Annotated in this window: 99 protein-coding genes and 2 pseudogenes (2 of these 101 running past the window's edge); 48 read left to right on the forward strand and 53 right to left on the reverse strand. The window is 74.2% G+C overall.

The genetic code is table 11. From position 1 onward, the window contains the following. Together IPL61_40370 and IPL61_40375 are read right to left on the reverse strand one after the other, a co-directional pair. On the reverse strand, positions 1–598 hold the 5' portion of the coding sequence (locus tag IPL61_40370) for a hypothetical protein (protein ID MBK9037437.1). Its footprint begins 548 nt before the window's first position; only the first 598 of its 1146 coding nucleotides appear in the window; its start codon is at positions 596–598; its stop codon lies beyond the left edge, outside the window. A 2-nt stretch (positions 599–600) separates the two neighbouring features. Continuing rightward, entirely contained in the window at positions 601–1047 is a 447-nt protein-coding gene (locus IPL61_40375) for a CesT family type III secretion system chaperone (protein ID MBK9037438.1), read from the reverse strand. 80 nt (positions 1048–1127) lie between these two features. Between IPL61_40375 and IPL61_40380 the strand changes: the two genes are divergently transcribed. Next, positions 1128–2738 carry an FAD-binding oxidoreductase gene (locus IPL61_40380; protein ID MBK9037439.1) on the forward strand — a complete coding sequence of 537 codons (1611 nt, stop codon included), beginning with the start codon at positions 1128–1130 and terminating at the stop codon, positions 2736–2738. 46 nt (positions 2739–2784) lie between these two features. Further along, positions 2785–3882: an MBL fold metallo-hydrolase gene (locus tag IPL61_40385; protein MBK9037440.1), complete on the forward strand. Its 1098-nt coding sequence runs from the start codon at positions 2785–2787 to the stop codon at positions 3880–3882. A 4-nt stretch (positions 3883–3886) separates the two neighbouring features. On the opposite strand, the gene IPL61_40390 is transcribed toward IPL61_40385, so the two are convergent. The 4 genes from IPL61_40390 to IPL61_40405 are packed head-to-tail and all read right to left on the reverse strand — an operon-like array spanning position 3887 to position 7455. Beyond that, the gene (locus IPL61_40390) at positions 3887–4852 is read right to left on the reverse strand and encodes a M28 family peptidase (GenBank protein ID MBK9037441.1); all 966 of its coding nucleotides are present in this window, start codon (positions 4850–4852) and stop codon (positions 3887–3889) included. Positions 4853–4889: 37 nt separating this feature from the next. After that, positions 4890–5933 (reverse strand): hypothetical protein, encoded by a 1044-nt coding sequence (locus tag IPL61_40395; protein MBK9037442.1) that lies wholly within the window; start codon positions 5931–5933, stop codon positions 4890–4892. Further along, positions 5921–6496 (reverse strand): NTP transferase domain-containing protein, encoded by a 576-nt coding sequence (locus IPL61_40400; protein MBK9037443.1) that lies wholly within the window; start codon positions 6494–6496, stop codon positions 5921–5923. The genes IPL61_40395 and IPL61_40400 overlap by 13 nt, the downstream gene beginning before the upstream one ends. Beyond that, positions 6493–7455, reverse strand: a complete 963-nt coding sequence (locus tag IPL61_40405; GenBank protein ID MBK9037444.1) for an XdhC family protein — start codon at positions 7453–7455, stop codon at positions 6493–6495. The genes IPL61_40400 and IPL61_40405 overlap by 4 nt, the downstream gene beginning before the upstream one ends. A 98-nt stretch (positions 7456–7553) precedes the next feature. Here IPL61_40405 and IPL61_40410 point away from each other — a divergent pair, with 98 nt between their 5' ends. The 3 genes from IPL61_40410 to IPL61_40420 all read left to right on the forward strand — a co-directional run bounded on the left by IPL61_40410 (position 7554) and on the right by IPL61_40420 (position 12472). After that, entirely contained in the window at positions 7554–8702 is a 1149-nt protein-coding gene (locus tag IPL61_40410) for a hypothetical protein (protein ID MBK9037445.1), read from the forward strand. A gap of 102 nt (positions 8703–8804) precedes the next feature. Then, the gene (locus IPL61_40415) at positions 8805–10322 is read left to right on the forward strand and encodes a DUF1501 domain-containing protein (protein ID MBK9037446.1); all 1518 of its coding nucleotides are present in this window, start codon (positions 8805–8807) and stop codon (positions 10320–10322) included. Beyond that, on the forward strand, positions 10319–12472 hold the full coding sequence (locus tag IPL61_40420) for a hypothetical protein (protein MBK9037447.1): 2154 nt from the start codon (positions 10319–10321) through the stop codon (positions 12470–12472). Before IPL61_40415 ends, IPL61_40420 begins: the two co-directional genes overlap by 4 nt. A 203-nt stretch (positions 12473–12675) precedes the next feature. On the opposite strand, the gene IPL61_40425 is transcribed toward IPL61_40420, so the two are convergent. Next, positions 12676–13455, reverse strand: coding sequence for an HAD family phosphatase (locus IPL61_40425; GenBank protein MBK9037448.1), 780 nt, complete (start codon positions 13453–13455; stop codon positions 12676–12678). A gap of 48 nt (positions 13456–13503) precedes the next feature. Next, complete coding sequence (locus IPL61_40430) at positions 13504–13740, reverse strand: hypothetical protein (GenBank protein MBK9037449.1); 237 nt, start codon at positions 13738–13740, stop codon at positions 13504–13506. Between the two features lie 166 nt (positions 13741–13906). Here IPL61_40430 and IPL61_40435 point away from each other — a divergent pair, with 166 nt between their 5' ends. Further along, positions 13907–15793 (forward strand): hypothetical protein, encoded by a 1887-nt coding sequence (locus tag IPL61_40435; GenBank protein MBK9037450.1) that lies wholly within the window; start codon positions 13907–13909, stop codon positions 15791–15793. After that, positions 15790–17901 (forward strand): hypothetical protein, encoded by a 2112-nt coding sequence (locus IPL61_40440; GenBank protein MBK9037451.1) that lies wholly within the window; start codon positions 15790–15792, stop codon positions 17899–17901. The genes IPL61_40435 and IPL61_40440 overlap by 4 nt, the downstream gene beginning before the upstream one ends. Before the next feature lie 25 nt (positions 17902–17926). On the opposite strand, the gene IPL61_40445 is transcribed toward IPL61_40440, so the two are convergent. The 7 genes from IPL61_40445 to IPL61_40475 all read right to left on the reverse strand — a co-directional run bounded on the left by IPL61_40445 (position 17927) and on the right by IPL61_40475 (position 26225). Beyond that, positions 17927–18505 (reverse strand): hypothetical protein, encoded by a 579-nt coding sequence (locus IPL61_40445; protein ID MBK9037452.1) that lies wholly within the window; start codon positions 18503–18505, stop codon positions 17927–17929. After that, a complete protein-coding gene (locus IPL61_40450) occupies positions 18502–20622 on the reverse strand; it encodes a xanthine dehydrogenase family protein molybdopterin-binding subunit (GenBank protein MBK9037453.1) in 2121 nt (706 codons plus the stop codon). Before IPL61_40450 ends, IPL61_40445 begins: the two co-directional genes overlap by 4 nt. Further along, a complete protein-coding gene (locus IPL61_40455) occupies positions 20619–21080 on the reverse strand; it encodes a (2Fe-2S)-binding protein (GenBank protein MBK9037454.1) in 462 nt (153 codons plus the stop codon). Before IPL61_40455 ends, IPL61_40450 begins: the two co-directional genes overlap by 4 nt. A gap of 173 nt (positions 21081–21253) precedes the next feature. Next, complete coding sequence (locus IPL61_40460; GenBank protein MBK9037455.1) at positions 21254–21667, reverse strand: OmpA family protein; 414 nt, start codon at positions 21665–21667, stop codon at positions 21254–21256. Between the two features lie 524 nt (positions 21668–22191). Beyond that, positions 22192–23535 carry a sigma-54-dependent Fis family transcriptional regulator gene (locus IPL61_40465; protein MBK9037456.1) on the reverse strand — a complete coding sequence of 448 codons (1344 nt, stop codon included), beginning with the start codon at positions 23533–23535 and terminating at the stop codon, positions 22192–22194. Between the two features lie 25 nt (positions 23536–23560). After that, a complete protein-coding gene (locus IPL61_40470; GenBank protein ID MBK9037457.1) occupies positions 23561–25624 on the reverse strand; it encodes a histidine kinase in 2064 nt (687 codons plus the stop codon). Between the two features lie 34 nt (positions 25625–25658). Continuing rightward, entirely contained in the window at positions 25659–26225 is a 567-nt protein-coding gene (locus tag IPL61_40475; protein ID MBK9037458.1) for a superoxide dismutase family protein, read from the reverse strand. Between the two features lie 554 nt (positions 26226–26779). Here IPL61_40475 and IPL61_40480 point away from each other — a divergent pair. After that, positions 26780–29005, forward strand: coding sequence for a protein kinase (locus IPL61_40480; protein ID MBK9037459.1), 2226 nt, complete (start codon positions 26780–26782; stop codon positions 29003–29005). Between the two features lie 279 nt (positions 29006–29284). Beyond that, the gene (locus IPL61_40485) at positions 29285–29629 is read left to right on the forward strand and encodes a hypothetical protein (GenBank protein ID MBK9037460.1); all 345 of its coding nucleotides are present in this window, start codon (positions 29285–29287) and stop codon (positions 29627–29629) included. Positions 29630–30574: 945 nt separating this feature from the next. On the opposite strand, the gene IPL61_40490 is transcribed toward IPL61_40485, so the two are convergent. The 6 genes from IPL61_40490 to IPL61_40515 form a co-directional block, all read right to left on the reverse strand. Further along, complete coding sequence (locus IPL61_40490) at positions 30575–32173, reverse strand: PAS domain-containing protein (GenBank protein MBK9037461.1); 1599 nt, start codon at positions 32171–32173, stop codon at positions 30575–30577. Continuing rightward, a complete protein-coding gene (locus IPL61_40495; GenBank protein ID MBK9037462.1) occupies positions 32170–34344 on the reverse strand; it encodes a PAS domain S-box protein in 2175 nt (724 codons plus the stop codon). Before IPL61_40495 ends, IPL61_40490 begins: the two co-directional genes overlap by 4 nt. 132 nt (positions 34345–34476) lie before the next feature. Next, positions 34477–35835, reverse strand: coding sequence for a nickel pincer cofactor biosynthesis protein LarC (gene larC / locus IPL61_40500; protein ID MBK9037463.1), 1359 nt, complete (start codon positions 35833–35835; stop codon positions 34477–34479). Then, positions 35832–36608: a nickel pincer cofactor biosynthesis protein LarB gene (gene larB, locus IPL61_40505; protein ID MBK9037464.1), complete on the reverse strand. Its 777-nt coding sequence runs from the start codon at positions 36606–36608 to the stop codon at positions 35832–35834. The genes larC and larB overlap by 4 nt, the downstream gene beginning before the upstream one ends. Before the next feature lie 11 nt (positions 36609–36619). Continuing rightward, positions 36620–37360 carry a leucyl/phenylalanyl-tRNA--protein transferase gene (locus IPL61_40510; protein MBK9037465.1) on the reverse strand — a complete coding sequence of 247 codons (741 nt, stop codon included), beginning with the start codon at positions 37358–37360 and terminating at the stop codon, positions 36620–36622. 237 nt (positions 37361–37597) lie between these two features. Further along, positions 37598–38506 carry a histone deacetylase gene (locus IPL61_40515; protein ID MBK9037466.1) on the reverse strand — a complete coding sequence of 303 codons (909 nt, stop codon included), beginning with the start codon at positions 38504–38506 and terminating at the stop codon, positions 37598–37600. Between the two features lie 88 nt (positions 38507–38594). Here IPL61_40515 and IPL61_40520 point away from each other — a divergent pair, with 88 nt between their 5' ends. From IPL61_40520 to IPL61_40540, 5 genes and pseudogenes are all read left to right on the forward strand, one after another. Further along, positions 38595–40430 (forward strand): OPT/YSL family transporter, encoded by a 1836-nt coding sequence (locus IPL61_40520; protein ID MBK9037467.1) that lies wholly within the window; start codon positions 38595–38597, stop codon positions 40428–40430. Then, positions 40427–40960 carry a hypothetical protein gene (locus IPL61_40525; GenBank protein MBK9037468.1) on the forward strand — a complete coding sequence of 178 codons (534 nt, stop codon included), beginning with the start codon at positions 40427–40429 and terminating at the stop codon, positions 40958–40960. The genes IPL61_40520 and IPL61_40525 overlap by 4 nt, the downstream gene beginning before the upstream one ends. A 31-nt stretch (positions 40961–40991) precedes the next feature. Further along, positions 40992–41570 carry a hypothetical protein gene (locus IPL61_40530; protein MBK9037469.1) on the forward strand — a complete coding sequence of 193 codons (579 nt, stop codon included), beginning with the start codon at positions 40992–40994 and terminating at the stop codon, positions 41568–41570. 512 nt (positions 41571–42082) lie between these two features. Next, the gene (mgtE, locus tag IPL61_40535; GenBank protein MBK9037470.1) at positions 42083–43435 is read left to right on the forward strand and encodes a magnesium transporter; all 1353 of its coding nucleotides are present in this window, start codon (positions 42083–42085) and stop codon (positions 43433–43435) included. Between the two features lie 233 nt (positions 43436–43668). Further along, a pseudogene (locus IPL61_40540) lies at positions 43669–45172 on the forward strand (ABC-F family ATP-binding cassette domain-containing protein). Here the strand turns inward: IPL61_40540 and IPL61_40545 are convergent. After that, on the reverse strand, positions 45160–45513 hold the full coding sequence (locus IPL61_40545) for a nuclear transport factor 2 family protein (GenBank protein MBK9037471.1): 354 nt from the start codon (positions 45511–45513) through the stop codon (positions 45160–45162). The pseudogene IPL61_40540 and the gene IPL61_40545 sit on opposite strands and share 13 nt — an antisense overlap. A gap of 169 nt (positions 45514–45682) precedes the next feature. Between IPL61_40545 and IPL61_40550 the strand changes: the two genes are divergently transcribed. Beyond that, on the forward strand, positions 45683–46573 hold the full coding sequence (locus IPL61_40550; GenBank protein MBK9037472.1) for a hypothetical protein: 891 nt from the start codon (positions 45683–45685) through the stop codon (positions 46571–46573). Between the two features lie 126 nt (positions 46574–46699). On the opposite strand, the gene IPL61_40555 is transcribed toward IPL61_40550, so the two are convergent. The 4 genes from IPL61_40555 to IPL61_40570 form a co-directional block, all read right to left on the reverse strand. After that, complete coding sequence (locus IPL61_40555) at positions 46700–46918, reverse strand: hypothetical protein (GenBank protein ID MBK9037473.1); 219 nt, start codon at positions 46916–46918, stop codon at positions 46700–46702. A gap of 95 nt (positions 46919–47013) precedes the next feature. Beyond that, positions 47014–51225, reverse strand: coding sequence for a DUF4215 domain-containing protein (locus IPL61_40560; protein MBK9037474.1), 4212 nt, complete (start codon positions 51223–51225; stop codon positions 47014–47016). Between the two features lie 76 nt (positions 51226–51301). After that, on the reverse strand, positions 51302–52396 hold the full coding sequence (locus IPL61_40565; protein MBK9037475.1) for a hypothetical protein: 1095 nt from the start codon (positions 52394–52396) through the stop codon (positions 51302–51304). A 91-nt stretch (positions 52397–52487) separates the two neighbouring features. After that, complete coding sequence (locus IPL61_40570) at positions 52488–55310, reverse strand: protein kinase (GenBank protein ID MBK9037476.1); 2823 nt, start codon at positions 55308–55310, stop codon at positions 52488–52490. 469 nt (positions 55311–55779) lie between these two features. On the opposite strand from IPL61_40570, the gene IPL61_40575 reads away from it, so the two are divergent. Next, positions 55780–57228 (forward strand): NAD(P)/FAD-dependent oxidoreductase, encoded by a 1449-nt coding sequence (locus IPL61_40575; protein MBK9037477.1) that lies wholly within the window; start codon positions 55780–55782, stop codon positions 57226–57228. A gap of 62 nt (positions 57229–57290) precedes the next feature. Here IPL61_40575 and IPL61_40580 read toward each other — a convergent pair whose 3' ends face one another. Further along, on the reverse strand, positions 57291–58418 hold the full coding sequence (locus IPL61_40580) for a hypothetical protein (GenBank protein ID MBK9037478.1): 1128 nt from the start codon (positions 58416–58418) through the stop codon (positions 57291–57293). Positions 58419–58570: 152 nt separating this feature from the next. On the opposite strand from IPL61_40580, the gene IPL61_40585 reads away from it, so the two are divergent. Beyond that, complete coding sequence (locus IPL61_40585; GenBank protein ID MBK9037479.1) at positions 58571–60454, forward strand: hypothetical protein; 1884 nt, start codon at positions 58571–58573, stop codon at positions 60452–60454. A 150-nt stretch (positions 60455–60604) separates the two neighbouring features. Here the strand turns inward: IPL61_40585 and IPL61_40590 are convergent, their stop codons facing one another. Both IPL61_40590 and IPL61_40595 read right to left on the reverse strand, forming a co-directional pair. Continuing rightward, positions 60605–61432, reverse strand: a complete 828-nt coding sequence (locus IPL61_40590) for a hypothetical protein (protein MBK9037480.1) — start codon at positions 61430–61432, stop codon at positions 60605–60607. 129 nt (positions 61433–61561) lie between these two features. Then, positions 61562–62149, reverse strand: a complete 588-nt coding sequence (locus IPL61_40595; protein ID MBK9037481.1) for a YXWGXW repeat-containing protein — start codon at positions 62147–62149, stop codon at positions 61562–61564. Positions 62150–62247: 98 nt separating this feature from the next. Here IPL61_40595 and IPL61_40600 point away from each other — a divergent pair, with 98 nt between their 5' ends. Continuing rightward, positions 62248–63060 (forward strand): symmetrical bis(5'-nucleosyl)-tetraphosphatase, encoded by an 813-nt coding sequence (locus IPL61_40600; GenBank protein ID MBK9037482.1) that lies wholly within the window; start codon positions 62248–62250, stop codon positions 63058–63060. 151 nt (positions 63061–63211) lie between these two features. Here IPL61_40600 and IPL61_40605 read toward each other — a convergent pair whose 3' ends face one another. From IPL61_40605 to IPL61_40635, 7 genes are all read right to left on the reverse strand, one after another. Beyond that, on the reverse strand, positions 63212–64348 hold the full coding sequence (locus tag IPL61_40605; GenBank protein ID MBK9037483.1) for a serine/threonine protein kinase: 1137 nt from the start codon (positions 64346–64348) through the stop codon (positions 63212–63214). A gap of 100 nt (positions 64349–64448) precedes the next feature. After that, on the reverse strand, positions 64449–66458 hold the full coding sequence (locus tag IPL61_40610; protein MBK9037484.1) for an ABC-F family ATP-binding cassette domain-containing protein: 2010 nt from the start codon (positions 66456–66458) through the stop codon (positions 64449–64451). A gap of 71 nt (positions 66459–66529) precedes the next feature. Continuing rightward, positions 66530–67975, reverse strand: a complete 1446-nt coding sequence (locus IPL61_40615; protein MBK9037485.1) for a PAS domain S-box protein — start codon at positions 67973–67975, stop codon at positions 66530–66532. A 91-nt stretch (positions 67976–68066) separates the two neighbouring features. Further along, positions 68067–68450, reverse strand: a complete 384-nt coding sequence (locus IPL61_40620; GenBank protein MBK9037486.1) for a hypothetical protein — start codon at positions 68448–68450, stop codon at positions 68067–68069. 54 nt (positions 68451–68504) lie between these two features. After that, a complete protein-coding gene (locus IPL61_40625) occupies positions 68505–69338 on the reverse strand; it encodes a hypothetical protein (protein MBK9037487.1) in 834 nt (277 codons plus the stop codon). Further along, positions 69335–71191, reverse strand: a complete 1857-nt coding sequence (locus tag IPL61_40630) for a PHP domain-containing protein (protein ID MBK9037488.1) — start codon at positions 71189–71191, stop codon at positions 69335–69337. The genes IPL61_40625 and IPL61_40630 overlap by 4 nt, the downstream gene beginning before the upstream one ends. A gap of 5 nt (positions 71192–71196) precedes the next feature. Further along, the gene (locus IPL61_40635) at positions 71197–72258 is read right to left on the reverse strand and encodes a hypothetical protein (protein ID MBK9037489.1); all 1062 of its coding nucleotides are present in this window, start codon (positions 72256–72258) and stop codon (positions 71197–71199) included. Between the two features lie 55 nt (positions 72259–72313). On the opposite strand from IPL61_40635, the gene IPL61_40640 reads away from it, so the two are divergent. The 6 genes from IPL61_40640 (at position 72314) to kbl (ending at position 78450) form a co-directional block, all read left to right on the forward strand. Beyond that, on the forward strand, positions 72314–73288 hold the full coding sequence (locus IPL61_40640) for an NADPH:quinone oxidoreductase family protein (protein ID MBK9037490.1): 975 nt from the start codon (positions 72314–72316) through the stop codon (positions 73286–73288). A 55-nt stretch (positions 73289–73343) separates the two neighbouring features. Next, positions 73344–73844: a hypothetical protein gene (locus IPL61_40645; protein ID MBK9037491.1), complete on the forward strand. Its 501-nt coding sequence runs from the start codon at positions 73344–73346 to the stop codon at positions 73842–73844. Positions 73845–73852: 8 nt separating this feature from the next. Beyond that, positions 73853–74596: a ferritin-like domain-containing protein gene (locus tag IPL61_40650; GenBank protein MBK9037492.1), complete on the forward strand. Its 744-nt coding sequence runs from the start codon at positions 73853–73855 to the stop codon at positions 74594–74596. Between the two features lie 45 nt (positions 74597–74641). Further along, the gene (locus IPL61_40655; GenBank protein ID MBK9037493.1) at positions 74642–75589 is read left to right on the forward strand and encodes an NAD-dependent epimerase/dehydratase family protein; all 948 of its coding nucleotides are present in this window, start codon (positions 74642–74644) and stop codon (positions 75587–75589) included. 55 nt (positions 75590–75644) lie between these two features. Continuing rightward, positions 75645–77120, forward strand: coding sequence for a putative DNA binding domain-containing protein (locus tag IPL61_40660; GenBank protein MBK9037494.1), 1476 nt, complete (start codon positions 75645–75647; stop codon positions 77118–77120). Positions 77121–77259: 139 nt separating this feature from the next. Next, on the forward strand, positions 77260–78450 hold the full coding sequence (gene kbl, locus IPL61_40665) for a glycine C-acetyltransferase (protein ID MBK9037495.1): 1191 nt from the start codon (positions 77260–77262) through the stop codon (positions 78448–78450). Between the two features lie 30 nt (positions 78451–78480). Here the strand turns inward: kbl and IPL61_40670 are convergent, their stop codons facing one another. After that, a complete protein-coding gene (locus IPL61_40670; protein ID MBK9037496.1) occupies positions 78481–78939 on the reverse strand; it encodes a hypothetical protein in 459 nt (152 codons plus the stop codon). Between the two features lie 41 nt (positions 78940–78980). On the opposite strand from IPL61_40670, the gene IPL61_40675 reads away from it, so the two are divergent. From IPL61_40675 to IPL61_40685, 3 genes are all read left to right on the forward strand, one after another. Then, positions 78981–79217 carry a BolA family transcriptional regulator gene (locus IPL61_40675; GenBank protein ID MBK9037497.1) on the forward strand — a complete coding sequence of 79 codons (237 nt, stop codon included), beginning with the start codon at positions 78981–78983 and terminating at the stop codon, positions 79215–79217. A gap of 170 nt (positions 79218–79387) precedes the next feature. Beyond that, on the forward strand, positions 79388–82039 hold the full coding sequence (locus IPL61_40680) for a protein kinase (protein MBK9037498.1): 2652 nt from the start codon (positions 79388–79390) through the stop codon (positions 82037–82039). A 74-nt stretch (positions 82040–82113) separates the two neighbouring features. After that, a complete protein-coding gene (locus IPL61_40685; protein MBK9037499.1) occupies positions 82114–82497 on the forward strand; it encodes a cupredoxin domain-containing protein in 384 nt (127 codons plus the stop codon). Between the two features lie 460 nt (positions 82498–82957). On the opposite strand, the gene IPL61_40690 is transcribed toward IPL61_40685, so the two are convergent. Continuing rightward, complete coding sequence (locus tag IPL61_40690; protein ID MBK9037500.1) at positions 82958–83623, reverse strand: TetR/AcrR family transcriptional regulator; 666 nt, start codon at positions 83621–83623, stop codon at positions 82958–82960. Between the two features lie 101 nt (positions 83624–83724). Here IPL61_40690 and IPL61_40695 point away from each other — a divergent pair, with 101 nt between their 5' ends. Next, a complete protein-coding gene (locus IPL61_40695) occupies positions 83725–84735 on the forward strand; it encodes a ferritin-like domain-containing protein (protein MBK9037501.1) in 1011 nt (336 codons plus the stop codon). A gap of 23 nt (positions 84736–84758) precedes the next feature. Beyond that, positions 84759–85103, forward strand: a complete 345-nt coding sequence (locus IPL61_40700; protein ID MBK9037502.1) for a hypothetical protein — start codon at positions 84759–84761, stop codon at positions 85101–85103. 151 nt (positions 85104–85254) lie between these two features. Here IPL61_40700 and IPL61_40705 read toward each other — a convergent pair whose 3' ends face one another. Continuing rightward, positions 85255–86655, reverse strand: coding sequence for a sigma-54-dependent Fis family transcriptional regulator (locus IPL61_40705; protein ID MBK9037503.1), 1401 nt, complete (start codon positions 86653–86655; stop codon positions 85255–85257). Then, the gene (locus IPL61_40710; protein MBK9037504.1) at positions 86652–87839 is read right to left on the reverse strand and encodes a HAMP domain-containing histidine kinase; all 1188 of its coding nucleotides are present in this window, start codon (positions 87837–87839) and stop codon (positions 86652–86654) included. Before IPL61_40710 ends, IPL61_40705 begins: the two co-directional genes overlap by 4 nt. A 165-nt stretch (positions 87840–88004) precedes the next feature. Here IPL61_40710 and IPL61_40715 point away from each other — a divergent pair, with 165 nt between their 5' ends. The 3 genes from IPL61_40715 to IPL61_40725 all read left to right on the forward strand — a co-directional run bounded on the left by IPL61_40715 (position 88005) and on the right by IPL61_40725 (position 89951). Beyond that, entirely contained in the window at positions 88005–88589 is a 585-nt protein-coding gene (locus IPL61_40715; GenBank protein MBK9037505.1) for a sigma-70 family RNA polymerase sigma factor, read from the forward strand. Between the two features lie 41 nt (positions 88590–88630). Further along, complete coding sequence (locus tag IPL61_40720; GenBank protein MBK9037506.1) at positions 88631–88954, forward strand: hypothetical protein; 324 nt, start codon at positions 88631–88633, stop codon at positions 88952–88954. Between the two features lie 226 nt (positions 88955–89180). After that, complete coding sequence (locus IPL61_40725) at positions 89181–89951, forward strand: SAM-dependent methyltransferase (protein ID MBK9037507.1); 771 nt, start codon at positions 89181–89183, stop codon at positions 89949–89951. A 6-nt stretch (positions 89952–89957) separates the two neighbouring features. Here the strand turns inward: IPL61_40725 and IPL61_40730 are convergent, their stop codons facing one another. Further along, positions 89958–90467, reverse strand: a complete 510-nt coding sequence (locus IPL61_40730; protein MBK9037508.1) for a fasciclin domain-containing protein — start codon at positions 90465–90467, stop codon at positions 89958–89960. Between the two features lie 270 nt (positions 90468–90737). On the opposite strand from IPL61_40730, the gene yfcF reads away from it, so the two are divergent. Continuing rightward, positions 90738–91379 (forward strand): glutathione transferase, encoded by a 642-nt coding sequence (gene yfcF, locus IPL61_40735; protein ID MBK9037509.1) that lies wholly within the window; start codon positions 90738–90740, stop codon positions 91377–91379. Here yfcF and IPL61_40740 read toward each other — a convergent pair. The 4 genes from IPL61_40740 to IPL61_40755 are packed head-to-tail and all read right to left on the reverse strand — an operon-like array spanning position 91338 to position 95730. Further along, positions 91338–93152, reverse strand: coding sequence for a metallophosphoesterase (locus tag IPL61_40740; protein ID MBK9037510.1), 1815 nt, complete (start codon positions 93150–93152; stop codon positions 91338–91340). The genes yfcF and IPL61_40740 overlap by 42 nt on opposite strands. 46 nt (positions 93153–93198) lie before the next feature. Further along, on the reverse strand, positions 93199–93627 hold the full coding sequence (locus tag IPL61_40745) for a hypothetical protein (GenBank protein MBK9037511.1): 429 nt from the start codon (positions 93625–93627) through the stop codon (positions 93199–93201). Between the two features lie 26 nt (positions 93628–93653). Further along, the gene (locus IPL61_40750; protein MBK9037512.1) at positions 93654–94709 is read right to left on the reverse strand and encodes a hypothetical protein; all 1056 of its coding nucleotides are present in this window, start codon (positions 94707–94709) and stop codon (positions 93654–93656) included. 1 nt (position 94710) lies between these two features. After that, positions 94711–95730 (reverse strand): hypothetical protein, encoded by a 1020-nt coding sequence (locus tag IPL61_40755; protein MBK9037513.1) that lies wholly within the window; start codon positions 95728–95730, stop codon positions 94711–94713. Between the two features lie 86 nt (positions 95731–95816). Between IPL61_40755 and IPL61_40760 the strand changes: the two genes are divergently transcribed. After that, a complete protein-coding gene (locus IPL61_40760) occupies positions 95817–96527 on the forward strand; it encodes a ribonuclease HI (protein ID MBK9037514.1) in 711 nt (236 codons plus the stop codon). Positions 96528–96622: 95 nt separating this feature from the next. On the opposite strand, the gene IPL61_40765 is transcribed toward IPL61_40760, so the two are convergent. Next, on the reverse strand, positions 96623–97810 hold the full coding sequence (locus IPL61_40765; protein ID MBK9037515.1) for a hypothetical protein: 1188 nt from the start codon (positions 97808–97810) through the stop codon (positions 96623–96625). A gap of 92 nt (positions 97811–97902) precedes the next feature. Here IPL61_40765 and IPL61_40770 point away from each other — a divergent pair. The 3 genes and pseudogenes from IPL61_40770 to IPL61_40780 all read left to right on the forward strand — a co-directional run bounded on the left by IPL61_40770 (position 97903) and on the right by IPL61_40780 (position 101852). Continuing rightward, a pseudogene (locus tag IPL61_40770) lies at positions 97903–98466 on the forward strand (MerR family transcriptional regulator). Positions 98467–98482: 16 nt separating this feature from the next. Further along, positions 98483–101041 carry a VWA domain-containing protein gene (locus IPL61_40775; protein MBK9037516.1) on the forward strand — a complete coding sequence of 853 codons (2559 nt, stop codon included), beginning with the start codon at positions 98483–98485 and terminating at the stop codon, positions 101039–101041. A 25-nt stretch (positions 101042–101066) separates the two neighbouring features. Continuing rightward, positions 101067–101852 (forward strand): N-acetylmuramoyl-L-alanine amidase, encoded by a 786-nt coding sequence (locus IPL61_40780; GenBank protein MBK9037517.1) that lies wholly within the window; start codon positions 101067–101069, stop codon positions 101850–101852. Between the two features lie 12 nt (positions 101853–101864). On the opposite strand, the gene IPL61_40785 is transcribed toward IPL61_40780, so the two are convergent. Next, on the reverse strand, positions 101865–102965 hold the full coding sequence (locus IPL61_40785; protein MBK9037518.1) for a glycosyltransferase: 1101 nt from the start codon (positions 102963–102965) through the stop codon (positions 101865–101867). Between the two features lie 53 nt (positions 102966–103018). Between IPL61_40785 and IPL61_40790 the strand changes: the two genes are divergently transcribed. From IPL61_40790 to IPL61_40800, 3 genes are all read left to right on the forward strand, one after another. Continuing rightward, a complete protein-coding gene (locus IPL61_40790; protein MBK9037519.1) occupies positions 103019–103621 on the forward strand; it encodes a hypothetical protein in 603 nt (200 codons plus the stop codon). A 147-nt stretch (positions 103622–103768) separates the two neighbouring features. Further along, on the forward strand, positions 103769–105055 hold the full coding sequence (locus IPL61_40795) for a nucleotide sugar dehydrogenase (GenBank protein ID MBK9037520.1): 1287 nt from the start codon (positions 103769–103771) through the stop codon (positions 105053–105055). A gap of 31 nt (positions 105056–105086) precedes the next feature. After that, positions 105087–106088 carry an SDR family oxidoreductase gene (locus IPL61_40800; protein ID MBK9037521.1) on the forward strand — a complete coding sequence of 334 codons (1002 nt, stop codon included), beginning with the start codon at positions 105087–105089 and terminating at the stop codon, positions 106086–106088. 6 nt (positions 106089–106094) lie between these two features. Here the strand turns inward: IPL61_40800 and IPL61_40805 are convergent, their stop codons facing one another. The 4 genes from IPL61_40805 to IPL61_40820 form a co-directional block, all read right to left on the reverse strand. Beyond that, the gene (locus IPL61_40805; protein MBK9037522.1) at positions 106095–106421 is read right to left on the reverse strand and encodes a DUF2752 domain-containing protein; all 327 of its coding nucleotides are present in this window, start codon (positions 106419–106421) and stop codon (positions 106095–106097) included. Positions 106422–106487: 66 nt separating this feature from the next. Next, a complete protein-coding gene (locus IPL61_40810) occupies positions 106488–106994 on the reverse strand; it encodes a hypothetical protein (protein MBK9037523.1) in 507 nt (168 codons plus the stop codon). A 19-nt stretch (positions 106995–107013) separates the two neighbouring features. Next, entirely contained in the window at positions 107014–107316 is a 303-nt protein-coding gene (locus tag IPL61_40815) for a DUF4190 domain-containing protein (GenBank protein ID MBK9037524.1), read from the reverse strand. A 374-nt stretch (positions 107317–107690) separates the two neighbouring features. Beyond that, on the reverse strand, positions 107691–108068 hold the full coding sequence (locus IPL61_40820) for a DUF4190 domain-containing protein (protein ID MBK9037525.1): 378 nt from the start codon (positions 108066–108068) through the stop codon (positions 107691–107693). 104 nt (positions 108069–108172) lie between these two features. Between IPL61_40820 and IPL61_40825 the strand changes: the two genes are divergently transcribed. From IPL61_40825 to IPL61_40840, 4 genes are read left to right on the forward strand one after another with little or no spacing between them, the layout of a single operon-like run. Beyond that, on the forward strand, positions 108173–109402 hold the full coding sequence (locus IPL61_40825) for a PQQ-dependent sugar dehydrogenase (protein MBK9037526.1): 1230 nt from the start codon (positions 108173–108175) through the stop codon (positions 109400–109402). Then, entirely contained in the window at positions 109399–109677 is a 279-nt protein-coding gene (locus tag IPL61_40830; protein ID MBK9037527.1) for a hypothetical protein, read from the forward strand. The genes IPL61_40825 and IPL61_40830 overlap by 4 nt, the downstream gene beginning before the upstream one ends. A gap of 35 nt (positions 109678–109712) precedes the next feature. Then, positions 109713–109949 carry a hypothetical protein gene (locus IPL61_40835; protein MBK9037528.1) on the forward strand — a complete coding sequence of 79 codons (237 nt, stop codon included), beginning with the start codon at positions 109713–109715 and terminating at the stop codon, positions 109947–109949. Between the two features lie 48 nt (positions 109950–109997). Then, positions 109998–110708, forward strand: coding sequence for a hypothetical protein (locus IPL61_40840; GenBank protein MBK9037529.1), 711 nt, complete (start codon positions 109998–110000; stop codon positions 110706–110708). Positions 110709–110826: 118 nt separating this feature from the next. Here the strand turns inward: IPL61_40840 and IPL61_40845 are convergent, their stop codons facing one another. Together IPL61_40845 and IPL61_40850 are read right to left on the reverse strand one after the other, a co-directional pair. Continuing rightward, positions 110827–111186 (reverse strand): hypothetical protein, encoded by a 360-nt coding sequence (locus tag IPL61_40845; protein ID MBK9037530.1) that lies wholly within the window; start codon positions 111184–111186, stop codon positions 110827–110829. Between the two features lie 114 nt (positions 111187–111300). Beyond that, on the reverse strand, positions 111301–111444 hold the full coding sequence (locus IPL61_40850) for a hypothetical protein (GenBank protein MBK9037531.1): 144 nt from the start codon (positions 111442–111444) through the stop codon (positions 111301–111303). Positions 111445–111725: 281 nt separating this feature from the next. Between IPL61_40850 and IPL61_40855 the strand changes: the two genes are divergently transcribed. The 4 genes from IPL61_40855 to IPL61_40870 all read left to right on the forward strand — a co-directional run. Then, a complete protein-coding gene (locus tag IPL61_40855; GenBank protein MBK9037532.1) occupies positions 111726–112760 on the forward strand; it encodes an ATP-binding protein in 1035 nt (344 codons plus the stop codon). Between the two features lie 132 nt (positions 112761–112892). After that, the gene (locus IPL61_40860; protein MBK9037533.1) at positions 112893–113540 is read left to right on the forward strand and encodes a hypothetical protein; all 648 of its coding nucleotides are present in this window, start codon (positions 112893–112895) and stop codon (positions 113538–113540) included. An 11-nt stretch (positions 113541–113551) separates the two neighbouring features. Beyond that, on the forward strand, positions 113552–114370 hold the full coding sequence (locus IPL61_40865) for an NAD(P)-dependent oxidoreductase (protein MBK9037534.1): 819 nt from the start codon (positions 113552–113554) through the stop codon (positions 114368–114370). Continuing rightward, positions 114370–114778, forward strand: the 5' portion of a protein-coding gene (locus IPL61_40870) for a hypothetical protein (GenBank protein MBK9037535.1). Its footprint extends 248 nt past the window's final position; the window shows 409 of its 657 coding nt (coding positions 1–409); its start codon is at positions 114370–114372; its stop codon lies beyond the right edge, outside the window. The genes IPL61_40865 and IPL61_40870 overlap by 1 nt, the downstream gene beginning before the upstream one ends.

Below are 114778 nucleotides of genomic sequence, written 5' to 3' on the forward strand. Positions count from 1 at the left end.
CGCCGCCCAGGACGATCCACCGGGCGTAGGGATCGCGCCGGCGCAGGATCCGGATGATCAGCCCCGCGCCCATGATCGCGACGCCGAACCACGGCCCCCACCAGGTGCGCGTCGACAGCGCGCTGGTGCCGCCCTGGCGCGCGACCACGAGGCCGATCGTCAGCGCGCCGCCCAGCGCCAGCACCGCGGCCACGACCGCCGGCGGCACCCGCTTGCCCAGCGGCGTGGCCAGGGCGATGCCGACCAGCGCCAGCACGAACGGCACGACCAGCACGAAGGTCGGCCCGCTGCCGAGCACCGACCAGACCGCCTTGACGTGCTGCAGATCGAGCGCGATCGGGACCAGCGCGGCGACCGCGAACGCGATGCCGCCCAGGAGCGCGATCTTGCGCAGGTCGCCGCCGACCTCGAGGCCGATCCAGCGGACGCCCAGGTAGCGATCGCCGCTGAGGTTGGGCTCGTCGTCGTCGGCGCTGGTGCCGGCGCGGATCGGCCGCACCAGCTGGGCCGCCACCTCGGGATCCTCGAAGTCGGCGCCGCAGGCCTTGCACCGACGCGCGTCGAGATCGTTGTCGCGATCGCAGATCGGGCAGAGCATGGCTACTCGGCCGCGGGCGCGGCCGTGTCGCCGTCGGCCTGATCCTCGGCCGGCGCCGCCGCGGCGTAGAACTCGGCGATCAGCTTGTCGTCGAAGTCGTCGGCGAAGCGCCCGACGCCGGACACCAGGGTCGCGAGCTCGTGGGCGTCGAGGCCCTTGCGCGAGCGCCCGGCGTGCAGCACCACCCAGCCGTCGGGCTGGATCGCGAACGCGGCCATGCCGCCCATGAAGGCGTTGTGCTCGAGCAGGCGGCGGTAGAACACCTCGCGCTGGTCGTCGGGCGGCGCCTTGAACAGCGGCGCGATCGCCACGATGGCCGAGCCGGACGCGCCGACCATGACGATCGCCGAGCCCCATTGCATGCGGAACAGCCCCTCGCCGTGCGGCTCGGCGTTGTCGCGGAGGCCCGCCTCGGTCAGGAGTGATTCGAGAGTCGCGAACTCGCTCATGGCGGCGAGCTTACTCCGGGCCGCTGGCGCCGGGGCGGCGGCGCGCGACGTTCGTGGTACCACCGGGCGTGACCGCGACCATGAGCCTGTGGGCCTGGGGCGAGGCCGAGCGCTTCCCCGACGACGACGCTCGCCGCCGCCTGGCCCTGGCCGCCCGGGCGCTGACCGGCGGCGCCGCGCCGACGCTGCGCCCGCTGCCGCGCGACGCCGACGCCCGGGTGCCGATCGGGCGGCTCACGGCCGCCGCCACGCCGACGCCGCTGGCCGCGCTGGTGTCCGACGCGCCCCGCGATCGCGCCGCCCACGCCTACGGCCGCGGCTATCCGGATCTGGTGCGCGGGTTCGCCGGCGACTTCGCGGGCGCGCCCGATCTGATCGCGCGCCCGGGCTCGGCCGCCGAGGTCGCGGCGCTGCTCGACTGGTGCGCCGACGCCAACCTCGCGGTCATCCCCTACGGCGGCGGCACCAGCGTGGTCGGCGGCGTCGAGCTGCCGGTGGCCGAGCGCGATCGCTTCGCCGGCGTCGTGACGATCGATCTCGCGCGCCTGGCCGCGGTCGAGGAGGTCGACGCCACCTCGCTGGCCGCGCGCATCGGCGCCGGCATCCGCGGCCCGGCGCTCGAGGCCGCGCTCGCGCCCCACGGCCTGACGCTGCGCCACTACCCGCAGTCGTTCGCGCACTCGACCCTGGGCGGCTGGCTCGCGACCCGCGCCGGCGGCCACTTCGCGACCGGGCCGACCCACATCGACGACTTCTGCCAGGCGCTCACGGTCGTGACCCCGCGCGGCACGGTCGCGACCCGCCGGCTGCCAGCGTCCGGGGCCGGCCCGGCGCCCGAGCGCCTGTGGCTCGGCTCCGAGGGCGCGCTCGGCCTCATCACCGAGGCCTGGATGCGGGTGCAGCGGCGACCGCGCTGGCGGGCCGGCGCCACCGTCAAGTTCACGTCGTTCACGGCCGGCGCGGCGGCGGTCCGGGCGCTGGCCCAGTCGGGGCTCCAGCCCAGCAACTGCCGCCTGCTCGACCCCGCCGAGTGCCTGCTGCACCAGGTGGCGTTCGACGGCACCGCGGTGCTGCTGCTCGCCTTCGAGTCGGCCGACCACCCGCTCGAGCCGTGGCTGGCGCGCGCGCTCGAGCTGGCCCGCGCCGCCGGCGGCGCGATCGCGTCGGGGCCGACCCACACCGACGCCGACGCCGACGCCGACGGCCCCGGCCGCGCGGCCGAGGCCGGGACCTGGCGCAAGGCCTTCGTCGACGCGCCGTACCTGCAGAGCGCGCTGGTGTCGCTCGGCGTCCTGGCCGACACGTTCGAGACCGCGTGCACCTGGGATCGCTTCGACGAGTTCCACCGCGCGGTCACCGCCGCCACCACCGAGGCCCTGCGCCGCACCGTCGGCGGCGGCCTGGTCGCCTGCCGCCTGACCCACGTCTACCCCGACGGCGCCGCGCCGTACTACACGTTCGTCGCGCCGACCAAGGTCGGCGACGAGCTGGCGATCTGGCGCGCGGTCAAGGCGGCGGCGGCGGACGCGATCGCGGCCTGCGGCGGCACGATCACCCACCACCACGCCGTCGGGCGCGTCCACCACCCGTGGTACCAGCGCGAGCGCGCGCCGCTGTTCGGCGCCGCCCTGGCCGCGGTCAAGCGCGAGCTCGATCCGGCCGGGATCCTCAACCCCGGCGTGCTGGTGTAGTACCGGCGCCGTTCGACAAACCTCGTCGCCGGGTCAAGGTACCCGGATGCGCCTCGAAGGACTTCGGCTGGAGCGGGCCCGCGCGTCCGCGCAGTTTCACGACGGCCGGTTCCGCAACACCGCGCCGGTGACCGCGGGCCTGGCGCGCGGCAGCGGCGGGACGATCATGCGCGAGTTCCTGTTCGGCGGCGCCAGGCGCAAGCCGCCCGGCGACATCCCGGTCGAGTCGCCGCTGGCCGGCTGGGGCGCCGACGTGTCGAGCGACGGCCTGCGCGTCACGTGGCTCGGCCACAGCACGATGCTGCTCGAGCTCGACGGCGCCCGCGTGCTGACCGACCCGGTGTTCGGCACCCGCCTGGGCCCGCTGCCGTCGCTGGTCGGGCCCCGCCGCTTCCACGCCGCGCCGGTGACGATCGCGCAGCTGCCGCCGCTCGACGCGATCCTGGTCTCGCACGATCACTACGACCACCTGTGCAAGACCACGTGGCTCGAGCTCGCGCAGCGGCGCGTGCCGGTCGTGACCTCGCTCGGCGTCGGCATGCTGCTCGAGAGGTTCGGCGTCGCGCCCGAGCTGATCACCGAGCTCGACTGGGGCGAGCGCGCGACGGTCAACGGCGTCGGCTTCACCGCGACGCCGTCGCAGCACTTCTCGGGGCGGCTCGGCAGCGCGCGCAACACGACCCTGTGGTCGTCGTGGGTCATCGAGGCCGCGCGGCGCAAGGTGTTCTTCTCCGGCGACACCGGCCTGACGCCCGAGTTCGCGGCGATCGGCCGGGTCCACGGCCCGTTCGACCTGACGATGCTCGAGATCGGCGCGTGGCACCCGGCCTGGGGCACGATCCACCTCGGCCCCGAGAACGCGCTCGCGGCGTTCGCGATGCTCGGCGGCGGCACGCTGCTGCCGGTGCACTGGAGCACCTTCGATCTCGGCCTGCACCCGTGGGCCCAGCCGGCCGAGACCCTGGTCGCGCTGGCCGCGGCCCGCGGCGCGCGCATCATCACGCCGCCGATCGGCCGCCCGTTCGAGCCGGCCCACCTCGACGGGCCGACCCCGTGGTGGCGCGACGTCGCCGGCGTGCGCGAGGACCTCGCCGCCGATCAGCGCGCGACCGCGCAGGCGCCGGCGCCCGACGGCGCGCGCTAGGCGCTCAATCGTTCGCGTCGTCCTCGATCGCCGCCAGGCCCAGGCGCGCGACCGCGCCCAGGTACGCGAAGTCGATCTTGTCGAGCGTGTCGGTGGCGCGGTGGTAGTGGGGCGTGTGGTCGTTGGCGACGAACTCCTCGGACACGCCGACCGACGGCAGGCCGCGCTCGCCGAACGACTCGTGGTCCGACAGCGCGAACGTGACCGGCTGGATCGTCAGGCCGCGGCCCGTGGCGTGGAGGCGATAGAGCGCCTCGAGCGCCGGCGCCGGCGACCACAGCTCGACCGCGCGATCGCCGTCGCCGTCGAAGCTGATCATGTCGAAGTTGTGCATGCTGTGGATCGGCGCGCCGGCCAGCGCCGCGACGTACGCGCCGCTGCCGATCAACCCCGCCTCCTCCTGGTCGAACAGCACCACCTCGATCGGCCGGGTCCGCGGGCGCCCGGCGAGGTAGCCGGCCGCGACCACGGCGACCGCGGCGCCGGTGGCGTTGTCGGCGGCGGCCGGGCTGGCGGCGACGCCGTCGAAGTGGCCGCCGACCACCAGCGGCGGCCCGACGTCGGCGCCGACGGTCGGCGCCAGGTGGACGACCAGGTTGGTGCCGGTGCCGTAGGTGCGGGCCTCGACCGTCAGGCCCAGCCGCGCCAGCTCGCCGGTCAGGTAGGCCCGGGCCGCGGTCCGCTCGGCCGCCGACGCGCGCCGCACCAGCGTGGTCCCGGCCGGGGTCGGCTGCGCGCCCGACAGCACCGCCACGACCGTGCGCAGCTCGTCGTCGATCCAGGCGCAGTCGTCGGGGCTCGCGCACGCGGCGGTGCCGTCGATCGGCACCGGCGCGTCGATCACCACCGGCGGGGCGTCGACCGCGACCGCGCCGTCGGGCGGGGCCGCGTCGATCACCGAGACGCCCGCGTCGTCGCCGCCACAGGCGACCACGAGCGCGAACACGAGCGCGGACGAGCGGGCGAGCACCGGCCGAGCCTACTCGAAGTCACCGCCGCCGCGGCCGCTATTGCGGGCAGGTGACCGCGACCGCGCCGTCGTGGGGGCTGTCGGCGGTGATCCCGACGGTGCGGCCCACCAGCGCGCCGGCGGTGATCGGCACCGACACCATCGCCGCGCGCACCCGCCACGCGCCGCGGGCCTCGCCGCGCTGCTCGAGCACGAAGGTCGCGCGCAGCCGCAGCGCGATCGGGTGATCGCCGCTGGCGTCGACGTGGACGATCTGCGCCGCCAGGGTCGCGGACGCGACCGCGGTCTGGCGGCTCGGCCCCAGCGCCAGGCGCATGCCCTCGACGGTGATCGCGCGCGCCTCGAGGCTCTCGGCCAGGCTGAGCCCGAGCCGGGTCGCGCTGCCGCGCACGACGTGCAGCGGATCGGGCCACACCGCCAGCGCGTCGGGCGACGCGTCCCAGGTCGCGACCCGGTCGCCGGCGGGCGAGATCGCCTCGGCGATCGCGGCCCGGGCCGCCTGGGCCTCGGCCTGCCGCTCGATCGCCTCGGGCAGGCGCGCGCCGTCGGGGCCGACCGCGGCGTCGAGCCAGCGCCCCATCGGCTGCGGGTAGGCCAGGTGCTCGGCCACGAGCGTCCAGCGATCGTTGTCGCGGGCGTAGACCTGGAACACCCGCAGCGGGATGGTCGCGACCCGCCCGCACACCGACAGCTCGAGCGACGCCTCGTCGTAGGCCCACCCCAGCGTCTCGTCGCTGGCGACGTAGACCTCGAGCGCGCGCGCCACCACCCGCGCGGGGACGCCGCCGACCGACGTCACCGGCCAGCGCCGGCTCGGCGCGAGCCCCACGGCCACGTCGTCGGGCCCGACCCCGATCGCCACGAGCCCGACCGCCGGATCGATGATCCCCGCCGCGGCGGCGGCGTCGAGGCCGGGCCGCAGGTAGCTGGCGCGGACCTCGGCCTCGAGCTCGCGCGCGAGGCGCCCACGGCCGTCGTTGCGATCGGTCAGCGCCGGATCGACCAGCGCGGTCCGCCGCGAGAGCCGGGCCTGCGGACACCCGGCCGCGACGAGCAGCGCCACCGCGATCAGGCGCCGCACGCGGCCTCCGGTAGGTCGTGGGGATGATCGACGTCGCGCACCACGCCGGGATCGATCACGTCGATCAGCGGGAGCGCGCCGCGCAGCACGCCGCGGGCGCCGTCGGGGTGCGCGGCGGCCGCCGCCAGCGCCGCGAACCGAGCCCGGCCCACCAGCGGCGGGTGGCCGCGGCGCCCGTCGTGGACCGGCACGCCCTCGCCGCGCGCGCGCAGCGCCGCCAGCGTCGTCGCGCGCACCCACGGGTGATCGACCGGCCACAGCAGCGCGGCGTCGATCGCCGGCGCCAGCGCGGCGAAGCCGAGCGCGACCGACGAGGCCATGCCGCGGGCCGGCGCGGGGTTGACGACGACGGTGGCGCCCAGCGCCGCGGCCGCGGCCGCCACCGCCGCCTGGTGCGGCGGGCCCACGACGACGATCACGTCGGCGGGCGCGACGCCGGCCGCGCCGGCGGTCGCGACGATCCGCGCCAGGAAGGTGACGCCGTCGAGCGGCACCAGCGCCTTGGCGACGCCGCCGAGCCGCGCCCCGGCCCCGGCCGCCAGCACCACCGCGCCGATCCTCACGCGCGCGGCTCCCACGCGCCGACCGCGCGCTCGCCGCGCCGACGCAGCGCCACCAGCTCGGCCGCGATCGCCACCGCGATCTCGGCCGGGGTCTCGGCGCCGAGATCGAGGCCGACCGGCGCGTGCACGCCGCGCCAGGCCTCGGGCGCGATGCCCCGCACCGCCAGGCGCTTCTGGAACCGACCGACCTTGCCGCGCGAGCCGATCATGCCGAGGTACCCGAGCGTGCGCGGGATCAGCTCGAGCATCAGGCGCTCGTCGACCGCGTGATCGCGGGTCACGACCAGCACGTGATCGTCCTGCCCGAGCCCGCCGAGCGCCGCGGCCACCTGCGCGACGTCGAACGAGTCGATCACCTGGGCGGCCCCGACCACCGGCGTCGCCAGCGCCCCGGTGTCGTCGTCGTCGCACACGATCACCTCGAAGCCGACGCTGGCCAGCAGCGGCGCGAGCGTGCGGCCGACGTGGCCGGCCCCGAACACGATCGCGCGCTCGCGCCCGCCGATCCACTCGTGCAGGTGGGCGTCGATCACCCGGGGCGCGCGCTCGGGCGCGGCCGGCGCCGGCGCGATCGCCAGCGCGCCGTCGGCCACGGCCGTGGTCAGCACCAGCGGCCGCCGGGTCGCGATCGCGTCACGCGCGGCCGCCAGCGCGGCCCGGCCCGGCCCGGCCGGCGCGATCACCAGCTCCATCCAGCCGCCGCAGCACATCGCCAGATCGCGCACGAGGTGGTGCCGGACCCGGACCGCCGGCGCGCCCGCGGCCACCGCCCGGGCCGCGGTCGTGACCTCGAGCTCGATGCGCCCGCCGCCGATCGTGTCGAGCGCGGTGCCGTCGTCGAGCACCGCCATGCGCGCGCCGACGTGGCGCGGCGTCGAGCCGCCGGTGGCGATCACGGTCGCGAGCGCGACCCCGCGCCCGGCATCGAGCGCGGCCAGCACGTCGGCGAACCAGGACACCCTGGCAGCCTAGCGCGGAAACCACCGGCGCAGCGCCGCCCGGCCGGCGATGGCGGACTGGGTGCGCGCCTCGTGGGGGCTCTGGTAGCATGCGGGCCATGGTCGACGAGGTCCGCGTCATCGCGACCAACAACGTCGAGGTCTACCGCCTCCTGACGTCGCCGCCGCTGGCCCGGGCCGGGATCACCTGGCGCATCGTCGCCGACTGCGCGCAGCTCCTCGACGCCGTCCGGGCCGCGCCGCCGGCGATCGCGATCGTCGACGCCGAGCTGGCCGGCGGCGACGGCTTCGCCGCGTGCCGCGCGATCAAGGACGATCCGGCGCTCGCGGCCGTGAAGGTCGCGATCGTGATCGCCCCCGGCGGGCTCGATCGGACCGCGACCCTGGCGCTGGCCGCGTCGGGCTGCGACGAGGTGCTGGCGCCGCCGCTGTCGTTCGACGACTTCTGCACGCACCTGTCGCGGCTGTCGCCGGTGCCGGTCCGACGCGATCGACGGATCACGACCCACCTCGAGGTCGAGCTGACCGAGCCCACGGTCGCGGCCGTCATCGCCAACGTCGGCGCCGGCGGAGTCGGCCTGCGCCTGGCCGCGCCGCTCGAGGTCGGCGCGCTCGCGACCCTGCGGCTGCGCGCCGGCGACGCCGTCGGGCCCGACACGGTCGCCCGCGTGGCGTGGTGCCGCCCCATCGCCGGTGACCCCGATGGTGGCCACGCCGCCGGGCTGGCCTGGGAGGGCGAGCCGCCGCTGCGCACCCGCCTGCTGCTCGAGCAGGTGGCGCTGTTCGACCACGAGGTCGTCGAGCCGGACGGCGCGCTGGTCCGGCTCCACGGCGACTTCACCGAGATGACGCGGTTCGACGCGCTGGCCGAGCGCCTGGCCGGGGCCCGCGCGATCGAGTTCGACCTCGCGGCGGTCCGCTACATCAGCTCGGCCGGCGTGCGGGCGTGGTGCGAGCTGCTCGGCGGGCTCGGCGACGCCCGCCTGACCTTCCGCCACTGCTCGACCGCGTTCATCACCCAGGCCGCGATGGTGCCGCTGGTGCTCGCCGGCGGCGTCGTCCGCTCGCTGGTCGCACCCTACTACTGTGACGCGTGCGGCCACGACGACGAGCGCCTGCTCGAGGTCGGCGCGATCGCGCGCGACGGCGAGCGGCTGATCGCGCCGCGGCTGGCGTGCGCGCGCTGCGGCGCCGCCAGCGACCTCGACGACCTGCCCGACCGGTACTTCGCGTTCATGGCCCTGTGATCGGCGCCGCGCGGCGGCGACGCCGCGGTCGCGCGGGCGCGGTCAGGGCCTGTTGGCGCCGCCGGGTTGGCGCGCCGGCGCCCGCGGTCGAAGCTCGCGCCCGTGCAGCGACGCAACTTCCTCCGCGGCTCGGCCGCGCTCGGCGCCGCGGTGGTGGTCGGGCGCTACTTCCAGGGCACCAGCTGGGCCGCGCCGTTCGGCGAGGCGCCGGATCGCGCCGCCTCGGTGGTGCTGCCCGAGGCCCGCCGCGCCCGGCGCGTGCTCGAGGTGTTCCTCTACGGTGGCCTGTCGCCGTGGGAGACGCTGTACTTCGTGCGCGGCTACGGCCGCCCGACCGACCCGACCTACCCCGACCAGCAGTACTACGCCCTCGACAACAGCGCCGCCAACGCCGCGTGCGGCCTGCCCAGCGGCGGCGCGCTCGGCCAGTTCTTCGCGCGCGACGCCGCCGGCGCCGACGTCGAGCTCGGGCCGTTCGCGCGCCGGCTGTGGCCGCGGACCGATCTGCTCGAGCGCATGCGCATCATCGTCCAGGCCCACCGCCTCGAGCCGCACGAGGCCGCGGTGCCCCAGGCGCTGACCGGGCGCCCGGTCGGCCAGCCGGCCGCGGCCGGCCTCGGCAGCCACATCCAGCGGTTCTTCGTCGAGCGCGACGGCGGCGGCCGCGCGTCGCCGTGGTCGTACCTGTTCGCGACCGGCGGGATCTCGGGCGACAACGTCTCGGCGGCGGCCTCGACCGGCCTGCACCCCGGCAGCGCGCGCCCCTTGGCGATCAAGCTCGACAACGCCGCCACCTTCGCGCGCATGCTCGATCGCACGACCGTCACCGACGCCGGCGCCCCGGCCTACGACGCGCTGACCGGCGTGTACCTGCAGCAGTACCAGCAGCGCCTGACCTGGCCCGGCCAGGGCCCGGTGCGCTCGACCCGGTTCGCCGACACCGCCGTGGCGGCCGGCACCGTCGGCAAGTACCAGGCGCTGCAGCAGGTGCTGGCGCCCGAGCTGTTCATGGCCCGGGGCGGCAGCGCGTGCGGCTCGTCGACGCCGGTCGATCTGCCGGGCATGAGCCTCGAGGCCGCGCGCGCGCTGCTCACCCACCCGACCGAGCCGGCCCGGTACGTGTGCGTCAGCGACGTCGGCCTGTCCGAGGCGGTCGGCGGCGGCGGCTACGACACCCACCAGCGCCACGCCCGCGACACCTCGCGCAACTTCGACAACCTGCTGCGCTCGCTGACCGCGATCATCAACGGGCCGGGCGAGGCCGACCCGCGCAAGCTGTCGCTCGACGACACGCTGATCATCCTCAACACCGAGTTCGGGCGCACGCCGACGCCGCAGGAGGGCGGCGACGGCCGCAACCACCACCCGTACGGCTACGTCACCGCGTTCCTGGGCGCGACGATCACGCCGGCCGAGCGCGGCGTGTTCGGCGCGATCGGCCCCGACGGCCGCGCGACGACGGCCGCGACCCCGGCCGAGAACCGCATCGCCGCGCTGCTGGCGATGGGCATCTGGCCGTTCGCGCAGGAGGCGTTCGCGGTGTCCGACGTGCCCGACGCGATCTCCGAGGAGGACGCCGCCCGGCGCGCCACGGCCCGGGTGCTGGGGGTGACGCTGTGACCCGCGCCGTCGCCCACGCCGCGCTGGCGGCGGTGATCACCCTGGCCGCGTGCGGCGGCGACGACGGCCCCGGCCCCGATCCCGGCCAGCTCGACTGGCGCGAGTGCGACAGCACCGCCGAGGGGTTCGTGCGCGACGCGACGCTCGCGCTGCTGGGCCGCCGCCCGACCTCGCAGCATGAGGTCGACGCGTTCGCGGCGCTCTACCGCGCCGCCGAGGACGCGGTCGCCGCCGATCCGACCGCGCCGCCGCCGCGGGCCGTGGTCGCGCGCGCGCTCCTGGCCGGCCCCGAGCGCGGCCCCCGCTGGACCGCGCACGTGATGGACGCGCTGCGGGTCGCGCGCGTCGACGATCAGTCGCTGGCCGGGTGCTGGGGCGAGGCCCGACGCACCACGATCGATCCGGCCCTGGCCGAGTTCGTCCGCGACAACCCCGCCGGCAGCACCGCGCCCGCCGCGTTCTCGATGCTCGACCTGGCGCAGAGCGCGATCGCCCTCGACGATCTCACGCCGATCTACCGCGCTCACCTGTTCGCGCTGGTCGGCCAGCCGCTGATCGCCGCGAACGTGCCGCCGCTCGAGGCCGAGCTGGCCCGCCGCGCCGACGTCGGCGCGACCTTCGACGCCACCTACCTCAACCGCGACCTCGTGTGCCTGGGCTGCCACAACAGCGAGGCCTCGGTCACCGACGCCGACGATCCCGGGCTCGATCGCCACTGGCCGCTGCCGGGCCTGGTCGATCGCGCGCTGTTCGGCAACTCGTTCGGCATCGGCGAGCCGGTCGCGCACGCGCCGTTCCGCGTCGACGGCTTCGTGATCGAGACCGGCCGCTGGCAGCCGTGGGGCATGACCCGCGCCTGCGGCGACTTCGCCGACCCCGCCACCGTCGGCCCGGACCCGGCCGGGATCGCCGGACACCTCGGCTCGCTCACCGGCGACCGCCTGACCGTCCGCGATCTCGAGGCCGCGCTGGCCCGCGGCTTCGCGGCGCTGCGCGCCGGCGGCCTGACGATCGCCGCCGACGGCACGATCGCCGATCCCGACGCCGCGCTGGCGTACATGGTCGCGACCTCGATCGTCGAGTCGGCCTGGCGCGAGATCATCGGCACCCCGCTGACGATCGCCAACTACTTCCCGCGCAACCAGGCCGCGCGCGATCTGCTGCAGGAGCTGACCGACGGCTTCGTCGCCAGCGGCTTCTCGCTCGATCACCTGCTGGTCGCGATCGTCAGCACCGACTACTTCAGCCGGCTGCCGCCGAGCGCCGGCTGCAGCGTCGGCCCGTACCCGTACCCGGCCGTCTACGACCCGTGGGTGATCGCCGATCCCGATCCGGCCCGCCACGGCAACGGCCCCGGCGACGCGGTGACGCCGGTGTCGGCGCGCACGCTGCTGTCGGCGGCCTACGCCGCGCTGGGCTGGCCCGCGCCCGCGACCGAGGCGTTCCCGGTGGACGAGGAGGCGTGCGCGCCGCTGGCGTGCGGCGACCTGCAGAGCTACTGCAACTTCGCCGACGCCTGCTGCGTCACCTACGAGGCGGTCTGCCGCGGCACGGTCGATCCGGCGGTGCTCGACGAGATGCCGTTCCAGCGGGCGATCGGCGCGTTCCTCAAGCTCGGCGAGCGCGGCTTCCGCGGCCTCGACTTCCAGGCCCGGCTGGCGTGGGAGGATCGGTTCGGCACCTGCCGCAAGCCGACGCGCGTGACCGTCGACGACTTCGTCGATCGGGCGGTCGCCGCCGGCCAGGCCGCGCCCGGCGCCACGGTCGCCGACGTGGTCCTCGTCCTCAAGGATCGGCTGGTCGGCGAGGCGTCGATCGAGCCGACCGCCGAGGCCCCGGCCCTGGCCGCGGTGCTCGGCAGCGCGCTGGACGCCCCGGCCGCCGCCTCGACCGTCGACGGCGCTGCGCCGGCTGTGCGGCGTGCTGGTGTCGTCGCCGCAGTTCGTGCTGCAGGGCCTGGCCGGCGCCGGCGGCCCGGCCCCGACGCTGGTAGTCGACGACGACACCTTCGCCAGCGCGTGCGCGCGCATCGCCGCCGCGCCGCCGCCGGGCTGGGCGGTCACCTGCGCCGCCGACGCGCTGACCGCGACCCGGGCGCCGTAGCCGCGCCGCCGCCGGGCTGGACGTCACCTGCGCCGCCGACGCGCTGACCGCGACGCGGGCGCCGCTGACGTAGGGCCCGCGCGTGAACAAGTCGATCGAGGATCGCGGACGAGGCGCCCGGATGGCAAGGCGACGGCGAGGACCGGAGGGGAGCGTCCTCGTTGGACGTGACCCGAGGACCGGAGCCGGCAACACAGCCAGCCGGGATGGATCGGCCGCGAGACCGACCGAGTTGTTCACGCGTGGGCCCTTAGCCGCGCGCGACGGCGAGCACGTGCTCGACGACCTCGCGCAGGCCGGCGCCCTCGGCCCGCTCGCTGACGTAGGCCGGCTTGAACGCCAGCTCGTCCCAGCACGCGCGCACGTTGGCCACGCCGATCGACTTGGGGAAGCCGCCGAACATCGGCGCGTCGTTGAGCGCGTCGCCGACGAAGGCGTAGCCGTCGAGGTCGTTGCCGTCGCCCTTGAGCACCTGGCGGATGACCGTGACGCACGCCGACAGCTTGTCGAAGTGCGGCGGCCCGAAGTTGACGTGGACGCTCGAGCGCGACGCGGTGAAGCCGGCCTTGCGGATCATCCCGACCACCCGGTCGGCGTCGGCCACGGACAGCGCCGCCTCCTCGTTCCAGTCGATCGCCAGATCGACCTCGCGGTACTTCGAGTCGCTCGACAGCCGCGCGCCCGGCACCTGGGCCGCGACGTCGGCGTACAGGTCGAGCATGCGCCGCCGCCACTCGGGCAGCGAGTTGGCGGGCACGCCGTAGAGCCGGCGCAGCCGCTTGCCCTCACGGATCCACGTCACGCCACCGTTCTCGGTGACGACCGCGGCCACGCCGGCCACGCTCATGAACGCCTGGCCCCAGCCGGCCGGCCGGCCGGTGACCAGGACCACCGGGACCCCGGCGTCACCGAGCTCCTCGAGCGCGGTGTAGGTCGACGCCTCGATGCGGCCCGCGGTCGTGAGCGTGCCGTCGATGTCGGAGAACAGCGCGCGGATCGGCCCGCGCAGATCGGTGAGGGGCAGCGCCATCGCGGCGCTCTATAGCACAGCGTGCCCGACGCCCAAGCTCGACGCGGGTCAGGCGATCAGCTTGAGGCGCTCGCCGCTGAGCGCCTCGGCCACCGGCCGCGCCAGCGAGCGGGTCCGCTGGCGGCCCAGCCACTCGTCGAGGTCGGGCAGGTTCATGCGGACGATGCCGCCGACCTTGAAGATCGGGAGCGGATCGGCGCCGCGCTGGGCCATGTAACGGCACCAGCGCTCCGATCGCCCGAGGGTCGACGCGATGCTCTTCCAGGTCTCGACGTACGTGCTCATCGTGGGGGTCCTCCCTTGGGGCTCACCGGTATGACGCGGACCCGACCGGATCTTCCCGGTGCGCCCACACGGGTAGAGCGCGTAGGTGGGCGCGTGTGACGACAAAATCGTCGCGATCTCGCCGAGCGGCCGGTGGCGCACCCCAGGCCGGGGGTCTATCCTCCTGATGATGCAGCGAAACCACCTGCTCGGGATCGCCGCCCTCGTGGCGCTGGCGACCTCGACCGCCGCCGCCGGCCCCACCGAGATCTATCCGCTGGCCAAGGTCCGGCGCGGGCAGACCGGCTACGGCATGACCACGTTCACCGGCGCCACGCCGGAGCGGTTCGAGTTCGAGGTGGTCAACATCCAGAAGAACTTCGTGCCGGGCCTGGACATCATCCTGGTCCAGTCGAAGGACCCCAAGCTGGCGGTGTCGGGCTTCTGGCGCGGCATGTCGGGCAGCCCGCTGTACATCGACGACAAGATCGCGTGCGCGTTCTCGTACGGCTTCGCCTTCAACAAGGTCGTGCTCGGCGGCTGCACGCCGATCGAGTACATGATCAAGGAGGGCTTCGAGACCAAGCGCCGCAGCGGCCCGGGCGTGATCGCGCCGACGACCACCGCGCCCGGCACGATGGCGCAGTGGCAGAAGCTGGCCCCGGGCGGCGCGATCGACGCGCTGTTCGCGCGCTCGGACAGCCCGACCCCGTGGCTCCTGACCTCGGCGCTGCCGACCCCGCCGGCGCGCCCGACCGACGCCGGCGCCATGACCGCGGCGGTGCCGCTGGCGATGGGCGGCTTCTCGGCGCCGGCCTTCGCCCAGGTCGAGCAGCTGTTCGCCGACTACCCGCTCCAGCCGATGCGCACCGGCGGCGGCGGCGGCGCCGCCGGCGTCGACGGCCCGACCGCGTTCGTCGGCGGCGGCTCGATCGCGGTCCAGCTGATCCGCGGCGACATGTCGGCCGCGGCCACCGGCACGGTCTCGTACGTCGACGGCAACCGCGTGCTGGCGTTCGGCCACCCGATGTTCCAGGCCGGCGAGATCTACGCGCCGGTGGCCAGCTCGGTGGTCCAGACCGTGATCGCCTCGGCGCAGTTCCCGTACGTGATCGCGACGCCGGCCAAGGAGCTGGGCTCGCTGGTCCAGGATCGCTCGTCGATGATCATGGCCGACACCAACGTGAAGAGCCCGATGATCCCGATCGACATCTCGGTCAAGACCACCGATCCCACGACCCGGACCGTGACCACCCGGGCGTTCCACGTCGAGGTCATCGACGACAAGTTCCTGACCGCCGCCATGGCCGGCTCGGCGGTGATGAACGCCGTCACCCTGGCCGCGCCCGATCGCGATCACGTCACCGCGCTGATCAAGTCGTCGGTCAAGATCAAGGGCGCGCAGGAGCTGACCTTCGTCGACTACCTCTACGCCAACGACGGCGCCGGCTCGGTCGCCGGCGGCGCCCGGGCGCTGCGGGCGCTCGGCGCGCTGTCGTTCAACCCGTTCGGACCGGCCAAGGCCGAGCGGCTCCGCGTCGACATCGACCTGACGTTCGCGGCCGACTACGGCGACATCGAGGAGGTCAGCCTGCGGACGCCCGAGCTGCGGGTCGGCCGCAACGCGCTGCACGTGACGCTGGCCACCGCCGCCGGCACCGAGGTCGTCGAGTGCGTCCCGTTCGACGTGCCGGCCACGCTGGCGGGCGCGATCGTCACGGTCGAGGTCTCCGCCGGCGACGCCGCCCGCCTCGACGCCGCGCCGCCGGTCGATCTGGCCAGCCTGCTCGCGGCGTTCGGGCGGCTCCTGCCCGGCGATCAGTGGGCGGTGAGCGTGTACCTGCCCGACGAGGGCGCCGCCAAGGGTGGCGTGCTCGTGCGCGACCTCCCGGCCTCGGCCCTCGACAAGCTCCACCCGCGCTCGACCTCGCAGCGGATCATGCCGTTCAAGCCGATGGCGCGGACGGTGGTCCACGCCCGGCGCGTGGTCGGCGGCGCTGGCTCGATCGTGGCGCGCGTGGCCGACGAGACGTCGGCCCAGCCCTCCCGTGACGTGTGCAAGGAGACCCCGTGAAGCGCTTCGCTCTCGTCCTTCTGGCGGCCGCCGCCGCGCCGGCCGCGGCCGGCACCACCGCGACGTGGACCGTCGAGACCTACGCCCAGTTCGAGGCCGGCGACGCGTCCGACGCGTACCTGACCTCGCTCGGCGAGGTCCGCCCCGGCTGGCAGACCACCCGCATCGAGCTCGGCGGCGACGGCGTCTGGGCCGCGCTGCGGCTGGCGTCCGGCACGATCGTCGTCGGCACCGACGCCGAGGGTACGATCCAGAAGATCGACGGCGGCAAGGCGTCGAAGCTGGCCGCGATCCCCGGGGCGCTCGCGACCGTGGCGCTGGCCGAGAGCGGCACCACGCTCTACGCGGGCGCGATGCCGTCGGACACGGTCTGGAAGCTCGACCGTGGCGGCGGCAAGCCGGTCGCGTTCGCCAAGCTGCCCGGCGTCGAGACCGTCTGGGCCCTGGCCGCCGGCAGCGACGGCACGATCTACGCCGGCACCGGCCCGGCCGGCAAGGTGTTCGCGATCGACAAGGGCGGCAAGGCCCGCCAGCTGTTCGACACCGAGGACAAGCGCGTCACCGCCGTCACCGTCACCTCCGACGGCGCGGTCTGGTTCGGCACGAGCGAGCGCGCGCTGGTGTTCCGCTACGACCCACGCACCAAGAACACGCGCGCGATGGCCGACTTCGCCGGCAACGAGATCGCGGCGATCGCCGAGGTCGCGGGCGGGGTCGTGGTCGCGGCCAACGAGCTGGCGCCGCTGCCGGCGGGCGCGACCAAGGACGCCGACTCCGTCGCCGCGGCCGAGAAGCCGACCGCGCCCAAGGGCCAGGCCACCAAGCTGCCCGACGTCGGCTCCAAGCCCGGCGCCGACAAGGAGACGCCGGCCGCCGCCGACGCGCAGCGCAAGGGCGCGCGCAAGGGCAAGGGCGCGCTGTTCCGGATCGGCCCCGAGGGCCAGCTCGAGCAGCTGCACGCGCTGACCCAGACCTACTTCACGTCGATCGCGGTGGCGCCCGACGGCGCGATCTACGCCGGCGCCGCCGACAAGGGCCGGGTCTACCTGGTCGAGCCCGACGACACCGTCGCGACCGCGTTCGACGTCGACGAGCGCGCGGTCGCGCAGGTGTTCTGGGACGGCCAGCGCCTGGCGTTCACCACCGACGACACCGCCGCGCTCTACCACGTCGGCGACAAGGCCTCGAGCGCCAAGTACGTCAGCGAGGTGTTCGACGCCAAGGGCCCGTCGCAGTGGGGCCGGATCCTGTGGCAGGGCACCGGCAAGCTGGTGGTCGAGACCCGCAGCGGCAACACCGCCAAGCCCGGCGTCGGCTGGAGCGCGTGGGCCGCGCCCGGCAAGGTCGCCACCGCCGGCGGCGGCACCACCGGCGGGATGATCGCCAGCCCGTCGGGCCGCTACCTGCAGTACCGCGTCAGCCTGCCCGACGACGGCGCCGTGCGCCGGGTCACCAGCTACTACCTGCCGCAGAACACCGGCACGGCGATCGACGAGATCACGATCGAGCTGGCCACCAAGGAGACCCAGCCGACGCTCAAGGAGGCCGGCGGCAAGGCGCGCAACCCGACCATGCGCGTGAAGTGGAAGATCGACAACAGCGACAGCGACGACACCAGCTACGTGCTGTCGGTGCGGCGCGACGGCGACGCCGACTGGCGAGCGCTGTCGCTGGGCAAGCCGCCGTTCACCGCGACCACGTTCGAGTGGAACACCGAGACCTTCGCCGACGGCTGGTACCGGCTCCGGGTCACCTCGTCGGACGCGCTCGCCAACTCGCCCGACCGCGCGCTCGAGGTCAGCCGCACGTCGGCGCTGTTCGTCGTCGACAACACCCCGCCGGTCGTCGACGGCCTCGCCGTCAAGGCCGGCCGCGCCGACGCCCGCATCACCGACGCGCTGTCGGTCGTGACCGAGCTGGCCTACGCCATCGACGACGAGACCTGGCGCATGGCCACCACCGTCGACGGCATCTTCGACGACCAGACCGAGGCGCTGCGCCTCGCCGTGCCGACCACGCTGGCCAAGGGCACGCACACGCTGTCGATCCGCGCCGCCGACGCCGCCGGCAACGTCGCCGCCGCGACCGTGTCGTTCGTCGTGAAGTGAGCTCCGGCTCCGGCTCCGGCTCCGTTCACTCCGGGCAGGGCGCGCCGGCCGTCGCCCAGGCGTCCCAGGCGGCGAGGAACTCGTCGCGCGGCGTGGCGATCGGCGCGCGGCCGAAGCCGGGATCCCAGCCCCAGGTCATCAGCGGCGTGTCGAGGCGCGCGCGCAGGCCGTCGAGATCCTTGCCGCCGTGGCGCTCGGGATCCTTGAGCTCCTCGCACAGCGCCCGCGGCGTGCGGCCGACGAACGCCACCGTCCGCGTCGGCGGCGGCATGCGCCACGGCTCGATCGTGCCGGGCGGGATGTGGTCGCCGTAGCTGTCGGGCGGGTTGGCGGGGCCGTGGCACGTCGCGCACTCGGCGCCGACCGCGCCGAGGCCGACCGGCCCGCGCAGCACGTTCTGCAGGTGGACGCGCCCCTCGTCGCCCTGCAGCGGGGTGTCGCCGTCGGCGTGGCAGTTCTGGCAGCGCGGGTGCTGGAGCACCGCGCGCACGGTCGCGAACGCGACCACGCCGTCCGACGTCGGCGCCGGCCCGGGGCGCGCGGCCCGCGGCGGCGCCGAGCACGCGCCGAGCGTCAGCGCCAGCAGCGGCAGCGCGCGCATCACGCCACCTCCAGGCGCAGCGGCAGCGTGCGCAGCCGCTGGCGGGTCAGCGCGAACACCGCGTTGGCGACCGCCGGCGCGATCGGCGCGGTGGCCGGCTCGCCGATGCCGCCCATCGGCGCGTCGCTGGCGAGCAGGTGGACGGTCACCGTCGGCATCTCGTGCATGCGCAGCACCTGGTAGTCGTGGAAGTTGCGCTCTTGCACCTGGCCGCCCTTGATCGTCAGCGCGCTGCGCAAGGTCGCGCTCAGGCCGTAGGCGATGCAGCTCTGGACCTGGGCCTCGATGCCGAGCGGGTTGACCGCGGTGCCGCAGTCGACCGCGGCCGTGACCGCGTGGACCCGGATGCGCCCGCGCTCGACCGAGACCTCGGCCACCTCGGCCACGATCGAGCCGAACGACTCGTGCACCGCCAGGCCCCGGGCCCGGCCGGCCGGCGCCGGCGTGCCCCACCCGGCCCGCTCGGCCGCGGTGGTCAGCGCCCGGGCGTGGCGCGGGTGCTTGGCCAGGAGCTTCAGCCGGTAGGCCAGCGGATCGGCGCCGGCCGCGTGGGCCAGCTCGTCGATCATGCTCTCGAGCGCGAACGCGGTGTGGGTGTTGCCGACCGAGCGCCACCACAGCACCGTGATCGGCGTGCGCGGCGAGTGCAGCGACACGCGCTTGGCGGTCGCGGCCAGGTACGGCGACTCGGCGATGCCCTCGACCGAGGTCTCGTCGACCCCGTCGTGCACCGCGAACTTCTCGAGGAACGTCCCGGCCAGGATCGACTGCCCGACCACGACGTGATCCCACGCCACCGGCGCGCCCGCGCCGTCGACCGCGGCGCGCACCCGGTGCACGTAGGCCGGCCGGTAGTAACCGCCGCGGATGTCGTCGTCACGGGTCCAGACCACCTTGACCGGCACGCCCGCGGCCTTGGCCACGGCCACCGCCTCGACGACGAAGTCCGACGCCGGGTTGGCCCGACGCCCGAAGCCGCCGCCCAGGAACGGCGTGTGGATCGTGACCTTGTCGGGCGAGGTGCCGAGCACCATCGCCGCGGCCCGCTGATCGCCGGTCTGGAACTGCGTGCCGGTCCAGATCTCGCAGCGATCGCCGTCGATCTTGACCGTGCAGTTGAGCGGCTCCATCGGCGCGTGCGCCAGGTACGGCACCTCGTAGACCGCCTCGTGCGCGCCGCTGGGCAGCGCCTGATCGATGTCGGGGCTGTCGGCGACCAGCGCCCCGGTCGTCCGCGCCAACGCGCGGAACGACGTCATCAGCGCCGCGCTGTCGACGCCGCCGTCGGCCGGCGGCGTCCAGACCGCCTCGACCGCGTCGCGCCCGAGCTTGGCGGCCCAGAAGTGCGCGGCGACCACCGCGACGCCAGTGGCGGTCGGCACGACCTGCTCGACGCCGGGGATCTTCAGCGCCGCCGCGCCGTCGAACGACGCCAGCGTCGCGCCGAACGCCGGCGGCCGCAGCACCACCGCGGTGCGCAGGCCGGGGAACTGCACGTCCATGCCGAACTGGGCCTGGCCGGTGATCTTCTCGGGCGTGTCGAGCCGCCGGACCGCCGTGCCGATCAGCTTCCAGGCGGCGGGCGGCTTGAGCGCGACGTCGGCGGCCGGGGTCAGCTTCATCGCCGCAAGGGCCAGCTCGCCGTAGGTCGCGCGCTGCTTGCCGTAGGTCACGACGCCGGCGGCCACGGTGAGCTTGGCCGGCTTGGTCCTCCACCGCGCCGCCGCCGCGCGCACGAGCATGTCGCGCGCGACCGCGCCGACCATGCGGTAGCGCTGGAACTCGCCGTTGGTCGTCGACGAGCCGCCGGTCATCTGCATGCCCATCATCGGGTGGCCGTAGACCGCGGCCGCGGGCGCGTGCTCGCACCGGACCTTGGCCCAGTCGCAGTCCAGCTCCTCGGCGAGCAGCATCGCCAGGCCGGTCCAGATGCCCTGCCCCATCTCGCTGTGCGCCAGCACGACGGTCACGGTGTCGTCGGGCGCGATCCGCACGAACGCGTTGGGCGGCGGCGCCGCCGGCCCCAGCTTCGGCAGCGCCTTGGCGCCGGTCGGCACGTAGAACGCGACCACCAGGCCGGCGGCGCTGCCCTGGATGAACCCTCGCCGCGACAGGGTCACGACGCACCTCGCTTGAGCCGCGACGCCAGGTGGATGGCCTCGCGCACGCGCTGGTAGGTGCCGCACCGGCAGATGTTGCCGGCCATCGCGGCGTCGATGTCGGCGTCGGTCGGCGCGGACGTGCGCTCGAGCAGCGCCACCGCCGTCATGATCTGCCCCGACTGGCAGTAGCCGCACTGCACGACGTCGGCCTCGGCCCAGGCCCGCTGCACGACGTGGCCGCCGTCGGTCGACAGCCCCTCGATGGTCGTGACCTTGCGATCGCCGACGGTCGCGACCGGGGTCACGCACGCGCGCACCGGCGCGCCGTCGAGGTGGACCGTGCACGCGCCGCACTGGGCCGCGCCGCAGCCGAACTTGGTGCCGGGCAGGCCGAGCAGATCGCGCAGCACCCACAGGAGCGGCATGTCGGGGTCGGCCTCGACCTCGCGTTCGGTGCCGTTGACGTCGAGCTTCATGGGCCCGATTGCACCACCCGCGGTGGCGCAGGTGAAGGTCGCAAGGGACCGATCGACGCCGATCGTCCGAAAGCGATGCGCGGCCCCGGGCCACGCGCGCCGGCGCGGCGCCGGAGAATCCCGCAGCGACGACGCGACGACGCGCGCGCCCGGGGCGCGCACCAACGTCAGGGTCAGGGGCGCAAGACGAACTCGGCCCGCCGGTTGCGCGTCCAGGCGCCGTCGTCGCCGCCGGTTACCGCCGGGCGCTCCTCGCCGTAGGTGATCGTCTCGATCCGCGCGGCCGGCACGCCCAGGCGTTGCAGGTACGCGGCGACCGTGGTGGCCCGCTGCTGGCCCAGCGCCAGGTTGTACTCGGTCGTGCCGCGCTCGTCGGTGTGGCCCTCGATCGTGAGCTGGTCGCTGGCCCGCGCCAGGTAGTCGGCCGCGCGCGCGAGCTCGGCGCGCCCGGCCTCGGTCAGGAGCGCCGAGTCGAACTCGAAGTAGACCGGCCCGAAGCTGACGCGCTCGCCGGGGCGCGCCGGATCGGTCTGGCGCACCTCCGGCACGACGTCCTTGCCGGTGCGACCGCCGCCGCCGTCACCCATCGGCGTCACGGCGGTGGTGGTGGTGGTGGGCTTCTTGGTCTTGCTGCAGGCGGTGGCGGTGGCCACGAGCAGCACGGCGACGGCGATCGGAGCGCGGGTCAGCATCGGATGATCCCCAGGGTCAGGAGCACGACCACGACCAGCAACGCCTCGACGAAGAACCCGAGCAGCTCGGGTCCATGATCGAAGCGCCGGTCGGGCATGGCCAGCCAAAATGCACGGGCGATGCCACCGCCAAGCCTGCGGAAGCCGCCGTCACCCGCCCGGGCCGATGGCAGAACGCCAGGGTCGACCGTCGCAGGACGCGCGGCCGCCGCGCCCCCGCCCGCCGCGCGCCGTCGCCACCCGTCGCCACGGTCGCCGCTCGCCGCCACCACCCGTCGCGGCGTCAGCGCCCGCGCGTCACCCGTCGCCACCATCGCCGCTCGCCGCCACCACCCGTCGCGGCGTCAGCGCCCGCGCGTCACCCGTCGCCACCATCGCCGCTCGCCGCCACCACCCGTCGCGGCGTCAGCGCCCGCGCGTCACCCGTCGCGGCGCAGGCGCCGGTGCAACGTCGACACGTCGATGCCGAGGAGCTCGGCGGCCCGCGTCTTGTTGCCGTCGCACCGGGCCAGCACCCAGGCCACGTAGTCGTCCTCGAGCTCGCGCAGCGTCCGCAGCGGCTCGGCGTCGGACCAGGCCACGGTCGCCCGGGCGCTGGTCGGCCGGCACGCCGCGAGATCGCGCAGGCCCACGGTCGGGTGCGCGGCCACCACCACCAGGCGCTCGATCAGGTTCTCGAGCTCGCGGACGTTGCCGGGCCACGGCTCCTGCGCCAGCTGCTGCGCCAGCTCGGGCGCGAGGCGCTCGGCCGGCGAGTGCGGGTTGCGCGCCCGCGACCGCGCGAAGAACTCGGCGGCGAGCAGCGGGATGTCGTCGGTGCGATCGCGCAGCGGCGGCACCACCACCGGCACGACGTTGAGCCGGTAGAACAGATCGGCGCGGAAGGCCCCGGCGGCGATCCGGGCCTCGAGGTCCTGGTGGGTGGCGGCGATCAGCCGCACGTCGATGGTGCGGCTCTCGTCCGAGCCGACCGCGCGGACCTCGCCGAGCTGCACCACGCGCAGCAGCTTGGCCTGGACGCCCGGCGCCATGTCGCCGATCTCGTCGAGCAGGAGCGTCCCGCCGGCGGCCTCGACGAACAGGCCGGCGCGCGCGCCCGCGGCGCCGGTGAACGCGCCGCGGGCGTGGCCGAACAGCTCGCTCTCGAGCAGCGCCTCGGGCAGCGCGCTGCAGTTGATCGCGATGAACGGCCCGTCGCGGCGCGGCCCGCCGGCGTGGATCGCGCGCGCGACCAGCTCCTTGCCGGTGCCGCTCTCGCCCCGGATCAGCACCGGCGCGCCCGACCGCGCGACCCGATCGACCAGATCGCGCAGGGCCGCCATGCGCGGGGTCCGCCCGAGCAGGGCCCCGTGGTCGCCGGCGACCGCCCGGCGCAGCGCCTGGTTGTCCTGGCGCACCCTGCGCTCGCCGACCGCGCGCTCGATGTGCAGGCGCAGCTCCTCGAGCCGGACCGGCTTGGTCAGGTAGTGGCGCGCGCCGCGGGCCATGACCTCGATCGCGCTGTCGATCGCGCCGAACGCGGTCATGACCAGCACCGGCAGATCGGGATCGACCCGGTGGGCCGCCGCCAGGACGTCGAGCCCGTCGACGTCGGCCATGCGCAGATCGGTCACGACCACGTCGAACGGCCCCGCGCCCAGCGCCGCGATCGCCGCCGCGCCGCTGTCGACGGTGGTGCAGCGCCAGCCGAGGTCGTCGAGGTACTCGGCCACGACCTGCGCCATCTCGACGTGGTCGTCGACCACCAGCGCCCGGCCGCTCATGGGTCCACCGTCCGCTCGTGACAGGTCACGCGGCCCCCTGGTAGAGCGGCCACCGCAGCCGTGCGATCGTGCCGCCGCCGTCGCCGTCGCACAGCTCGATCGTGGCGTCGTGGGTGCGCGCGAGCTGCGCGACCACCCACAGGCCCAGGCCGGTGCCGCGGCCGCGCTTCTTGGTCGTGAAGAACGGATCGAAGGCCTGGGCGCGGATCGCCGGCGCGATGCCCTCGCCGCTGTCCTCGACCTCGAGCACGACCTGGCCGCCGTCGTCGGGCCGCGCCCGCAACGTCACGACCGCGCCGGCCGGGCACGCGTCGAGCGCGTTGATCGTCAGGTTGACCAGCACCTGCCGCAGCTGGCCCGCGTCCGCGGCCAGCGCGCCGGCGGCTGGGTCGCAGTCGACGCGGACCATGATCGAGCGCTTGGCCGCCTCGACCTCGACCAGCTCGGCGACGCCGGCCAGCGCCGCGGCCGGCGTGACCGCGGTCAGCTCCTGCGGCGACGTGCGCACGTAGTCGAGCAGCTGGGTCAGCAGGCGGGTCACGTGATCGATCTGATCGACGATGATGCCGAGGTCGCGGGCCTGGGGATGATCGCGGCCCAGCCGCGCGGTGACCAGCTCGGCCCGGGCCCGCACGACGTTGAGCGGCGTGCCGATCTCGTGGGCGATGCCGGCCGCGAGCTGGCCAGCGGTGACCAGCTTCTCCGAGTGCAGCATCTGCTCCTCGAGCTGGCGCAGCGGCTCGTGATCCTCGATCACGATCAGGCTGTGGACGTCGCCCAGCGGCCGCGCGAGCGGCACCGCGTGGACGCTGACGCGGCTGGTGGCGCCGCCGAGGTTGAGCTCGACCCGGTGGCGCGAGCGGACCGCGCCCGAGGCGATCGCGTCCTGGTGCAGGCGGGCCAGATCGAGGCCCGGCGCCGGGCGGCCCTCGACCAGCGTGGCGATGTCGCGCCCGACCAGCTCGCCGCCGACGCGATCGCGCAGCGCGCGGTTGGCCGCGGAGACCGCGCCGTCGGCGGTCAGCGCCAGCACGCCGGTCGGGATGTGATCGAGGATCTTCTCGGCCTTCTCGGTCAGGTGGGCCATGCGGTCGGCGTGGCGCAGGCGCTCGTGCAGCGCCGCGGCCCGGCGGGCGTTGGTGACCACGTACGCCGCCAGCGCCATCACCGCCAGCGCGGCGACCCCACCCAGCAGCAACAGGCGCCGGACCACCAGCCGCTCCTGGTCGCGCAGCTCGGTGGTCGACACGACCAGCGCCAGCGCCCACGGCTCGCCGTCGGCGATCAGCACCGGCGTCGTGACCGCGACCGCCGGCGCGCCGGGCAGCCCGAGCAGCGCCGCGTCGCGCTCGCCGACCGCCACCGTCGCCGGCGTCCGGGCCCGGATGTGCGCCATCAGCGCGCCCAGCGCCGGCGCGGTCGGCGCCGTGGCCAGCGCGCGGATGGCCTCGGCCAGGCGCGGGTCGCTCGACGGCGCCGGCCGCCCGCGGGCGCCGATCACCAGCAGCCGCGCGGTCGGCGTCTGCAGCAGGCGCATGCGCGCGAGCAGCGGCCGCATGTCGACCACCACCGCCACGATCAGATCGTCGTTGGTCGGGCTGCGCCGGGCGAAGACCCGGTACCAGGCCAGATCGCTGTCGTCGGGGCCCAGCGGCCCCGAGGTGCGGAACACGCCCGGGCGCTCGACCGCCAGGCGCGCGGTCTCGTCGAGCGCGGGGCCGGCCGAGCCCAGCACGTCGGGCGGCGCGTCGGGCGCCACCACCCGCGCCAGCGTGCGCCCGCTGCCGTCGCGCAGCTCCAGCGCCGCGTACTCGCGCTTGATCGCCGCGATCGCGTGCAGCTCGCGGGCCCGGTCGTCGGCGTCGCTGGTCTGGGTCATCAGCGCCGCGGCCAGCTCGAGGTCCTGGCCGATGTTCTCGACGTCGTTGGCGAGCTCGCCGGCCGCGTCGCGCAGCGAGGCCAGCTTGGTGGCCGCGAGCCGCGCCCGGATCTCGGCTCGATCGCGCTCGACCGCGCGCATGCCGAACGCGACCAGGCCGGCGAACACCAGCACCGCTGCGCCGATGGCGCCGATCACGGGCTTCGACATCGGCGCCACCACCGTACCACCGTGTGACCGTGGATCAGTCGCCGTCGCCGTCGGCGTCGGCGTCGGCGTCCGCGTCCGCGTCCGCGCCGGCGATCACGCCGCAGGCCATCGCCGCCGCCGGCTTGCCGCGCTTGTCGGCGTGCAGCACCAGGGTCTTGCCGACGATCGACTGCTCGCCCGCGAGCTGCAGCTCCGTCTCGGCCATCGCCACCGCTGGCGCCACGCCGCGCTCGACCGTCAGGGTCAGCGCCGCGGCGTCGGCCCAGATCGCGCCCGCGCCCGCGGCCTTCTTGCCGCAGTCGCCGCCCGCGTGGACCACGAGGTGATAGGTGCCCACCTTCAGGCCGGCGATCGCCTCGGACGTGGCGCTGGTCGCCTGGCCCTCGGTCTGCGCGAACTCGATGGTGACGGCCTTGACCTTCTGGCCCTTGATCGGCGCGAGTGCCGCGCTCGCCTTCCACTCCTGCGGCGGCGGCGGCGGCTCGGGCTCGGGCTCGGGCTCGACCACCGGCGGCTTGTCCGCCTCGACCGTCTTCTCCGGCGCGACGGTGGTCGCGGGCTTCTTGCTTGAGCCACCGCACGCGGCGGCGGCCAGGATCACGAATGCTGCTGCTGCTCTCACGCGCCGCGGTCCTGCACGGGTCGCGCCACCTGCTTGTCGACGGAAGGCTTGCGTCGCAGGCCCCGGACCCTGGCAAAACGCCACGATCGCGGCGCGCAATACGCCACGCCGCGCGATTTGCCAGGGCCGGCCCTGGCGCCGCCGGTCAGTTCGTCGGCCCGAACCGGAAGTCGACGTCGGCGGTGTCGTGGCAGTCGCGGCACATCTCGAGCTTGCCTTGCAGCTTGGCGGTGCGACCGTCGCCGGGCGTGACCTCGGAGGTCGGGCCCACCTCCACAATGGAGGGCCCCGAGGACGATGGCGCTCCAGATTGGAGTCTCGCCGTCCGGATCAGCGCCTGACGCGCCCCACGCGCGTGGCACGACCGGTGCACTGGCGATGGCCAAGGAGTTACCCATGGCCACCATGTGTCCGATCGACGGTTGTAGGAAGAAGTCCGGCTTGTGCATCCACGACAAGCTGATGATCGCGATGGGCGCGATGGGCGCCGTGCTCGCGCTGGCGCACTGGGGTCTGCACCTCTTCTGATCGCCATGACCGCGTTCCCGCCACCGGCGCCGACCGCCACGTTCCCGTATCGCGTCCTCGAGAAGATCGGCGAGGGCGCGATGGGCGAGGTCTATCGCGCCGAGGACCTCGACCTCGCGCGCATGGTGGCGATCAAGGTCATCCGGCCCGAGCACGCCTCGGCGCGCGGCACCGATCCCGACGCCACCGTGAACCGCTTCCTCCAGGAGGCCCGGGCCGCGGCGGCGCTGTCCCATCCCGGCGTCACCACCGTCCACCGCGTCGGGACCGCAGGCGGCCACCCGTACATCGCGATGGAGTGGCTCGACGGCCACACCCTCGAGGACATCCTGGCGCGCGGCGGCCGGATCCCGCCCGAGCAGGCGGTGCGCATCGGCCTGCAGGTGCTGTCGGCGCTCGAGGCGGCGCACGCGGCCGGCATCGTCCACCGCGACATCAAGCCCGACAACTTGATGGTGCTGCCGTCGGGCCGGATCAAGGTGACCGACTTCGGCGTGGCGCGCGTGCGCGGCTCGGACCTGGCCCACACCCAGGCCGGGATGATCGTCGGGACGCCCCAGTACGCGGCGCCGGAGCAGCTCGCCGGCGGCGCGATCGATCATCGCATCGATCTCTACGCGCTGGCGTGCGTGCTGTACGAGGCGCTGGTCGGGCGGCCGCCGTTCGAGGCCAGCTCGATCTACGAGCTGGTCCAGGCCGTCCACGCCGAGGCGCCGCGGCCGCCCAGCGCGCTGGTCGACGGCCTCCCGCCCGGCCTCGACGCCGGGGTGCTGCGCGGGCTCGCCAAGCGCCCCGAGGATCGGTTCGCGTCGGCCGCCGACATGCGGGCGGCGCTCGATCCGTTCCGCACCCGCCGGGCCGCGCCGCCGCCGCCGACCGAGGCCACGCCCGGGCGCGCGGTCCCAGCGGTCGCGCCGACGCACGCGCAGGTCGCGACGGTGCAGGCGGTCGGCGAGCGCGAGCACGAGCTGGTGATGTCCGTGGTCCGGCAGTGGCCGACCACCGAGGTCCCGCGCCAGGACCGCGACCGCCTGCTGCAGCGGCTGGTCGAGCGACCGCTGCACGCGCCGGCGTTCACGGGCGCGCTGGTCACCGACGGCGCGTGCATCCTGATCAGCGACGGGATCATGTACCGGGTGTTCGATCCCGCGACCGGTCGCGTCGGCGACGCGCTGCTCGAGGCGCTGCCGGCGCAGCTCGGCGGCACGCTGTTCGCGGTCCCGGCCGGGCTCGAGACCCGGCTGGTCGCGCTGCTGGCGTCGCTGCTGGTCCCCGCCGTCCCCCGGCTCAGCGGCCTCAGCTCGTCGTTCGCCGACCTGCCGCAGCTCGCGGGCAAGCTCGCCGCCGAGGGCTTCGACGGCGCGATCCGCTTCGGCCTCGGCGCGCGCCTCGGCTTCGCGCTGTTCTGCCGCGGCCAGCGCGTCCTCGACGTGTTCGGCGACGGCTGGCCGGCGCGCGACGCGTGGGAGCAGTGGATCGGCGGGACCGGCGCGATCGCGAGCGTCGAGCCGATACAGTCCGTGTTCCCGGCGGCCACGTTCCGCCAGCAGCTCGCCGGGCTGGTGCTCGAGGTGGTCCGCCCGACGACGTCGCTGACCAGCTCGATCCGATCCGACACGACGGCGGCGGCCCGCGCGATCGATCTCCGGCCGTGCGAAGGCGCCGCCGCGGCGGCGCGCCGCGGCCCGGCGACGCTCCAGGCGCTGGTCACGTCGGATCCGGCCTACGGCGCCGCGCGGTGGATCATCGCCGAGCTCGGCGCCCAGTTCGCGCAGCACGGGCGCGCCGGCCGCTGGAAGGGCCTGATCGAGCCGCTCGATCGGATCGGCCAGGTCCGCCTCCATCACGGCCTGGCCCGGGCCGGCGGCGACCGGGTCACCTTCGACGCGGTCGCCTACGACGGCGACGGGCGCGTGGTCCACGTGATCGACCGGGTCGCCCGCGGCACCCGCGCCGCGGTCGAGGCGTTCATCGAGCGCGCGACCGCGGTGCGGCGGGCCCGCGACGGCGCCGGCGAGCTCGGCGCGGCGATCCTCGTGGCGCCGACCTTCGACGAGGACGCCCTCGAGGCCTACCTGGCGGCGCTGCGCACCGGCGGCGCGCTGCGGGCGAGCCTGGACGCGCTGTCGCACCGCGAGGGCTACCTGCGCCTCGGGATGCGGCAGGGCTTCCACGTGCTGCTGGTCGAGGAGACCGCCGACGGCCGCCGGCGACCGCTGGTCGTCGAGTAGCGCGGCGCGCGCGGCGCCACGCTGCGGACCGAGGCCGACCTCGTCGCCAGCGACCCGCGCCGCCGATCGCGCCGTCGGGGGTGGACGCAATGATCGGCCGCAAGAAATCCCGGCGCGCGAGATCCCGGGCGTCCGGGGACCGGACGGTCGATTCCTGGATCATTTCGATCGGTTGCGGCGCGCGGCGAGATCTCCGTCGAGGAACGCGCGATCTCGGGGCGCCGCTTCTCCGACCGACCCACTCGACATCTCGATCGGTGCTGTTAGTGTGGACCTGCGATGAAGCCGACCGCAGTACTGGAGACGCTCGAGGACGCCGCCACCCAGCTCGGGGTGCGGGTCAGCTATGAGCAGCTCGCGACCGCCGGCCTCGGCGTCGCCGGGAGCCACGGCGGCATGTGCCGGGTGAAGGGCGAGCTGCGGGTCATCATCGACAAGCGCGCCACGCCCCAGGAGCGGGTCGCGACCCTGGCCAGCGCGCTGGCCCGGCTCGACACCGACGCCCTGAAGATGGCCCCCAAGATCCGCGAGCTCCTGCACTTCTACGCCGAGCGCCCGGTCGGCGCCCGCCCCGCGCCCGCCGCCGCCCGCGCCGCGTCGCTGCCCCTGCGCCGCGCGAGTTGATCAGAGGGTTTCTCGCGCGGTGATCTTTGGGAGGGTTTCTCGCGAAACCCTCCCCCGGCATGCGCCGGGGCCCCCACCCGAGACGGCCCGGAGCGTGACGCGCACCGCTGGTGCTCGTCCGGACGGTCGTGGTGACGCGCGATCCGCAGGCGATGTGTCATGAGGGCTTCTCGCGAAACTCTCCCACCCGAGACAGCCCGGAGCGTGGCGCGCGGCGGTGTTGATCGTCCGGACGGTCGTGGTGACGCGCGATCCGCAGGCGATGTGTCGTCAGGGCTCCTCGCGAGACGCGCCCGCCGTGGCCGTTACCCACGACGGCCGGAGCGGGGCGCGTCCGAGGTCGTCGCGCGCGCCGGGTGAGGCCCGGCAGGGTCGTGGTGCGGCACGCCGGCCGCGTCGCGCCGGGCGCCCCGAACCGCGGGACCTGGCGGCCTGGTCACCCAGGCGCCCACGCGAGCTACCAGAGACGGCCCAGAGCGTGGCGCAGGGTCCGAGGTCGTCGCGCGCGCCGGGTGATCCAGGCCCCTGGTCCCCGTCGACCGCGTAATTTCCACCGACCGGTGGTGGCGCCCGGGCGGGGCGTGGTGCGGCACGCCGGCCGCGTCGCGCCGGGCGCCCCGAACCGCGGTCCGAGGGGGACCTGGCGGCCTGGTCACCCAAGCGCCCACGCAAACGCCGGGCAATCGGCGGACGCGATCTACCCGAGACCGAGCGTGGCGCAGGGTCCGAGGTCGTCGCGCGCGCCGGGTGATCCAGGCCCCTGGTCCCCGTCGACCGCGTAATTTCCACCGACCGGTGGTGGGGCTCGGGAGGGCCGTGGTGCGGCACTCCGGCCGCGCAGCGCCGGGCGCCCCGAACCGCGGTCCGAGGGGACCTGGCGGCCTGGTCACCCAAGCGCCCACGCAAGCCCCCCCGTCGCGACGCGAACCCTCCCGTTCCCGCGGGTCAGCGGGTGCGCTGGTGCGGCAGGGCGACCGTGAACCGGGCGCCGCCCTCGGGCGCGTCGTCGACCTCGATCGTGCCCTGGTGCTGTTCGATGATGTTCCGCGCGATCGGCAGGCCCAGGCCCGTGCCCTTGCCGTCGACCTTGGTCGTGAAGAACGGCTCGAACACCCGGACCCGGTCGGCCTCGGGCACGCCGATCCCGGTGTCGGTCACCGCCAGCGCCACCTGGTCCTCGTCGACCACGAACGTGCGGACGAATACCTCGCCGGTGCCGTCGGGCGTGGCCTCGACCGCGTGGACCGCGTTGGTGATCAGGTTGATCAGCACCTGCTCGAGCTGACCCGGGATCGCGGCCAGCGGCGGCAGCTCGGGCGCCAGATCGACCCGCAGCGTCAGGCCCTCGCGCTCGAACAGGTGCTCGCAGAACGACACCGACTGCCGCACCACCGCGTTGAGATCGATCACGTCGACCTCGTCGCCGACCGGCTTGGCGTATTGCACCAGCTCGCGGGTGAAGCGCTGGATCCGCTGGGCGCTCTGGCCGATGCGCAGCAGCTTCTCGTGATCGGCCTGGTCGCCGCCGACCTGCAGGCACTTGCGCTGCAGGTAGTCGGCGTAGACCGTGATCGACGTCAGCGGGTTGTTGAGCTCGTGGACCACGCCGGCGGCGAGCTGGCCCAAGGTCGCCAGGCGCTCGGCCCGGATGACCTGCGCCTGCAGCTCCATCAGCCGGGTCTGATCCTGGCCGATCGCCACCACCGCCTCGGGCGCCGGCCGATCGCCCGGCCCGCCGATGCCGGCGATGCTCCAGACCGTGCGGACCCGCCCGCGGGTGCGCGAGCCGATCCGGATCTCGACCGAGTCGAAGCTCTGGCCGGCCAGCGCCAACCCCAGGATCCCGGTCACGCGCGAGCGATCGTGGGGCGGCAGGAAGTCGCGCAGATCGCGCCCGACCACCTCGTCGCGCGCGAACCCGGTCAGCGTGAGCAACGCCTGGTTGCACACGGTCACGCGCCAGCAGTTGTCGATGCCGACGATCAGCGCGTTGGCGTGATCGATCAGGCGGGCCTGGAAGTCGCGCAGGCCCTGCGCGTCGCGCCACAGCCGGTGGGTCCGCAGCGCCAGCGCGAGCTGGTTGACCAGCGGGATCACCAGCGGCTCGTCGGCGGCGATCACCGGTTGCCCGAGCGGGTAGCCGACGTCGAGCAGGCCGTACAGCTCGCCGGCGGCGACCACCGGGACCGCGAACCCGACCGCCACGTGCGGGAACGGCGCGTCCCAGCGCGCCGCCTGCCGCAGCCGCGCGCTGGCCGCCACGGCGGGGTGCAGGTGGGTCTTGTCGATCGCGGTCGCCTTGACGGTCAGCGGCTCGTACTCGAGCCCGGTCCGGGCCCGCGCGCCGATCGTGTACACGCGCGCCGGCTCGCGGGTGCGGAGGTCGACGACCCGGAGCGCCAGCGGCCGCTCGGGGAACAGCCGCGCCACCGTCGCCAGGAACCGCCCGCACAGGTCGGCCTCGGCGACCTCGCGGAACACCTCGCCGCCGAGCTCGAGCATCACGGTCGCGACCGCCGCGGCCTCGGGTACGACGAGGCTCATGGCTTGGGTGCTCGCCCCAGCCGGGTCGTCTCGCGATCGACCGAGCTCGAGCCGCTCGACGACTCGGCGGGATCGTCGAGGAGCTCCTCGAGCTCGAGCCCGGCCATCAGCTCGGGATCGACGCGCACCGCCGAGAACTCGCGCGTGCGCGAGCCGTCGAGGGGATCGTCGCCCGAGCTCGACGTCTCGCTCAGCGGCACCTCGCCGGCGGTCGAGCGATCGAGATCGATGATCGAGGCCCCGCCGACGTACGGCATCGTCTCGTACTTGGTGATGCGGCCGATCTTCTTGACGATGTCGGCCATGCGCTCGGCCTCGGCCCGGATCACGCCGACCGCGCGCAGGTGCGCGGCCTCGGGCGGGCTCTGGCGCTGGATCAGCTGGGCGTAGCCGAGGATCGAGGTCAGCGGCTGGTTGAGCTCGTGGGCGGCGGCGCCGGCCAGCTCGGCCACCAGCGCCTGCTTCTCGGTGATCTGCAGCTTCTCCTGGGCCGCCAGCAGCCGCTGCTCGATCCGGATCCGGTCGCGCAGATCGGCGAAGATGCCGACGGTCGCGACCTCGCGCCCGCCCTCGTAGATGATCGACGCGGTCATGTTGACCGGGATCAGCTCGCCGCCCTTGCGCTTGACCTCGCGCCGGGTCTGCTCGAGGTAGCCGACGCCGCCGTGCGAGGTCGACCGCAGCGTGCGCATGATCTGGCGCGGCACGCCGTCGGCGTACAGGTCCCAGACCGCGACCTTGCCGATGACCTCGTCGGAGCGGTACCCGTACAGGCGCTCGGCCCCGCGGTTGAACAGGATCACCTGGCCGCGCATGTCGGCCGCGACGATCGCGTCGACGGTCGAGTCGATCAGCCGCTCGAGGAACTCCTTGGTCGCGCGCAGCTCGCCCTCGAGCGCGCGCTGGGCGGTGACGTCGCGGAACGTCAGGATCGCGGCGCCGGTGGCGGCCAGCACGGTCGAGGTCGACGCCGACACCATCATGCGCTCGCCGGTGGTGGTCGCGACGCCGAGGTCGAACGGGTCGAGGTTCTCGCCGGCCAGCACCTTCTCGACCACCCCGGCCGCCACCGGCGCGGCGTCGGCCACGAGCAGGTCGGTCAGCGGGCGCCCGGTCAGGCCGTCGCGGGCGAAGCCGGTGATGCGCTCGGCCGCGCGGTTGACGAACAGGATCAGGCCGTGCTCGTCGATGATCACCACGCCGTCGGACGCGGCCTCGAAGTGCTCCTTGAGCGACTCGATGCCGCGCAGGCGGCGCTCGGCCTCGTAGCGCGTCCGCGAGATCCGGTGGGTCTGGTCGCGCAGGCTCTCGAGCACCGCGCCGTGGCGCAGGTGGGCGGCGGTGATCGACGCGATCAGCCGCGCGAACTCCTCGCCGCGCCCGACCACGTGCCGCGCGCCCGGGGTCTTCTTGCGCAAGAGCATCGCGCCCATCGAGCGCCCGCGCCACATCACCGGGAACACCGCGACCCCGGCCACCGGATCGGCCAGGTGCGCGACCGCGGCGCTGGTCATCGGGTGCGCGCGCGCGTCGTCGATCAGCACCGGCTCGCCCGTGCGGATCGCCGCGACCAGCTCGGGGTAGTCGGCGATCGCGATCGTGAACTGCGTCCGCTCGGGATCGTCGGTCGCGGCGATCACGAAGCCGTGGACCGAGCCCTCGATGTGGGCGATCAGCGACGCGCGGTCGAAGCCCAGGCACTCGCGGGTCAGCTCGAGGGTCTCGACCAGGGCCTCGGCGTCGTCGCCCCGGGCGCCGAGGATGTCGTTGACCCGCACCAGCGCCGGCGCCAGGGAGCCCGGGGTCCACGGCCCGCGCAGCCGGCCGACCGAGACCATCAGCCGGACCCGGTTGGCGAGCGCGAGATCGGTCAGCGACGCGACCGCGACGTCGGTGGCGCCCTGCTCGAGGATCGCGTCGGCGGTGGCGCCGTCGTCGGCGATGACCAGGATCGGCACGTCGGCGAGCGGCGGCGTGGCCCGGGCCTCGGCCACGAGCGCGACCGGGTGCGCGCCGACCACGACGACCACCGCCGGCATGGCCCCGGGCTCGTCGAGGACCAGCGTCGCGTGGGCGCTCGCGCGCAGGTCGTGCCGCGCCAGCGCGTCGACCACCCGAGCCCGCTCGCGCTCGAGGCCGCCGACGACCGCGATGCGGCTGTTCCCGGTCACGGGGCCCAGGATATCGCAGCGCCTCGCCGGGCGCCGGTGATCCCGGCACGAACCGCCTCGAGGACGGTCCTCGCACGTGCGGGGCAGGCTCGGACGGCGGTGGCGCGCCCACGCCCGGCGCCCCGATCGCCGTCACGCCCCGCGCCGGTGCCAGGCGGCGATCGCCGCCGCGTAGACCTGCTTGAGCGGGACCCCGGCCGCGCGCGCCGCCGCCAGGCAGGCGTCGTGCTCAGGCGCGGCGTTGACCACGGCGCCCTCGGCGTCGCGCGCCACCTTGATCGCGATCGGCCCGTGCTCGGTCTCGACCACGACCAGCGCGCGCGCCAGCACGGTGCGCTCGACCCGATCGAACCGGACGCCGATCGTCGTGGTCTCGCGCAGGATCGCCGCCACCACCGCCGGGCGCGCCGCCGCCGACGCCAGGGCCGTGAGCGCCAGGGCCGGCCGGCCCTTCTTCATCGTGATCGCGGTCCACCACGCGTCGACCGCGCCGGCCGCGAGCGCGTGCTCGATCGCGTGGGCGGCGATCTCGGGCGACAGGTCGTCGCAGTTGGCCTCGATCCGCCACAGCTCGTCGCCGCCGGCGGCCTGCGGCGTCAGCGCCGTCACCCGGACCACGTTGGGTCGATCGGCCAGGTCCATGTCGCCGGCGCCCCAGCCGATCGCCACCGCGGCGCCGGTCGGGGCCGGGGTCCAGGCGGTGACCGCGTGGGCCAGGATCGCGGCGCCGGTCGGCGTCGTCAGCTCGCGCGCGACGCCGCCGTCGGTCATGATCCCGCCGCACCGCCGCATGATCTCGAGCGCCGCCGGCGACGGCACCGGCAGCACGCCGTGGGCGCACCGGACCGTGCCGCTGCCCATCGCCACCCGCGCGCACGACACCGACGCCGGCGCCAGATAGGCCAGCGCCGCCGCCGTCCCGACGATGTCGACCACCGAGTCGATCGCCCCGACCTCGTGGAACACCACCTCCTCGACCTCGACCCCGTGCAGCGTGGCCTCGGCCACCGCCACCCGGTCGAACATGTCGAGCGCCCGGCGCTTGACCTCGGGCATGAGCGACGAGCTGTCGATCCGCGCCCGGATCTCGCCGTAGTGGTGGTGATCGTGGCCGTGGCCGTGGCCGGTGGCGGGCGCGTCGTCGTCGCCGTGGGCGTGCATCGCGTCGTCGCCGTGGGCGTGGTCGTGGCCGTGGCCGTGCTCGTGGCCGGGCGGGTGGACGTGGCCGTGGTCGTGGCCGCCCCAGACCGGCCCGCCGGTCGCGACCTTGACGTCGATCGCCGCGAGGCCGGCCTTGATCACGCGGCGCGCGCTCAGCCGCGCGGGCGCGACGCCGACCGCCTTGATCGCGTCGCGGACCGCCTCGATCGGCACGCCCAGATCGAGCAGCGCGCCCAGGGTCATGTCGCCGGCGATGCCGCTGGCGCAGTCGAGGTGCAGGTGCAGCCCGCGCAGCTCGCGCCCCGCGCCCAGCGAGCGCGCGCGGATCATCGGGCGGCTCCCGCGCGCCGCGCCGCCCGGGCCGAGCGCACCGCCGCCACCGCCGCGCCGAAGCCGTTGTCGATGTTGACGACCGCGACGCCCGGCGCGCACGACGACAGCATCGCGGCCAGCGCGACCCAGCCGCCGGCGCCGACGCCGTAGCCGACGCTGGTCGGCACCGCGAACAGCGGCACGTCGACGAGCCCCGCCACCACCGACGGCAGCGCCCCCTCCATCCCGGCCACGACGATGGCCGCGTCGCAGCGGCGGATCGCCTCGACCCGGCCGAGCAGCCGGTGCAGCCCGGCGACGCCGACGTCGACGTGGCGCTCGACCTCGGCGCCGAGGAACGCCGCGGTCACCGCCGCCTCCTCGGCCACCGGCAGATCGCTGGTGCCCGCGCACACGATCGCGATCGTGCCGACGGCGCCGGGCGCGGCCGGCGCGGCCGGGGCGACGACCACGGCCCGCGCCACCGGCGCGTAGGTCGCGCCGGCGACGGTCGCGCACACGTGCTCGGCCTTCTCGGCGCTGACCCGGGTCGCCAGCGCGCCGCGGCCGCCGGCGGCGAGGCCGCGGACGATCGCGGCGATCTGCTCGGCGGTCTTCCACTCGCCCAGCACCACCTCGGGCACGCCGGTGCGATCGGCGCGGGCGCGGTCGAGCAGCGCGTCGTCGACGCCGCCGCCCAGGGCCACGGCCAGCTCGGCGGTCGCGGTGGCGGTCGGCACCCGTCCGGCGGCGACGTCGTCGAGGAGCTGGCGCAAGCGTGCTGGATCCACGATCCCTCTTATCACGCCCCGGCGCCGACGCCCGGCACGACGCCGCCGCTGGCCGCCCACGCGGCCAGGTCGAGCTCGAACGCCCAGCGCCCGCGGCGGGTCGGCGCGTCGAGCGCCTTGGTCAGCACCGCCATGAACTCGGCCCGGGGCAGCTCGCGCGCGCCGAACCGCGCCAGGTGATCGGTGTGGACCTGGCAGTCGATGACCTCGATTCCCCACGCCGCCTGCTGGGCCACGCTGGCCGCGAACGCGATCTTCGACGCGTCGGGCGCGCGCGCGAACATCGACTCGCCGTAGAAGCACGCGCCGAGCGACACGCCGTAGAGCCCGCCGACCAGCGCGTCGCCGTCCCAGGCCTCGAACGAGTGCGCGAACCCGCGCGCGTGCAGCTCGCGGTAGGCCGCGACCATGTCGGGGATGAGCCACGTGCCGTCCTGGCCCGGCCGCGGCGCGGCGGCGCACCCGGCCAGGACCTCGGCGAACGCGGTGTCGATCGTCAGCCGGTACGGCGCGCGCCGGATAACCTTGCGCAGGCTCTTGTTGATCACCAGCTCGCGCGGGAACAACACCATGCGCGGGTCGGGCGCGTGCCACAGGATCGGCAGCTTCGGCCCGTACCAGGGGAAGATGCCCTGGCTGTACCCGAGCAAGAGCCGCTCGACCGACAGATCTCCGCCGACCGCGAGCAGACCGTCCTCGGCCAGCTCGACCGGCGGGAACACCAGGCGCTTGTCGAGCCGGAAGACCGGCATGGGGCGGCAGTCTACCCTCACCGGGATGGGCGCGATGAGCGCGCGCGCGATCTTCGCGCCGAACCCGCGTCGGCCGATCTGGCTCAGCCGCCGGCCATGACGCGCGGCGCGGGAGGTGCCGACGTGGGACCGGGACCGGTTCGAGTTCAGCCGGCGGATGACGCGCGGCGCGGCAGGTGCCGCCGTGGGCGTCGACCGTGGGCGTCGATCGCGGCGTCGACCGTGGTCGGTGCGAGCTCAGGAGGCGCCGGCCATGACGCCCATCGCGGCGCGGTAGGTGCCGACGTGGGCGTCGACCGTGGCCTCGACGGGCTCGGCGTAGCCGCCGCCCAGGGTCAGCGCCACCGGGATGCCGCGGCCGCGGAAGTGCGCGAGCACGATGCGATCCCGCTCGGCCAGGCCGGCGGCGGTCATGGCCAGGCGCCCGAGCTTGTCGGCGGCGAGCGGGTCGACCCCGGCCTGGTACAGCACCAGGTCAGGCGTGAACCGGGCCGCGACCTCGGCCAGGCCGGCGGCGATGAGCGGCAGCACCAGCGCGTCGTCGGCGCCGTCGGGCAGCTCGACGTCGCGATCGCTGGCCGGCTTGACGAACGGGAAGTTGCGGCCGCCGTGGATCGAGTAGGTGAACACCCGCGGCTCGTCGGCGAAGATCGCCGCGGTGCCGTCGCCCTGGTGGACGTCGCAGTCGAACACCAGCACGCGCCCGACCGCGCGCTCGGCCAGGAGCGTCGCGGCGGTGACCGCGAGGTCGTTCCAGACGCAGAAGCCGCTGCCGTGATCGCGGTGGGCGTGGTGGGTGCCACCGGCCAGGTTGCCGGCGACGCCGTCGACCAGCGCCGCGCGCGCCGCCGCCAGCGTGCCGCCGACCGACGCCAGCGACCGGGTCACCAGCGCCGGCGACCACGGCAGGCCCAGCTTGCGCACCGCGCGCGGGTCGAGCGTGCCGGCCAGCATCGCGGCGACGTAGCCGGGGTCGTGGGCCCGCTCGAGGTCGACCGGGCGCGCCAGCGGCGCCGGCGCCATCATCGCCGCTGGCACGACGCCGTCATCGACCAGCCGCGCGCGCAGGCGCGCGTACTTGCCCATCGGGAACCGATGCCCCAGCGGCAGCCACACCGCGTGGTGATCGCTATAGAAGACGCGCACCGGCGAGGACTCCAGCACGGGCCTCGACCCGCGACAAGCGGGCCGCTTTCCATTGCGGCCGTGGGCCCCGCCCGGCTATTCCATCGGGGTGAGTTCCCACGAACCGAGCCCGTACAGCGCCGAGGTCACCGCCCGCCCGCCGCCGCGGGGCGAGCTGACCCCGGCCGCCATCATCGCGTCGGTGATCGTCGCGATCATCATGGGCTCGTCGTACCCGTACATGGTGCTGAAGCTCGGCTTCGGCCCCAACGTCAGCGTGGTCGCGGCGTTCTTCGGCTTCGTCGTGCTCAAGGCGATCGCCTGGAAGACCTACGACCGCTGGCAGAACAACATCGTCCAGACCGCCGGCACCAGCGCGGCCCAGACCGCGTTCATGTGCGTGCTGCTGGCCGCGTTCGACATGCTGCGCCACGCCGACGTCGGCTTCGCGCTCGAGCTCAACGAGTGGAAGTCGTTCGTCTGGCTCTCGATCGCCGGCCTGCTCGGCGTGCTGCTGGCGGTGCCGCTGCGCCGGCACTTCATCGTCGACGAGAAGCTGCCCTACGCCGACGGCATCGCCGCCGCCGAGACGCTGATCGTGCTCGACCCCGAGAAGGACGCGAGCGCGGAGCGCAAGCAACTCGCGGTCCAGGCGGCGTGGGCGCTGATGATCGGCCTGGTGCTGTCGGGCCTGGTGATGCTGGTCCGCGAGGACGCCAAGGTGACCGACTGGCTCAAGGAGGGCTGGGTCCCGGCCGTCGGCGTCACCGTCGCGGGCCTGCCGCTGGTGGCGATGGGGGTCGGCGTCTCGTACAGCCTGCTGAGCATCGGCTCGGGCATGCTGATCGGCCTGCGGGTCGACTGGTCGATGATCCTCGGCGGCGTGCTCGCGTGGATCGTGACGCCGTACTTCCTGATCAAGTACGGCGTCTCGACCGCCGGCGGCAAGGTGTTCTCGGCCTCGTCGTCGCGCACCGACGTGCTGTTCTGGGTGATGTGGCCGGCCACCGGCATGCTGGTCGCCGGCGGCCTGACCGCGCTCGCGCTCAAGTGGCGCCTGCTGATCGAGACCTTCACCAGCCTGAAGACCATGACGATCAGCGGCGCCGACTTCCCGCTGTCCTGGGTCGGCATCGGCGTCGGCGTGTGCTCGGTGCTGCTGTGCACGGTGCAGTACCTGCTGTTCGACATCCCGATCTGGATGACGGTCGTCGCGATCCTGCTGTCGCTGCCGCTGATGCTGGTCGGCCTGCGCGTGCTCGGCGAGACCTCGTGGGGCCCGATCAGCGCGCTGTCGAACATGATGCAGGGCCTGTTCGCCGCGGTCGCGCCCGGCCACGTCGCCGCCAACATGGTGGCCAGCGGCACCACCGGCACGGTCGCGACCTCGTCCGAGGCGATCATGCAGGACTACAAGACCGGCGACATGATCGGCTCGACCCCGCGGGCGATGACCTGGGCCCAGCTGATGGCGGTGCCGATCGGCGCCGCGTGCGTGTCGTGGATCTACCCGCAGCTGGTCTCGACCTACGGGCTCGACGGCACCGGCGACGCCCGGTGCGCCGGCGGCAGCTGCCTCAGCTCGCCGATCTCGCGCAAGTGGGCCGGCTTCGCGACGATCCTCAAGAAGGGCGTGTCGGCGCTGCCGACCTCGGCGCTGTGGGCGCTGGCGATCTTCTCGGTGCTCGGCGTCATCCTGACGGTGCTCGAGGCCAAGCCCAAGCTGCGGCGGTTCGTGCCGTCGCCGACCGGCATCGGCATCGGCATCCTGGTGCCGTTCAGCGTGATCGCGACGATGTTCCTCGGCGGCCTGGCCGGGATCGGGTGGAAGGCCGCCGACAAGCGCTCGTACGACAAGTTCATGGTGCCGCTGGCGTCGGGCTTCATCGCCGGCGAGGCGCTGGTCGCCACGATCGTCGCCATCTACTTCATCGCCGCCGGGTGACCGCCTTCAGCGCCGAGCTGGCCCGGCTGAGCAAGCGCCTGGCCGACCTGCGGACCCGGGCCGCGGCCGCGCCGCTGACGCGGCCGCACCTGCGCGAGCTCGAGCGCACCGCCGACGCGCTGACGGCGCTGGTGCCGCGCCTGGCCGCCGCCGACGCGGCCCTGACCGAGAGCCGGGGCCTGGAGCTCGAGGACACCCGCGCCGAGCTGGCCCAGGTGCGCACCCTCGATCTCGACGCCGCGATGGTGGTGGTGCGGGCCCAGCGCGACGCCGGCCGGGTGCGCTCGGCGGCGCGCGGCTACTGGCGGCTGGTGCGCCGCGCCCCGCGGGACCGGGCCTGGGTCGATCGCCTCGCCGGCTTCGGCCACCTGCTCGATCAATACGGCGACGTCCGCGGCGCCGGCATGTGCCGCGCCGTGGCCGGGTCGCTGATCGACGGCTGGTGGCGCGACCCGATCGCGCTCGGCACCGTCGAGCACGCCCTGGCCGAGGTGCGGGTCGAGTGGGCGGCGCTGCCCGAAGGGGTTTGAATCCGCGCACCGGGCGAGGCACAGTGGCGCCATGCGCTGCCTGGCCGTCGCGATCCTCGCGCTGATCGCGTGCGACAACCGCCACGAGGCCCGGGTCGGCGCCGCGATCCTGCCGCAGGCCAACGCGACGATCGCCGCGCCGTCGGGCACCACCACGGTGGTCATCACGCCCGGCGAAACCCCGCCCCTGCCGGCCGGCCCGATCGCCCTGGCGATCGACGTGAACGTGCCCTGGACCCAGATCGAGGCGCTGGTGCGGGCCTCGCCGGCGCCGACGCTGCTGGTCGGCTATTACAACCGCAAGCGCGCGTTCCCGTTCGAGGACACGCTCGCGGACGGCCCGAGCCTGCGCCTGACCGCCACCGCCGGCGGCAAGTTCTGCGTGCGCGCGCCCGGCGTCGAGCTGGCCTACTGCCTCGAGAGCGCCGACCGCCGTCACATCAGCGCCGCGTTCGTGCGCGAGGTGATGCGCAAGGCCGTCGATGAGTACGGCCTGACCCAGGCCCGGCTCGACATCGACCCGACGATCCTGTGGGCCGATCTGGTGCGCGCCCTCGACGGCACCCGCACCTGCTGCAAGGTGCCGGTCAAGGTGGCGCTGCGGCGCTGAGTTTCCAGGGAGGCCTGTCGCCCGGCCCAGGCAGGTGCAGGGGTGCGCCGACGTCCGAGGTCGCATCCAGCCCGGCCGGCACCTCGAGGGGCAAGCCCCGACAGGGCCCCTACCCACGACGCGAGACTCCCGTCGCGACGCGGGACGCCCGCAGCGCGGACCGCGCCCAGTCGAGATACCGACCGGCGCCAGGCCCCAGCGGGCCGGTCGACGGCCCTGGCCGGGTGTCCCCGGACCGTCACGGAAGGGCGCCCCCCCGGCGTCACCGGACCGTCACGGAAGGCCGCGCGCGAGCCGCGCGAATCTCCAGACGCCGGCTTTTCTTCGCCGAGGAACTTGGGCAGGGTGAGGTCATGGCGGCGGACGGCCACGACGACGACAACGGCAACGGCGACGGCGCGCCGCTGTCCGATCTGTCGCGCGAGGTGCCGCGGTTCGATCCCGAGGCCGCGGCCGACATCACCCAGGAGATCCGCGAGATCGCCGAGGCCCGCGCCGACGACGGCTGGGCGATGGAGGACGACGACGGCCCCGCCGACGCCGCGCCGCCGACGTCGGCCGACGAGCCGCTCGCCGCCGACGAGCTGCGCGACGCCTGGGGGGTGCTCGACGCCCGCGAGCGCATCGACGGCCTGTACCTCCTCCCGCGCGAGGACGCCGAGGAGTTCTTCATCGCCCTGGCCGGCCCCGATCAGGTCGAGCTCCTGTTCACGATGCGCCGCGGCGAGCGCCGGTCGTGGTTTCGGCTGCTCGAGCCCGACGACGTCGCCGACGTGATCCAGGCCGCCAAGGACGACGAGCGCCCCGGCCTGCTGGCGCTGCTCGACGGCCCGACCCGCAAGGAGGTCGAGGCCCTGCTCGCCTACGAGGAGGACGACGCCGGCGGCCTGATGAACACCCGGTACGCCCGGCTGCGGCCGCAGATGACCGCCGACGAGGCCATCAGCTACCTCCGGCGCCAGGCCCGGACCCAGCTCGAGACCATCTACTACGCCTACGTCCTCGACGGCGACCAGCGCCTGCTGGGCGTGGTGTCGTTCCGCGATCTGTTCGCCGCCGGCCCGAGCCAGCGCGTCAGCGAGATCATGGAGCGGGACGTGGTCTCGGCCGACCCGGCCCTCGATCAGGAGGCGCTGTCGCGGCTGTTCGCCGAGCACGACCTCACGGTCATGCCGATCGTCGACGCCGCCGGGGTCATGAAGGGCATCGTCACCGTCGACGACATCGTCGACGTGGTCCAGGAAGAGGCCACCGAGGACGCCCAGAAGTTCGGCGGCATGGACGCCCTCGACGTCCCGTACCTGCAGTCGCGCCGGCGCGAGATGCTGCGCAAGCGCGGCGTGTGGCTGGCGGTGCTCCTGGTCGGCGAGATGCTCACGACCTCGGCGCTGGGCTTCTTCCAGCACCAGATCGATCGCGCCACCGTGCTGACGCTGTTCATCCCGCTGATCATCTCGAGCGGCGGCAACGCCGGATCCCAGGCCTCGACGCTGGTCATCCGCGCGATGGCGCTGGGCGAGGTCCGCGCCGCCGACTGGTGGCGCGTCATGCGCCGCGAGCTGGCGATCGGCGTCGCGCTCGGCGCCGGCCTCGGCGTGCTCGGCCTGTTCCGCGTGGTGGTCTGGGGCTCGTTCGGGAGCTACGGCGCGTACTACGTGCGCATCGGCCTCACCGTCGGCATGAGCCTGGTCGGCGTCGTGATCTTCGGCACCCTGGCGGGCTCGATGCTGCCGTTCGTGCTGCGGCGCCTGGGCGCCGACCCGGCCAGCGCGTCGGCGCCCGCGGTCGCGACGCTGGTCGACGTCACCGGCCTGATCATCTACTTCGCGCTCGCGACCTGGCTCCTGTCCGGCGCGCTGTTCTAGGCACCCGATCGGCGCGCCGTCCGCCGCGCACGTCGCGCTTGACGCGCGGCCGCGCCGCGGCTATCGATCGAGGGTCGACGCCGCGGGCGCCGACGTCGATGCGGAGCTGAGCGCCCTTCCACCGTCCCGTGACCGCCCTACGGCGGCCGGGTCCATGTGCCCCGTCCGCGCCGCCGCGCCGGACGAGGTCACGCCTGCCGCTCCCGCTTGGGCCCTGCGCCCGAGGAGGCCCCATGCCTTCGCTCCGCCTGTGCGCGGTCGAGCTGGCCCACGCTGGCCAGACCTCGATCCTCGCCGATCTCGACCTCCACCTGACGCCCGGCTGGACCGGCGTCGTCGGCGCCAACGGCGCCGGCAAGACCACGCTGCTCGAGCTGCTCTGCGGCCGCCGCCGCCCCACCCGCGGGCAGGTCGTCCGGGATCCGGACGACCTGGCGATCGCGTCGTGCCCGCAGGAGGTCGGCGCGCTCACCGACCTGGTCCAGGCGGTGGCGACCGCCGACGACCGCCTGGCCCGGCGCTGGCGCGGCCGGCTCGGCTGCGCCCCCGCCGACCTCGCGCGGTGGACGACGCTGTCGCCGGGTGAGCGCAAGCGCTGGCAGCTCGCGGCGGCGCTGGCGACCGCGCCGGCGGTGCTGGCGCTCGACGAGCCCACCAACCACCTCGACCCGGCCGCGCGGGCGGCGGTGGTCGCGGCGATGGCGAGCTTCCGCGGCGTCGGGGTGGTCGTGACCCACGACCGCGCGCTCCTCGACGAGCTGTGCACGACGATCGTGCGCGTCCACGGCGGCACCGCGCGCGCCTACGCCGGCGGCCTCCAGCGCGCGCGCGCCACCTGGGACCGCGAGGACCGCGCCCAGCGCGACGCCCGCGCCGCCGCCGCCGCCGCGCTGACGCGGCTCGAGCGCCAGCTCGACGCCAGCCGCCGGACCGCGGCCGCGGCGGCGCACCAGACCCGCGCCGGCGCGCGCATGAAGTCGCGCCACGATCACGACGCGCGGTCGATGGGCGCCACCAACCTGGCGGCCTGGGCCGCCGCCGGCGCCGGACGGCGGGTCGCGCGCCTGCGCGACGCGGTCGTGGGCGCCGAGGCCGCGGTCGCCGCGCTGCCGGTCGAGCGCGCGCGCGGCGGCGCGCTGTTCGTGGCGTGGACGCCGCCGCCCCAGCGGTGGCTGGCGGCGCTCGCCGGCGTCGACCTGCGCGCCGGCGCTCGCGTGGTCGCGGCCGGCGTGCGCGCCGCGGTGGCGCGCGACGCCCGGATCTGGATCGCGGGCGCCAACGGCGCCGGCAAGACCACGCTGGTGCGGGCGCTGGTGGCGTCGTCGCCGCTGCCGCCGGACCGGGTGCTGTGGCTGCCGCAGGAGCTCGGCGAAGCTCGCGCCGACGGCGCCGCGCTGGTGGCGGCGGTGCGCGACCTGGCGCCCGACGCGCGCGGGCGCGTCGGCCAGCTCGCGGCCGCGCTCGGGCTCGATCCGGCCCGGGCGCTGGCGTCGCCGGCGCCGTCGCCGGGCGAGGTCCGCAAGCTCGCGATCGCGCTCGGCCTCGGCCGCCAGGCGGCGCTGGTGGTGCTCGACGAGCCCACCAACCACCTCGACCTGCCGTCGATCGAGCGGCTCGAGGCCGCGCTCGCCGACTACCCCGGCGCGCTGGTCGTGGTCACCCACGATCCCGCGTTCGCCGCGCGTCACGCGCACGCGCTGGGACGTCGCCGCGGGCCGGGTCGATCAGCGGGTGTAGAAGAACCGCTCGGCGATGATCTTGCCGTCCTGCCAGCGCCGCTGCGTGATCTGCGTGTACGTCATCCGCGGCATGCCCTTGAGCGTGAAGTCGTTCATCCACTCCGAGTACGACACGTCACCCTCGACCGCGACGTTGGTGCAGCTCGCGCCGTGGAACGCCTCGAGCATCTCGAAGAACTTGTGCTCGTAGTCGCGGCACGCGGCCTTGCCGACGCGGGCCGGCTCGCTGTTCTCCTGCATCGTGACGTCGTCGGCGTAGAGCTCCTCGAACGCCTCCATCGCCTTGCCGGTCATGATCGCCTGGTTCATCTGGTCCTCGAGCTCACGGATCGTCGCCATCGCTGCCTCCTTGGTTGGTGCGCTCACCGTAGGCGCGCGCGGCGCCGACGACAATCGGCCCCCGGCGGACGCACCGTTGCGGCCCGAACAACAATCACCGTCGGCGATCTCGTCGCTTTCGTCGGCATCCGGTGGCGCCCCCCCGGCAATGGGGGTAGCTTGCACGCGCTTGCTGCCCACCCGCGTCTACCACTACCGCGATCCCGCCGCCGTCATCCTCGGCCTCAAGGAGCTGCGCAAGAAGGGCCTGACCCCGCGCGGCCTCTTGTTCGTCGCGCTCGATCCGCGCGGCGAGACCTACCTGGCGGTGCCCGAGGATCTCGACGCGGTCGCCAACGTCCGGGTCGGCGACAAGATGTCGCTCGAGCCGCCGTTCGAGGGCCGCTACTTCCACTTCGACGCGGTCCACCGCCTGCCGGGGGACACGGTCCTGTGGAACGGCGATCGCCGGCTCGGCGACACCGGCAGCGCGCCCGAGGTCGCGTGCGCGATCGCCGAGTGGTGCAAGGGCTCGAGCGCCAAGAACGTGTTCCTCGGCTGCACCCCGCACCAGCCGGCGTCGTGGTGGACCGCCGACCATCGCTCGCCGGTCGTCGACCTCCACGCCCGCGGGCTGGTCGACACGGTCGTGACGACGTCGGGCCTGCTGGCCCGCCGCATCAACGAGCCGGCGCTGTTCCACGTCGACTTCGCGTCGCTGGCCGCGCACCAGGGCCCGCGCGACGGATGGCAGGAGGTGTTCCGCTCCGAGATGGGCAACGTCCTCCTGGTCGAGCGCCGCGTGCTCGGTTACCGGCTCGTGCTCACGTGCGAGCGCGGGCTGATCGAGATCGACGTCAGCCACCTGCCCGACCTGGTCATCGAGACCGCGCGGGTCCCGATGAAGTCGGGCTTCGGCGTGGTCGGCCGCATCGACGGCGGCGCGTTCGCGGTCACGGCCGGCAAGGTCGAGCCGTGGGGCCTGTCGGACGTCAGCCCGGCGATGCTGGTCGGCTCGCCCAACGAGACGATCCTCGATCTGCCGCGCACGCTGCGGGCGCACCCCGACGACGGCGAGTAGCGCCGCGGCCAGCGCGGTCGCGTCAGCGGTCGCGCGTCACGGCGTGCTCCGGGCCCAGCATGCCCAGGCCGACGGACCACCGGGTCACGGGCCGGACGGCGGCCGCAGGCCGATCATCGTCGCGCGTCACGGGCCGTTGCCGATCACCGCGGCCCAGCACATGCCCAGGCCGACCGCGACCACCGCGGTCACGGGCCGCAGGCCGATGACCGCCGCCACGAACGCGCGCGGCCCGGCCTCGAGCCGGTCGAGCGCGGCGGCGATGCGCTCGCCCAAGGGTCGGCCCGGCGGCGTGACCATCACGCCCCGATGCTTGACGGTCCGCGCGGTGGGCACCTGGGTCATGGATCCAGTATGCCGCGCGCGTCGTCCGCGGCGACCGAGATCGCCGCGCGTGCGACCCGGATCACCGGGTCGCACCTCGCCCCACGCCCACGCGGCTACGGCGCGAAGGTCGCGCCGACGGCGCGCGCCGCGGTGATCGTGACCGTGCAGGTGGTCGCGGTCATCGAGTCGCAGCCGGTCCACGCGACCGTGGCCGCGTCGCCCAGGGTCGCGGTCAGCACGACCGCCTGGTTGAAGTTGAACGACGCGTTGCAGCCCGCCATCGTGCAGCCGGTGATGCCGGCCGGCGCCGAGGTCACCGAGCCGGTGGTCCCGCCCGGGGTGACGTTGACCGTCAGCGCGAACGTGTTGAGCGTGAAGGTCGCCGTCACCCCCGTCGTCGCCGTCATCGTGACGACGCAGGTGCCGGTGCCGCTGCAGCCGCCGCCGGCCCAGCCGGCGAACGACGACCCGACCGCCGGGACCGCGGTCAGCACGACCACCGAGCCGTCGACGTAGGCCTCGGTGCAGTCACCGCCGCAGGTGATGCCGGTCGGGTTCGAGGTCACCGTGCCGGTGCCGGTGCCGGCCGGCGTCACCGTGAGCGTGCGCGTGATCTGGGCGAAGGTCGCGGTCACGGTCGTGGCCGCGGCCATGGTCACCGAGCAGGTGCCCGTGCCCGAGCAGCCGCCGCCGGCCCAGCCGGTGAACGTCGAGCCACCGGACGCGACCGCGGTCAGCACCACCGACGCGCCGTCGGTGAAGTTGGCGACGCAGGTGCCGCCGCAGTTGATGCCGGCCGGGGCCGAGGTGACCGTGCCGCCGCCGCCGCCGGCCTTGACCACGGTCAGCGGGTAGTTCTTCTTCTCGAAGGTCGCGGTCACCGACACCGAGGCCGAGATCGTCACGATGCACACGCCGGTGCCCGAGCAGCCGCCGCCCGACCAGCCGGTGAACGTCGAGTTCGCGGCCGGGGCCGCGACCAGGCCGACCACCGCGCCGGCGTTGAAGCTCGACGCGCAGGTGCCGGGGCACGCGATCACGCTCGGCACCGACGTCACCGTGCCGCTGCCGCCCGACGCGCCGCCCGAGATCACCGCGGTCAGCGTGAAGCTCTTGAGCGTGTACGTCGCGGTCACGGTCGCCGCGTTGTTCATCGTCACGACGCACGTGGTCGACGTGGTGCACCCGCTCGCGCCCGACCAGCTCGTGAAGTTCGAGTCGGAGCTGGGCGCCGCGGTCAAGGTCACCATCGAGCCCTGGGCGAACGCCGCGGTGCAGGTGCCGCCGCAGGTGATGCCCGCCGGGTTCGAGGTGACCGTGCCCGAGCCGGTGCCGGCCGGGACCACGGTCAGGATGCGCACGTCGGTGTCGAAGTTGGCCACGACCGAGCGGGCCGCGTTCATCGTCACCGTGCAGGTCGTCAGGCCGGTGCAGTCGCCCGACCAGCCGGTGAAGGCCGAGTTGCCACCGGCGACCGGCGTCAGCGTGACCAGCGTGCCGGCGTTGAAGGCCGCCATGCACGTGCCGCCGCAGTTGATGCCGCTCGGCACCGACGTGACCGTGCCCGAGCCGGTGCCGGTGCGCGACACGCTCAGCGTGAAGGTCTGCAGCGCGAAGGTCGCGGTGACCGCGGTCGCGGCGTTGACGGTCACGGTGCACGGGGTCGTGCCCGGGCAGGTGATGCCGGTGCCCGACCAGCCGGTGAACGTCGAGTCACCGGCGGCGGCCGCGGTCAGGACGACCATCGTGCCGGCGTTGTAGTTCTCGGTGCAGTCGGCGCCGCAGTTGATGCCCGCCGGCGACGACGTCACGGTGCCGCCGCCGTTGCCGGCCTTGACCACCGACAGCTGGTGCTGGTTGAGCGTGAACGTCGCGGTCACGGCCCGCGCGGCGCTCATCGTCACGGTGCAGGTGCTCGTACCCGAGCAGCCCGCGCCCGACCAGCCGGTGAACGTGTTGTTGCCGGCCGGCGCGGCGGACAGCGTCACGACGGTCTCGGCGTCGTAGCCGGCCGAGCAGACGATGCCGCAGTTGATGCCGGCCGGGACCGACGTCACGACGCCGGTGCCGTTGCCGGCCAGGGTCACGGTCAGCGGGATCGAGTTGAGCGTGAAGGTCGCGGTGATCGTCGCGGCGCCGGCCATCGTGGTCGTGCACGCGCCCAGGCCGCTGCAGCCGCCGCCGGCCCAGCCAGCGAACGTCGAGTTGACGCCGGCGGTGGCGGTCAGCGTCACCATCGTGCTGGCGTTGTAGTTCTCGGTGCAGTCGGTGGCGCCGACGCCGGTGCCGCAGTTGATGCCGGTGCCGGTGACCGTGCCGGTGCCGTTGCCGGCCTTGACCACGGTCAGCGTGTTGAGGTCGAAGGTCGCGACCACGTTGCGCGCCGCCGACATCGCGACCACGCACGGCGCGGTGCCGGTGCAGCCGCCGCCGGCCCAGCCGGTGAAGACCGCGCTGGCGCCGGGCGCGCCGGTGATCGTCACCATCGTGCCGACCGGGTACAGCTCGGTGCAGTCGGCGCCGCAGTTGATGCCGGCCGGGGCCGAGGTCACGGTGCCGGTGCCGGTGCCGCCCTTGCTGAGCGACAGCGCGAACGGCTCGACCTGGCAGCGGTTCGAGCAGCCGTCGCCGCTGGTGGTGTTGCTGTCGTCGCACTGCTCGGGCCCGGGCGCGCCGGCCGGGGTGAACGCCGGGTTGAGCTTGCCGTCGCCGCAGGCCGGCGCCGAGCAGTCGAGGTTGCAGGTCTGGCTGTTGCCGTTGGTGTCGCAGGTCTCGCTGGCCGACGCGATGCCGTCGCCGCAGCGCGGGAACTGGCAGGTGTTGCGGCAGGCGTCGGTGTCGACGAGGTTGCCGTCGTCGCACTGCTCGCCGTTGATCGCCTCGACCACCATGTTGCCGCAGGTCTCGATCTGACAGGTGGCCGAGCAGCCGTCGCCGGCGGTGGTGTTGCTGTCGTCGCACTGCTCGGGCCCCGCCGCGCCGGCCGGCGTGAACGCGCGGTTGGTCTTGCCGTCGCCGCAGGCCGGCACGGTGCAGTCCAGGTTGCACGCCTGGGTGTTGGCGCCGGCGTCGCAGGCCTCGCTGGCGCTGGCGACGCCGTCACCGCAGCGCGGGAGCTGGCAGGTGTTGCGGCAGGCGTCGGTGTCGACGAGGTTGCCGTCGTCGCACTGCTCCCCGTTGATCATCTCGGTCACGCCGTTGCCGCAGGTCTCGATCCGGCACAGCGCCGAGCAGCCGTCGCCGGCGGTGGTGTTGCCGTCGTCGCACTCCTCGGGGCCGGCGCCGCCGGCCGGGGTGAACGCGCGGTTGACCTTGCCGTCGCCGCAGGCCGGGACGGAGCAGTCGGAGTTGCACGAGGCGACGTTGACGCCGACGGTGCCGGGGTCGCAGGCCTCGCCGGCCGCCGCGTTGAAGCGGTTGTCGCCGCACACCGGGATCGTGCAGTCGCCGTCGCAGGCGGCGCTGTCGGTGGTCGTGCCGTTGTCGCACTCCTCGTCGATGCTCGGGCCGGCCGGGCCGTCGTTGTCGACGAAGCCGTTGCCGCAGCCGAACCCGGCCTGGCAGTTGTTGCGGCACTCGTCGGTGTCGTCGGTGTCGCCGTCGTCGCACAGCTCCGGCGGGTTGGCCGGGCCGCCCGACGAGTCGAGGATGCCGTTGCGGCAGCTCTCGAGCGACAGGCAGTTGGGCGAGCAGCCGTCGCCGGCGATGTTGTTGCCGTCGTCGCAGACCTCGGCGCAGTTGGTGCCGGTCGCGGTCGCGCTCTTGCACGTCGCGCCGGTGGTCGGCAGGTCGCTGTTGACGTAGCCGTCGTTGCAGCTCTCGTCCGACGCGCAGTCGAAGCTGCAGCCGTCGCCCGAGGCGGTGTTGCCGTCGTCGCAGCGCTCGCCGCGCGGCGCGCCGGGCGAGGTGAACATCGGGTTGGTGTGCATGTCGCCGCAGGCCGGCAGCGTGCAGTCGCTGTCGCAGGTGGCCGAGTCGGCGCCGCCGAGCTCGTCGCACTCCTCGGTGTCCGGCCCCTGCAGGTCGAGCTTGCCGTCACCGCAGACGTTGGTCTGGCAGTCGGCGCGGCAGTCGTCCTCGTCGATCTGGTTGCCGTCGTCGCACTGCTCGCCGGGGTCCATCTGGCTGTTGCCGCACAGGTCCGAGACCTGGCGACAGCCGAGCCCGTCGGCGGTGCAGACCGAGCCCTCGGGGCAGACCACGCCGCTCGAGCACTCGATGGTGTTGCTCTCGAAGCAGCCGGCCAGGGTCAGCGCGGCGGCCAGGGCGACGCCCAGGGCGCCGCCGCGGCGAGCGGTGCGAACGAACGAGAAGACAGACGACATGGACGACTCCACGCTAGGGACACAATCAAGGAGGTCGGCGGTGACGCGCGCGCGGCACCGCCGAAAGGAGCGACGACTAGAACGACCCCACGACCGCGAGCCCGGCCTGGCCGGGCGCGACGACCGGCGTCAGCGCGAGGTCGACCGCGCCGGCGGTCGGATCGACCCGGTAGGTCTTGGGCCGGTTGAGGATCACCAGCACCACGCCCGCGACGATCGCGGCGCCGCCGATGCCGTAGGTGACGAACGCCAGGGTCTGGTTCGACTCGGCGCTGCTCTTCTTGTCGGCGACGCCGGCCGGCAACGTCGTGCAGCCGCCCGAGGGGTCGGTGCTGGCGCAGTTCGAGATCGCCTGATCGTAGTCGTCGAAGCTCGACTTGGCCGAGCTGTGCAAGAGGCCGCCGGTGGCGCCGAGCGCGACGCCGGTGCCGAGCAGCACGTACGGCACCCAGCCGGGCATCAGCCGCTTCTCGCGGGTGAGCTCGGCGTCGGTGTACATCGGGATCGTGATCGCCGACGTGGTGCCGCCGAGGATCTTCACGGTCAGGGGCACCGGGGTGTAGCCCTCCGCGCGCGCGACGACCGTGTGCTCGCCGGCGCGGACCCGCGAGGTGAAGGTGCCGGGGCCCTTGAAGACCTCCTTGCCGTCGAGGACCAGGATCGAGCCCGCGACGTCGAGCGTGTACTCGACGTTGCCGATCTGCTTCTCGACCAGGAGCTTGGTGCTCTTGGCGCGGTCGAGCTTCTCGGCGTCGAGCGGCCCGACGCCGTAGACCATCGCGGCCTCGAGCGCGTCGTAGATCTCGAGCGGCTGGTCGAGGTTCACCAGCGCGAGCGCGAGGTTGTAGTAGATGGCCGGGTGCTTCCAGTGGTCGAGCGCGGCGCGGTACTTGGCGACCGCGTCGGGCCAGTACTGCTGGCGGATGAGCGCGTTGCCCTCCTTGAACAGCGTCAGCGCGATCTGCTGCTCGTCCTGCGACACGCCGGTGGCCCACGGCCGCGCGTCCTCGCGCTGGGCCTTGGCGAGGTCGTCCTCGGTCAGCGGCTTCTTCGGGTCGGGCGGCGGGGCCGGCGCGCCGCTGCCGTCGCCGGCGGGCTGGGCCGCCACCGGGACCGCGACCAGGGTGAGGGCGAGGCCGAGGGTCACGTGGGTCAGAGCAGAACGAAACATAGAAGCTCCCATCGATCGGGCTAGGTACGAAAACGAGCCAGTGCGGAGGTGGGCCCGCGCGGGTGCGGGGCCGGTGCGGACGCGGGCGCGGCTACGGCAGCGTCTCCATCAGCTTGCCGATCTTGCGCTCGAGATCGGCGGCCTTGCGCTCGGCCTCGTCGCGCAGGCGCTGCGCCTCTTCCTTGGCGACGCGCTCCTTGTCCTCGGCGGCCTCGGCGGCGGCGGCGGCGGCCTTCGCGCGCTGGGCCGAGTCCTCGGCGTCGCTCTGGGCCTTCTTGGCGCGCTCGCGCGACTCGTTGGCCTCGGCCAGCGCCTCCTCGAGGCCGGCGTTGGCCTGGACCAGCTCGTCGTAGGTGCGGTCGAGCTTGGCCTTGTTGCGGTTGGCGCGCAGGGTCTCCTCGTTCTTCTTCTCCTCCTCCAGCTTGCGGAGGCGGTCCTGCTCGCGGGCCTCGGCCAGCGCGCCCTTGGCGGTCTCCTCGTTGGCCTTGGCGACCTTGGCGGCGTCGGCCGCCTTGACCGCGTTCTCGGCGGCCTTGCGCTCGCTCGCGCGGATCGTGAACAGCGCGGCGCCCGCCGCCATCAGCAGCAGCGTCAGGAACGTGACCAGGCCGATCGTGAAGGTGCGGCGCCGGCGCTCGGCCCGGGTGGCCTCGGCGATCACCGCGTCGAGGAACTCCTTCTGGCTGGCCGGGATCGGCGACTTGTTGCGCTTGACCCAGCGCATCGCCTCGTCGGCGGCCTCGCCGCGCCAGAGCGTGCCCGGGTCGCGGCCCTTGGCCTGCCACTGCTTGGTGGCGACCCGGAGCTGCTCGACGAACGCCGAGTCCTCCTGGGTCTCGTCGAGCCAGCGCCGCAGCGCCGGCCAGCTGTGGATCAGCGACTCGTGGACGACCTCGACCGTCGAGCCCTGGGCCGAGCCGTCGGCCGCGGTCTGGGTCACGAGCAGGCGCGCGGCCGTCAGGTGATCGACCAGGCGCCCGATGTCGCCGGTGCCCGGCGCCAGCTCGGCCAGCTCGGCCAGCGACACGATCGCGCGGGTGCGCTCGGGCGTGATCAGCCGCAGGAACAGCGTGCGCGCCAGCGCCTGCGACGGGCCCGACAGCTCGGCGAGGACGCTGTCGGCGTGGCTGGCCAGGGCGCCGGCGATGCCGCCCATCGCGTTGTACGCGTTCTGGGTCAGCAGCTTGCGGGTCGAGTCCTTCGCGTCCCACAGCTTCGTCGCCGCGAACTGGAGCAGCGGCAGCGCGCCGGGCGTGGTCTCGAGGTGGCTGAGCATCTCCTCGACCATCACCGGGTTCTCGAAGTGGTACCCGGCCATCTCGGCCGGCTGCACCAGCGCGTCGCGCAGGCCGTCGCGCCCGGGCGGGGTCAGGAAGAACAGCCCCTGCATGACCTCGGCCATGAGCCGGGGGTCCTCACCGACCCGGTCCAGGAAGTCCGATCGCAACGACAGCACCACGCGCACCGGCGCCGAGGCGTCATCCGCGGTGCCGGCCAGGCAGGCGGTGAACGCCGCGCGCTCGGCCGGATCCGGCACGAGCGTGTAGAGCTCCTCGAACTGATCGACGAACAGCAGGATCTTGCGGTTCGAGCGGCGGGCCCGGGCCCGGAGCACCTGGCCCATCTGGCCGGGCTCGGCCGCGAGCTGCTGCGCGAGCGCGGCCTGCTCCTTGAGGTCGTCGACGACGGTGGTCGAGGTCGAGCTGACCATCGGCGACATCATCGCGGCGATGGCCATGAGCGGGCTGCGGCCAGGGCGGATGACCAGCGTCTCCCACTGCTCGCCCGAGGCCTTGAGCGCCGGCACCAGACCGGCGCGGACGAACGACGACTTGCCGACGCCCGACGGGCCGACCACGCCCATGATCGGGCGATCGCGGATGCGGTTGACCGCGGCGGCGATCTCGCGCGAGCGGCCGAAGAACCGCGCCGCGTCGCTCTCCTGGAACGACGACAGGCCCGCGTACGGGCTCTCGTCGAGCTGGAGCTGCATCGTCGAGTAGCGCCCCGGCAGGAACGGCTCGAGCGCCTTGAGCAGCTCGCGCGCGTCGGCGTAGCGGTACTCCTTGTGCTTCTGCAGGCAGCGATCGACGATGTCGCAGATGCCCTGCGGCACGTCCGACACCGCCTCGCGCAGCTTGGGCATCGGCTTGTCGACCATCGCGGTCACGACCAGCTGGTTGCCCTGCAGCGGGGCCAGCGGGTGCTTGCCGGCCAGCAGGCGGTAGAGGATCACGCCGACCGCCCAGATGTCGGTGCGGTGGTCGATCTCGACCCCGATGCCCCACTGCTCCGGGGACATGTACTTCATCGTCCCCATGATCACGCCCTGGCGCGTCAGGTTCGTGTTGGTGTTCTCGCCGAGCTCGGCCGCGGTCGGCAGGCGCAGCGCCGCGTTCGACGGCGCCGTCGGGCTGCCGGCCGGCGACTTCTCGGTCGCCTGATCGCGGACCTTGGCGATGCCGAAGTCGAGCACCTTGATGCCGCCGGCCTCGGTCACGAAGATGTTGTCGGGCTTGAGATCGCGGTGGACGATGCCCTGCTCGTGCGCGACGACGAGCGCGCGCACGACCGGGACCATCAGCTCCATCACGCGCGCGGGCGGCAGGCGCTTGCCGCCGGTGACCAGCTCGGTGAGCGTCGTGCCCGACAGGAACTCCAGCACCATGTACGGCTGCTGGCTGATCTCGCCGACCTCGTAGATGATGACGATGTTCTCGTGGCTGCAGCGCGCGGTGGCGCGGGCCTCGATGATGAAGCGCTGGGTCAGCTCGGGGTGGTTCGACTGCAGGACCTTGATCGCGACCTTGCGGCCGAGCTTGGTGTCGCGCGCGAGGTAGACCGCGCCCATGCCGCCCGCGCCGATCTCGCGGATGATCTCGTACTGGTTGATCTGCGCGCCGGGGCGCGGCATCTGGCCCGGGCCCCACACCGACGTCACCTCGGACACCTCGGCGCGGCGGGCCGGCGACGGCGTGCCCTGGGCCACGCCCGACGGGTCAGCCACGGAGGCGCGCTCGATGCTGCCAGCCGCCTCGCTGCTGCTGCCCGACGCGATGACCGTGCGGTCCTGAGGGGTTGCGCGGACCGGGCCCGCACTCGCCGCGGCAGCAGCAGCGGCGGCGGCGGCGATGTTCGGGCCGCCGATCACCACGGTGGGCTGGTCGAAGACGTCTCGCGAACCGTTGTTGCCGTTGTTGCTCTCGCTCATCGTATCCCCGGGGCGCGCGGACGGGCGGCACCGGATGGCGCGTCCCCGCACGACCCACCCAATATACCCCGCTCCTACCCGAAGATCACAACCTTTACCTGCGAATCCTTCGGATTGTCGGTTCGTTGGTGACCCGCGTTACGCGCGCGCCGAGGTCTCGTACGCTCCTGGCATGACGGAGCACGTCGACGTCCTGGTCGTCGGTGCGGGCCTCTCGGGGATCGCGGCCGGCTATCACCTCCAGACCCACTGTCCCGATCGGACCTACGCGATCCTGGAAGGCCGTGACTGCATCGGCGGCACCTGGGATCTGTTCCGCTACCCCGGCATCCGCAGCGACTCCGACATGTACACGCTGGGCTACACGTTCCAGCCGTGGCCGGGAGATCGCGCGCTGGCCGATGGTGGGTCGATCCTGTCCTACGTCCGCGACACCGCGCGCGCCCACGGGATCGATCAGCACATCCGGTTCGGTCACCGGATCGTCCGCGCGGCCTGGTCGAGCGCCGCCGCGCGCTGGACCGTCACCGCCGAGCGCCCCGCCACCGGCGAGCGGGTCGAGCTGACCTGCGACTTCCTGCTCATGTGCGCCGGCTACTATCGCTACGACCGCGGCCACGCGCCGACCTTCACCGACAGCGAGCGCTTCCGCGGACGCATCCTCCACCCGCAGTTCTGGCCCACGGACTACGACCACACCGGGCAGCGCGTCGTCGTGATCGGCAGCGGCGCCACCGCGGTCACGCTGGTGCCGGCGCTGGCCGAGAAGGCGGCGCACGTGACCATGCTCCAGCGCTCGCCGACGTACATCGTGTCGCGGCCCGGCGTCGACGCCGCGGCGATGTGGCTGCGCAAGCGCCTGGCGCCGAAGACCGCGTACGCGGCGACCCGGTGGAAGAACGTGCTGCTCGGCAAGGCCTTCTACGACTTCTGCCGGCGGTTCCCGGCCCAGGCCCGCAAGCTGATCATGGCCGGCGTGCGCAAGCAGGTCGGCGACGCCACCGACCTCGCCCACTTCGAGCCCACCTACGCGCCGTGGGATCAGCGGCTGTGCCTGGTGCCCGACGGCGATCTGTTCCAGGCGCTCCGGTCGGGCAAGGCCGAGGTCGTCACCGACACCGTCGACCGCTTCACCGAGGACGGCGTCCTGCTGGCCTCGGGCCGGACCCTCGCCGCCGACGCGATCGTCACCGCCACCGGCCTCGAGCTGCAGTTCCTCGGCGGCGTGACCGTCGCGGTCGACGGCGTCGACGTCGATCCATCGGGGCGCTGGAACTACAAGGGCGCGATGCTGTCGGGGGTGCCCAACCTGGCGATGGTCGTCGGTTACACCAACGCGTCGTGGACGCTCAAGGCCGAGCTGACCTGCCAGTTCGTGTGCCGCCTGCTCAACCACATGGCCGCGCGCCACTACCGGATCGCGACGCCGGTGCAGGCCGACCCGGCCCTGCCGGCCGCGCCGCTGCTCGACCTGCAGTCGGGCTACGTCCAGCGCGCGACCCAGATGATGCCGAAGCAGGGCGACCGCGCGCCGTGGCGGCTCTACCAGAGCTACCCGCACGACCTGTGGGCGCTCAAGCACGACCCGATCGACGACGGCGTCCTGACCTTCGCGCGCTGACGGTCCGGCGGCGCCGGCGGGTCCTGACCTTCGCGACCTGACCGTGCGGAGGCGCCGGCGCGCTACTTGACCTGGCAGGTGCGCACGACCGTGCGATCGGGCGCGAGGCCGATCACCTCGAGGCGGCCGTCGTCGTTGCGGCCGACCGCGAGGTCGCCGCTCACCGGCCCGCCCTCCGACGCCCAGGTGCCCCACGCGCCGCCCGGCTCCTTCTGCCAGATGTGCCACATGACGTTGTCGTCGGTGGTGACGAACACCTCGAGGCGGCCGTCGCGGATCGTCCCGACCACCGGCGTCGACGCGAACCGACCGCCCAGCGACACCCAGTCCTTCCACCGACCGTTGGGCTTCTCCTGCCACTTGTGCCAGAGCGCGCCGTCGCCGCCGCGCGCGAACGCCTCGAGCCGGTGGCCCGGGTTGGCGCCGATCGCGACCGAGCTGGTCAGCACGCCGCCCTCGGACTTCCAGTCGGTCCACTTGCCGTTGGGCTTCTCCTGCACGCGCTTCCACAGCGCGTTGTCGGTGGCGCGCACGTAGACCTCGAGCCGACCGTCCTCGTTGCTGGCCACCACCGGATCGCCGAGACCCTGGCCGCCGAGCGAGGCGAACGAGCCCCAGGCGCCGTTCTTCTCCTTCTGCCAGGCGTGCCAGAGCGCGTGATCGGGCCCGCGGACGAACGCCTCGAGCCGACCGTCCTCGTTGCGCCCGACCGCCGGCACGGACGCGCACTGGCCGCCCAGCGGCTTCCAGTCCGACCACGCGCCGTTCTTCTCCTTCTGCCAGATGTGCCAGAGCGCGCCGTCGAGGCCGCGCGCGAACACCTCCATGCGCTTGTCGTCGTTGCGCCCGACCGCGACCCGCGGCCAGCCCTCGGCTGGCGCCTGCGTCGTCGGCGCACCGCCGCCCATGCCGCCGCCCATGCCGCCGCCGCCCATGCCGCCGCCGCCCATGCCGCCGCCCATGCCGCCGCCGCCCATGCCGCCGCCGCCGCCCATCGCGCCCATGTGGCCGGGCGCGCCCGCGGAGGTCCATGGTGACCACGGCCCGCCGACCGCGGTCTGCCACGAGTGGAGCAGCTCACCCTCGGCGCTGCGCCCGAAAACCTCGAGGCGCCCGTCGGCGTTGGTCCCCATCGTCGGGGGGCTCGCCAGTCGCCCGTTCATCGTCTTGAACGCTTGCCAGCCGGACATCGCACGCTCCGTGGAAATAGAGAGACGGCGCCCACACCTGGGGCACCCCGCGATCGATCATACGTGATCGCCGCGGTCGCGGGGTCCCGCCGGCGGACGTCGCCGCGGTCCGGTCCGCCCTCGCGGCGGGCCCAGGGAGTAGGCTCCCCGCGATGTCGACCCTGGCCTCGCTCGCGACCTCGTTCCGCACCGCCTACCTCGATCACGCGACGATCGCCGCGCAGCTCGCGGCCTGGCACGCGGCGTTCCCCGACCTGACGCGGCTCACGACGATCGGCACCACGCCCGAGGGCCGCGCGCTGACCGTCCTCACGATCGGCGTCGATCCGGATCGCGCCCGCCCGACCGCCTGGGTCGACGGCAACATGCACGCGGCCGAGCTGGCCGGGTCGAGCGTGGCGCTGGCGATCGCCGAGGACTTCCTGGCCGCCCACGTCGAGCCCGACCGCCTGGCCTGGTCGCCGGCGTTGATCGCGGCCGCGCGCGCGACCCGGCTGTTCGTGCTGCCGCGGATGTCGCCCGACGGCGCCGAGTGCGTGCTCACGACCGGTCGGTTCGTGCGCTCGGCCCCGCGCGACGACCGCGGCCCGCGCGGCGCCAGCGCGTGGCAGGCCGGCGACGTCGACGGCGACGGCCGGATCCTGGCGATGCGCGTCGCCGATCCCGCCGGCGACTTCGTGGCGCCGTCGCCGGAGCACCCCGACCTGCTGGTGGCGCGCGAGCTGGGCGACGCCGGGCCGTTCTACCGGCTCTTCCCCGAGGGCACGATCGCGCGCTGGGACGGCTTCACGATCCCGCCGCCGAGCTTCGTCGGCGACAACCCGGTCGATCTCAACCGCAACTTCCCGTGGTCGTGGGCGCCGGTCCACGAGCAGATCGGCGCCGGCCGGTTCCCCGCTGTCGGAGCCCGAGAGCCGCGCGGTGGTCGAGTTCGCGTGCGCCCACCCCGAGATCTACGCGTGGCTGAACCTCCACACCTTCGGCGGGGTGTTCATCCGCCCGCTCGGCCACGCCGCCGACAGCAAGCTCGACCAGGACGACCTCGCGCACTTCCGCCAGCTCGAGGCCTGGGTCACCGAGACCACCGGCTACCCGACGGTGTCGGGCTTCGAGGAGTTCCTCTACGCGCCCGACCGGCCGCTGCACGGCGACCTCACCGACTTCGCCTACCACCAGCGCGGCGCGTTCGCGTACGTCGTCGAGCTGTGGGACATCTTCGCGCGGCTCGGCCTGCCGCGCCCCAAGAAGTTCGTCGACCACTACACCCACCTGACCCGCGCCGATCTGATCAAGCTGGCGGCGTGGGATCGCGACCACAACCACGGCCGGCTGATCCAGCCGTGGCGCGCGGCGGTCCACCCGCAGCTGGGCCCGGTCGAGGTCGGCGGCGTCGATCCGCGGATCGGCATGTGGAACCCGCCGCCCGAGCTCCTGGCCGAGCTGTGCGCGAGCCAGAGCGCGTGCTTCGTCCGGGTCGCGGCGATGGCGCCCGAGGTGGTCGTGCGGGCCGCCACCGCGACCGCGCTCGGCGACGACCTGTGGCGGGTCGAGATCGTCGTCGACAACCGCGGCTACCTGCCGACCCACGGCCTGGCGTCGGCCAAGAAGCTCGAGTGGCACGAGCCGCTCTACGCCGAGCTCACCGCGACCGGCAGCGCGCTGGTCGATCCCGCCGCCGCCCGGGTCGCGCTCGGGCACCTCGGCGGCTGGGGCCGCGGCCACGGCGCGGGCGCCAACGATCTGACCTACGCGTACACGCCCGGCAGCGCCGCGAGCGCCCGCGCGACCTGGCTGGTGCGCGGGCGCGGCCAGGTCACCGTGCGCCTCGGCGCCGCCCGGGTCGGCTTCGTCGACGCCACGGTGACGATCGGCTGAGCGCCGATCGGTCGATCAACGCGCGCCGCCGATCCGCCGCGCCGCCGCTCGGCGCGGTCCAGACCCCGCGCCACACGGCGCGCGCGGACACGGGCAGGCGTACACGTCCGCCGATCGATCGTGGGCGTCCAGCCCGAAGAACGTCGCGAGCGCGGTGTTGAGCTGCGCCCGGCGACGGGTGAAGTCCTCGCACCCGCAGTGCGCGCACCGGAGCTTGCGGTCGGTAGGATCCCTGGCTCAACGTCCCATCAGCCCTCGCCGCGCGCAAGCCGACGTCGTCGCGGCCAGGGCGACGCGCAGGACGATCCGGCTCACGGGCACGCGGCGGCCGGCGCGATCCCGGCGTTGCCGAGCACGGTCACGCCGCTGCCGGAGATCGCCGCCGGACCGCACAGCTCGTTCGAGAGGAACATCGAGTCGCTGCCGGCGGACGTCACCGCGCCGGTGACGTGCGAGAAGCTGACGCCGACCTTGCTCGCCGGCATCGTCAGCGAGCCCGTGATGGCGGCGCCGCGGATGCGGCTGTCGCTGCCCGTGACCGCGACGTCGCCGTCGAGGGTGACGGTCCCGCCGAGCACCCCTTCGCCGAACAGCGTGACGCGACTGCCGGCGAAGTCGAGATCACCCTGGTAGCTGCCGCCGCGGAAGAACACCACGCGATCGCTGACCGCGAGCACCGCGTTGACCTCGGCGTTGGTCATCGTCGGGGTGACCTCGAAGGCTTGGTCGGCCTTGTAGTCGACGTTGACCATCACCTGCGCGCTGCCCGGCTGGGCCGCGATCGCGACCTCGCGCAGCGCCTGGTCGGCGACCATCACCGAGAACGTGCCGCCCTCGATCGCCCCCGACACGGTGATGGTCCGGGCGCCCGCGGTCACCGGCGCCAGCACCGCGATGCCGTCGACGTCGGTGGTCGCGACCACGCCATCATCGGTCGTCAGCGTGACGCCCGCCGCGATGGGCCCGGGAGTCGCGACGGACCTGGTGTTCGCGTCGTTCACGGTCGGGTTGACGACGACGACGATCGCGGTCGTGCCGAACGGGACGTCGGTCGGGGTGCTGGCGTCGGGACTGCCGCTGGTCCCGTCACTGCCACACCCCGCGATGAAGAAGACGCCGAGCCAAGCGCGTGAGATCATCGTCGGACGTACTTCAAGACGTGTGCCAGCAGCGACCCGCGCATTTTCGCGCCCGCGGCGGGACGAGGGCTGATCGCGCGGTCGTGGTTGTACTGTGGGGGCCGGTAGGTAGGTCTGGCGGGCGGGCGGTCAGTGGACGTTGATGTTGACGTTCACGCTGCCGCGCGCGCTCCAGCGCCCCGGCGTGTAGACGCGCTGGCCGCCGCTCGACGACCACCCGCCGCCGACCCACACCTGGCCCGAGCGCTCGGGCTGCCACTGGCCCGGTGACCACACGTAGCCCGAGGGCCCCTGGTTCCAGTAGCCCTCGGTGTAGACGTAGCCGGCGCGCTGTCCGGTCCAGTAGCCGTCGACGTAGGCGTAGCCGCCCTGGGTCTGGCCCCAGTAACCCTGGACGTAGACCTGGCCGGAGCGCTGGGGCTCCCAGGCGCCCGGCATCCAGACGTAGGCGTTGCCGTTCCAGGCGTGGCGCCCCTGGATCCACACGTAGCCGGGGCGGCTCTCGAAGTAGATGTCGACCGGCGCCGGCGGCGGCGTCGACAGGATCACCGCGACGTTGTGGACCGCGATCGCCGTGGCCGCGACCGCGGTCGCGACCTGCGCGGCGGTGGCGACCGCGCGCAGCCCCGGCGAGCTGACGCGGACGTGGCCCGAGCCGCGGACGTAGCAGCCCGAGGCGAGCGCGAGGACGAGGACGAGCGAGGAGGCGGCGCGCATGCGGTGATGGTCGCGCGGACGCCGCGCGGCGGCAAGCGCCCCGACGGTGGCCTCGATCACGCGGTGCGGACCAGCGGCGGTCCGCGGTACAAGGGGCCATGGCCCGCTACGCGATCGGCGACATCCAGGGCTGCATGGCCACGCTCGAGCGCCTGCTCGCGACGATCGCGTTCGCGCCCGCCCGCGACGAGCTGTGGCTGGTCGGCGATCTGGTCAACCGCGGGCCCCGCTCGCTCGACGTGCTGCGCTGGGCCCGCGCGCTCGGTGATCGCGCCACGGTCGTCCTGGGCAACCACGACCTGCACCTCCTGGCCCGGGCCGCCGGCGTCGGCAAGGCCAAGAAGCGCGACACGCTCGACGAGATCCTGGCCGCGCCCGATCGCGACGAGCTGATCGACTGGCTGCGCGCGCGGCCGCTGTGCCACGTCGCCGACGGCTTCGTGATGGTCCACGCCGGCGTCCACCCGAGCTGGTCCCTGGCCCAGGTCCAGGGCTACGCGCGCGAGGTCGAGGCGTGCCTGCGCGGCGCTGACTGGCGCACCTGGATCGCCCAGACCCTGGGGCCGGCCCCGACCTGGCGCCCCGACCGCGCCGGCGCCGAGCGCGTGCGGGCGATCCTCGGCTACCTGGTGCGGGTGCGCATGTGCCGGCCCGACGGCGACGCCCTGCCCGACTTCGACGGCGCGCCCGACGAGGCGCCCCTGGGCGCGGTGCCGTGGTACCGGCTCACGCCGGCCGCGCTGGCGCGCCACACGGCGGTCTTCGGCCACTGGGCCGCCCACGGCGCGATGATCGGCGACGACGTGATCGCGACCGACTCGGCGTGCGTGTGGGGCGGCGCGCTGACGGCGGTGCGCCTCGACGACCGCGCGATGTTCTCGGTGCCCGCGCTCGAGCCCCCGGCCGGGTGAGCGCCGCCGCGCGCGGTCAGTCCTGTTCGCGGTGCCCGCGCTCGAGGCCCCGGCCGGGTGAGCGCCGCCGCCGCGCGCGGTCAGTCCCTGTGCTCGGTGCCCGCGCTCAAGCCCCCGGCCCCGGCCGGGTGAGCGCCGCCGCCGCGCGCGGTCAGTCCTTCTTCTTCCGCTTGCGCGTCGTCAGCGGGATCGGATCGCTGGTGTCGCCCAGCGCCTCGGCCGGGCCGATCTCGATGTCGATGCCCGAGCCGTTGTCGACCGCGCCCGGCGCCAGCGTCGGCGCCGACGCCGGCTTCGCGTAGGTCCAGGTCGGGACGTTCTCGCTGGTCATCAGCGCCGACCGCCGCGGCCCCAGGCGGGCTCGGTGCTCGGCCACGCGCTGGGCCAGGATCGCCTGAGGATCGCCGCCGGGCGGGGCGTAGCGCAGCACCTCGCCCAGCATGAACGCGAAGCTCGCGGCCGAGCCGAACCGATCGGCCGGCTCCTTGGCTAGCGCGCGCTCGATGATCACGATCAGCTCGTCGGGCAGATCGCTGCGGTACGCCGACAGCGGCCGGATGATGCACTGCCGGATCAGCTTGAACACGTCGAGGTCCGAGCGCCCGTCGAACAGGCGCTCGCCGGTCAGCGACTCCCACATCACCGCGCCCATCGCGAACAGATCCGAGGCCGGCGTCGCCTGGCCGCCCATCGCGACCTCGGGCGACAGGTACGACAGCTTGCCCTTGACCGTGCCCGGCGCCGTCAGGCTGACCATGCGGTCGCGGGCGCGGGCCAGGCCGAAGTCGGTGAGCTTCACCGCGCCGTTGCTGCCCAGGAGGATGTTGTGCGGCGAGACGTCGCGGTGGACGATCGGCGCCGGCGTGCCGTCAGGGCGGCGCCGCTCGTGGGCCGCCGCCAGGCCCCGCAGCGTGCCGATCGCCGCCACCACCACCAGCGGCCACGGGGTGCGCCCGCCGGCCTCGCGCTCGGCCTTGACGAAGCCGCCGAGGTCCATCCCCTCGACCCACTCCATGACGATGTAGTACGTGCCCTGGGGATCGACGCAGAAGTCGTAGACCTGGACGATGTTGGGGTGCGCGAGCTCGGAGCCGACCCGCGCCTCCTCGATGAACATCTCGGTGTAGTTCTTGATCGAGCGGAACTCGCTCTTGATCTTCTTGATCGCGACCGTGCGCGAGAAGCCGGCGGCGCCCTTGACCTGGGCCTTCCAGACCGACGCCATGCCGCCTTCTCCGGCCATCTCGACCAGCTCGTACTTGCCGTCGAGGACGACCGGGCTTGTCACCGCTCGCATTATCCCCGCCCGCGGCCCGACCTGCAATGCCCGACAGCGCCTGTGAGGGCTGCGAAAGATGCTGTGGGGCAGGCGCTGCGGTCCGCGCGCGTCACCCGAGGCGCGCGCGGGCGGCCTCGAGCTCGCTGGCGGCGGCCTCCCACCGACCGGTCAGCTCGTCGAGCTTCTCCTGATCGCCGCCGTAGTCGCCGAGCAGCTGCTTGCGGCGCGCGTCGTCGGCGTACACCGCCGGATCGGCCAGCGCCGCCGAGCGCTGGGCCTGGGCGGTCTCGAGCGCGGTGATCCGCTCCTCGAGGTCGGCCACGCGCTTCTCGAGCGGGCCGAGCGCCTTGGCGCGGGCGCGCCGCTCGTCGGCCTCGCGCCGCTTGCGGGCCTTGTCGTCCTCGCGGCTGGCGGCGTCGGCCGCGGGCGCGGGCGCGGCCGGGGTGGCGGTCCGGGACGGCGGCGCCGGCGCCTTGGCGGCCATCACCACCTCGCGCTGCCGCAGCGTGCACGAGTACAGGTAGTCGTCGAGCCCACCCGGGTAGGTCTCGACGCCGCCGTCCTCGACGTTCCAGATCCGGGTCGCGAGCGTGCGGATCAGCGACCGGCTGTGGCTGACGAACACCAGCGTGCCGTCGAACGTGGTCAGCGACCGCGCCAGGCTGTCGGCCGACTCGAGATCGAGGTGGTTGGTCGGCTCGTCCATCAGGATCAGGTTGCCGGGGTTGACCAGCAGCCGGGCCAGCGCGACGCGCGAGCGCTCGCCGCCCGACAGCACCTTGATCGGCTTGTCGACGCTGTCGCCCGAGAACATGAACGCGCCCAGGATCGAGCGCACCCGCGACACCGGCGCCGCCGGGTTGGCCCGCTGCACGACCTCCTGCACCGACGCGGTCATGTCGAGGGTGTCGCCGTGGTGCTGGGCGTAGTAGCCGACCTTGACGCCCTGGCCCAGGCGGATGGCGCCGCCGTCGCTGGGCAGCTCGTCGGCGATCATCTTGAGCAGCGTGGTCTTGCCGGCGCCGTTCTTGCCGATGATGCCGATCTTCTCGCCGCGCTTGACCGTCAGGTCGACCGAGCGCAGCACGACGTGGTCGCCGTAGACCTTGCGCAGCCCGTCGAGCTTGAGCACCTCGGCGGCGGTCCGCTCGGTCGGCGCGAAGCTCCAGCGCATGACGTTGCGCTTCTGGAAGGTCTCGACGTCCTCCATCTTCTCGAGCATCTTGATGCGGGACTGCACCGCCTTGGCCTTGTTGGCCTGGGCCCGGAACCGGTTGATGAAGGTGGTCAGGTGCTCGCGCTCGCGCTCGAGGTTCTTGGCCTTGCCGGCCAGGATGGTCTCCTCCTCGAGCCGGGCCTCGACGTAGCGCTCGTAGTTGCCGGGGTAGCTGCGCACGCCCTCGGGCTCGAGCGAGACCACCCGCGCGATCTGCTCGTTCAGGAACTCGCGGTCGTGGCTGATCAGGATGAACGCGCGGTCGTAGCGCTTGAGGAAGTCGCCGAACCACGCCACCGACGGCAGGTCGAGGTGGTTGGTGGGCTCGTCGAGCAAGAGCACGTCGGGCCGCTGGAACAGCAGCCCGGCCAGGACCGCGCGCATCTTCCACCCGCCCGAGAACTCGCCGAGGTCACGGCCGTGGTCGCTGGTGGCGAAGCCGAGGCCGTCGAGGATCGTCTGGGCCTCGTGGGTCGAGAAGAACCGGTCGAAGTGGGCCTGCTGCTCGTGCAGCTCGGCCACGCGCTCGGCCAGCTCGAGCAGCTGGTCGTGGCGGGCCGGATCGTCGCCGGCCTCGGTCAGCTCGGCCTCGGCCGCCGCCAGGTCGAGGTCGAGCTGGGCCCGCCCCGGGACGCTGTCGACCACGAACGACAGCAGCGTCCGCCCGCCGGTCAGCGCCAGATCCTGGGGCAGCCAGCCGACCCGGACGCCGCGGGCGCGGATGATCCGGCCGTCGTCGATCTCCTGGAGCCCCGCGATGATCTTGAGCAGCGTGGTCTTGCCCGAGCCGTTGGGCCCGACCAGGCCGATCCGATCGTGGCTGCCGATGCGGAGCCCGACCGCGTCGAAGATCATCCGATCGGCGAAGAACAGCGTGACCTCTTCGAGGACGACCAGGCTCATGGCAGCGGGCGCGTATACCGCAGCCGCGCAGCGCTCGCCACCGCCGCGTCCCGCACTTCGCTCGATCGCGGTCAGGACGCCGGCAGCGCCACCGTGAACGTGGCGCCGGCCCCGGGGACGCTCGCGACGGTGAGCCGGCCCGAGGCGCTGGCCACGATCGACTGGGCGGTGGCCAGGCCCAGGCCGATGCCCTCGCCCACCGGCTTGGTCGAGAAGAACGGGTCGAACACGCGCGGCAGATCGCCGGGCGCGATCCCGACGCCGGTGTCGCTGATGGCGAAGCAGGTGTGGCGGCCGTCGCGCCACACCCGCACGCCGATGCGGTGGCCGCCGCCGCCGGCGGCGCGGATGGCGTGGCCGGCGTTGATCAGCAGGTTCAGCGCCACCTGGGTCAGCTTGCCCTCGGCGATCAGCACCGGCGGCGCCGCGGCGTAGGCGCGCTCGATCTCGATCCCGGCCAGCGCGTGGCCGGCGATCTTGAGCGCGCGCTCGATCGGCGCGGTCACGTCGAGCACGGTCGGCTCGTCATCGGGCCGCGCGAACTGGCGCAGCTCGCCGACGATCGTGCGCACCCGCCGGGCGCCGTCGGCGATCGCCGCCAGGTGCCCGACCAGCTCGTCGAGCACCGGCGCGGCCGGGGTCCCGGGCGGCAACGCCGAGCGCAGCTCGCCGGCGCGCACCGTCGCGGCGTCGAGCCGGAGCAGCAGGTAGGTCAGCGGGTTGCCGATCTCGTGCGCCACCCCGGCCGCGAGCGTGCCCAGCGCGACCATGCGATCGATCTGGCCGCCGCGGAGCTGACGCTGGCGCACCTCGGTGACGTCGCGCGCGACCACCATGACCGCGGGCTCCCCGTCGAACGCGATCGGCACCGCGCCGACCTGGGCCAGGAACACGGTGCCGTCGCTGCGCACCAGCCGCTCGTCGATGAACGGCAGGTGCGACCCGCCCTCGGCGAGCCCGCGCATGCGGTCGACCACCAGCGGGTGGTCGTCGGGGTGGACCAGGTCGATCGCGGCGCGCCCGACCAGCTGCTCGAGCGGGCCGCGCCACATCTGCAGCATCATCTGGTTGGCGTAGGTGATGCGACCGCGGGTGTGGATGATCACGCAGTCGGGCGCGTTCTCGATGACCGCGCGGAAGCTGGCGGCGGTGCGCAGCAGCCGCTCGACCATGTCGCCGAGATCCTCGGGGTCGCGCAGCACCAGCCCGACCCGGTCGCCGAGGACCCGCGACGACACCAGCAGCACCCGGCGCGCCCCGGCGCTGGTGCGCCACTCGCGCGGCGTCGGGCGCCCGTCGACGCCGGCGCGGTCGGCCAGCGTCCGCTCGTGGGCCTCGGCCGGATCGAGGTACAGCTCGGCCACCGGCCGGCCGACCAGCGCGTCGAGCGGGTGGCCGAGCAGCTGCGCCGCGGCCGCGTTGGCGCGCTCGATCCGGGCCGCGGCGTCGATCACCAGCACCCCGTCCGGCAGCGCGGCCACGAGCGCCGCCATCACCGAGTCGTCACCGCCGGTCACCGGCCGATTGTCGCCAGCGCCCGCGCCGCGCGCAACCCTGTCGGGCGCGGCCCCCGACGAGGGCGCGCGGTGACGGGCCGCCCCCTGGAGCTCACTCGCGGCGACGGGGCGCGCGCACGACCATGACCCGGGGCAGCTGGCCCTGGCGCTCGAGCTCGTGCAGCGTCGCGCCGATGGCCCGGACCTCTGCCAGACGCTCGCCGTCGCCGGCGTGGCGCTCGAGCAGCGCCGAGTACAGCTCCCGGGCGGTGTCGTCGGCGAAGTCGGCCGGGTGCGCGAGGACGTAGCGCAGCTGGCCGCGCTCGAGCTGGTAGCGCAGCGGATCGCGGAACTCGGCCCAGTCGTCGATCTCCCCGAACAGCTCGCGCGCGGCGTCGCGGTCGCCGCCCTCGACCAGGGCGAGCGCAGCGGTCACCTCGGCCCGCCGGGCCTCACCGGGCCGGGTCGCGGGGCGGTCGTCGGCCCGGTCGCGCACGATCTCAGTGTACTCCCGGATCGATCGCGCGGCCGGAGGTTCGTCGCGCGGCCGTCAATCGAGATCGCGCCGGACCCCGAGCGACGCGGCGACGTCCTGGCGCTCGGCGCCGACCAGCGGCACGCCGACGGCGATCGCGACCCGCCACGGCCCGATCACGCGCCAGTGGGCGCCGACCCGCGCCGCGACGTGATCGAGCCCGAGCCCGTACCAGCCGCCCTGGACGTCGACGCCGAGGTCGGCGCTGAGCCAGCGCCGGGCCCGCCAGCTCGCGTCGAGCGACGCCAGCCCGGCGGCCCGGGTCGAGGTGCCGGTGACCGCGCGCCCGTACCAGCCGAGCGCCGCGGCCCGGGCGTGGATCCGCAGCCGCGCCCGCGCCTGCCAGGTCACGACCGCGGCCAGCTGGACGGCGCCGGTCGAGCTGGCGATCGTCGAGCGCGTGTACGGCAGCTCGGCCTGGGCGACCACGGCCACGCGCAGCGGCCGCCCGGCCAGCGCGGCCTCGGCGCCGAACGCCCCGTGGACCAGGAGCGGGCCGTAGGTCGGCTCGACGATCTTCCACACCGCGTTCTGGATGAACGCGACCTCGGCGGCGCGGACCGCGAGCCCCCACTCGAAGCGACGCTGCTCGACCAGCCGCACCGCCACGGTGAGGTCGCCGCCGAGCGTGCCGTAGAACGCGGGCGTGTCGATCAGCGCGCGGCCGCGCACGTCGACCGAGGCGTCGGGCTGCAGGCAGCCCCCGCGCCCGCCGTCGAAGCCGGCGTCCCGCCACGGCACCGCGACCGGCTCGTCGATGGGATCGGCGCAGATGTCGTCGGCCCCGGCCGCGGCCGGGGCCAGCGCCAGGGCCAGCGCCACGGTGATCAGGGCCGCGCGCGCGATCACGGCGCGCCTCGCGGCGGGGTCCAGCCGTCGCCGGCCAGATCGATCAGCAAGAGGCTCGTGAACCCGTACGGCCAGCTCTCGGGCACGATCCGCGTCATCACGTAGCGCGGGTCGGTCGCGTCGTCGGGATCGGGCGGGTTGACGATCGGGCCGGTGTCCTCGTCGTCCTCGATGTCGTCGCGATCGACGTCGCCGTCGCGATCGTTGTCGCCGGTGTCGGGCACGCCGTCGTCGTCGAGATCGGCGTAGCGCGGCGGCGCCAGGCCGGCCTCGAACACCAGCCAGTCGTCGGTGGCGCCGACCAGCGACGCCAGCGGCACCTCGCCGCGCCAGCGCACGACGCCGCCGGCGCCGAACGGATCGGCCGGCGCCGGCAGGTCCCGGACCAGCACCTGCTCGCCGCGCGACGTCACCGCCCGCACCTCGGCCACCGGGATCCACGGCGCGGCCCGGACCTCGATCGCGACCACGTCGCCGGGCCGCGGCACCACCGGCACGAGGCCCAGCCCACGCCGCGGCGCGCCGCTGGGGCCGATGCCGATCGCGATGAACACGCCGCTGCCGGCCACGACCGCGCCGCCCTTGAGCGCGCGGTCGAAGCTGGCCCCGGTGGTGGCGGCGAGGGCGGTGCCGGCCTCGACCCAGGTGCGGCCCCAGCCGAGCTGGTTGTCGCGCAGCCCGTGCGAGTCGCTGTTGGCGACGCCGACGACCGGGTGCCCGGCCGAGGCCAGCGCGAACCACGAGCCCCGGGTCTTCTGCCACTCGTCGGCGCCGGCGCCGTTGCCGACCTCCATGACGTCCCAGTCGAGGTTGGCGTGGCCGCCGCCGGGACGGGCCAGGAGCGTGCCGCCCGGGGACCCGTCGGCGGCGCGCGGCAGCGGCGCGCGCGGGTCGAACTCGATCGCGCGCAGGTACCCGAGGTCGCGCCCGAACTGCGGCTCGTCCCACGGGTGGTTGATCATGCGCACGCCGTCGGGGCCGATCAGCGGATCGAGGAGGTCGAACAGCGCGCCGGGCTCGAGCCGCTCGTCCCACGGCGCGCCGCCCCGGGGCGACGCCGGCACCGGCGTCAGCGGCCAGAAGTTGAAGTGGCCGATCACCCGGGGCAGATCCTCGCCGGGCACGTCGAGGAACGGGATCAGCGGCGTGGTCTCCAGCCCGCCGAGCACCAGCACCCGGTCGCCGGCGCCCAGCGCCGCCACCGTCGCGGCGTAGTCGGTCACGTAGTCGTGATCGGTCGCCGCGATCACGTCGACGCCGGCGGCCAGGAACGAGCGCACGCGATCGCGATCGGGCAGGCCCGAGTCGAAGCTGGCGGCGCCGTGGACGTGCAGATCGGCGGCGAGCCACCCCGGCGGGACCACGTCGAGGGCGCGGAGCTCGAGGTCGACGGCGATCAGCTCGCCGGGATCGAGCTGGACCTCGGCCCGCGCCACGGTGGCGTCGGGGCCGGCGCTGGCGAGCACGAGGTAGTGCCCGGCCGGGACCTCGACGTCGGTGCCGGCCGGCTCGACCAGCACGCGGTTGCACGCGGGCGACGCGCCGTTGGGCGGCCCCAGCCACGGCGCGCACGGCGTCAGCCGGCCGTGGAACGAGCCCTTGACCGCGGCCCGGGTGGCGTCGTCGGCGGGCTCGAACACGACCAGCGCGTCGATCGGCTCGCTGGGCCCGGCGCCGCCGCGGGTCACGTGCAGGTTGACCGTCGCCGGCGCCGGCACGGTCAGGTCGCCGAGCGCGCCGCCGTCGGCGACGTCGCCGCGCAGCTCGCGCCGCCCGAACGACCACAGCTCCCACGACAGGTCCTCGGCCGTGGGCACCGCCGCCCGGAACTGGCCGTCGGCGGCGGGCACCACCGCGGTCAGCGGCGCGCGTCGTCGCCGCCGCGGATCACCACCGACGCGCGCCGGACGTCGCCGCCGAACGGGAAGCCCTCGGCCAGCACCCGGCCGGTGACGATCGTCGGAGCCGGGCTGCCGAACAGCTGCCCGCGCGCGGTCAGGAGCGCCTCGACCGCCGCCGCCGGCCCCGAGCCGCCGCGGGCGCCGCCGCCGCCGGTGCCGTCCCCGGCCGCGACGACGAAGCGCTCGAACACGAGGCCCTGCCCGGGCGCGACCGCCTCGATCGGCGTGCCCAGCGCCGACACCTCGAGGTCGTTGACGCCGCTGACCCGATCGCGGTCGCACGCGATCACGCCGTAGGCCGGGCCGTCGGGCGCCGGCGTCGCCGCGGCCACGTACGGGTAGTCCTGCCACAGCGCGGTCAGGTCGAGCAGCTCGAGCGGCGGCTGGCTGTAGCCCTGCCCGGCCACCGGCGCGAACGGGATCACCCGGCGCTTGCCCCAGTGCGCGGTGTCGGCGATCACGAACGCCTGGCGATCGGGCGAGCCGTTGTGCAGCTCGCTGCGGACCCGCAGGCCCGGGTCGCACGGGCGCAGCTCGTAGCGGGTCGCGACCGCGACGTCGGGGCGGCCGTCGAGGTGGCCGCGCGCGATCACCGCGACGTATTCGGGCGCGCGATCGACCAGCTCGACCCGGTCGTAGGCGAACGCGTCGTCGGGCAGCAGCCCGGCGAGCTGGTACAGGATCGTCAGGTCGTCGACGCCGCCGCTGGGCCCCAGATCGATCAGGTTGCCACCGGTCGGCGCCAGATCGGTCGGCGCGTCGAGCGCGCTCACGACCGCGGTGATCACGCCGTTGGACAGGACCACGTCGCCGGCCGCGCCCTGGCCGCGCGCCAGGCCCAGCTCGGGCGGCGCCGCCGCCAGCGCCCCGACGTACAGGCGCGGGGTCGCGCACGCGAACGTGAGGCCGCCGCACGGCGTCGTCGCCTCGCAGTCGCCGCCGAGGCAGCTGTCGCGACCGCAGCCGGCGTCGACGAGCGCCATCGCCGCGACCAGCGCGGCGTACACGCGGACGGACATCCGGACATCCTACACCGCTTGCGACCACACCGCCGCGCGCGCATCCTCGCGCGCGATGCGCGCCTGGCGAGTCCACGAGTACGGTGCCCACCGCGACGTCCTGCGCCTCGAGGACGCGCCCGATCCGGTCGCGCCCGCCGACGGCGTCGTGATCGACGTCGCCGCCGCCGGCCTGAACTTCCCCGACCTGCTCGCGATCGCCGGGCAGTACCAGGTCCGCGCGCCGCGGCCGTTCTCGCCCGGGTTCGAGGCCGCCGGCGTCGTGCGCGCGGTCGGCGCCGCCAGCCGCCTCCGCGTCGGCGACCGGGTCGTGGCGTCGGCGTCGTGGGGCGCGTTCGCCGAGCAGCTCGCGGTGCGCGACGCCGCGGTGCTGCCGTGGCCGACCGGGCTGTCCGCGGCCGAGGCCGCGAGCTTCCTGGTCACGTACCAGACCGGCCACCTCGCGCTGACCCGCCGCGCGCACCTGGCCGCCGGCGAGACGCTGCTGGTGCTGGGCGCCGCCGGCGGCACCGGCCTCGCGGCGATCCAGCTCGGCAAGGCGCTGGGCGCGCGGGTGCTCGCGGTCGCCGGCGGCGCCGACAAGGTCGCGGCCTGCGCCGCCGCCGGCGCCGACGTCGCGATCGATCACCGCGCCGGCGACTTCGTGGCCGCGGCCCTGGCCGCCACCGACGGCAAGGGCGTCGACGTGATCTACGACCCCGTCGGCGGCGACACGACCGAGCGCGCGATGAAGGCCCTGGCGTGGGAGGGCCGGCTGCTCGTGATCGGGTTCGCGTCGGGCGCGATCCCGGCGATCAAGCTCAACCGGGTGCTGCTCAAGAACACGTCGATCGTCGGGCTGTACTGGGGCGCCTACTTCGAGCGCGATCGCGCGCTGATCGAGGCGACCCACGCCGACCTGTGCGCCCGGGTCGAGCGCGGCGAGCTGCGCCCGGTGGTGCGGACCCTGGCGATGACCGAGCTGCCCGACGGCCTCGACGCGCTCGCGGCCCGCACCAGCGTCGGCAACCTCGCGCTCGCGGTGCGCTGACACCCGCCGCGGCCGCGACGTTGCGCCGCGGCGGCCGCTCGCTTAGGTTCGCGCGATGTCGCGCTCGCTCCGCACCCGCTTCGCCGCCCCGCTGGTCGTGACCCTGGCGGTCGCGCCCGCGTGCGTGGTCCACAGCGCCTCGGCGCCGCCGCCCGCCGGCCCCGCCACCGCCGGCCCCACGACCGCGGACGCGACCGCGGCGCCGCCGACCGGCCCGGCCCCGGTCGAGGTCCCGCGCGAGCCCGCGGTCACCGATCAGGTGCGGCCGCCGCCGCCCACCACGACCGCCACCACGCTGCACACCTGGACGGTGTTCCGCAACCGCACCGATCAGCAGTGCTACGCGTCGATCGACGTGACCTGCTCGCCCAAGGCGACCTGCAACCCGCCGCCGCCGCGGCCGATGGAGTCGTGCCCGACCGGCATGACCGACCAGTTGGTCAAGATCCGCGAGCAGCCCGGCGGCACCTGCCTGCTCGAGTCCTCGCCCCCGGCGTGCGCCCCCAACGCGCCGTGCAACCCGCCGCGGCCGCAGCCGGTCGACTGCCCGTCGTGACCGTGGGCGTGGCCCCCGTCGCGACCCCGCCGGCCTCGGACCGCGTCCGCGCCGAGTGGCGCAACCGCATCGCGGCCGAGTACGGCTCGGCCGCGATCACCCAGCACTTCGTCCTGTGGCTGATCCAGATCGGCGCCAGCCCCGACCTGATCGAGCTGGGGCTGGCGATCGTCGCCGACGAGCTGGCCCACTCGCAGCGCTCGGCCGAGGTCTACGTCGCGGCCGGCGGCGCCGCGCCGCCTGCGCTCGACCGCGCGACGCTGGCGCTGCCCCGGCGCGCGGACCGGCCGCTCGAGGACGACGTGATCACCGCCGCGCTGCAGGTGTTCTGCCTCAACGAGACCGTCGCCGTGCCGCTGTTCGCGCACCTGCGGGCCGCGGCCACGGTGCCGGTGGCGCGCGCCGCGCTCGATCGGATCCTGCAGGACGAGGTCCGCCACCGCGACTTCGGCTGGGCCTGCCTCGACTGGGTGCTGACGACGCCCCTGGCCGCCGCGCTGCCGGGCCTCGCCGCCGCCGAGCTGCCGCGGCTGTTCGCCGCGCTGACCGCCAGCTACGGCGGCGCGCTCGACGCGCCCAGCGCCGTGACCGATGACGATCGCGCCTGGGGCCTGGCCCCGGCGCGGGACTACGCCCGGATCCTGACCGCGACCTGGGCCCGCGACTACGCGCCCAGGTTCGAGGCCCGCGGCATCGCCGCCGCCGCCGCCTGTGCCGCGCGAGATCCCTCGATCGCGGCGGCGATCGATTGATCGATCGCGGCGCCCGCATATGATGCGCGGCGAAAGGCGAGTCGCATGAAGATCCTCCTCACCGGCGCGGGCGGCCAGATCGGCGCCGACCTCATCACCGCGCTCGGAGCTCAGGGCCACCGGATCGTCGCCACCGATCTCAAGCCCCGGGCCGCGACCGCCGAGGTCGACTGGCGCGCGCTCGACGTCGTCGACGCCGCCGCGGTCGATCGAGTGATCGCCGAGGAGGCGCCCGAGTGCGTCTACCACCTCGCCGCGATCCTGTCGGCCACCGGCGAGAAGAACCCGGCGCTGGCCTACGCGGTCAACCAGACCGGCACCTGGAACGTGCTCGAGGCCTGCCGGGCCCGCGGCGTGCGCCAGCTCATGTTCTGCTCGTCGATCGCGGTCTACGGCCCGGGCCTGCCCGACCCGACGCCCGACGACGTCGGCCTGCGCCCGACGACGATGTACGGGGTGACCAAGGCCGCGGGCGAGATGCTGTGCGAGTACTACCGCAGCCGCTACGACCTCGACTGCCGCGGCGTGCGCTTCCCGGGCCTGATCAGCGCCAGCCTGCCCGGCGGCGGCTCGACCGACTACGCGCTGTTCATGTACGTCGACGGCGTCCGGGTCGGCAGCTACCAGGCGTTCGCGCGGCCCGACACCCGGGTGCCGCTGATGTACATGCCCGACGGCGTGCGCGGCCTGCTCGAGCTGGCCGCGGCCCCGCGCCAGCGCCTGACCCGCGCGGTCTACAACATCGCCGGGTTCTCGCCCCGGGCCGACGAGATCGCCGCGTCGGTCGCGCGCGCCGTCCCGGGCGTGACGATCACCTACCAGCCCGATCCGCTGCGCCAGGGCATCCTCGACTCGTGGCCGCGCGCGCTCGATGACGCCTGCGCCCGCCGCGACTGGGGCTGGGCCCCGCGCTACCAGCTCGACGCGATGACCGAGGATCTGGTGCCGAAGATCCGCGCGCTGCTGTCGGGCGGCGCCCAGCTCGCGCATTGACCGCGGTCGTTGGTGTACGTTCCGACTCAGGCGCATGGCTGCGCCACCCTGAGTCATGAGTCCCATCCGCTCGCCCGCGTTTCTGGCCGATCTAGTTCGCGAGCTCTGCCGCCTGCCGACCGAGACCGAGTCGGTCGAGTTCAAGCGGAACAACGACGACCCGCAGGAGCTCGGCGAGTACATCTCGGCGCTCGCCAACGCGGCGGCGCTGGTCGGCAAGTCGAGCGCCTACCTGCTGTGGGGCGTCGACGACAAGACCCACGACATCGTCGGCACCACCGTCGCACCCAAGCAGCAGAAGAAGGGCGCCCAGGAGCTTGAGAGCTGGCTCCTCCAGCAGCTGACGCCGAAGATCGAGTTCGGCTTCTACGAAGTCGACGTCGATGGCAAGCGGGTCGTCGTGCTGGAGATCGAACGTGCGACCCGTCAGCCGGTGCAGTTCCACGGCGTCGAGTACATCCGGGTCGGCTCGTACAAGCAGCCGTTGAAGAACTATCCGGAGAAGGAACGGGCGCTCTGGAGGATCTTCGACCAGACTCCATTCGAAGTCGGTGTCGCAACGGAGCACGTGACCGAGGAGGAGGTCGTGCACCTCCTGGACTATCCGGCGTACTTCGATCTGCTGGCGCGGCCACTGCCTACCGATCGGAGCAAGATCATCGAGGCCCTCGCGGGTGACCGGCTCATCCGTCGGAGCGATGCCGGCGGATGGGACATCACGAACCTCGGGGCGATGTTGTTCGCGAAGCAGCTGGCCTGGTTCCACAAGCTCGAGCGCAAGGCGATCCGGGTCATCGTCTACCGGGGAACTGAAAAGACGAGCACGGAGCGTGAGCAGGGTGGGTCGAGGGGCTACGCCAGTGGCTTCGAGGGACTCATTACCTACATCAACGGGCTGATCCCATCGAACGAGGTGGTCGAGCAGGCGCTTCGCAAAACCGTCCCGATGTACCCGCCGATCGCGGTCCGTGAGCTCGTGGCGAACGCGCTCATCCACCAGGACTTCTTCGTCAGCGGCGCCGGACCGACCGTCGAGATCTTCGCGGACCGGATGGAGATCACGAACCCCGGCGTACCGCTCGTCAAGGCCGACCGGTTTCTCGACCAACCTCCGCGATCTCGCAACGAGGACCTCGCGTCATTGATGCGCCGGATGGGCATCTGCGAAGAGCGAGGCAGCGGCGTCGACAAGGTCGTGTTCCAGACCGAGTACTTCCAGCTGCCGGCGCCGTTGTTCGAGGTCCGCGGTGAGGCGACCGTCGCCATCCTCTACGCCCATCGACCGTTGGACAAGATGAGTCGCGACGACCGCGTTCGTGCCTGCTACTTGCATGCGTGCCTGAAGTACGTCAGCAACGAACAGGTCACCAACGCGTCCATCCGAAAGCGCTTCGGGATCGACGAAAAGAACAGCGCGAGCGCTTCCCGGCTCATCAAGGAGGCGGTCGAGGCTGGGGTTATCGTCGCGGTGGACCCGGCCGCCGGGCGGAAGTTCATGCGGTATGTGCCGAGCTGGGCGGTGGCCAGTTAGCTATTTGATCGACTGGCGCGCGCGCCGCGGCATTTTGCGATTTTTCCAAGCAATTACAATAACATGACCTATTTGATGGACATTTGATAGCGCGGCCGATCTCGCCGCGCCGCGCAGGCCGCGGCGTATAACCGCGGCCATGTACACCGACGCCAAGGACGTCTTCGCGCGCACGCTGGCCGAGATCCGCGACGCCGGGCTGTGGAAGCACGAGCGCATCATCGCCTCGCCCCAGGCCGCGCACATCACCGCCGGCGGCCGCGAGGTCGTGAACTTCTGCGCCAACAACTACCTGGGCCTGTCGAGCCACCCGCGGGTGATCGCCGCGGCCCGGGCCGCCCTCGACGACCGCGGCTACGGCCTGTCGAGCGTGCGCTTCATCTGCGGCACCCAGGATCGCCACAAGGACCTCGAGGCCGCGATCTCGAGCTTCCTCGGCACCGAGGACACGATCCTGTACGGCTCGTGCTTCGACGCCAACGGCGGGCTGTTCGAGACGCTCCTGGGTGAGGACGACGCGATCATCTCCGACGCGCTCAACCACGCGTCGATCATCGACGGCGTGCGCCTGTGCAAGGCCGAGCGCCACCGCTACGAGCACGACGACCTGGTCGATCTCGAGGCCAAGCTGGTCGCGACCGCCGGCAAGCGCCTGCGCATGATCGCGACCGACGGCGTGTTCTCGATGGACGGCGACATCGCCCGGCTCGACGCGATCTGCGACCTGGCCGAGCGCCACCGGGCGCTGGTCATGGTCGACGACAGCCACGCCACCGGCTTCGTCGGCCGGACCGGCCGCGGCACCGCCGAGCACCGCGGCTGCATGGATCGCGTCGACGTCTACACCTCGACCCTGGGCAAGGCCCTGGGCGGCGCCTCGGGCGGCTTCACCAGCGGCAAGCGCGAGATCGTCGACCTGCTGCGCAACCGCAGCCGGCCGTACCTGTTCTCGAACACGCTGGCGCCGCCGATCGTCGCCGGCAGCCTGGCGGCGCTGGCGCTCCTGACCGAGTCGACCGAGCTGCGCGACAAGCTCGAGCGCAACACCGCGCGGTTCCGCGCCGGCATGACCGCGGCCGGCCTCGCGATCCGCCCCGGCACCCACCCGATCACGCCGGTCATGCTCGGCGACGCCAAGCTCGCCAACGCGATGGCGGCGCGCCTGCTCGAGCTCGGCATCTACGTCATCGGCTTCTCGTTCCCGGTCGTGCCCAAGGGCGCGGCCCGGATCCGGGTGCAGATCTCGGCGGCGCACTCCGACGACGACATCGATCGCGCGATCAGCGCGTTCGCGCAGGTCGGCCGCGAGCTGGGCGTCGTCGCCGGCTGAGGCGGGGCGGCGCGGGCGCTCAGGTCAGCGTCAGAACTGGCCGCCGAGGCGCAGCAGCGTCGGCGCCGGGGCCCCGTCGTCGGTGTACGCCAGCAGCGCGGGATCGACGACCTGCGCGATCAGGCCGCCCACGGCCAGGCCGACGACCAGCGACCCGACGCAGCGCAGGAGGCCGCTGTCGTCGACGCAGACGCGGTGACCGATCACGCCGCCCACCGCCGGCAGCGCCAGCCGCAGGCCCAGGCTGCCGCCGGCCCGGTTCCACTCGCCCTGGGTGGCGTGGATGATCGGCCCGCCCAGCACGTACCCGGCCAGGCCGGCGTACGCCGCCAGCTCGCTGTCGCCGAACAGGCCCACGAGCAGGAGCGCGTCGCTGGTGCCGTCGATCGCGACGATCCGTTCGCCGTACCAGCGCGGCTCGGCGGTCGCGGCCGGCGCCGCCGCCACGAGGCCCGCCGCGCACCCGATCGCGATCAGCCGCCCGCGCATCTCGAGATCGTAGCGCCGCTGGGTCGTGCTAGTACACGACGGTGACCGCCGATCAGATCGCCGCCAAGATCCGCACCGCGCTACCTGACGCCGAGGTGCGCCTGGAAGATCTCACCGGCACCTCGGATCACTGGAAGGTCCAGGTCGTGTCGACGGCATTCTCCGGCAAGCCGCTGGTGCAGCGCCACCGCCTGATGAACGCCGCGCTGGCCGAGGAGCTGCGCGGCCCGATCCATGCGCTGACGATGGACCTGCTCGCGCCCGACGAGATGCGCTGACCCGCGTCACCGGCCGACGGTGATCGGGGCCGTGCGCCGAGGGTGTGCGACGAGGTTGTGGGACCCTGTAGGCGTGAGACCGCGTCACAGATCCGCGGGAGCTTTTTGCGGATTTTCATCGCGCAATCGCGACGACTGCGTGCCACCATCACGGCGCGACCAACCGCGTCATGACGCAACCGCTCGACCCCTCGGCACCGCTCACCCAGGAGCAGTTCGGCCCGTACGTCGTCTACGAACGACTCGGGGTAGGAGGGATGGCGACCGTCCACCGCGCCAAGCAGCGCGGCATCGAAGGGATCGAGCGCGTCGTCGCGCTCAAGCGGCTGCTGCCGCACCTGGCCGAGGACGCCACCTTCATCAAGTCGTTCGTGCGCGAGGCCAAGCTGGCGCTGATGCTCCAGCACGCCAACGTCGTCCAGCTGTTCGAGCTGGGCAAGGTCGGCGGCGTCTACTTCATCGCGATGGAGTACATCGACGGCCGCGACGTCCGCCGGATCCTGCGCCAGTCGCGCAAGGTCTCGGGGCCGCCGACGATCAACGTCACGCTGTCGCTCTTGATCCAGGCGTGCGAGGCGCTCGAGTACGCCCACACCAAGTGCGACGACGACGGCGAGCCGCTCGGGCTGGTCCACCGCGACGTGTCGCCGTCGAACCTGATGGTGACGCGCTCCGGCCACCTCAAGGTCATCGACTTCGGGATCGCCAAGGCCCAGTCGGCGCAGCTCCGCACCCAGACCGGTCGGGTCAAGGGCAAGCTCGCGTACATGGCGCCCGAGGCGATCGCGGGCAAGGAGCTCGACGCCCGCTCCGACCTGTTCTCGATGGGCGTCATCGCCCACGAGCTCCTGACCGCGCGACCGCTGTTCGCGTCGAAGAACGAGTACCAGACGCTGCTCAACGTGCAGCGCTCGGACGTGCTGCCGCCGTCGGCGTTCAACCAGGCGGTGCCGCCCGAGCTCGACGCGATCGTGCTGCGGGCGCTGGCCCGGGATCCCGATCACCGCTACTCGTCGGCGGCCGAGCTGCGCGACGACCTGCACGCGGTCCGCATCCGCTACCAGCTCTCGGCGACCAACCGCGAGGTCCAGGCCTGGTCCGACTGGGCGTTCGCGCTCGAGGCGCCCGAGGGCAACTTCAGCGGCGCGGCGGTCAGCGACTCGCTCGGCGGCGTGTCGCGCTCGCCGGCGTTGCGCACGCCCCCGCCGATGGCGATCCGGGCGGCGTCGCAGAGCGGCCACCCGCCGATGGTGGCCCGCGCGCGCACCGACGGCGGCCGCCCCAACCCCAACGAGGAGGAGGAGGCCGCGGACGTCGCCTGGGGCGGCGGCCAGGAGCACGACTCCAACCAGCCGGTCGCGCTCGACGACGTGCCCGACTACTCGCACGCGGGCGCGATGGGCGCCGGCATGGTCGCGGCCGAGGCCGATCCCGCCGACTCGGCGACCTTGATCGGCATGATGGCGCCGCAGGCCCAGGCCCGGCCCGCGACGTTCCCGCACGGCTCGAGCTCCGACGCGGTGCCCGCGCGCCGACCGACGTCGACCGGCGCCCCGGTCGCGGTGCCGCTCGACGCGAGCGACGCGACCGCGCCCAACCCGCGCTCGTCGAGCCCCGCGTTCGGCGCGGCGATCGTCGAGCAGCGCGCCGGCTCCGGCGTCAAGGTCGTGGTCGGCCTGCTGGCGGTGGCGGCGATCGCGGCCGGCGCGTACTTCGCGTTCGTCCGCCCCAGCGCCAAGGCGCCGGCCACGCCGACCGGCCCCGAGGTCACGGCGGTGCCGACCGGCACGCTCAAGTTCATCGTCGAGCCCGGCGACGCGCAGATCAAGATCGCCGGCCTCGAGCAGCACGCCGGCGCGCCCTGGACGATCCAGCTCGAGCCCGGCGTCGTCCAGGTGAAGATCAGCCGCGACGGGTTCGTGTCGTGGGAGACCTCGATCGAGCTGTCGTCGAGCGAGACCCAGACCATCCGCGCGGTGCTGGCGCCGGCGCCGGCCGGGCCCGAGGCCGACATGGCGATGCTGGTGCTCGACTCCGAGCCCCAGGGCCTGACCGTGCTGCTCGACGGCAAGGAGCTGCCCGACAAGACGCCGATCAAGATGGCGGTGTCGCCGGGCAACCACTCGGTCGCGCTGCGCCAGGCCGGCGAGGTCCTCTGGCGGCAGCGGTTCGAGGCCGAGGCCCGCACGCAGTACGAGTTCTCGCCGTCGATGAGCGAGGTCAAGCGCCGCGAGCGCGGTGAGCGCGAGGCGCGCGAGCTGGCCCAGGCCCAGATCCGCGAGGCCCGGCCGGTGCCGCCGCCCCGGCCCGAGGCGCCGACGCTCGGCGTCGCGGTGCCGCCGCCGCCCCCGACGACGACGCCGCCCGTCACGGGCGCCGCGAAGCCCCCGACCACCGGCTCGGCCAGCGCCGCCCTGGTCACGCCACCACCGCCGGGCCCTGGCACCGCCGCGGTCGTCAAGGCGCCGGACATCGACGCCGGCGCGCGCGCGGTCGTCGCGCCCCCGGTGGCCGTGCCCGCGCCGCGCACCGGGCCGCCGAAGCTCGTGCCCCCCAACGCGGTCAAGCGCACGAGCGGCGACCTGCCGCGCATCACCACGATCACCCGCCCCGGCCAGGAGTCGACCGTGCCGAAGTCGGTGAGCGCCAAGATCTGCGTCGACGCGGGCGGCTCGGTCACGTCGGTCTCGGTCATCAAGCTGACCGGCGAGGTGGCCGACAAGCTGTCCTCGGCGATCAAGACCTGGCGGTTCACCTCCTACAAGGACGCGGGCCACGCGGTCCCGGTCTGCTTCGTCAACACGTTCGCCTTGTCGAAGTGATCGGCGGCGTGGCGCGGCGACCAGCTGCGTCGAGCGCCCGCCGCGCCGCGCCGGCCCGGGGTAGAGTCCCGGCCATGAGACTCGTGTTCGTGCTCACGCTCGCATCGCTCCTGGCCTGCACCAAGGCGGAGCCCAAGGCCAAGGCCAAGCCCCAGCCCGCGCCCGTCACCGCCGGCACGATCGCCGCCGACGGCTCGCGCGCGATCCCGATCACCGTCAAGAAGGCCGGCTACGAACCCGACAGCATCCAGGCCAAGCCCAACGAGAAGCTGACGCTGGTCTTCACCCGGGTCGAGGACACCCAGTGCGGCGCCCAGGTCAAGGTCGCCGGCGGCGCGGTCCACGACCTGCCGATGAACCAGCCGGTCGAGATCGCCGTGACCGCGCCGGCCAGCGGCGAGGTCCAGTTCGCGTGCGGCATGGACATGATGTCCGGCCTGATCGTCGTCGGGTCCTGACAGCGCGCTCGCGAGCAGCGCGCGGCGTCGGCGCCTGACCGCGCGTTCACGCCACCAGCGCGCGGCGTCGGGCGCTGACCGCGCGCACGCCACCCGCGCGGCGGGGGCGGCGGGCCGCGCGCCCCCCCGCGGGGCGCGGGGGGGGGCCGGCGCCGCGCCCGCCCGCGGGGGGCGCGGGGCCGGGGCCGGGGGGCGCGGGGGGGGGGGGGGGGGGGGGGGGGGGGGCGGGGGGGGGGGGGGGGGGGGGGGGGGGGGGGGGGGGGGGTTTTCCTTTTTGGGGGGGGGGCGGCCCCGGGGGGGGGGGGGGGGGGGGGGGGGGGGCGCCCGGGGGGGGGGGGGGGGGGGGGGGGGCCCCCCCGCCTGACCGCGCGTTCACGCCACCAGCGCGCGGCGTCGGATCCTGACCGCGCGCGCACGCCACCCGCGCGGCGTCGGCGCCTGACCGCGCGCCGCGCCGCGCTCACGCGAACAGCGCGCGCTCGAGCACCGCGCTCAGCGCGGCCTTGGCCGCGGGCGCCGCGACCGACGGCGGCCCGTGCAGCCCGGCCAGCGCCGCGGCGCACTCGACCGCCGCGATGTAGAGCACCCACGCGGTCGCGGCCGGATCCGGCACCCGCGCCCGCGGCGTGATCGCGGCGATCAGCTCGGTCAGCCGCCCGCACGACAGCTCGTCGAACGCCCGGCGCTGGCGCGCCACCTCGGGATCGCGCAGCGCCATCTCGACGAACACCCGCTGCATCGCCGGGAACTGGGCGACGTGATCGCACAGCACGTCGATGGCCGCGGCGATCGTGGCGGCGCGGGCCTTGCCGGTGAAGCGCTCCGGGGTGAGGCGCTCGAGGATCCGCTCGTAGCCCGCGGCGAGGTGACGGCGCGACACCTCGATGAACACCTGCCGCTTGTCGTCGAAGTAGCGGTAGAAGGTGCCGACCGAGACCCGGGCGCGCCGCGCGATGTCGGGGGTGCCGGTGGCGTCGTAGCCGTCGGACACGAACGCCTCGGACGCGGCGTCGATGAGCGCCTCGTAGGTGCGCCGCGCCCGCTCCTGCGTGAAGTGCGGCGCGCGCGGATCCGCCAGCACCGCGGCGGCGGCGCCGGTGGCAGGACGCGACGCGGCGCGGACCATGGCCCCAGTTTCACCTTGACGGCGCGCCGCGCCAAGCCCAAACTGAAATTAGTTTCACATTTGGAGGAACCATGGCCGCGCCCGCGTCGACGCCGGAGAGTGTGACGGGTCCATCGCTCGAGACGCTCGAGACGATCCTGGACGTGACGTACACCTGGGGCTACCAGGACACGCGCGCCAAGCTGCGCGAGCTCTACGACAAGGCGACGCGCGCCCAGTGGCAGTCGGACGTCGTGCTGCCGTGGCACATCACGCCCGACCTCGAGCAGCCGATGGGCCCCGAGGAGCTGATGCCGCTGTACGGCTCCGACATCTGGCGCCGGCTGAGCGAGCGCGAGAAGACCGCGATCAACATCGAGACCTCGGCGTGGACGCTGTCGCAGTTCCTCCACGGCGAGCAGGGCGCCCTCCTGGCCGCGGCCCAGCTGGTCGACTCGGTCCAGGACCTCGACTCGAAGCTCTACGGCGCGACCCAGGTCGTCGACGAGGCCCGCCACGTCGACGTCTACAACCGCTACCTGCACGAGAAGGTCGGGTTCGCGTACCCGGTCAACCCGCACCTGAAGACCCTGCTCGACATGATCCTCAAGGACAGCCGCTGGGACATGAAGTTCCTCGGCATGCAGATCATGGTCGAGGGCCTCGCGCTGGCGGCGTTCGGGATGATCCGCATGAACACGCCCGATCCGCTGCTGCGCGAGCTCACCGCCTACGTCATGGGCGACGAGGCCCGCCACGTCGCGTTCGGCGTGCTGTCGCTGCGCGACTACTACCGCGACCAGCCCGAGGCGATGAAGCGCGAGCGCGAGGACTTCGTCTACGAGGCCGCGCGGCTGATGCGCGATCGCTTCCTGTTCCAGGAGGTCTGGGACAAGGTCGGGCTGCCGACCCAGGAGTGCATGGACATCGCCCTCAACAACCAGGGCCAGGTCATGTTCCGGCAGCTCCTGTTCGCGAAGATCGTCCCGGCGATCAAGAAGATGGATCTGCTCTCGGACCGCCAGCGCGCGCGCTTCGCCGAGCTCGGCATCCTGCAGTTCGAGAACGCGCCCGACCCGTTCGCCGAGCTCGAGCGCGAGGAGCAGGCCGCGGCCCGCCGCGCGACGGCGTGATCGCGACGGCGTAGACTCGGGGCATGCGCACGCTCGCCCTGCTCGCCGTCGCCACCTTCGCCTGCAAGGCGTCCTCCCCGTCGACGCCGCCGCGGGCGACCACGATCGACGAGCGCCAGGCCTGCAGCGCCGACGCCGACTGCGCGGTGGTCGAGTTGACCTGCTGCGACGCCTGCAACGGCGGCACGGTGGCCGGCGTCCACCGCGACTTCGCCGCCGACGTCCACCGCGAGTACACGAGCGCCTGCGCCGGCGCGACGTGCACCGAGCGCGGCTGCGTCGACCAGCCCGCGCCAGCGTGCGATCGCGGCATGTGCGTGGTCCGCACCGGCGATCAGGTCGTGGCCGAGCCGCTGCCGGCGCGGTGAGGCGCGTGGTGGCGCGTCGCCGGTCGCCGGTCGCCTGTCGCCGGTCGCCTTTCACCGGTCGCCTTTCACCGGTCGCCTTTCACCGGTCGCCTTTCACCGGTCGCCTTTCGCCGGTCGCCTTTCACCGGTCGCCGCCTGACCGCGCGCGACCCTACTTGCCCAGGCCGTAGTCCTTCATCTTGTTGTAGATGCTGGCGCGGCTGATGCCGAGCAGGCGCGCGGCCCGGGCCGGCGAGCCCTCGGCCTCGGCCAGGGCCTCGGTCACCGCGGCCCGCTCGACCGCGCGGGCGGCGTCGTCGACGATGTCCTTGAGCGTGCGCCCCGGCGCCAGCGCGGCGCTGGCCCGGGTCGGCGCGGCGGCGGTCGGCGCCAGCCCGGCCAGGTCGAGGTCGCTGGCGCGGATCCGCTCGCCGTCGCACAGGATCGCCGCGCGCGACAACACGTTCTCGAGCTCGCGGATGTTGCCGGGCCAGGCGTAGCTCATCAGCCGCGCCAGCGCGTCCTGGGTCAGCGCGGTCGGGTACCGGGTCGCGCTCGACGAGGTCTTGGCGGCGCCGCGGCGGCGCGCCAGGATGTGGTTGGCCAGGAGCGGGATGTCCTCGCGCCGCTCGCGCAGCGGCGGCACCTGGATCGGCACCACCGCCAGGCGCCAGTACAGGTCCTCGCGGAAGTCGCCGCGCGCCACCAGCGCCCGCAGGTCCTTGTTGGTCGCGGCGACCACGCGCACGTCGATCGAGACGAAGTGATCGCCGCCGACCGGCTTGATCTCGCGCTCCTGGAGCACGCGCAGCAGCTTGTTCTGCACGCTCGGCGCGATGTCGCCGATCTCGTCGAGGAAGATCGTGCCCAGGTGGGCCTCGCGGAACAGGCCGCGCCGGGCCCGGCCGGCGCCGGTGAACGCGCCCTTCTCGTGGCCGAACAGCTCGGCCTCGAGCAGCGACGGCGTCAGCGCCGAGCAGTCGAACGCGACGAACGGCTGCCTGGCGCGCGGGCCGATCCGGTGGAGCGAGCGGGCCAGGAGCTCCTTGCCGGTGCCGCTCTCGCCCAGGATCAGCACGGTCGCGTCGGCGCTCGCGACCTTCTCGACCAGCCCGAGCAGCGCCCGCATCGGCGCCGACTCGCCGACGATCTCGCCCAGGCCGCGGGCGCGATCGACCTCGCTGCGCAGGCGCGCGACCTCGCGCGCGAGCGAGCCGTGGGCCACGGCCCGGGCCACCGCCGCGCGCAGCTCGTGGGCGCGCGCGCTCTTGGGCACGACGTCGACCGCGCCGTCGCGCATCGCCGCGACCGTGGCCGCCACCGTCGGCGCCGCCGCCAGCGCGATCACCGGCACGTCGGGCGCGGCCGCGTGCAGCCGATCGATCGGCGCGCGCCCGTCGAGATCGAGCTCGACCAGCGCCACGTCGTACGGCACCGCGTGCAGGTCGGCCAGCGCCGCCTCGAGGTCGGCCGCGGCCGCGACCTGGTAGTCGTCGCCGAGCTGCAGCGCGACCAGCCGCGGGATGTGCGGCTCGGCGTCGATCACCAGCACCCGCCCGCGCAACGTCGTCACGGCCCGCCGCCCAGCGCCGGCAGGCGCACGGTCGCGGTGGTGCCGGCGCCCGGGGTCGACGCGAACGCCAACGAGCCGCCGTGATCCTCGACGATCCGGCGGCAGATGCCGACGCCCAGGCCCGAGCCGCGGTCGCCGCGGGTGGTGAAGAACGGCTCGCCCAGGCGCGCGACCACCTCGGGCGCCATGCCGACGCCGTCGTCGCGCACGGTGATCGCGGCGGCGCCGTCGACGGTCGTCGCCACGACCACCTCGATCGCGGCCCCGATCGCGCTGGCCAGCGCGGCGTTGTGGACCAGGTTGATGACCACCTGCGCCAGCTTGCCCCGGTGCGCGAGGATCAGCGGGTGATCGCCGACCGTGCGCACGATCTGGCGGCGGCGGACGTCGGGATCGTGGCGCAGGAGCGCGAGCGCGTCGTCGACGATCGCGACCGCGTCGACCGGCTCGCGCGCGGGCGCGTGATCGTGGCCGGCGGTGAAGTCGCGGATCGCGTCGACCATCGCCAGCAGGCGCCGCTGGGCGCCGACGATGACGTCGGCCAGCTCGGCCAGCTCGGGATCGCTCGCGACCCGGGCCTTGAGCGCCTCGGCGTAGCCGACCAGCGCGAGCTGCTGGCCCAGCTCGTGGGCGATCCCGGTCACGACCCGCCCGACCGCGGCCAGCTGCTCGGCCACGACCAGGCGCTCGGTGGCCGTGGCCAGCTCGGTCGAGGTCGAGGCGAGCGCCGCGGTCGCGCGCTCGGCCTGGCCCCGGGTCGAGGCCAGCGCGTCGTCGCGGGCGTCGAGCTGGCGGGTCAGCTCATCGACCGTGCGCGCCAGCGCGGCCCGCTCGAGCGCCGCCACCAGCCGCGGCAAGAGCGCCGCCGCCGCCACCGGCCGGGTCACGACCGCCAGCGCGCCGACCACCCCGGCCGCGGCGTCGACCGCGTCGGCGTCATCGCTCGCGCACACCACCAGCACCGGGCGGTGCGGATCGCGATCGCGCGCGGCCGCGACCGTCGCCGCCAGCGGTCGCCCGCCGAAATGGGCGCCGACGATCACCGCGGCGCTGCCGTCGATCGCCGCGGCCTGGCCAGCGAGCGCGGTCGCCAGCACCGGCTCGAACTGCAGCAGCTCGGCGATGATGTCCGCGGTGTGGCGACCGATCAGCGGGTCGTCTTCGAGGATCGCGATCCGTGTCATCGAGGTGTCCAGCCGGTGACGAACAAGGCGTCCAAAGGCGTGGACAGTGTATATCGCGATGGACGGAGAACGTCTCGGTTTGCGCCGTAACCATATGAAATAGCGTGCCCACGACGCTGGAACGGACCTTGCGGACTCCCCTCGGCGAACCCCTGGAGGCCCGCCATGAACGACCGCCCGCTGGACACGCCCCGACTCGATGCCGAGGCGCGCTCGTACGCCAAGGCCATCGCGCTCCGCTTCGTCAAGGACGACACGTCCGCCGCTGACGACATCGCCCAGGACGCGATGCTCCTCGCCCACCGGCACCTGAGCTCGTACCGCGGCGACGCCCGCTTCTCGACGTGGCTCTACCGCGTCACCACCACCGCCGCGCTCATGCACCTGCGCCGCCAGCGCCGCCGCGGCCGCGAGGTCCTGGCCACCGTCGACGACGGCACCACCGCGTGGATCGAGGCGCAGCCGAGCCGGGCGCCGTCGAGCGAGGCGCTCGCGGTGGCGCGCGAACAGTGCGCGCGGGCGCTGCGCGGGGTCGATCGCCTGGGCGCGCGCTACGGCGAGGTGTTCGAGCTGCGCTACGCGCTCGGCTGCACCGAGAGCGAGATCGCCCGCGCCACCGGGCTGTCGCTGGCCGCGGTCAAGACCCGCGCCCACCGCGCCAAGATCGCCGCCCGCCGAGCGTGTCCCGCCGATGACGCGGCCGTGTCCGCCGCCCCACGCCCGTCGACAACTGGCCGCGATCGTTCGTGACCGAGGGTGGCACGGCGGTCGCACTGGGCTGGTGCGTCCCCATGCTGGCCCTCCTGCTCCGCCTCGCCCTCGCGCTGCCCGCTCCCCCCGCCCCGGCGCCCGCCGTCGTCGGCGCCCACGCCATCCCCGGCGCGGTCGTGTTCGATCTCGACCGCGGCGAGCAATGGACCGTGGCCATCGACGATGACGGGCGCGCGCTGACCACCACGATCGACCGCGCCGACCGCGCCGGCCGCGCCGCCGGGCCGCTCGTCGCGTCGCCCCTGCCCGCCCGGATCGACCGCATCGACCTCACGGACGACGGCGCCGCCGTGATCGTCCACGGCGCCGGCCGCACCGTCGCGGTCGCGCTGACCCCTGCGTGAGCCTTCGCGGAGCCTCGCGGAGCCTCGCGGAGCCTCGCGGCGCCCTCGCGGCGCCTTCGCGGAGCCTCGCGGCGCCTCGCCACCCGCGCGCCTGACGCGGCGCCGGCGCATCGCCACCCGCGCGCCTGACGCGCCCGGGTTCGTGGGGTAGCGTGTGCCCGTGCGCGCCAAGGTCGATCGGTCCGAGGTCGCGGCCGAGCTCCTGCCCGGAGCCCCGGCCGCGGTCATGCATGAGCTGCTACAGGACCTGCACCTGCTCACCCGCGCCGGCGAGCTCAACGCCGACGCCCGTCGCAAGCTCAAGCAGATCCGCCACCTGCTGCAGCTGCTCGGGCCCGCGATCGACGACGTGCTCGCGCGCTTCCCGGAGGTCGCGACCCTGGTCGACTGCGGCGCCGGCAAGAGCTACCTGGGCTTCCTCCTGTACGTGACCCGGCTGCGCGGCACCGCGGCCACGATGGTGTCGATCGAGAACCGGCCCGAGCTGGTGACCTCGGGCGTCGAGCGCGCGGCGCGGTTCGGCTGCCAGCGCATGCGCTTCGTCGCCGGCACGATCGCGGAGGCGCCGTTGCCCGAGCGCGTGCACCTGGTGACCGCGCTGCACGCGTGCGACACCGCCACCGACGACGCGATCGTGCGCGGCGTCCGCGCCGGCGCCGACTGGATCGCGGTCGTGCCGTGCTGTCAGGCCGAGGTCGCGCGCCAGCTCGGCGAGCACCGCCCGGCCGAGCCGGCGCTGGCCGCGCTGGCCGCGCACGCCTGGCACCGGCGCGAGTTCGGCTCGCACCTCACCAACGTCGTGCGCGCGCTGGCGCTGACCGCCCACGGCTACCAGGTGACGGTCACCGAGCTGACCGGCTGGGAGCACTCGCTCAAGAACGAGCTCTTGCTGGCGCGCCGGGTCCAGAAGTTCGACCACGCCGCCCAGGCCCAGCTCGACGAGCTGTGCGCGCGGTTCGGCATCACGCCGGCGGTCGTCCGCGGCCTCGCCGCCTGACCGCGGTCACTCGGGCGGCAGCAGCACGGTGTCGATCACATGGATCACGCCGTTGCTCGCGACGACGTCCGCGGCGATGACCGTGGCGTCGTTGATCTTGACGCCCGACGAGGCGTCGATCGCCACGGTCGCGCCTTGGATCGTCGTGGCCTCGGTCATGCCCGCGACCGCCGCCGAGCCGACGTTGCCCGCGACGACGTGGTAGGTGAGCACCGCCGTCAGCTTGGCCTTGTCGGCCAGGAGCGCGTCGACCGTGCCCGGCGGCAGCTTGGCGAAGGCCGCGTCGGTCGGCGCGAACACGGTGAACGGCCCGGGGCCCTTCAGCGTGTCGACCAGGCCCGCGGCCTGGACCGCGGCGACCAGCGTGGTGAACGACCCGTTCGCGATCGCGGTGTCGACGATGTCGGCGGCCGCGGCGGGCTCGGCGACGGGCGTGGTGTCGGCGTTCTTGGAGCCGCCGCACGCGGCGACCGCCAGGGCCAGGGACAGGGACAGGATCTTCAAGGTTCGGGTCATCATGGCGCCTTGGAGCGAGCCGCCGGGCAAAGGTTTCGCGCCGCCGCCGCGTCGCGCGCCAACGGTCCGTTGCGCGACGCGCGCGAAACCTGTCGACCGCGGCCGACGTCGCGCCTGCGACCGCGCGCCCGGCGCCCGCGGTCCGCGCCCGGCGGCAACGGCGGGCCCACGACGATCGCGCCGCCGCGCGCGCCCGGCGGCGCCGGCGGGCCCACGACGATCGCGCCGCCGTGGGCGCCGCTCGACGACGACCCCGCGTAGGCTCGGGCGATGCCGCCGTCGATCACGCTCTGGGCCGAGTCGGGCTGGGTGAGCCCCTGGGTGTTCCACGCCATGACCGCGCTCGAGGAGAAGCGCCTGCCGTACCAGCTCGAGCTGGTGCCGCTGCCGATCCCCGCCGAGACCCGGGCCATGCTCCAGGCGCGCGCGGTGATCGGCAAGGTGCCGGTGCTCGCCCACGACGACGTCTGGCTGACCGAGTCGCTCGCGATCTCGGAGTACCTGGCCGAGACCTTCCCGATCCCGGCGCACCCGCGGCTGTTCCCGGCCGATCTGGCCGAGCGCGCCCGGGCCCGGCAGCTCATGTCGATGCTGCGCACCGATCTGTTCGCGCTGCGCGAGGCCCGGCCGACCTCGTCGGTGTTCGGCGCGCCGGTGACCGCGCCGCTGACCGGCGCCGCGGCGGCGCAGGCGGCCGAGCTGGTGCGCATCGCGAGCCACGTGCTCGGGCCCGACCGAAAGACGATCGCCAGCGCGTGGTGCATCGCCGACGCCGATCTGGCGCTGGCGCTGATGCGGCTGATCGTCAACGGCGATCCGGTGCCCGCGCCGCTGCGGACCTACGCCGCCGCGCAGTGGGCGCGGCCGTCGCTACGGGCGTTCCTCGATCGCGCCGCCGCCGCGCACCGGTAGCCGCCAGCACGGCTCGAGCGGGCTGCCGTCGACCAGCCGCGGGCACACCTCGACGTGGCGCGGGTAGACGCTCAGGATCGCGTAGTGGTGGGCGCGCTCGAGCCGGATCATGCCGTCGGGGTGGACGCAGCGCGCGCGCCCGGGCACGCCGCAGCGCGCGCGGTACAGCGGCGCGCCGCCGCCGCCGGTGACCAGGTACGCGAGGCCGTCCTGGACGCCGCGCTGGTACAGGTGATCGTGGCCGCTGATCACCAGCGTCACCCGGTGGCGCACCAGGATCGGCACGTAGTCGCGCACCGCCTGCTGGTTGCCGCCGTGGGTGCCGCGCGAGAACGGCCCGTCGTGGGTGACGACGACGATCGCCCGCGCGCGGTCGGCCGCGAGCAGATCGGCCTCGACCCACGCGCGCTGGCGGCCGTCGTCGTAGGCGTTCGAGTCGAGCATGACCACGTGGACGTCGCCGACGTCGAAGCTGTACCAGCCCGCGCCCGGTGGCCGATCGGCCGGCCCCGGCGGCAGCGCGAACAGATCGGTGACCCGCCGCGCGAGATCGCCGCTGCGCCCGAGGTCGTGGTTGCCGACCGCGGGGTAGTACGGGATCGTCGCGAGCAGCGGCGCGGTCACGGCGAAGAACTGCTGCCAGTCGGCGTCGTCGGAGCCGCGCAGCACCAGGTCGCCCGAGGCCAGCACCGCGTCGGGGGCCTCGGCCACGAGGCGCTCGACCAGCTGCGCGTGGACGCGGTGGCCGCCGCGGACGTCGCCGTACAGGCCCAGCCGGATCACCTCGCCCTCCGCCGGCGCGGTGGCGACCGTGGCGACCGGCGAGGGCACGCCGTCGATCGTGACCTGGTAGCGGACCGCGCCGTCGCGCGGCAGATCGACCAGCGCGAACTCGTGGCGGCGCCGGGCGGCGCCGGCGGGGCCGGGCGACAGATCGAGCGCGGAGCCCCACGCCACGGTCGCCGCGCTCGGCAGATCGGTCTCGACCACGATCGTCGCGGTGTCGGCCCCGACCCGCTGCACCATCGGCCCGCGGACGATCCGCGCGCCGGGCCGGCCCGCGAGCTCGAGCTCGATCGACGGCGCGCGCCCGTGCGCCGCCGGGCGCACCTCGACCGCGAGCACGTTGGCGCCGGCGCGCAGGAGCCCAGGCACCACCGGCACGAACAGGCTCTCCCACTCGGGCCCGTGCGGGCGCGTCGCGATCGCCAGCGGGTGGCCGGTCATCGGCAGCTCGCGCCGCGCGATGACGACGCCGTTGCACCAGATCGTCAGGCCGTCGCGGTAGCGCACGCGCAGCTCGAGCACGCGCAGCGCGCGATCGTCGGCGCGGGCGGGATCGAGGGCGAACGCGGTCGTGGCCCAGGTCGCGCCGACCCGGGTGTCGTCGGTGGGCTCGGGCGGCAGCGCGCAGCCGGGGCAGCCCCGGCCGAGCACGCCGCGCACGCCGCCGGTCACCGCGAACGGCCACGCCGGCGGCGGCACGCCGGCGGCGACGTCGCCGAACACGCTCGGGGCCGCCGGGCCACCCCGGGCCGCGTCGAGCGCGCCCAGCGCCGCCGCGCCGAGGCGCACGGTCAGGGCCGGCGCCGTCGCCCACTGCACGTCCCAGGCGGCGTCGCGCGCCACGAGCACGCGTCCGGTCAGCGGCGACGCGCCGGCGCGCGAGCCGTCGCTCGTGGCCGGATCATCGTCGTCGTCGGCCGCCGCGCGGACCGGCGCGACGATCGCGAGCGCGATCGCGAGCACGCAGCCGAGCCGGCGCGACCACACGATCAAGACTCTAGCGCGGCCGCGCGATCGCGGCCCGCGGCGGCCGTCAGGCCTTCTTCGCGGCCTTGGCCCGGCGCTCGGCGCTGCGGGCCAGGTCGTACAGGCGCGGCAGCGTGTACGTGCCGAGCTTCGACACGTAGTCCTTGTCCTTGGCGCGGCCGAGCGCCGTCACCAGCGAGCCGATCAGCTTGTCGCGGCTGCCGTACGCCTTCTTGACGGCCTCGGTCACGGTCGCGAGCCGGAGCAGCTGCGCGTTCGACGCCTTCGCGAGGCGATCCTTGGTCGTGCCCTCGTCGGCGCTGTCGGTCACGAGCGAGGCGGCGATCTTGTCGACCAGCTTGGCCTTGTCGCCGTGCAGCGCCTTCATCTTGGTGAGCGGGCCGGTGGCCGCCGGCTTGGCCTTGACAACCTTGGTCTTGGCCGGCTGGGCAGCGGTCTTCGCGGGCGTGGTCTTGGTCGGGGTCTTCTTGGCCATGGTCGTGTTCCGTTCGGTTACGCAGGCTACGGGCCCGCGTCATCGCGAGCGTCGGGTGCCGTCCCGAGACCGCCGTCGGCCGCGGGCGGGGCAATTTGGCCGCCACCACCCCCGCTGTCAACCGCCGTCAGCACGTCTTTGAACTCTGCGTCGGTGAGCGCGACCCGGAAGTGGACCTCGGCGCCCTGGGGAGCCACCTCGATCTTGGCCACCACCGGTCCCAGGTTCCACGCCTGGGCCGCCAGGCTGCCCAGCGCCAGCTCGCCCCGGGCGAAGGTCACCAGGGCGCTGGCGTCGACGTTGCTCTGCATCACGAACGCCGCGTGGGCGTGAAACCCGCCGCGCGGGTCGAGCTCGGCGTAGACCGCCGCCGGGGGCGCGTCGATCGCGCCCTTGCTCGTGCGCACCAGCGCGGTCCCGAAATCGGGGTCCATCATGGCGGTGAACCACAGCGCCTGGCCCTGATCGACCAGGGCCAGGTACGGCGCGAGCACGCCGGTCCCCACCTTGGGCCCGTTGGCCAGGGCCGCCTCGACCCAGGGCAGATCGGGCCCGACGACGACGGTGTCGGCCTGGCCGAACCCGAAGTAGACCGTGTGCCGGCCCTCGACCAGCTTGTACAGGCTGCGGCCGCCGCTGGCGATGACGGTCACGTCGCCGCCGCCGCTGCCGACGCCGGCCTGCAGGCACCGGGTCAGGCTGGCCTCGGCCAGCTGGCCGCTGGCGACCAGCAGCGCGCGCCGGGCCGGCCCTGCGCCCCCAGGCGCCAGCGCCAGGTAGACGTGGTCGATCTGGTGGGTCACGTCGACGCCGCAATCCCGGGCCAGGCGCTCGAATCGGGTGGCGAGGCCGGGATCGCGCACGAACATCTCGGCGACCGCGCGCCCGACCACGTCCGACGCCGCCAGGTGGGCGACGTCGAGCCCGACGACCACGGTCGCGTCCGCGGGGATGGCGGCCAGGGCCGCGACCGGCAGCGGCGCCGGCGGCGGCGCCGGCGGTGGCGGCTTCTTCTTCTTGCACCCGCCCGCCAGCGTCGTCGCCGCCGCCAGCGCGATCAGCGCGCGCGGCGCGACCGCCACGTCACATACCGCTCAGCATGCCAGCCTGGGCCACCATGGCCTCGAGCTGGGCCGACGTGAACTTGAACGTCACGTTCACGTCCTTGCCCTTGGCGCTGACCTTCACGCCCTTGGCGTAGTCGGCGTAGGGCGTGCCCTCGATCTGGCCCATCGACATCTGCGCCATCGCCGAGAGGCCGGTCGCGTCCTTGTCCTCGGCCATGCGCATCTTGAAGACGCCGTCGACGCCGTCGCCGGTCTTGACCGAGCCGAAGATCGCGATGAACTTGAACGGCATCCCGGTACCCTGCAGGAACGACGCGTTGCCGTTGAGCACGAACCACGCGGCCGCGCCGGTGTCGGTCGCGTCGATCAGCGAGCTGAACGTGGCCGAGCTCATCAGCCCGTCGCCGGCCTTGGCCGCCAGCACCTTCTGCAGCGCGGCCTTGTCGGCCATCTCGTCGCTGCCCGGCACGCGCTGGATGACGATGGTCTGGTCGTCGGCGAACATGAACCGGATCGGGTCCTTGCCCGGCTTGGTCAGCTCGACGTAGTCGCCGTCGATGTTGGCGGCGCGGCCCGACGCGTCGGGCGCGGCCGCGGCCTTCTTGATGCAGTCGGTGACCGCGGCCTTGTCGAAGCCGCGCACGAACACCGTCAGCTCCTCCATCTGCTTGCCGCGTCCGGCCGCGAGCGCGCCGGACGCCTTCTCGATCGGATCCCAGCCGCACATCGCCTTGAACTGCGACAGCTCGGTGCCGATCTGGCCCATGAGCTTGTCCTCGTACTTCTTCCACAGGCCGCTGCTGCGGATCTGCTTGAAGTCGATCGCGATGACCATCTCGGAGGTCGCCGGCATCATCGACAGCGCGCGCGCGAGGCCGCCGTTGGGCGCGACCGCGGACGCGCCGGCCATGCCCTTGCCGCCACCGCCACCGCCACCGCTCTTGGAGCCCTTGTCACACGCGCCCAGGAGCGCGAGCGCGGTACCCACGACCAGCGCGGTGCGCAGGCCAAACTTGCTCGAACGACCAACCTTCATCGACATGAGATCCTCCAACGTCGGGGCGTTGTAACACGGCCGCCCACGCCTGCAACAGCGACGGCTCGCCGGTGTATACGTCGCCGATGCCCTGGAAGCGCTATCGCCTGCGCGACGCCGACGTCTGGGCCGAGGTGGACGCCACCGGCGCGCTCCTCGCCGACAGCGAGGGCCGGGTCGCGATCGTCTACAAGAAGGAGCCCGCCGCCAAGGTCTACCGCGCCAGCGGCAAGAACCTGGGCGCGGTGGCCGGCGCGCCCATCGAGGCCGATCTCGGCGGCGGCGCTGGCGGTGGCGGCGGCGGCGGTGGTAGTGGCGCCAGCGCGCCGGCCAGAGCGCGCGCGCCGGCCCGCGCCGCCAGCCGCGGCCCCGGCGCGCTCGGCCAGCCAGCCCCGGCCGACGCGGTGCACGTCTGGACCGACGGCGCCTGCACCGGCAACCCCGGGCCCGCCGGCCTCGGCGTGGTCGTGCTCGACGGCCCCGGCCGCCGCGAGCACAGCGAGTACCTCGGCCACGGCACCAACAACATCGCCGAGCTGACCGCGGTGCTGCGCGGGCTCGATCTGGTCGCCGATCGCGACCGCCCGGTGCTGGTCTACACCGACTCGAGCTACACGATCGGCGTGCTGTCGATGGGCTGGAAGGCCAAGGCCAACGTCGAGCTGGTCGCCGAGATCCGCGACGCGCTGGCCCGGTTCGCCGACGTCCGGTTCGTCAAGGTGCCCGGCCACGCCGGCGTCCCCGAGAACGAGCGCTGCGACGAGCTGGCGCGCGACGCGATCGTCCGCCGGCGCTGATCGACGCGGCGACCAGGCCGCCGAGGATCACGGACAGGTGCTGGGCGCGATGACGCCCTGGGGGCTCGTCGAGCCGATCGCCAGGTCGCGCGCGGCTACCAGGCGCCGGCGACGCCGACGCCGGCGCCGTGGGGCATGGCCAGCGGCGTGACCTGCACCTGCGCCGCCAGCGGCGGGCGCAGGTAGCGCCGATCGGGCCGCATCGATCGGGTGAGGTGCGCCGCGAGCGCGAACCCGCCCCAGGTGCCGGCCAGCGCGATCCCGGCGGTGGCGCGGCCGAGCTCGTCGCCGGTGTCGTTGCCGCCGATGAGCAGCGCGGTGCCGAACCCGGCGACGCCGCCGAGCAAGGCCCCCAGCCACACCAGGCGCGCGCGCCCCGACGACCAGGTCAGGTCCTTGCCCAGCACCAGGCCGGCGCCGGCGCCGAGGTCGAGGCCCGCGGTCATCGTGTAGAGCACGGTGTCGCTGGAGACGTCGGGGTTGGTGACGATCAGGCCGAGGCCGGCCGAGGCGATGCCGAGCGTGGCCATCGTGCCGACGAAGCTCATCTGGCCCCGGGTCGGGCGCGCGCTGTCGCCGTAGAGCAGGCCGGCGCCGCCGCCGAGCACCAGCCCCGACAGCACCGCCATCTGGAACCTCTCCGAGGTGTCGGCGCCCAGCGGATCGGCCAGCAAGAGGCCGTTGATCGCGCCGATCAGCATGCCGGTCGAGTACCCCTCGGCCATGCCGCCGCTGATCGAGCGACCGCGGCTGCCGAAGAACGAGCCGAGGAAGCCGGCGGCGGTCGCGCCGAGCACGAGCGCCGCGCCGCTGCGGACGTCGCCGGTGTCCGACAGATCGACCAGCACCACGCCGGCGTACAGCGACGCCAGGGTGGTGGACACGACGAAGCTGGTCCGCCCGTCGGCGGGATCTTCGCCGTCGTCGTCGGCCCCGTCCGCGGCCCCGCCGAACACCAGCCGCGCCTGGCGCCCGGCGAGGTCATCGGCGAGCCGCGCCAGCTCCCGGGCGGCGCCGCGCAGTTCGGGATCGAGCGCGAGCTGGGCGGCGGTCGTCAGCTTGGCCCGGGCGGTGGCGAAGTCCCCGGCGATCAGCGCGGCGTAGCCCTCGCGGTAGCTGGCCTCGCCCGGATCGGCGGCGACCGGCGGCGGCGCGACGATGTTCGGGCGAGGCAGCGGCGCGGCCTCCTCTGGGGATACCGGATCACCGGGCTGCGCGGTGGCCACCGCGACCCCAGCGACCAGCCCAAGCGCCAGACCTGCAAGGCGAATCCCGGTGTTCATCGCCGCCGATCGTAGCCCGGCGCGCGCCCGGGACGGCGGCCGCGGACGATTTCCGGTTGACACTGTTATATGACAGTGACATATTGCAGCTCGTGACCGACTCCTGGACCATCGCCGAGCTGACCGAGCGCGCCGCCGTCGCGCTGGCCGATCGCGAGGCGCCCGAGAGCGGTCGCGTCCGCGCCATCCCCGACGAGCGCGGCGTCCGCTACTACACGACGCTGGGGCTGCTCGACCGCCCGACCCTGCGCGGCCGCACCGCGCTGTACGGCCCGCGCCACCTGGCCCAGCTGGTCGCGATCAAGCGCGAGCAGGCACGGGGCGCGACGCTCGCCGAGATCCAGCGCACGCTGCCGACCCTCGACGACGCCGCGCTCGCCGCGCTGGCCGGGGTCGAGGTCACGCCGCCGCCTCGGCCCGCCGCCCGGGCCGAGTTCTGGCGCGCGCGCCCGGTCGCGCCGGCCCCGATCGTCGCCGAGCCGACCGTCACCGTCATCGCGCCAGCCGCGCCCGCGCTGCGCGTCGAGCTCGAGCTCGACGGCGTGCGCGTGTCGTTCGTGCCCACCCGTCCCCTGACCGACGCCGACGTCGCCGCGCTGCGCTCCGCCGCCGCGCCGCTCGGCGCCGAGCTGCTCCGCCGTCACCTCGTCACCCCCACCCTGGAGTCCGCCCATGATCCCCATCGCCGTCGAGCCCGACCTCACCTACGCCCGCCGCGACTGCGGCTGGGGCGCCCTCGACACCGCGCTGGGTCGGTTGCCGCTCGCCGCGGTCGACATCGACGCGCGCGTGGTCGGGCTGACGAGCACGACCGAGGTCCGCCAGACCTTCGTCAACCACCTGCGCGAGCCGATCGAGGCGACGTACGTGTTCCCGCTGCCGGATCGCCACGCGGTCCAGCGGTTCCGCATGGTCGCGGGCGACCGGGTGATCGAGGGCGTGCTCGACGAGCGCGGCGCCGCTCGGGCCTCCTACGATCAGGCCATCGCCAGCGGCCAGCGCGCGGCGATCGCCGAGGAGGATCGCGCGGGGGTGTTCACGATGCGGGTCGGCAACCTGATGCCGGGCGACGTGGTGACGATCGCCCTGGCGCTGTCGGGCCCGGTGGTGATCGACGACGGCGAGGTGACCTGGGTGTTCCCGCTGGTGGTCGCGCCGCGCTACGTGCCGGGCGTGCCGCTGCCGGGCGAGCAGGCCGGGCTCGGCATCGTCGGCGACACCGACCACGTGCCCGACGCGTCGCGGATCTCGCCGCCGGTGCTCTTGCCGGGCATGCCCAGCCCGGTGCGGCTGGGCGTGCGCCTGACCGTCGACGGCGGCGGCCTGCCGATGGGCAACCTGCGCGCCAACCTGGCCGAGGTCGACGCCAAGGCCGACGGCCGCGGCTGGCAGATCGCGCTGCGCCCGGGCCAGCGGCTCGATCGCGATCTGGTGCTGCGCTGGCAGCTCGGCGGCACGACCCTGTGCTCGAGCGCGGTCTGGGCGCCCGACGCGATCGGCGCCGGCGGTACGCTCGCGGTGACGGTGGTGCCGCCGATCGGCAGCGCCGCCGGCGGGCGCCCGCGCGACGTCGCGATCATCCTCGATCGCTCGGGCTCGATGGAGGGCTGGAAGATGGTCGCGGCCCGGCGCGCCGCGGCCCGCATCGTCGACAGCCTGACCGAGCGCGACCGCTTCATGGTGCTCGCGTTCGACGATCGGATCGAGAGCCCGCACCGGGGCCTCGTCGCCGCGACCGATCGCCACCGGTTCCAGGCGGTCGAGTTCCTGGCGCGGGTCGACTCGCGCGGCGGCACCGAGCTGGCCCAGCCGCTGCGCGCGGCGGTGACCGGCCTGCCCGCCGACGGCCGCCGCGATCAGGTGCTGGTGCTGGTCACCGACGGCCAGGTCGGCAACGAGGATCAGATCCTCGCCGCGCTCGGCCACGAGCTCGGGCGCGTGCGCATGTTCACGCTCGGCATCGACCGCGCGGTCAACGCCGCGTTCCTGCGGCGCCTGGCCGGGCTCGGCGGCGGCGCGTGCGAGCTGGTCGAGTCCGAGGATCGCCTCGACGAGGTGATGGGCAAGATCCACCGCCGCATCGCCACGCCGATCCTGACCGACCTCGAGGTCGCCGGCCCCGGGCTCGACCCGCGCAGCCAGGCGCCGCGGCGGCTGCCGTCGGTGTTCGCCGGCGCGCCGGTGACGATCTACCTGCGCTGCGCGGAGCGTCCGGTCCCCGGACAGATCATCGAGGTCCGGGGCCGGCTGCCGGCCGGCGCCACCACCGTCGTCGCCGTGCCGCTCGACGCGGCCCGGCCGGCGGTCGATCTCGAGGCGACCTGGGCGCGGGCGCACATCCGCGATCTCGAGGACCGCTACGCCGCGGGCGAGGCGACCAGCGGCCTCGAGCGCGAGATCGTCGAGGTGTCGCTGCGCCACCACGTGCTGTCGCGCTTCACCGCGTTCGTCGCGATCGATCGCAGCCAGGTCGTCAACCGCGCCGGCGCGCCCCGCCCGATCGTGCAGCCGGTCGAGCACCCGGCCGGCTGGGGGGCGCCGAGCGCGCCGCCGCCGCCGCCGAGCTACGCCCCGGCGCCGGTCACCTACAAGTCGATGGCGGCGCCGCTCGGGGGCGCGACCCGCGGTCGAGCCGCGCCGATGAGCCCGGCGCCGATGGCCCGGGCCCCGGCCCAGAGCGACGACGGCCCGATGGCCGCGTGCGAGGAGGCGGCGCCCGACCGCGCGATGGCCTCGCTGGTCCGCGACGAGGAGGCGCCCGCCGAGCTCGTCGAGGACGGCCAGGACGCGTTCGCGATGCCGGCGGCGCCGCCGATGGCCCAGCCGACGCGACGCCCGACGCCGGCCCCGCGCCGCGGGCTGTTCGAGAAGCGCAAGGAGGAGCGGGCTCGCGACGAGGGCGGCGCCGCGCCCAGCCCGGGTGATCGCCCGTACCGGCAGCGCCTCGGCCTGGTCGCCGACGATCTCGCCGCCGCGGCGAGCGCCGCGGACCCGCGCGCGGCCGCGCAGCTGCCGGTCGCGCGCCTGGCCGAGCTGATCGAGGACGCGCGCTCGGTGGGGCTCACGGCGCTGGTCGCGCAGCTCGAGCCGCTCCTGGCCCGGCTGCAGGCGGCGCTGGCGGGGTCCGACCTGGCCGCGGTCCTGACCTCGGTCGTCCTCGCCGCCCGGGCGATCGCCACCGGCCACGCGCCGCCGCCGGCGCCGGCCACGCGCCGGTCGTTCTGGAAGTAGCGATCGCGCGTGGTATCTCTGGGCGGTGCGCCGCGCCTCGGTCCTGCTCGTCGTCGCGATCGCCTGCGGTCGCGGTGAGCGCGCGCCGGCGCGGCCACCGCCGCCGGTCGTGACCGCGCCCGACGCCGGCGCCGCGGGCGCAGGCGACGTGGTGGCGGCGATCGCGCCCGACGCGGACGGCGCGCTCCCGACCGACGCGGGCGTCGACGCGCCGCTGGCGACGATCGTCGACTGGCCGGTGCCGTGGCCGGCCGAGCGCGAGCGCCTGATGCTGGCGTACCGGCGCCTGCACAGCGATCCGGACGCGACCGATCTGACGATCGCGCCGCGCATGATCGTCTTGCACTACACCGCCGGCGGCTCGGCCAAGGGCACCCACGGCTACTTCAGCCGGACCCGCCTCGAGGAGGAGCGCGCGACCCTGCGCAAGGGCGGCGCCGCCAACGTGGTCTCGCACTTCCTGGTCGATCGCGACGGCACGATCTACCGGCTGATCCCCGAGACCCGCATGGGCCGCCACGCGATCGGCGTCAACCACGTGGCGATCGGCGTCGAGAACGTCGGCGACGAGGCGCGCTGGCCGCTGACCGACGCCCAGGTCGCCGCCAACGTCGCGCTCGTCCGCGATCTCGCCGCGCGCTTCCCGATCGAGCGGGTCGTCGGCCACCACGAGGTCGCCGCGCTCAAGGGCACGCCCTGGTTCGTCGAGCTGGTCCGCGGCTACGGCAACAGCAAGGGCGACCCCGGCGCGCGCTTCATGGCCGCGGTCCGCGCCGGCCTGGGCGCGTCCCCGCTGGCCGCGCCGCCCTGACCAGCGCGAAGATCAGCGCCCGGCCAGGGCCTTGGCGTACAGCGCCAGGTAGTCGTCGCACATGCGCTCGGCCGAGTAGCGCGCCAGCGCCACCTCCCGGGCCCGCGCGCCCATGGCCCGGGCCGCGGCGGGATCGTCGAGCATCCGGCCCAGGGCCCGGGCGAACGCGCCCTCCTCGACCGCGGTCAGGTAGCCGGTCACGCCCTCGTCGACCACCGTCGGCAGGCCGCCGACCGCGGTGGTCACGACCGGCAGCCCGGCCGCCATCGCCTCGGGCACCACCAGCGGCAGGCCCTCGCTCTTGCTCGACAGCGCGAACACGTCGAACGCCGGCAGCAGCCGGGCCACGTCCATCCGCCGGCCCAGCACGTGGGCGAAGCGCGCGGTCGGCAGCGCCGCCACCGCCGCGTCGAGCGCGGCCCGGGTCGGCCCGTCGCCGACGAAGACGACGTGGACCTGCGCGCCCAGGCGTGGCGCGATCGCCGCGAGCAAGAGCGGCTGGTTCTTGAACTCGTCGATCCGCCCGACCGTGCCGACCACCATCGCGTCGGCGCCGATGCCGAGCTCGGCCCGCACCGCCGCCCGCGCCGCCGGGTCGGGCCCGAACTTCTCGAGCCGGATGCCGTTGGGGATCACCACCAGCTGGCCCTCGGCGCAGTCGCGCTGGGCCCGGGCCTGCTCGGCGGTCACGGTCGACACCGCCACGAACGAGCTGACCAGCCGCGCCGCCTGGCGCCGCAGCATGCGGTGGCCGCGCGAGCCGGGGTTGACGCCGTGCTTGGAGTGGATCGCGACCGCGCCGATCAGCCGGGCCGCCGGCGCGCCGTAGATCAGCGGCAGCGGGTTGTGGCTGTGGACCACCTCGACCCGGCGCCGGCGCAGCGCCCACGCCAGCCGCGGCACCAGCGTGAGGTCGGTGCCCGGGCCCTTGGGCACGTCGACGACCTCGGCGCCGACCGCGCGGAACTCGTCGGCCAGGGCCCCCTCGGGCGGCGGCGCCAGCGACACCGCGATGACGGTGTGGCCCCGGGCCCGCTGCGCGGCCGCCAGGTCGAGCGCGACCCGCTCCTGGCCACCCACGCCGAACGACGACAGGACGTGCGCGATGATCACGCTCCTCGTTACCGCGGCCCCGCGCCCGCGCGCAAGCCGGGGTACAGTGCGGCGTGGCCGACGCGCCCGCCCCCGCCGACGACGATCCGCTGGCCGTGCTGGGCCTGCCGCTGGCGACCGACGTCGCCCACCCCGAGGTCCGCACCGAGTGCATCCGCGTGGCGAAGCGGCTCCACGACCGCGGCGCGGTCGCGATCGGCTTCATCCCCACCGACGATCAGGTCGCGGTGCCGCCGCTGATCATCCAGATCGGCAACGCGCTGTGCGACCTCACCGGGGGCACCATCGCCGTGGTCGACGCCAACGTGCGCTACCCCGGCCTGGCCCAGCTCGCGACCTCGCCCCGGGGCAACGAGGTGTTCTCGACCCGGTGGCTGGCCGGGTCGCTGGCGCTGCTGACCCCGGCCAAGGTCGAGCGCGCCGGCGAGGTGGTCCCGGCCCTGGCCCGGCTGCTGCTCGACGGCGCCGACCTGTTCGCCCACATCCTGTGCGACCTCACCGGCTTCGAGCTGATCGGCGAGCACGCCAGCGCCGCGGCGTGCATGGACGCGGTCGTCCTGGTCGGCCGCGCCCACCGGACCGACGAGGCCCAGCTCCTGGCCCTCGCCAACCTCATGCCGGCCGACCGGTTCCTCGGGGTGCTGCTGGTCGGATGAATGGGCCCCAGGCTCGGGGCCGCGCCTCGTCGCGCAAGCGGCCGTGCGGCTCCGGGATCAACCCAGGTGAGCCCAGGGTTCGGCCCACCTCACGCCGCGCGACCCGTGCGCTTGCGTACGACCGGAGCATCATGCTTTCCTCCGCGCATGATCGCGCTCGAGCAGGAAAAGATCGCAGTGATCGGTCTCGGCTACGTCGGCCTCCCGGTCGCGTTGTCCTTCGCCAAGAAGCTGCCGACCGTCGGGTTCGACATCCGGCAGAAGCGGATCGACGAGCTCCTGGCCGGGCACGACGAGACCGCCGAGGTCACCACCGGCGACCTCACCGGCACCAAGCTCGAGCTGACCGCCGATCCCGAGCGGCTCAAGGACTGCACCTTCTTCATCGTCGCGGTGCCGACGCCGATCGACCACAACAACCGTCCTGATCTCGGACCGGTGATCGCGGCGTCGAAGACCGTCGGCCCGCACCTCAAGCGCGGCGACGTGGTCTGCTACGAGTCGACGGTGTACCCCGGCGTCACCGAGGACGTCTGCGGCCCGATCCTCGAGAAGCTGTCGGGGCTCAAGGCCAGCGTGGACTTCTTCCTCGGCTACTCGCCCGAGCGCATCAACCCCGGCGACAAGGAGCACACGTTCGAGCGCATCGTCAAGGTGACCTCGGGCGACACGCCCGAGTCGGCCGAGCGGGTGGCCCGGGCCTACGGCGCGGTCGTCACCGCCGGCGTCCACCGCGCGGCGTCGATCAAGGTGGCCGAGGCCGCCAAGGTCATCGAGAACACCCAGCGCGATCTCAACATCGCGCTGATGAACGAGCTGGCGCTGATCTTCGATCGCATGGGCATCCGCACCAAGGACGTCCTCGACGCCGCCGGCACCAAGTGGAACTTCCTGCGCTTCACCCCGGGCCTGGTCGGCGGCCACTGCATCGGCGTCGACCCGTACTACCTGACGACCAAGGCCGAGGAGCTGGGCTACCTGCCCGAGGTCATCCTGGCCGGCCGCCGCATCAACAACAACGTCGGCCGGTTCATCGCCCAGAAGTGCGTGCAGTTCCTGTCGTCGGGCGACCTGCCGCTCAAGGCGGCCAAGGTCGGCATCCTCGGCCTGACGTTCAAGGAGAACGTCCCCGACCTGCGCAACTCCAAGATCCCGGACATCGTCACCGCGCTCGCCCAGTACGGCATCGCGGCGATGGTCCACGAGCCGCTCGGCGACGCCGCCGAGGCCGAGCACGAGTACGGCATCACGCCGACGTCGCTCGACGAGTACCGCGACCTCGACGTGCTGATCTTCGCGGTCAGCCACCAGGTCTACATCGACCAGCGGGCCGACCTGCTGTCGCGGCTCAAGCCCGGCGGCGTCGTGGTCGACATCAAGAGCGTCCTCGACCCCAACGCCATCCCGGCCGGGCTCCGGTACTGGAGCCTGTGAAGGGCCGCCGGTGACCGACCGCTACACCCAGGTGTGCGAGGCCCTCGTCAACCAGCCGCGCCGGTGGCTGGTGACCGGCGTCGCCGGCTTCATCGGCTCGGCGCTGCTCGAGCGCCTGCTCGATCTGGGCCAGACCGTCGTCGGCCTCGACAACTTCTCGAACGGTCACCAGCACAACCTCGACGACGTCCTGGCGATCCACGCCGACGCCAAGCTCGGGTTCAAGATGATCACGGGCGACATCCGTGACGTCGAGACCTGCCGGGCCGCGGTGGCCGACGTCGACGTCGTGCTGCACCAGGCGGCGATCGGCTCGGTGCCGCGCTCGATCAAGGACCCGGTCCCGTACCACGACACCAACGTCACCGGGTTCATGAACCTGGTGCTGGCGGCGCGCGACGCCGGGGTCAAGCGGTTCGTCTACGCGTCGTCGAGCTCGGTCTACGGCGACCACCCGGGCCTGCCCAAGCTCGAGGACGCGATCGGCAAGCCGCTGTCGCCGTACGCCGCGACCAAGCGGATGGACGAGCTCTACGCCCAGGTGTTCGGCGACGTCTACGGGCTCGAGCCGGTCGGCCTGCGCTACTTCAACGTCTACGGTCGCCGCCAGGATCCCAACGGCCAGTACGCCGCGGTGATCCCGCGCTGGATCGCCCACCTGATGGCCGGCACGCCGTGCGTGATCTTCGGCGACGGCTCGTCGTCGCGGGACTTCTGCTACGTCGACAACGTGGTCGCGGCCAACCTGCTGGCGGCGACCGCCCCGGCCCACGCCACCAACACCGTCTACAACGTCGGGTGCAACGGCCGCACCGATCTGCGCGAGCTGTTCGCGATCCTGCGCGACAACCTGGCCAAGGGCCGGCCCGAGATCGCCGCGGCCGAGCCGCAGTTCGCGGCGCCGCGCGCCGGCGACATCCCGCACTCGCAGGCGTCGATCGGCAAGATCACCGACGCGCTCGGCTACGCGCCCAGCCACGAGATCGCCGAGGGCCTGGCCGAGACCGTGGCCTGGTTCGCCGCGCGGGCGTGAGCGCCGTCACCCGACCAGGTTGACGATCCAGATCGCGGCGATCGCGCCGAGGATCAGCTGCGGCCGCCGCCCGCGCACGAGCGCGTCGCCGCGCCCGAGCACGATCAGCCCGCACAGGTAGATCATCGCCGCCAGCACCGCCGGCGCCAGCGGGTGCTCGGCGAACGCCGCGCGCACGTCGCCGTGGCCGAGCGCGACCGTGGCGTGGGTCATGCCGCAGAACGCGCACTTCCACGAGGTCGCGGTCCGGAACGGACACCCGGGGCCGTCCTCGACCACCCGTGCCCGCAGCGCGTCGGACCCGAACGTGCCCACGGCCAGCGCGCCGAGCATGAAGCCCAGCCACACCGCCGCCGCCAGCCGGGCCCAGACCTCGCCGTCGGGCCGCCGCACGACTCGCTACCGCGTGCTCGCGCCCGCCGCCAGGACGAAGAAGAACATGACGAACGCGAAGCCGATGATCATCAGGATCGACGCGACCATCCCGCAGATACGTCCGGCCTGGGTGCTGCCGCGCGCGGCGGGGTCGAGCTCGCCGCGATCGATGCGCGCCAGGTCGGCGTTGCCCATCGACCAGGCGATCGGCCCGAGGATGCCGCACACGACCAGCGACAGGATCCCCAGCGTGAGGATCGTGCTGGCGCGCGACGGGTACATGAACGAGCCATACCCGGGCATGCCGTAGCCGGGCATGCCGTAGCCGGGCGCCCCGTAGGGCGGCGCGCCGTAGGGTTGCGGGCCGGCCTGGCCGCGCAGCCGCGCCAGCTCGGCGTTAGCCTGCTGGAGCTGCTCGGTCAGCGTGGCGATCGTGGCGGCGTCGACCTGCTGGCCCGACTGCGCCTGGCGCAGCTGCTGCTCGAGCGCGCTGGCCCGCGCGACCGCCGCGTCCCACTCGTTGCGATACATGGAACTCTCCCGCCGATGGTTAGCGTGCGTCGATGCCGCCGCTGGCGGCGCTGATGATGAAGATCAGCACCCAGCAGCACGAGATGATGATCCCGGCCAGCGCCAGTCCACCGCCGGACTTCATGCCGTTCGAGTTCTTGACCTCGTTGTAGCCGATGATCGAGAAGATCAAGCCCAGGATCGAGAGGCAGCCCAGGAACGACAGCACGAACCCGGCGATCGCCATGCCCGACGTGCTCGGCGCCATCTGCATCGGCACGCCGTAGGGCGGCGGGTAGTAGCCCGGCGGGGGCCCCGGAGGATAACCCGGCTGTGCGCCCATCGGCGGAGCTCCGTAGGGAGGAGCGCCGTAGGCCGCGCCGGGCGGTGCCGCGGTCGGGAGCTGCGCCCCACAGCTCGAGCACACCACACTGCCATCGAGATTGATCGTCGCGCACCGGGGACAGTTCATCGCGTCTTCCTCCGGGTCCGAGTGTGCACGGGCCCCCAGGGCCACGCAACGACCTTCATGAAAAGATCGAACCGCTGGACCAGCGCCGCAGATCGCCAGCCTCGCGCCGGGGCCGCGCCGCCTGATCGGGTGAGCGCGCCGCGTCGGTCCCGACCCGCTCGCAGCGCCGAGCCGCGCCGGCCCCCAGACAGGATCACTCGCCAGGATCACTCGCCAGGATCACTCGCCAGGCTCGCTCGACCGGATCAGTAGTGGCCGCTGTTGGCGAACGCGATGATCGCGACGATGTAGATCACCTCGATCAGCACGCGGATGATCCCGATGACGATGCCGGCGATCGCGAGGCCGCCGCCGGTGACCATGCCGTTGCCGCGCTTCACCTCGTTGTGACCCATGATCGAGAAGATCAGCCCGAGGATCCCGCAGAACACCAGCGACAGCACGAAGCCGGCGATGGCCATGCCCGACGACCGGACCTGCTGCGGGTAGTAGCCCGGCTGCGGGTAGTAGCCCGGCTGCCCCGGGTAGTAGCCCGGGGGCGGATAGCCGGCCGGGGGATACCCCGCCGGCGCGCTCGGCGTCAGCGGCGCTCCGCAGCGCGCGCACAGGGCCGAACCAGCCACGTTCACCATCGCACAGCGCGCGCAGGTCATGTCCTGAGTGTGCCGAGGCCCCGGACCGAGCGCAACGGCTTCGGCGAACCCCGCTCGTGCGCTAGGGTTACCCGGTGAAGCCTCGCCACGCCCTCCTCCTCGCGCTGGCCGCCTGCGGCGGCAGCAAGTCCGGCTCCGACGGCGGCACCGCCGTCGACGCCGCCCCGATCGACACGCCGCCCGCGCCCTTCTGTCAGCCCACGCCGGGCACCGCCCTCGCGCTGGTGCCGATCGTCACCGGCCTCCGTCAGCCGGTCGGGATCGCGGCCCCCATCGGCGACAGCCGGCTGTTCATCCTCGAGCAGCCCGGGCGGATCCGCGTGGTCAAGGACGGCACCCTGCTGCCGACCCCGTTCCTCGATCTCGACGCCGTCGTCAACGCCACCGACGAGGAGCAGGGCCTGCTCGGGCTCGCGTTCCACCCGCGCTTCGCCGACAACGGCAGGTTCTTTGTCTACTACACGACCAACGGCAACAACGTGGTCGTCGCCGAGTACGCCGCCGCCGCCGGCGCCGACACCGCCGGCACCACCGAGCGCCGCCTGCTCGACGAGACTCACCAGTACGGCAACCACAACGGCGGCACGCTGGCGTTCGGCCCCGACGGGTTCCTGTACATCTCGATCGGCGACGGCGGCGGCGGCGACAACTTCCTGGGCAACGGCCAGCGGACCACCTCGAAGCTGTCGAAGATCCTCCGGATCGACGTCGACCAGGGCGCGCCCTACGGGATCCCGCCGACCAACCCGTGGGCCGGCGGCGGCGGCGTGCCCGAGATGTACGCGTGGGGCCTGCGCAACCCGTGGCGGTTCGCGATCGACGGCGCCAGCGGCGACCTGTACATCGGCGACGTCGGCCAGGGCGCGTTCGAGGAGATCGACCTGGTCCCGGCCGGCCAGGCCGGCAAGAACTTCGGCTGGGCGGTGTTCGAGGGCCCCGAGTGCTTCACCGCCGACAGCGAGGGCAACGCCGGCTGCGACAACCCGGGGGCCTACGCCGCGCCGCTGCTCGCGATCGATCGCCGCACCAACGGCGAGAACTCGGTCATCGCCGGCGCGGTCTACCGCGGCACCTGCATGCCCGACTACGCCGGCACGTTCTTCTTCGGCGACTACGGCTCGGGCCGGGTCAAGACGCTCAAGGTCGTCGGCGGCGTCGCGACCGACGTGACCGATCGGACCGCCGACGTCGACCCGACCGGCCTGCTGTACCAGCAGCTCGCCAGCTTCGGCGTCGACGGGTTCGGCGAGCTGTACGTGGCGGCGCGCACCTCCGGACGGGTCTACCGCATCGAGGTCGAGTGACCGACGCCGAGGCCCGGGTGCGCGCGGCGCTCGCGGCCGGGTCCCCGCCGGCGGCCGACGACCTGGCCGCGGTCGTGGGCGCGCTCGACGCCGCCCGGGCCGAGTCGACGGCGCGGTGGGAGGCCATCGGCCGGCTGGCCCCGGCGGCCAAGGCCCAGCGCGGCCGGGCCCAGGACGCCGCGCGGCTCCTGGCCGAGCTGGCGGCGGCGCTGGCGGAGCCCCTCGACGACGCAGCGCGCCAGGCGTGGATCGCGCGGATCCGGCGCGCGGGGTGATGGCGCGCGCGAGGTTCCGGCTATGCTGGGACGCGATGTCAGACGATCTGCCCAAGCCCGAGCCGAAAGAGATCGACGAGAAGCTGGCGCTCCAGCTCCGCCACATGATCGAGGACAACGTCCTCAAGGGCGTGCCGTACGGCGACGAGCGCTGCGACAACTGCCTCTACTACCTCGATCCCGACGACAAGATCGCGTACTGCTGGCACCCCAAGCTGCGCGTCCTGGTCGGCGGCAACTGGTGGTGCCAGTGGTGGGAGAAGATCGAGTAGCGCGCGCCCTCGCGTGCTTTTCGGCCAGCTTGGGGCGATGATCTGGCGGTGCGGATCCTCGACGAGCTGACCGACGAAGAGCTCCTCAAGGCCGAGGAGGCCGAGCGGGTCAACGAGACCGCGGCCCGTGAGGACGAGGAACAGGACGAGGCGGTCGAGGAGGCGCCGCTCGCGGTGCGGCGCTACGGCTCGGTCGTGCGGACGGTGACCGATCTGATGCACGGGCGCGACGTCGATCTCTCGACGCTGGCGGCGCTGAGCGACGACGAGCGCGAGGCGATGGCGACCTTGCGCGAGGTGATCTCTGGGCGCCGCAACGGCCAGTTCTACTTCGCCGAGGATCGCCTCAACGCGCTCAACGAGACCCTCGCGGTGCTGGCGCCGGTGCTGACGATCGCGGCCCTGCCCGGCGCGGCCGAGCTGCACGCCTCGTTCGACCGGATCCGCGTCGACCTGAACGAGCTGCGCGGCCAGCTGTCGATGCTCGAGGCCGCCGAGGACCAGCTCATCCTCGGCGAGGGCCGGATCCGCGACGAGGAAGAGGACGACGACGACGCGGATGGCGACGACGCGGATGGCGACGACGCGGACGGCGCGGCCGCCGCGGCTGACGCCGACGCCGACGCCGAGCCCACGCCGAAGAAGAAGCGGAAGAAGAAGCCGGCCGCGCCGGCGCCTGCCGACGAGGACGCGCCCGACGCACCGGCGCCGGCGTCGACGGTCTACGACCCGCCCGGCGACGACGGGGCGTCGACGTGAGCCTGCCGCCAGCGCTGACCGCGCTGGTCGCGGCCACCCGCCTGCGCGCCGAGGCCGCGTTCCTCACCCGCCTCAACCGTGGCGCCGGCTTCGCTGACGCGCGCGCCCCGACCCAGATCTACCTGCGCGATCCCGACGCGATCGCCCGGCTCGGCGCGCTCGCGTTGCGGCCCAGCGACACCCACAAGAAGGCCGCCGCCGCGGTCGCCGCCACGCTGGCCGAGGTCGTGGCCGCGGCGCCGCCGTCACCGCTGGCCCCGGTGACCGCGCGGGCCGGCCTGTCGGCCGCCGAGGAGGCGCTGGCCGCGATCGCGATCGCCGTGGCCATCGACGACGACACCCGCGAGCTGGTCCACGCCATGGCCGGCCGCCGCCGCGCCGGCGTGTACCTCGACGTGTGCGCCGAGCTGCACCCGGCCCTGGCCGCGCCCGACGCGCGGGCCCAGGCCGCCCACCCGCGCGCGCGCCTGGTCGACACCGGCCTGCTGACGATCGACGAGGCCGGCCTGGTGCGCGGCCACCCGCGGCTGGCGACCTGGGCGCTGGGCGACGACCGGCTGCCGCCGCCGCTCGACGAGCTGGCGACGATCGCTCAGGCCGACGCCACCTGGATGGCGCCCGAGCTGCTCGAGCTGGCCGACGCCATCGCCGCGCGCACCCACGGCGCGACCGAGCCGGCGGCCGTGTTGATCCTCGGGCCGCGCGGCAGCGGCCGGCGCGCGGTCGCGACCCGCATCGCCGCCGCGGGCGATCAGCCGGTGCTCATCGCCGACCTCGGCGAGCTGCTGGCGGCGGGCGGCACCGACCGGACCGCGGCGGTGCGGCTGTTGCTCGGCGAGTGCCTGCTGCGCGGCGCGGTGCCGGTGCTGACCGGGGCCGAGGCCCTCGCCGGCGAGCGCGACAGCGAGCGCGCGGCCATGGCGGCGATCGGGCGCGGGCCGGCGCTGGTCATCCTGGCCGCGTCAGGGCGGGCCCCTGACCAGCGTGCCCCTGGGCCGGCCGTTCCACCTGGTGCGCATGCCGCGCAGCGATCTCGGCGACCGCGAGCACGCGTGGGCCGCGGCCCTGGCCGGCGTCGACGCCGCGGTGCCCACCACCGACGCCGCCGAGCTGGCCGGCCGCTACGTGCTGGGCCCGGGCGCGATCGCCGAGGTCGTGGCCGAGGCCGCGCGGTTCTCGACCGCCCGGGCCACGCCGCTCGATCGGGCCGCGTTCGAGGACGCGATCGGCCGGCGCCTGTCGATCCGCCTCGGCGCCTACGGCACGCTGCTGAGCCGCAAGGCCCGGTTCGACGAGATGGTCCTGCCCGAGGACGTGGTCGGCTCGATGCGCGACATGATCGCGATGGTCCGGCAGCGGTCGGTGATCCTCGAGCGCTGGGGCTACCAGCGCCACCTCGGCATCTCGCGCGGCGTGTCGGCGCTGTTCTCGGGCGAGCCCGGCACCGGCAAGACCATGGCGGCGTCGGTGATGGCGTCCGAGCTCGGCCTCGAGCTGATCCGGATCGACCTGTCGCAGGTGATCTCGAAGTGGGTCGGCGAGACCGAGAAGAACCTCGGCCGGATCTTCGACGAGGCCCACGACGCCAACGCGATGCTCCTGTTCGACGAGGCCGACGCGCTGTTCGGCAAGCGCACCGAGGTCAAGAGCGCCCAGGACCGCCACGCCAACCTCGAGGTCAACTACATCCTCCAGCGCATGGAGACCTTCGACGGCGTCAGCGTGCTGACCACCAACTTCGAGAGCTCGATCGACCAGGCGCTGCAGCGCCGCCTGAACTTCCGGGTCCGGTTCCCCGAGCCCGAGGTCGAGGAGCGCGCGGCGCTGTGGGCCAAGCTCCTGCCGCCGGCGACCGGGCTCACCGACGCGCCGTTCCAGACGCTGGCCGAGCAGTTCCGCATGACCGGCGGCTACATCAAGAACGCGATCGTCCGGGCCGCGGTGGTCGCGGCGCGCGAGGACCGGAACCTGACCGTCGACGATCTCTGGACCGGCGCCCACGCCGAGTACGCCGAGATGGGCAAGGTCCTGTCGACCCACACCCGGACGTGACCGCGATCGGGCGCGGTCGGATCGCGGTCGGATCGCGGTCGGGCGCGGTCGGATCGCGGTCGGATCGCGCGCGGCGGCCCGACCCCGCGGTCGCCTTCTGCTATCGTCGCGCGCCTGTTCAGAGGGGGAGCCATGTACGCCGACAGCTCGCAGATGATCGCCAAGAAGAAGCAGACCGCGTCGATCGTGTGCATCGTCGCAGCGGCCTTGCTGGTCGTGTCGCTGTTCCTGCCGTGGCTCAAGTCGAACAAGTCGATGGGCCTGTCGATGACGCTGCTCTCGTTCAAGCAGTGCGGCGACGACCACTGCGAGCAGATCTCGAACCTCAAGCTCGTGCGCGAGCTCAACCGCGCCTACGCCCGCGCCGCCGAGGTCGCGGAGGAGTTCGGGCGCGATGGGCCGCCCGACCTGCCCAAGAAGCCCGGCACCAGCTTCGCGTATTTCGGGCTGATCACGCTGGCCGTGTGCCTGCTCGCGGCCGGCGCGATGGCGGCGGCCGGCATCCTCGGCCTGACCGGGCGGTTCATCCGCGCGCCGATCGCGATCACCACGGTCGGCCTGTTGACCGCGTGCCTGGGCCTGATCACGGGCTGCATCTTCGTCGCGGTCAAGCCCGGCGACGACGGGCCCTGGCGCACGCTGGGCGTGTCGTGGCCGTTCTTCGTGTTCGGTACGGCGGTGGTGGCCGGCGTCGCCGGCTGCCAGATGCTGGCCAAGGCCTTCGGCCCGCCCGAGTACGATCCCTACGCCGATCCGACCATGCCCCAGCCCCCGATGTGAGAGGTGCCACGATGTCGCTGCGAGGAAAGACCCTGTTCGTCACCGGTGCCAGCCGCGGCATCGGCCTGGCCATCGCGCTGCGCGCCGCGCGCGACGGCGCCAACGTCGCGGTCGTCGCCAAGACCGCCGAGCCCGACCCGCGCCTGCCCGGCACGGTCTACTCGGCCGCCGCCGAGATCGAGGCCGCCGGCGGCAAGGCCCTGCCCTGCGTCGTCGACATCCGCCACGAGGATCAGGTCGCGGCCGCGGTGGCCAAGACCGTCGCGACCTTCGGCGGCATCGACATCCTGGTCAACAACGCCTCGGCGATCCACCTGACCGGCACCACGTCGACGCCGATGAAGCGCTACGACCTGATGCACCAGATCAACACCCGCGGCACGTTCGTGTGCTCGCAGGCGTGCGTGCCGCACCTGAAGCAGGCCGCGAACCCGCACGTGCTCAACCTGTCGCCGCCGCTGAACATGGAGGCGCGCTGGTTCGCGCCGCACGTCGCCTACACGATGGCCAAGTTCGGCATGAGCATGTGCGTGCTGGGCATGGCCGAGGAGTTCCGGCGCGACGGCGTGGCGTTCAACGCGCTGTGGCCGCGCACCGCGATCGCCACCGCCGCGGTCAAGAACCTGCTCGGCGGCGACGCCGCGATGAAGGGCTCACGCTCGCCCGAGATCATGGCCGACGCGGCCTACGCGATCTTCAACCGGCCCAGCCGCGCGTGCACCGGCAACTTCTTCGTCGACGACGAGGTCCTCGCCGCCGAGGGCGTCACCGATCTGGCGAAGTACGCGATGGTGCCCGACGCCAACCTCATCCCCGACTTCTTCATCTGATGGCCGACGGCGATCCCTCCGACGAGGCCGTCGCCTTGCACGAGCGCGGCCGGACCCTGTGCGCCCAGGGCGATCTCCCGGGCGGGCTCGAGCTCCTGTTCGCGGCCTACCAGCGCGCGCCGCGCTGGCCGTACCCGCCCTACGACATGGCCTTCACCTACCTGCTGGCCGACCAGCTCGAGGAGGCCGAGCGCTGGTACAGGGTCGTCGACAAGCTGGCGCCGCGCGGCACCTTCACCGCCGAGACCTCGCTCGCGACCGTCCGCCGCGAGCGCCACGGCGACCTGCCGGGCGGGTTCAGCAAGGCCTACGCGATGCTCGAGTGGCTGCCGCCGCGCGAGCGCCGCACCGCGCTCGAGGATCTGGTGGCCGAGCTGCCCGACTTCGCGCCGGCGTGGAAGGACCTGG

It is taken from the genome of Myxococcales bacterium, from assembly GCA_016717005.1.
GTDB lineage: Bacteria > Myxococcota_A > Polyangia > Haliangiales > Haliangiaceae > UBA2376.

What these genes read in the sequence shown, in the direction of transcription:
- IPL61_40375 (MBK9037438.1), bottom strand. Translation starts at nt 1,047, where the DNA reads ATGAGCGAGTTCGCGACTCTCGAATCACTCCTGACCGAGGCGGGCCTC.
- IPL61_40380 (MBK9037439.1), top strand. Translation starts at nt 1,128, where the DNA reads ATGAGCCTGTGGGCCTGGGGCGAGGCCGAGCGCTTCCCCGACGACGAC.
- IPL61_40385 (MBK9037440.1), top strand. Translation starts at nt 2,785, where the DNA reads ATGCGCCTCGAAGGACTTCGGCTGGAGCGGGCCCGCGCGTCCGCGCAG.
- IPL61_40410 (MBK9037445.1), top strand. Translation starts at nt 7,554, where the DNA reads ATGGTCGACGAGGTCCGCGTCATCGCGACCAACAACGTCGAGGTCTAC.
- IPL61_40425 (MBK9037448.1), bottom strand. Translation starts at nt 13,455, where the DNA reads ATGGCGCTGCCCCTCACCGATCTGCGCGGGCCGATCCGCGCGCTGTTC.
- IPL61_40430 (MBK9037449.1), bottom strand. Translation starts at nt 13,740, where the DNA reads ATGAGCACGTACGTCGAGACCTGGAAGAGCATCGCGTCGACCCTCGGG.
- IPL61_40435 (MBK9037450.1), top strand. Translation starts at nt 13,907, where the DNA reads ATGATGCAGCGAAACCACCTGCTCGGGATCGCCGCCCTCGTGGCGCTG.
- IPL61_40455 (MBK9037454.1), bottom strand. Translation starts at nt 21,080, where the DNA reads ATGAAGCTCGACGTCAACGGCACCGAACGCGAGGTCGAGGCCGACCCC.
- IPL61_40460 (MBK9037455.1), bottom strand. Translation starts at nt 21,667, where the DNA reads ATGGGTGACGGCGGCGGCGGTCGCACCGGCAAGGACGTCGTGCCGGAG.
- IPL61_40465 (MBK9037456.1), bottom strand. Translation starts at nt 23,535, where the DNA reads ATGAGCGGCCGGGCGCTGGTGGTCGACGACCACGTCGAGATGGCGCAG.
- IPL61_40470 (MBK9037457.1), bottom strand. Translation starts at nt 25,624, where the DNA reads ATGTCGAAGCCCGTGATCGGCGCCATCGGCGCAGCGGTGCTGGTGTTC.
- IPL61_40480 (MBK9037459.1), top strand. Translation starts at nt 26,780, where the DNA reads ATGACCGCGTTCCCGCCACCGGCGCCGACCGCCACGTTCCCGTATCGC.
- IPL61_40485 (MBK9037460.1), top strand. Translation starts at nt 29,285, where the DNA reads ATGAAGCCGACCGCAGTACTGGAGACGCTCGAGGACGCCGCCACCCAG.
- IPL61_40490 (MBK9037461.1), bottom strand. Translation starts at nt 32,173, where the DNA reads ATGAGCCTCGTCGTACCCGAGGCCGCGGCGGTCGCGACCGTGATGCTC.
- larC (MBK9037463.1), bottom strand. Translation starts at nt 35,835, where the DNA reads ATGATCCGCGCGCGCTCGCTGGGCGCGGGGCGCGAGCTGCGCGGGCTG.
- IPL61_40510 (MBK9037465.1), bottom strand. Translation starts at nt 37,360, where the DNA reads ATGCCGGTCTTCCGGCTCGACAAGCGCCTGGTGTTCCCGCCGGTCGAG.
- IPL61_40530 (MBK9037469.1), top strand. Translation starts at nt 40,992, where the DNA reads ATGCGCTGCCTGGCCGTCGCGATCCTCGCGCTGATCGCGTGCGACAAC.
- mgtE (MBK9037470.1), top strand. Translation starts at nt 42,083, where the DNA reads ATGGAGGACGACGACGGCCCCGCCGACGCCGCGCCGCCGACGTCGGCC.
- IPL61_40545 (MBK9037471.1), bottom strand. Translation starts at nt 45,513, where the DNA reads ATGGCGACGATCCGTGAGCTCGAGGACCAGATGAACCAGGCGATCATG.
- IPL61_40555 (MBK9037473.1), bottom strand. Translation starts at nt 46,918, where the DNA reads ATGACCCAGGTGCCCACCGCGCGGACCGTCAAGCATCGGGGCGTGATG.
- IPL61_40560 (MBK9037474.1), bottom strand. Translation starts at nt 51,225, where the DNA reads ATGTCGTCTGTCTTCTCGTTCGTTCGCACCGCTCGCCGCGGCGGCGCC.
- IPL61_40565 (MBK9037475.1), bottom strand. Translation starts at nt 52,396, where the DNA reads ATGTTTCGTTCTGCTCTGACCCACGTGACCCTCGGCCTCGCCCTCACC.
- IPL61_40570 (MBK9037476.1), bottom strand. Translation starts at nt 55,310, where the DNA reads ATGCCGCGCCCCGGCGCGCAGATCAACCAGTACGAGATCATCCGCGAG.
- IPL61_40575 (MBK9037477.1), top strand. Translation starts at nt 55,780, where the DNA reads ATGACGGAGCACGTCGACGTCCTGGTCGTCGGTGCGGGCCTCTCGGGG.
- IPL61_40580 (MBK9037478.1), bottom strand. Translation starts at nt 58,418, where the DNA reads ATGTCCGGCTGGCAAGCGTTCAAGACGATGAACGGGCGACTGGCGAGC.
- IPL61_40585 (MBK9037479.1), top strand. Translation starts at nt 58,571, where the DNA reads ATGTCGACCCTGGCCTCGCTCGCGACCTCGTTCCGCACCGCCTACCTC.
- IPL61_40590 (MBK9037480.1), bottom strand. Translation starts at nt 61,432, where the DNA reads ATGATCTCACGCGCTTGGCTCGGCGTCTTCTTCATCGCGGGGTGTGGC.
- IPL61_40595 (MBK9037481.1), bottom strand. Translation starts at nt 62,149, where the DNA reads ATGCGCGCCGCCTCCTCGCTCGTCCTCGTCCTCGCGCTCGCCTCGGGC.
- IPL61_40600 (MBK9037482.1), top strand. Translation starts at nt 62,248, where the DNA reads ATGGCCCGCTACGCGATCGGCGACATCCAGGGCTGCATGGCCACGCTC.
- IPL61_40610 (MBK9037484.1), bottom strand. Translation starts at nt 66,458, where the DNA reads ATGAGCCTGGTCGTCCTCGAAGAGGTCACGCTGTTCTTCGCCGATCGG.
- IPL61_40635 (MBK9037489.1), bottom strand. Translation starts at nt 72,258, where the DNA reads ATGTCCGTCCGCGTGTACGCCGCGCTGGTCGCGGCGATGGCGCTCGTC.
- IPL61_40640 (MBK9037490.1), top strand. Translation starts at nt 72,314, where the DNA reads ATGCGCGCCTGGCGAGTCCACGAGTACGGTGCCCACCGCGACGTCCTG.
- IPL61_40645 (MBK9037491.1), top strand. Translation starts at nt 73,344, where the DNA reads ATGTCGCGCTCGCTCCGCACCCGCTTCGCCGCCCCGCTGGTCGTGACC.
- IPL61_40655 (MBK9037493.1), top strand. Translation starts at nt 74,642, where the DNA reads ATGAAGATCCTCCTCACCGGCGCGGGCGGCCAGATCGGCGCCGACCTC.
- IPL61_40660 (MBK9037494.1), top strand. Translation starts at nt 75,645, where the DNA reads ATGAGTCCCATCCGCTCGCCCGCGTTTCTGGCCGATCTAGTTCGCGAG.
- kbl (MBK9037495.1), top strand. Translation starts at nt 77,260, where the DNA reads ATGTACACCGACGCCAAGGACGTCTTCGCGCGCACGCTGGCCGAGATC.
- IPL61_40670 (MBK9037496.1), bottom strand. Translation starts at nt 78,939, where the DNA reads ATGCGCGGGCGGCTGATCGCGATCGGGTGCGCGGCGGGCCTCGTGGCG.
- IPL61_40680 (MBK9037498.1), top strand. Translation starts at nt 79,388, where the DNA reads ATGACGCAACCGCTCGACCCCTCGGCACCGCTCACCCAGGAGCAGTTC.
- IPL61_40685 (MBK9037499.1), top strand. Translation starts at nt 82,114, where the DNA reads ATGAGACTCGTGTTCGTGCTCACGCTCGCATCGCTCCTGGCCTGCACC.
- IPL61_40690 (MBK9037500.1), bottom strand. Translation starts at nt 83,623, where the DNA reads ATGGTCCGCGCCGCGTCGCGTCCTGCCACCGGCGCCGCCGCCGCGGTG.
- IPL61_40700 (MBK9037502.1), top strand. Translation starts at nt 84,759, where the DNA reads ATGCGCACGCTCGCCCTGCTCGCCGTCGCCACCTTCGCCTGCAAGGCG.
- IPL61_40710 (MBK9037504.1), bottom strand. Translation starts at nt 87,839, where the DNA reads ATGACACGGATCGCGATCCTCGAAGACGACCCGCTGATCGGTCGCCAC.
- IPL61_40715 (MBK9037505.1), top strand. Translation starts at nt 88,005, where the DNA reads ATGAACGACCGCCCGCTGGACACGCCCCGACTCGATGCCGAGGCGCGC.
- IPL61_40720 (MBK9037506.1), top strand. Translation starts at nt 88,631, where the DNA reads ATGCTGGCCCTCCTGCTCCGCCTCGCCCTCGCGCTGCCCGCTCCCCCC.
- IPL61_40725 (MBK9037507.1), top strand. Translation starts at nt 89,181, where the DNA reads ATGCATGAGCTGCTACAGGACCTGCACCTGCTCACCCGCGCCGGCGAG.
- IPL61_40730 (MBK9037508.1), bottom strand. Translation starts at nt 90,467, where the DNA reads ATGACCCGAACCTTGAAGATCCTGTCCCTGTCCCTGGCCCTGGCGGTC.
- yfcF (MBK9037509.1), top strand. Translation starts at nt 90,738, where the DNA reads ATGCCGCCGTCGATCACGCTCTGGGCCGAGTCGGGCTGGGTGAGCCCC.
- IPL61_40745 (MBK9037511.1), bottom strand. Translation starts at nt 93,627, where the DNA reads ATGGCCAAGAAGACCCCGACCAAGACCACGCCCGCGAAGACCGCTGCC.
- IPL61_40755 (MBK9037513.1), bottom strand. Translation starts at nt 95,730, where the DNA reads ATGAAGGTTGGTCGTTCGAGCAAGTTTGGCCTGCGCACCGCGCTGGTC.
- IPL61_40760 (MBK9037514.1), top strand. Translation starts at nt 95,817, where the DNA reads ATGCCCTGGAAGCGCTATCGCCTGCGCGACGCCGACGTCTGGGCCGAG.
- IPL61_40765 (MBK9037515.1), bottom strand. Translation starts at nt 97,810, where the DNA reads ATGAACACCGGGATTCGCCTTGCAGGTCTGGCGCTTGGGCTGGTCGCT.
- IPL61_40775 (MBK9037516.1), top strand. Translation starts at nt 98,483, where the DNA reads ATGATCCCCATCGCCGTCGAGCCCGACCTCACCTACGCCCGCCGCGAC.
- IPL61_40795 (MBK9037520.1), top strand. Translation starts at nt 103,769, where the DNA reads ATGATCGCGCTCGAGCAGGAAAAGATCGCAGTGATCGGTCTCGGCTAC.
- IPL61_40805 (MBK9037522.1), bottom strand. Translation starts at nt 106,421, where the DNA reads ATGCTCGGCGCGCTGGCCGTGGGCACGTTCGGGTCCGACGCGCTGCGG.
- IPL61_40810 (MBK9037523.1), bottom strand. Translation starts at nt 106,994, where the DNA reads ATGTATCGCAACGAGTGGGACGCGGCGGTCGCGCGGGCCAGCGCGCTC.
- IPL61_40815 (MBK9037524.1), bottom strand. Translation starts at nt 107,316, where the DNA reads ATGGGCGCACAGCCGGGTTATCCTCCGGGGCCCCCGCCGGGCTACTAC.
- IPL61_40835 (MBK9037528.1), top strand. Translation starts at nt 109,713, where the DNA reads ATGTCAGACGATCTGCCCAAGCCCGAGCCGAAAGAGATCGACGAGAAG.
- IPL61_40850 (MBK9037531.1), bottom strand. Translation starts at nt 111,444, where the DNA reads ATGCGGGTCGCGACCGCGCGCCGGCCGCTGCCGCGCGGCCCGAGGATC.
- IPL61_40855 (MBK9037532.1), top strand. Translation starts at nt 111,726, where the DNA reads ATGCCGCGCAGCGATCTCGGCGACCGCGAGCACGCGTGGGCCGCGGCC.
- IPL61_40860 (MBK9037533.1), top strand. Translation starts at nt 112,893, where the DNA reads ATGTACGCCGACAGCTCGCAGATGATCGCCAAGAAGAAGCAGACCGCG.
- IPL61_40865 (MBK9037534.1), top strand. Translation starts at nt 113,552, where the DNA reads ATGTCGCTGCGAGGAAAGACCCTGTTCGTCACCGGTGCCAGCCGCGGC.